Below are 115343 nucleotides of genomic sequence, written 5' to 3'. Positions count from 1 at the left end.
GTGCGCCGTAGGCCATGCCCACGATCGGGGTCGAGATGGTGGTGGGATGGATGGTGCCCCACGGCATCTTGTAGACCGGATCGGTGTTGCGGTGCAGGCCGGGGGCTTTCATTTCGTTCATGGCCCGGAAGCTCAGGAACCGGTGTGCGGGCACGAAGACGTTCTCGATCACGATGGTGTTGGAGCCGGTGCCGCGCAGCCCGACCACGTTCCACACGTCATCGATGCGATAGTCGGTGCGGGGGACGAGGAACGAGCCGAAGTCGACGGGCTTGCCGTTCCTGATCACCGGGCCGCCCACCACCACCCAGTCGGCGTGGTCACAGCCGGAGGACCAGGCCCAGGTGCCGTTCACCAGATAACCGCCACCGGTCACCGTGCCCGCACCCATCGGCGCGTAGGACGAGGCGATTCGGACGTCGGGGTCGGTACCCCAGACATCTTCCTGCGCATGCTGATCGAACAACGCCAGATGCCAGTTGTGGATACCGAGGATGCCCGCGACCCAGCCGGTGGAGCCGCAGGCGCTCGCGAGCTTGCGGACCGTGTCGTAGAAGATCACCGGATCGGCTGCGTGGCCGCCCCACTGACGCGGCTGCATCAGCCTGAAGAATCCCGCCTGCTGTAGATCCTTGATCGACTCGTCGGGGATGCGGCGAAGGTCTTCGGTGGCTCGGGCTCGGTCACGCAGCGCGGGCAGCAGCGCCGCCACGCGGTCGAGGGTTTCACGGGTCATCTCGCCGGTTGCTCCTGACTGGTCGGTGACCGCCGGCTCCGGCAATCACAAGACTAGAACGTGTTGCAGCAACTATCGCCGCTCCTGGCTGGATCAACACCGGACGAAAATAACCAAGTATGAGGACTTTGGACCATTGCGCCGGGCGGGCCTCATACCCGAATCTGACACAGTTCTGCAACGTGTTCTAGCAACTAATCGGGAGGGAATGATGGTGACGACTCCTGCGGCGCGTACCCGGCAGGTCCGCGAGATCGACGTGGGCGCCGCGCCCACCCGCTACGCCCGGGGTTGGCACTGCCTGGGCCTGGCTTCGACCTTCCGGGACGGAAAACCGCACTCCGTCCAGGCTTTCGGCACCAAGCTCGTCGTCTGGGCCGACAGCACCGGAGCATTGCGAGTGCTCGACGCCTACTGCCGCCATCTCGGCGGCGACCTGTCCATGGGCGCGGTCAAGGACGGCGCCGTCGCCTGCCCGTTCCACGACTGGCGCTGGGGCGGCGACGGCAAATGCACGGACATCCCCTACGCCCGCCGGGTGCCCCCGCTCGCACGCACGCGAGCGTGGAAAACCTTGGAGCGCAACGGGCAATTGTTCGTGTGGCACGACCACGAAGGCAACCCGCCCCCACCCGAGGTGACCATCCCCTCCATCGAGGGACCGTACTCCGACCGCGACGGCAACCCCACCGACGCGCACCACCCCGACTGGACGCCGTGGACCTGGAACTCGATCCTCATCGAAGGCTCCAACTGCCGCGAGATCATCGACAATATCGTGGACATGGCACACTTCTTCTACATCCACTACGCCTTCCCGACCTTTTTCAAGAATGTCTTCGAAGGCCATATCGCGACCCAGTACCTGAAAACCAAGGGCCGCCCCGATATCGGCGCCGCCGCGAAATACGGTGACACGCTGCTGGAGTCGGAAGCCTCCTATTTCGGCCCGTCCTACATGATCAACCCGCTGCGCCACAATTACGGCGGGTTCGAGGTCGACAGCGTGCTGATCAACTGCCACTATCCGGTGACCCAGGATTCCTTCGTGCTGCAATACGGGATCACCCTGGAGAAGCCCACGGGCCTGTCGGACGCGGCGGCGAATCGGCTGGCCGCCAAGATGGTCGAGGGCATCGGCGTCGGGTTCCTACAGGACGTGGAGATCTGGAAACACAAGTCCAAAATCGAGAACCCGCTGCTGTGCGACGAGGACGGACCCGTCTATCAACTGCGCCGCTGGTACGAGCAGTTCTATGTGAACGTCGCCGATATCGATCCGAAATCGCGGCAGCGCTTCGAATTCGAGGTCGACACATCCAAGGCCAACGAAGCGTGGGAAGCCGAAGTAGCCGAGAATCTCCGCGGCAAGCGGGCGGCCGAGGCGGCGCGGCCGGCGAGTGTGAGCTGACGCCCGTCGAAGCTGGTCCCCGCTTCCCGGGGACCAAGGTCATCTATCTCCAGCCGGAAGTCACGACCGGTCTGCCAGGCATTCTCAGCCTCGATATCGCTCAGTAGCGTGCGCCTGGTTCGAGCTGGTCGACCGGGTGCTCGCGAGGCGGAGAACCGCCCGCGAGCCCCAGGCAAGGAGGATGTTGGTGACCGCAGTATCACCGAAACCCGAACTACCGCTACAGGCCGAGCGCCCGTATCCCGCGCGGCAGGCACCCAAGGGAGCACTGGTTCACAAGCTGGTCACCACCACCGACCCGAAGGTGCTGGGCCAGATGTACCTGGTGACTTCGATGTCGTTCTTCCTGATCGCGGGCTTGATGGCGTTGCTGATGCGCGGCGAGCTGGCGCATCCGGGCATGCAGTTCCTCTCGCCCGAACAGTTCAACCAGCTGTTCACCATGCACGGCACCATCATGCTGCTGTTCTACGCCACCGCGATCATCTTCGGATTCGCGAACATCCTGTTGCCCTTGCAGATCGGCGCACCCGACGTCGCCTTTCCCCGGCTGAACGCCCTGTCGTACTGGCTGTATCTGTTCGGCGCGACCATGGCCACCGCCGGATTCATCACCCCCGGCGGCGCGGCCGATTTCGGGTGGACGGCTTACGTGCCGTTGACCGATATCGTGCACTCCCCCGGCGTCGGCGCGGATCTGTGGATTCTGGGCGTGGGCGTTTCGGGTCTGGGCACCATCCTCGGCGCGGTCAATATGCTCACCACGGTGGTGTGCCTGCGCTGCCCGGGCATGACCATGTTCCGGATGCCGATCTTCACCTGGAACGTCGTCGTCGCCAGTTTCCTTATCCTGCTGGTGTTTCCGCTGCTCACCGCGGCGGCCCTGGCCCTGTTCTACGACCGGCACCTGGGCGGGCACATCTACGATCCGGCCTCCGGCGGGGTGATGCTGTTCCAGCACCTGTTCTGGTTCTTCGGCCACCCCGAGGTCTACGTCATCGCCTTGCCGTTCTTCGGCATCGTCTCCGAGATCTTCCCCGTCTTCGCCCGCAAACCATTGTTCGGCTACACCGGCATGGTCTACGCGACCCTGGGCATCGCCGCGCTGTCCATCGCGGTGTGGGCGCACCACATGTACGCCACCGGAGCCGTACTGCTGCCGTACTTCTCGTTCATGACCTTCCTCATCGCGGTCCCGACGGGCGTGAAGTTCTTCAACTGGATCGGCACGCTGTGGAAGGGCCAGCTCACCTTCGAAACCCCGATGCTGTTCTCGCTCGGATTCCTGGTGACCTTCCTGTTCGGCGGCCTGTCCGGCGTCGTGCTCGCCGCCCCGCCATTGGATTTCCATGTGTCCGACACCTATTTCGTGGTGGCGCACTTCCACTACACCCTGTTCGGCACAGTGGTTTTCGCGACCTTCGCCGGCATCTACTTCTGGTTCCCCAAGATCACCGGACGCATGCTGGACGAACGCCTCGGCAAGTGGCACTTCTGGACCACGTTTCTGGGCTTCCACCTGACCTTCCTGGCCCAGCACTGGCTCGGCAACGCCGGCATGCCGCGCCGCTACGCCGACTACCTGCCCTCGGACGGCTTCACCCTGTTGAACCAGGTCTCGACCGTCGGTTCGTTCGTGCTGGGCGCGTCGATGATTCCCTTCCTGTGGAACGTCTTCAAGTCCTACCGCTACGGCGAAGTCGTCACCGTGGACGACCCCTGGGGCTACGGCAACTCCCTCGAGTGGGCCACCACCTGCCCACCCCCGCGCCACAACTTCTACGAGCTGCCCCGAATCCGCTCCGAGCGCCCCGCTTTCGAACTGCACTACCCGCACATGGTCGAGCGCATGCGCGCCGAAGCCCACGTCGGCTGGGGCGCGAAAGCCCACACCGTAACCGAGAAGACCCCGCTTCCGGAGCCGAAATGACTCGCCCCCAACAGCTCTCGACCTTCCGCATCCTCCAGCTCCCGCCCGGAGCCGTCGCCGCGCTGACCGGCCTGCTCCTCATCGCGGGCATGATTCTGCTGACCCACCTCGCGCGCTGAACCGCACGATGCCCGGCGACGACGATGTTTCCGACTGCATCACCCCCCAACGGTGGTCAGGCTGTGCCGTGCGCGGCGGTGCGGATGGGTTGCGAGCGGTATCGGCTGGCGGGGCCGTCGATGCCCAGGAACTTCCAGACCCGTTGGGCCACCGGGTTCATCAGCCCGAGTTCCTGGGCCAGCGCGCGTACGTCGACGAAGTAGTCGCTGAAGACCTGTTTCGCTTCCTTCGAGCCGAAGAACAGTTCCTTGCGGACCCGGTCGGGGATTTCGAACTCGGCGAAGAACGACCGGGGCGGGATGACGATGGAGCGGCCCAGGATCCACATCACCACCGGCATGGCGATCGAGAGTGCCCATCGGCTCGCCCGGGAACGTTCGGGCACATGGCGTTTGAGGAATTCGTGGGCGAAGGAAATGTGGCGCGCCTCCTCCGCGACATGGATGGCCATGACGCCCCGCATGATCGGATGCACCTCGGCGCCCGACCGCAGGACATCCTTCTGCACGTGGTCGATCGGCTCCTCCCCCGCCAGTACCGCCATGAAGAACAGGCTCGGGAACGACACCGCGACCGGCACCGCGAGGTGACGCAGTTGCCGCACCAGCGGGCTCATGCCCGGGACATCGATGCCGATCCGGTTGACCATCTCCTGGAACATCAAGGTGTGGTTGTGCTCCTCGATCATCTCGTGTGAGCAGTAGCGGAATTCGGGCGAACCGTTCGGCAAACCGAAGACGTACTGCTGCATACCGCTGATCAGAATGGATTCGAATTGCAGACCGACCTTGGCGATATTGGCCTGCCGGTACTTTCCGATCGCGATTCGCCGTTCCTCGGACTGGGCCAGATACCAAGGGTGGCGGCCGAGGGGATCCGCCGCCGCGGGCAGGATCCAACGCCGCGGATCGGCGGCGGCGTCGAAATCCGGGTTCTCCCAATCGATATCGACGAACGGATCGAAATGCTTGTGCACCGACCCTTCCGACAGCACAAGCAGTTTCCGGGCGTATTCGCCGGCGGCGGCGACCACGGGGTCGACTTCGGGAGTTGCGGCGGTGGACATCACCATCACGGCCTCTCTGATTCCAGGTATCCAGGGCGGTGCGCCACATCGTGAGACCTCGAAAGAGTTCACGACGGGCACGGCGTAAGCGTCCGTCTCGACGCGGGGGCTGGAATAGGGCCGTAAGTCACTATACGTAACTGTTGTTCACAGATAACTTCCGAAGGCGAACCGGGACGAGGACGCCCGGTCGAACCCGACGAAACGAGATATCGATGACGCGGCATGTCGACGTACTGATCATCGGCGCGGGCCTGTCCGGAATCGGGATGGCCTGCCATCTCACCCGCGAGCGGACCGGGCGCAGCTACCTCATCCTGGAGCGCCGCACCGCCATCGGCGGCACCTGGGATCTGTTCCGCTATCCCGGCATTCGCTCCGACTCCGACGTGGCCACCTACGGCTACGACTTCCGGCCGTGGACCGGCACCAAGGTGCTCGCCGACGGCTCGCACCTGCGCGAATACATCGAGGACACCGCGACCGAATACGGTGTGACACCGCATATCCGGTTCGGGCGCAAGGTCATCAGCGCGAACTGGTCTGGTGCACAAGGCGTCTGGACGGTCACCGCGATCGACGAACAGACGGGCGAGACCGAGAGCTACACCGCGGACTTCCTCGTCGGCTGCACCGGCTACTACGACTACGACCACGGCTATCGCCCGGAGTTCTCCGGCGAGAACGACTTTCGCGGAACCATCGTGCATCCCCAGCATTGGCCCGAAGACCTGGACTACCGGGGCAAGCGCGTCGTCGTGATCGGCAGCGGCGCGACCGCGATCACGTTGGTCCCCGCGATGAGCCCGGACGCCTCGCACATCACCATGTTGCAGCGATCGCCCACCTATATCGCCTCGCTGCCCGCCGACGACCCGGTCGCGGTCGTGATGAAGCGACTGAAACTACCCGCCGCAGCGGCCCATCGAGCCGCCCGGTGGCGCAATATCGCGCTGCAACGCGCCACCTACCAGCTCTCGCGCAACCATCCCGGGCTGATGCGGGTGCTACTGCTCGCCGCGGTCCGGCGGCAGCTCGGTTCGACCGCCGACAGGCGTGACTTCACCCCCGATTACCAGCCGTGGGATCAGCGGCTGTGTGTCGTGCCGGACGGCGATCTGTTCGAAGCGCTGCGCGGCGGCAAAGCCGAGATCGTCACCGACCGCATCGACCGGTTCACCGAATCGGGTATCCGGCTCGCGTCCGGCCGGGAACTGCCCGCTGATATCGTGATCACCGCGACCGGACTCACCGTGCAGATGCTCGGCGGCGCCACCCTGAGCGTCGACGACGAGCCCGTCGATACTCGCGAAAAGGTGCTCTACAAGGGCACTCTGGTCGACGGCGTACCCAATGCGATGGTAGTGCTCGGCTACACCAACGCGTCGTGGACACTCAAAGCGGACCTGGCCGCCGAGTACTTCTGCCGCCTCCTCAACCACATGAAGGCCCACGGCTACACCCGGGTGACGGCCGTCGCCACGGCCGGCGATCGCTCCGGCCACTCACTGATGGGTGACGTGCTGACCTCCGGCTACATCCGGCGCGGAGATGCGGTGATGCCCCGTCAAGGCACCCGCGCCCCATGGCAGGTCTGCGACAACTACTTCCAGGACCGCACTCTGCTGCGGGAATCCCCTTTGGAAGACGGCATTCTCAGCTTCGACAACACCACGCCCGGGGCGCATTCGTCGAAGGAGCCCACCACCGAGCGGGCCGCCCGGCTCTCTTCGAGATCCTCGGCCCACAGCTCGTGAGCCGTCCCGCCCCGTCCCGCCCCGGACCGGGGCGGTGTCCGCGACCCGGACCGGGCCGCGGACGCCGAGGACTCCCGCCCCGAAAACCGTTCCGATCAGGAGAGTTTCAGGCTGCGCCCGATGATTTCCTTCATGATCTCGGTGGTGCCGCCGTAGATGGTCTGGATGCGGGCGTCCATGTACGCCTTGGCGATCGGGTATTCGCGCATGTAGCCGTAGCCGCCGTGCAGTTGCAGGCAGCGGTTGATGAGGTCGAGCTGTTCTTCGGTGCTCCACCATTTGGCTTTGGCGGCGTCTTCGACGGAAAGCTTTTCGACATTGAGCAATTCGATGCACTTGTCGACGAAGACCCGGACGGCGGTGGTTTTGGTGGCGAGTTCGGCCAGCACGAAGCGGGTGTTCTGAAGGGCGCCGATGGGCTTGCCGAATGCCTTGCGGTCGCGGACGTACTGGCAGGTCAGGTCGAGGCAGCCCTCCATGGCGGCGGCGGCCATGACGGCGATGGAGAGGCGCTCCTGGGGGAGGTTCTGCATCAGGTGGATGAAGCCCTGGCCCTCGGTGCCGAGCAGGTTCTTGCCGGGGACGCGGACGTCGACGAAGTTCAGCTCGGCGGTGTCCTGCGCCTTGAGGCCGATCTTGTCCAGGTTGCGCCCGCGCTCGAAGCCCGCCATGCCGCGCTCCACGACGAGCAGCGAGAAGCCCATCGCACCCTTCTCGGGATCGGTCTGGGCCACCACGATGATGATGTCGGCATTGATGCCGTTGGTGATGAAAGTCTTGGAGCCGTTGAGGATCCAGTCGTCACCATCGCGCACCGCACGGGTCTTGATGCCCTGGAGGTCGGAGCCGGTGCCGGGCTCGGTCATGGCGATGGCGGTGATGATCTCGCCGGAGCAGAAGCCGGGCAGCCAGCGCGCCTTCTGCTCATCGTTCGCCAGGTCCAGCAGGTACGGCGCGATCACGTCGTTGTGCAGGCCGAAACCCAGACCCGAGTAGAAGCCCTTGGTGACCTCTTCGGTGACGATCGCGTTGTAGCGGAAGTCCTTCACCCCGCCGCCGCCGAGCTCCTCCGGCACGGCCATCCCCAGGAACCCCTGCTTGCCGGCCTCGAGCCAGACCGAGCGGTCGACGATGCCCTGCTTCTCCCACTCCTCGTGGTGGGGCGCCACGTGCTGATCGAGAAACTTTCGGAACGACTCCCGGAACAGCTCGTGTTCGGGTTCGAAAAGGGTGCGTTCCACGCCAACCTCCATGAGTGACCACATCGGCACATCGCCTGTGCTCAACACAGTACCCCGAAGTCGAATCGCTGTTAACTTCCAGCCCCGGAAAACTGGCCCGAACTGCGGCACTCTGCGGATATGCCGCCGAACGGACCAGATGAACCCGGGTGAACGTTACCGATAAGTCAGAGCCCCAGCGCGCCCAATACCCGACCGCGCAGGCTGCGGCCGCGATCCTGCTCCCGCTCGCCCAGCAGGAAGTCCAGCTCGCCCTCGAGCTCCTTCTTCACCACGATCTGCAATTCGCTCGCGGCGGCCTCGATATCGTCGGCGTCCTGCCACTCGGAGGTGTCGATCGGCTTGCCGAGGGAGTAGTAGAAGCGTTCGGGCTTGGGCAGCAGCGTCGGGCCGACACCGCGAATCAGCGGCGGGGTCAGGTTCTCGCGCAGGCCCAGACCGGTCACGGCCTTGCGCAGCGGCGTCATGACCGGATGGTCGCCGTCGAAGACGATGTCGAAGATGTCGTCCCCGCCGACCATGGCCATGGGCACGATGGTCGCCCCGGTCTCGATCGCCATGCGCGCGAACCCGGTTCGCCCCTCCCACACCAGCTGATACTTCTGCCCCTTGCCGCGCATGGCCTCCCGCCCGCCGCCGGGGAACACCGCGACCGCTTCGCCCTTGCGCAGCAGGGTCTGGCAGTTGTGCCGGTTGCCGCGCACGATTCCCAAGCGGTGCAAGGCATCTCGCAGCACGGGCACGTCGATGAGCACGTTCTCGGCCAGCCCGCGCACCAGGCGGTCACGCTTGACCAGGATTTCATGGGCCAGCACCGGGGCGTCGGTGCCACCGGCCAAGGTGTGATTGCCGACCATCAGCACCGGACCGTCGGCGGGCAGATTGTCCAGGCCGTAGAAGCGCGGGCTGAACCAGGCGCGCTGCGGCGCGACGAGGAGATCGATGACGCGGCGATCGGTATCGGTCAAGTCGACGTGCAGCGGTGCACCGTCGGTGAGTACATCGTTTTCGGAACTGTTCGTGCCATGACGAGACAAGACAACCCTCCCTGCCAGAATTGCGATAACGACATCGTAACGAGTTTCAGTTCCGGTCACCGGGCGCGGGTCTTGCCCCGGCGGCGCGGCGATGCCCGGCCGCTGGAGCAGGCAACTCACAGCAAGCGGTGCCGGCCGTGACTGGAGAATTCCGCTTCCAAGTCCGCTTTGTCTGTTTCAGTCATGAGCCGGTAGTCCGGGATTCCGCGCCCGGCCCAGATATAGACTGACTCGTCGGTTCGCCATCCTTGTTCGCGCAATTCCCGCTTCAGCACCTTGTTGGAGCCGGTGACCGGCAGGCTCGCCGAAACGCGCAGCAGGCGGGGGACGTCCTTGACACCGAGATCGGCTCGGTCGCACAGGAATTCGGTGAACTTGGCAACGTCGAAAGCGGCCGGATCAGCAATTTCGACAGCCGCCATCACCCGGTCACCCGAGCGCGGATCGGGTACCGCATAGACCGCGGCCGCCACCACTTCCGGGTACCGGCGCAGCACCCGTTCGATCACCAGCGCGGAGATGTTCTCGCCGTCCACCCGAATCCAATCGCCCTGGCGGCCCGCGAAATAGATGAACCCCTCGGTATCGATATAGCCGAGATCCCCCGTCCAGTACCAGCCGTTGCGCAGCCGTTCGGCGTCGGCGGCGTCGTTCTTGTAGTAGCCCTCGAAGATCAGCGCCCCGGCCTTGTCGACCATTTCACCGATGGCCTCGTCCGGATTCAGCACCCGTCCGTGCTCATCCAGCACCGCCCGAGCACAATCGGCGAGGGTGTCGGAATTCACCACGGCGACACCCGGATGCGCGGGACGGCCGAGCGCGGCGGGCGGCGCGTCGGGGGCCAGGGCCACCAAACCCGAGCCCTCGCTGGAGCCGTAGCCCTCGAAGAGCGGCGCGCCGAAACGCCTGCGGAATTCGGCCTGATCCTCCACCGACGCCTCGGTGCCGAAGCCGCGAGTGAGGCGGTTGTCGGAATCCAGTTCGGTCTCCGGGGTGGCGAGCAGATAACCCAGCGCCTTGCCGACATAGGTAAAGAAGGTCGCGCCGAAGTACCGGATGTCCGGAAGGAATTGCGAGGCCGAGAATTTCGGGGTGAGGCAGATCGTCGCGCCATTGGCCAGCGCCGGAGCCCACAGCGCCATGATGGCATTGCCGTGGAACAGCGGCATGCAGCAGTAGTCCACGTCCTCGCGCACATGCCCGAATTTGTCGGTCGCACCGTAGGCGATGAAGGCCAGGCGCTGCTGCGTGCACTTGACCGCCTTGGAGGTGCCGGTGGTGCCGGAGGTGAACAGCAGCAGGAGCAGCGATTCCGGTCCGGCGGTCACCGTCACCGGTTCGGAATGGTCGTCCAGCAGCGCGAGGTAAACCGGATCGTCCACCAGCAGTACACGTTCCGGGTCCAGCGTGAGGTCGAGCGCCCGCAACCGTTCCCGCCCGGGCGCGTCGGTGACGATCAGCTGGCAGTCGGTGTATTCGATATCGGCCGCCAGCTGGGCGTCACCGCGCGTGGGATTGATGCCGACCACGGTGGCCCCGGCCAGCGCCGCACCGCCCAGCCAGAACACGAAATCCGGCACGTTCTCCAGCAGCACCCCGATATGGAACGGCCCGTCCCGCCGCAACTTCCGGGCCAGCGCCGCCCGCGCCGCCGACTCGCGCACCACCTCGTCCCAGGTCCAATCCCGCTCCCGCGTGCGCAGCCCGAGCCGGTCGTCGCCGCGGCGGTCGAGCAACATGGTCGCGATATCCGTGCGCCGGTCGGTCATATCGATTCCGCCTCTCCCCGAAAGGTTCCAGTATGGTCACGCGTGCACGATGTCGATACAGGCGGCGGGCAGCTGATCACGGGACAGCTTGGTGACCTCGACCGGGCGTGGTGATCGCCAGGCGTTCCAGCTCGGACGAGGACAACGCGATCCGCCGGACCGTCAGCACGAGCGTGGCCAGGAAACGATCCAGTGCCTCGTCGATATCCCAGCCCATCAGCGTTTCCACCTGTGCGATGCGGGCGGCCACGGTGCTGTGATGCAGGTGCAGTTCGGTGGCGGTGCGGCGCAGCGAACCGTAGACGCAGAACGCTTCCAGCGTGTCGACCGCGAGCGCACCCGATTCGGTGGCAGCGAATTCGTTGAGCCGCAACACATCCGGAGTCGCTAGCAGGCGCTCTACCGGCAGATCCGCGAGCAGTTCCAGTGAGCCGAGCCGGTCGAAAGCCACCGCGCGGCGGCCGTGCCAGGTCGAGCAGGCGAACCGCAACGCACGGCAGGCTTGATCCCACGAGGTGGGTGCGGCCGGCGCGGGCACGCGCGCGCCGATGCCCATCCACGGGCCGCCGCCGCCCGAACGCGAAGCCGGAAACGCCTCGGCGATAGCGGCATTCACGGTGTCGGAGAAGGCGCGGCCGTCCAGCCAGTCCTGCGTCAGCACCGCGGTGATCTCACCGATCACCGCGACCCGGCACACCGGCACCCGCTCGGCCACCATCCGCACCGCGTCCTGCGCGCACGGCCCGGTGACCGCCAGCACCCGCACCTCTCGCGCCTGATCCAGCCCGAGCAGCCGCATGGCCCGCGCCCGATCCTCGCACCGCTCCTTCTCCGACAGCACGACCTCCAGCAGCGCCGGATCGCCCAATCCCAGGGGACCATCCGCCGCCTGCCGCGCGGCCAGTACCCGCAGACAGTGACGCAACCGATCCAGCAGCACCGCATCCAGGGGATGCTCGCCGCCACAACGTTCCAGCCAGACCCTCGGCTCCCCAACGGTTTCCGGGGCCGTCCGCGATTCAGCGCGGGTACCCGGGTCGCACGACCCGGCCTCGACATCGGCACGCGATCGAGAACCGGTGCGCGACCGCGACTCCCCACCTGAATTGTCGCGCTCGGTATCGGTCAGCCCCGGCTCGATATCGGTAACCCGCACCTTGCGCGGCCCCAACTCCGTCCGCGAAAGCGGTTCGGTACCGGACGCCGCGTGGGCCTGCGCATCCTTACCCGGGATCGGACCGCCGGTGGCGTTCGTATCCCGCTGCGCCGTGGTTCGCGACGGCGAACCGATCCGAGGCGAGCCTGGTGTCCGCCGTACCGGCCGCGGCATGGGCTCGCCACCGGCGTCGTAGCGGATGACGGTGCCGTTGGGCCAGGTCGCGGTGACGGGGCATTCGGCCAGGACCGCCGCGCCGCGAATCACCGTGCCGGGGTCGGCGGCGGATTCGTCGAGGCGGTCGAAGTAGCCGATGAGACGCAGGACCGATGCCGGGTCGGAGCCCAGGGCCGACAGACGCATCGAATCGTGGCTCGGCGCACGCTCACTCACAACAACCTCACTCCGGCGGAACTGTCCGATCAGAGTGCCAAGGAGTGCGGCCGTGCGGGGGTGTTCGGCGGAATCATCCGGCTGGGCGGGATGAAAGTTCCCGGCCGGGGATCCACTGCCTCGAAACCTTGGCGGTGGATCCCCGGCCGGAATGCGGCTCGGGCCGAATCACTGCTCGGTGGCAGCGCTTCCAGCGTGCGCGAATTCGGTGAGCTGGCCTGCCAGCGCATTCGGGACCCGGGCGCGGACGCGGGTGCCGGTCTCCTCGTGCTCCTCGCTCAGGATCTTGCCGTCCGCGTGGATGCGAGCGAGCAGGTCGCCGCGGGTGTAGGGCAGCAGGACGCTGACCTCGACATCCAGGCCGCCGAGCACCGTGTCCAAGCGAGCCTTCAGGTCGTCGAGACCCTGGCCGGTCTGCGCGGAGACGAAGACGGCGTCGGGCAGCCAGCCGCGCAGCTGGGTCAGCTCCATGGGATCGAGGGCGTCGATCTTGTTGACTACCAGCAGTTCCGGCGGGGCCGGGGTCTTGGTTTCGCGCAGCACGTCCGTGATGACCTCGCGGACCGCCTTGATCTGCTGATCCGGGAGCGGGTCGGAACCGTCCACCACATGCAGCAGCAGGTCCGCGCCGGTCACCTCTTCCAAGGTGGAGCGGAACGCCTCGACCAGCTGGGTGGGTAGGTGGCGCACGAAACCGACGGTGTCGGTGAAGACGACCTCGCGGCCGTCTTCCAGGGCGGCCTTGCGGGTGGTCGGATCCAAGGTTGCGAACAGGGCGTCCTGCACCAGGATTCCGGCGCCGGTCAGCGCGTTCATCAGGCTCGACTTGCCGGCGTTGGTGTAGCCGACGATGGCGACCTGCGGAATACCGCTGGAGGTGCGGCGGGCGCGTTTGGTGTCGCGGGCAGTCTTCATCTCGCGAATCTCGCGGCGCAGCTTGGCCATTCGCTCACGAATGCGACGGCGATCGGTTTCGATCTTCGTCTCACCGGGACCACGCAGACCCACGCCGCCATTGCTACCGGCCCGGCCACCGGCCTGCCGGGACATGGACTCACCCCAGCCGCGCAGCCGCGGCATCATGTACTCCATTTGCGCCAGCGAGACCTGCGCCTTGCCCTCACGCGAGGTGGCGTGCTGGGCGAAGATATCCAGGATCAAGGCGGTGCGGTCGATGACCTTCACCTTGACGACCTTCTCCAGCGCGGTCAGCTGCGCGGGCGAGAGTTCACCGTCGGCGATCACCGTGTCCGCGCCCGTCTCCAGGACGATGGCGCGCAGTTCCTCGGTCTTGCCGGAACCGATGTAGGTGGCCTTGTCCGGTTTGTCGCGCCGCTGCACCAGCGAATCGAGCACCTCGGAACCGGCGGTCTCGGCCAGCGCGGTCAGCTCGGCCATACTCGCCTCGGCCTGTGCGGCCGTGCCCTCGGTCCAGACACCGACCAGTACCACTCTTTCGAGTCGCAGCTGCCGGTACTCGACCTCGGTGACGTCCTCCAGCTCGGTGGAGAGACCGGCTTGGCGGCGCAGCGAAGCACGCTCCTCGAGCTGCAACTCACCGACGGTCGGCGCGGCGGACCAGCCGTCCTGCGCGTCGTCTTGCGCGCCGTTCTGTGCTGCGGCTCGCGCGGCGTCCTGCGCATCGTCGTCGTCGAACTCCCCGGCGGGAGTGAACTCGTAGGTTTCTTGTTTACTCATACGCCTCCATGGTCCCACGGACCGCCAAGCGCCCGCATTCGGTTATTTCCCGGCGAAGCGCTCGCCCGCCCGGACGATCACATCATCGAGGACTTCGCGCGAGCGCAGCAGGTCGGCGATGGTGCGATCGATGCGATCGCGTTCGAACCGCAATTCGTCGACCAGTTCGGGTGTGGCGCGCTCGTTCGCGCCGCCGTCGGTATCGCGCATGCACGGCAGGATCTGGAAGATCTTCTTGCTGTTCAGGCCCGCCGCGAAGAGCTCTTGAATGTGGATCACGCGATCCACCGCCATCTCAGGGTAGTCGCGCTGCCCGCCGGGCGTGCGCGCGGCGACCAGCAGGTGCTGCTCCTCGTAGTACCGCAGCGAGCGTTCGCTCACACCGGTGCGTTTGGCCAGCTCACCGATTCGCATGGGGGACTCCGCAACTCAGGACTTGCACCTCACATCGATGTCAGGTTTTACCTTACCGGCATGACGAATTCAGCAGCGGTCTTCAGCACCTACCGGCTCGGTGACCAGGAACTCTCGCATCGGCTCGTGATGGCTCCCATGACCCGTAACCGGGCGGCCGCGGACGGGACTCCCACCGAGTTGATGCGGGAGTACTACACGCAGCGGGCCGGGGCGGGTTTGATCATCGCCGAGGCGACCACGCCCAGCCGGGTCGGGCAGACCTACACCGATATCCCCGGGCTGTACACCGACTCGCAGGTCCAAGGGTGGCGGCGGGTCACCGGATCGGTGCGGGAAGCCGGCGGGCGGATGTTCGTGCAGCTTCAACACGGCGGGCGGGTCGGGCATCCGGCGAACAGCGGTCTGACTCCGGTCGCACCCTCACCCATTCCGCTGCCCGAAGGCATTCACACTCCGGCCGGGCATCAGGATTCCGTGGTGCCGAAAGAAATGGACGCGGCCGAAATCGAGGCCACCGTCGCCGATTTCGCTGTCGCCGCCCGCAATGCCATCGCGGCCGGATTCGAGGGTGTCGAAATCCACAGCGCCAATGGGTATCTGCTGCACCAGTTCCTGTCCGACAACACCAATCGGCGCAGTGATGAATACGGCGGCAGCATCGCCAATCGCATCCGGTTCACCCTCGCGGTGGTGGATGCGGTGGTCGCCGCGATCGGGGCGGAGCGGGTCGGCATCCGCCTGTCCCCCGGAGTCACCGCCAACGGCATCGCCGAGGGCGACACCGAAGCGCTGTACCCGGTCCTGGTCGCCGCCCTGGCCGAACGGGATCTCGCCTATCTGCACCTGGTCTTCGCCGACCCGGAAAGCGCACTGTTCCACCGGCTCCGGGCGCTGTGGACCGGCACGCTCATCGCCAATCCGAACCTCGGCTGGGGGGTGCCGCTGCCCGTGGACGGTGGCCGGGCGGCGGCCGAAGCGCTGCTGGCGGCGGGCGCCGACCTGGTGTCCCTGGGCCGTTCCTTCCTCGCCAACCCCGACCTGATCGAGCGGCTGCGCAGCGCGGCCCCGCTCAACCCGGTCCGCGACGCCCACCTCATGTACACCGGCGGCCCCGAGGGTTACACCGACTACCCGGTCCTGGACCTGGCCACCGTATGACCGTTTCGCCGAGGTGCGCCCGCCCGCGGGATCTCGCTACAGTGACGACGGCTCGGCTCACACCGACCGATCACTGAGCTGTAGGGGAACTGTTCATGCGGGCGCACATCGCCGGCCTAGTCATCACCGTGGCCGCATTCACCATCACCGGTTGCTCCACCTCCGCCACCCCGACGGGCCCCTTCAACCCGTGCACGGAGATCTCCGACCGCGCCCTGCAAGACGCGCACTTCGACCCGAAGTCGAAGCAGACCACCGCATCTCCCAACGGCCACGCCGTCCGCTGCACCCTCTCCGGTGCCGGCGGAACCTTGATGCTCGAACACCCCAACGCCTCCGCCCCCGCGGGATTCACCTACGACTACGCCCTGGCCGCAGCCAAATCCCGCGGCGCCACCCCCGCCATCACCAAAATCAACAACCGCGACGCCTACACCGGCCCCCAGGACTTCCTCGGCTGCGCCACCAACCTCCGCACCGCCACCAGCGTCCTCACCATCATGGTCAACGATCACACCACCGACGCCTGCGCCGCCGCGCAATCCGCGGCCGCCGCACTGGAACCCAGCATCGGCGACCGCTGACCCGCACCGTCAATCCAGATTGGCCCGCCGCACCCGCTGCAAGAACTCCTCCAGCGGAGCCTCATTCGCCCGCTTCGGCAAAGCACTCGTAGCAGCATCGAACTTAGCCTCGTACTCCGCGATCAACGCCTTCGCCGCAGCCTCCCCCGACTCCTCCATCATCTGCCGCCCGAACTCGAAATAAGGCTCCGGATCCGGCAACCGAATGGGCAGCACCCCCGTCGTATAAAGCTCATACCCCTGCCACAAAAGCCGCCGCACATGCCGCGCATGCTTGGCCAGCCGCACATCCCCCAACCCCTGCGTCTCCCGCCGATGCAACATCCGCCGAAACTGCGCCATCGCATACCCGAAGTAAGAATGCCGAACCCGCTCCGCCGAAAGAAACTCCGACCGCAACGAAATCAATTCCCGCCCGAACTCCGTCGCAACCGTGTACTCCTCCAACCACAAAATCTCACTGGCAGTCGGATTACAAGACAAAATCAACCCCATCACCTTCCCCACCTCATGATAGGTAGCATCCGCCCCGTCCCGCCCCTGCCGAGTCCCCCGATCCCTCGAAGGCGGATGCAACCCGAGAAACGTCCGAGTCGGCTCCACATAAACCCCGAGATAATCGAAATCACTTGCAGGCGTAGCCAACCCATAAGCATGGCTCCCCACCACACCCTCCAACAGCAGATCACTCCGGTCACTCATCGCGCACCTCTCCCATCCCCGCGGACGCCCGAAGTATCCTTCTTCACCACCGCGAATCCCACCGAATTTCCCACGGCGACACACGCACCGCAGCACAGCGGCAATCGCCGCTATCCGAGCTCATTCAGCTCGGCCAAGACCTTCGAGATCAGGCGGCGTGCGTCACGACCGTAGACGGCAGAGTTTTTCAGCACTTCGAACATCCGCGCATAGAGGAAGTGCCGGAATCGTTGGTCCGGCAGCTCGACGTGATCACATGCTATCCGGAGACGATCTTCGCTCGATAGAACTGCGATCTGGACCGAGTAGGTCAGGCGTCCTGCCACCATTTGGCGGCGATGCGGCCGGTGGCGACCAAGGTGGAGGGGCCGCGGAGGGTGGCGGTGCCTTGGGTGATGGTGACTGTGACTGTGCCGCCGGGGATGTGGACTTGGAGGTGGCCGGTGTCGGTGGTGAGGTCGAAGCCGGTGGAGGCCAGGGCGGAGGCGGCGGCGGCTACGGTTCCGGTTCCGCAGGAACGGGTTTCGCCTACGCCTCGTTCGTAGACTCGCATGTTTACGGCCCTTTGGCCGTCGGGGTCTACGTGGAGGGGGGTGAGGATTTCGAGGTTCACGCCGTGGGGGAAGAGGGTGTGGTCGAAGCCGGGGGGTTGGGTGAAATCGAGGGCTTCGAGGGATTCTCGGGTGAGGGACGGTGCTACGCAGGCCAGGTGGGGGTTGCCTACGTCGATGCCGAGGCCGGTGAATTGGCGGTTGTCGATGGAGCCGGTGGATTCGCCGAGGACGCGGACGCGGCCCATGGCTACGGTTACTTCGCCGTGGACGGGGTCGGCGTGGTGGACGGTTACGGGGCGGGCGCCGGCTCGGGAGCCTACGACGAATTCGGTGCGCTCTTCGAGGCCGGTGGCCGCGAGGTAGTGGGCGAAGACTCGGACGCCGTTGCCGCACATCTCGGCGATGGAGCCGTCGGCGTTGCGGTAGTCCATGAACCAGTCGGTGGCGCTTACGCCTTCCGGGAGGGATTGCAGGACACCGGTTTCGAGCAGGGCGGCGGCTTTGGCTACGCGCAGGACGCCGTCGGCGCCGAGGCCGCGCTGGCGGTCGCAGAGGGCGGCTACGCGGGACTCGGTGAGCTGGAGCCAGGCGTCGGCATCGGGGAGGATGACGAAATCGTTCTGGGTGCCGTGACCCTTGGTGTATTCGATATCGGCCGCACCGGTCAGGGGGGAGCCGTCGGATACCGTGCCGTTGTCCATGCGCGTCATAGTCCTCACCGCAACGCCCGGCGTTGCCGGGCTATTTCGTACAGGGCCACCGCCGCCGCCGAGGGGGCACCGAGGGTGCCGTCGGTCGGGATGCAGACCAGCTCGTCGCAGACCTGTCGCCAGGTGGGGGCGAGTGATTCGCTGTCGTCGCCGACGACCAGGACGGTGGCGCCGTCGAAGTCGAGCTCGTCGATGGCGATGCCGCCGTGATCGTCACTGCCGACGATACGGGTGGGGATACCGCGGGCCTGCTGGCGGGTTCGGAAAGCGCTGACGGCGGCGGGGCCGGGGGCGCGCAGCACCGGGACGGCGAAGAGGGCGCCGCCGGAGGCGCGCACGCTCTGCGGGTCGTAATGGTCTGCGCCGGTACCGGTCACGATGACGCCGCCCGCGCCGAAGGCGACGGCCGAGCGGATCAGGGCGCCGAGGCGCGCGGGCGAGGTCGGGCGGTCGATGACGACCACGGGGACCGGTTCCACGGGGGTGCCGGGCGCGAAATCGTCGAGTTCCATGCGGCGGGTGACGGCCACCGCCACCAATTCGGGCACCCCGCCGACGGGTTCGGCCAGCTCGGCCATCACCTCGGGGACCAGGCCGACACTGGGCACCCCGCTGGAGTCGAGCACTTCACGCGCCCACGGCGACGGCTCCGGCGCACCGAGCCGATAGACGAGAGTCTCCAGGGGCCAACGGCATTCGAGCGCGCGGGCGATGGCATGGCGGCCGTGCACCAGGAAACGGCCGTCTCGCAGACGGGTGGCGCGATTGTTGAGATATGCCTGCCATACCTGAACCGCGGCGGTGCGGGTGTTCACGCGGCGTGTCACTCAGCCGACTTCCTGTTCGTCCCTCGTCGTCGGGGAGCCGATGAGCGACAGCGTGGTCGTCACCAGTTCCGGGTCCGCGCCGTTCACCCAGCGCACCCGCCGATCCCGCCGGAACCACGAGCGTTGCCGCCGGACATAGCGGCGGGTGCCGATGAACGTGCGCTCCTGCGCTTCGTTCAGGTCGTATTCGTTGTCGAGATAGTCGAGGACTTGTGCGTAACCGATAGCGCGGCGGGCGGTTTGGCCGTCGCGCAGGCCCTGGCCGATCAGCGCCTGCACCTCGTCGACGAGACCGGATTCGAACATGAGCGAGGTGCGTAGTTCGATGCGGGCATCGAGTTCGGCGGTCTCGCGGTCGACGCCGATGATCCGGGTCCCCCAGCGCGGTTCACCGATCTGCGGGGCGGAGGCGGCGAACGGCTGCCCGGTGATCTCGACGACCTCCAGCGCGCGCACCATGCGCCGGCCGTCGGTGGGCAGGATGGTGGCGGCGGCGACCGGATCGGCCGCCTTCAGGGCCTCGTGCACGGCCACCACACCGCGTTCGTCGAGGACCGCCTCCCATTTGGCGCGAACCGACGGGTCGGTGGCCGGGAAGTCCCAATCATCAAGCAGCGCTTGCACATACATCATCGAACCACCGACGATGACCGGCGTGTGCCCGCGCGCCATAATCGCCTCCACATCCGCGCGCGCCGCGCTCTGATACGACGCGACCGTGGCGGTCTCGGTGACATCGAGAACATCGAGTTGATGGTGCGGAATCCCGCGCCGTTGCGCCGGAGGCAGCTTCGCGGTGCCGATATCCATGCCGCGATACAGCTGCATGGCATCGATGTTCACGATCTCGCCGTGCAGGCGCTCGGCCAGCTCCAGTGCGAGATCGGATTTCCCGGTGGCGGTGGGCCCGACCACGGCAATGGGCGTGATCATGTGCGCTCCCCCGGCAGCCAGACGCTCGCGTGGTAGCCGACCCCGAACGGCGCAGCGGCATAACGGGTTTCGACCCGCGGGTCAGCGACATCGGCGACGAACAGCCCGGCCAGCACCTGGTAGGCCGCCCGGCCACCGACCGCGAGCTCGGCACACAACGCACTGTCCAGTGCGGCGAGCGCGGACCGGTCCCCGGCGTCCAATGCGCGATCGATCCCGGCCTGTACATCTTGTGCGCGCTCGTCGAAATAGCGCGGCGCGGCGAGCGAGAGTGTGGCGGCGCCGTCGGCGACGACCAGCACGCCGCAAGGTTCGGGTCGCGCATCCAGTTCGGCGCGTAGTCGCCTGCCGAATTCCAGGCAGTCCGCGGGCGCGGCATCGGCACAAAGAACGCGCGCTTCGGCGACGGCTTCCGGTGCCACCGTTTCCCGCAACCAGCCACCGATCAGTACCGGCAAGGGCAAGGTCGGGTCCGCGATCACCCCGTCACTATCGCCCGCCGGTGTTGGCGCGGCATTGGCGGATTGTTTGCTGGGCTCACGATCCGATATTCCGGACAGCCCGACGCGCACATCCACGCCGTATCCCCGGAACGAACCGACCGTCTCCGGACCGAAAGCGCGGACCGCCCCCGCACCGGACGCTCCGGCCGCAGTCCCATCCGACGCGGCGGACACACCGACCAGTACGAATTCCGAGGTCACCTCCGCATCGACCCCCACCACGACCCACCGCGCCGCCCGGTCCGCCAGCGCCCCGGCGGCCCCCAGCACCGCGGCCCGCAACCCCGCCACCTCGCCCGATACCGCCGCACCCGCGGCACCACCGAGCTCGGGTACCAGCACGGGCGGCGAGGGGACCAGCGACGCAACACAGAACACGCCGTCAACCGTAGCGCTAACGCACCTCACCAGCCCCACCCCACCTGGGTCGCCGCGCCGCCGAAGCTGGCTCAAAGACAGCATTTCCCATCCCAGCCTGGTTGAATGGGATGCAGCTAGACCGATGAGCTAGGGCGTAACCAGGCAGCCGTGACGCGCGGCAGGGACGAGGAGCAATGACCGACAACAACGGAACCGAGAAGGCCACCCAGCCGGAGTCGACGACCCCAGCGGCCACCGAGCGTCCGTCACCGGCAGCCGCCGCCCAGCGCCCGTCACCGGCAGCCGCCGCCGGGCCCCGTCCGGGTGCTCCGGGGCGGAAACCGGAGGCTCCCAAACCACACGCCGTCAAACCCGCACCCGGCCCGGCCACCCCGCACCCGCATCCGGTGGTGGTCCCCACCGTGAGCGACCCCAGCCAGTGGGGCCGGGTCGACGAGGACGGCACGGCGTGGGTGAAGACCGCCGAGGGCGAACGCGAGATCGGCTCCTGGCAGGCCGGCGATGCCGCCGAAGGGCTCGCGCACTTCGGCCGCCGCTTCGACGATCTGGCCACCGAGGTGGCGCTGCTGGAGGCCAGGCTGGCCGCCGGCACCGACGCCCGCAAGACCAAGGCCGCGGCCACCGCGCTTGCCGAGACATTGCCGACCGCCGCGGTGATCGGTGATCTGGATGGTTTGACCGCGCGTTTGCGGGCGATCATCGAGCACTCCGACGAGGCGGCCGCGCACGCCAAGGAGGAGAAGGAACGCACCCGGCACGAGCAGACCGAGCGCAAGGAAGCCCTGGCCGCCGAGGCCGAGCAGATCGCCGCCGAATCCACCCAGTGGAAGGCCGCGGGCGATCGGCTGCGCGAGATCCTCGACGAGTGGAAGACCATTCGCGGCGTGGATCGCAAGGTCGACGACGCGCTGTGGCGGCGCTTCTCCAAGGCGCGCGAGGCGTTCAACCGCCGCCGGGGCGCGCACTTCGCCGAACTCGACCGGGAACGGGCATCGGCCAAGACGCGCAAGGAAGAACTGTGCGTGCGGGCCGAGGAGCTCTCCGGCTCCACCGACTGGTCCGGCACCGCGGCAGTCTTCCGTGACCTGCTGAACGATTGGAAGGCCGCAGGTCGCGCCCCGCGCGAGGCGGACGAGCAGCTGTGGCGGCGCTTCAAGGCCGCGCAGGACGTGTTCTTCGCCGCCCGCAATTCGGCCGCTTCGGAGCGGGACGCGGAGTTCGAGCACAATGCCACCGCCAAGGAAGAACTGCTGCTGGCCTACGAGAACATCGATCCGGAGGCCGGACTCGACGCGGCGCGCACGGCACTGCGCGAATTGCAGGAGAAGTGGGATGCCATCGGCAAGGTGCCGCGCGAGCGCATCCACGATCTGGAAGCGCGCCTGCGCGCCATCGAGAAGCGGGTGCGCGAGGCCGTGGACGCGCAGTGGCGGCGCAGCGATCCCGAGGCGATGGCGCGCGCGGCCCAGTTCCGTGAGCGTGTAGCGCAATTCGAGGAGCAGGCCGCGAAAGCCCAGGCGGCGGGCAAGACTCGCGATGCCGAGAAGGCACTGGAGCAGGCCAAGCAGTGGCGCGAATGGGCCGAGGCCGCCGAAGGCGCGGTCAGCCAGCGCTGAGCCGGCTCTCCGGCCCCGCCACCGCGGCGGGGCCGGGTTCGCTTGCGGCGCAAACGGACCGGCGGATGTCGTCCGTCGCGGTTAATGTCCATGCATGGGACCGAGCCGGGAAGACCTGATCGAGCACCTGATGGCGACCCGAATGGCGGGGCAGGTGGCGACGCCGCGCGAGAACAACCTCGAGCATTACCGCCGCCTGGCCCAGCGGGAACCGCACTACATGTTCGGGTTGAATCCGGGCCCGCAATGGACTCACGACGCGATTCTCGATTTGATGGCTCGCAAAGTCGGGGTGAGCCCCCAGCTCGATTTCCGTTTCGGCGTGGACACCATCGATCCGGAATGCACGGCCGCCGCACTGGATCGTTACGCGGCCCGTTTCGACAAAGCGCTCCGCGAAAAGCAGCGCGTATTCTTCGCGACCGGCCATCCGCGCACCCTGGCCCGGCTGTATTCGCAACTGGCCGCCGCATTGACCGCGGCCGGGGGCACCGTGATCGAATCGGGTGTCGGCGAAACCTATGAAGGCCACACCAAATTCGGCCGCCAGCAGCTGGAAATCGATTTCTTCCAGGGCGTGCACACCGTCGCCGACGCGGGCGGATCCATCCACACCCACTCCCCCAAAGCGATCCGCCTGGCCCTGGCCGCCTTGGAGAAGGCCGGCGAACCGATGCCGGATCTCGTTGTCGCAGACCACGGTTGGTGCGGCGGAGCCGCCTACGCCGGCATCGACGCGATCGGTTTCGCCGACTGCAACGACCCCGCGCTGTTCGTCGGCGAAGAAGAAGGCACCGTAGCGGTGGCGGTCCCCATCGACGACGGCATCGAACCCGAGGAGTACGACCTGCTCGGCCGGTACATCCTCGGACGCGCCTGACGCGGCGGAGCTACTTGTCGCCGAAGAGTCGCTTGCGGTCGGCTTCCTCGGCCTGGGCGGCATTGATGCGGCGCTGTTCCTCGGCGGCGAGGTGGACGGCGGTGCGGCTCCAGACGACACGGATCCAGTGGAAGGTCAGGACCATGACGGCGACGGTGGCGAGGATGAGGCCGACGCCGGGGCCCGCGCCTTCGTAGTTGCCGAGGCCGGGGGTCTGGCGGTGCCAGATGGAGAAGACGCCGAACACGCTGGCGATGGCGGAGCCGGCGACGGCGATCCAGGCCAGCGCCCAGCGGCGGGTGATCAGGGCAGCGAGCGAGAAGCCGATGCCGAAGACGACCACGAACCATTCGAAGACGCGTGAGGGCAGGCCGATGTGCTCGGTCTGGGCGGCGGCGTCGTAGAGCAGCACATCGAAGCCGCGCGCGGTGCCGGCATGCGGCAGGACCAGCGAAAGCAGCAGCAGGAACACCGATCCGGCGACGACCATGGCGCGCACGCCCGGATCGATCTCTCCGGCGATCTTGCGCTCCACGGCCTCGAGCTCGGTGCGGAACTGCTCGAAGTCCTGACTGTCGTGCTCGGCCGCCTTCATACTCTCCTCGTTCGCTTCGGGAGTCGCCGCTTCGCGCTCCGTACCGTCTTGTCCCGCTACATTTTCGGACTCCGCGCCACTGCCCGGAGTGGCACGGGAACCATCATTCGGGCTGGAGCCGTCCGTGGCGGACCGGTTCACCGACTCGGCGGAGCCACCCGCATCCGCACGGTCATCGGCCTCGGATCCCGGGGCAGCCTTACCCGCCGCCCCGGGCTCGCCGCTACCGATCAGCTTTCCGTCCACACCGGATTCGCCTGGCGCAGCGGCGTTATCAGCCGCGCCGGGGTCGGCGGGTTCATGAGCGGCACGCGGCTGCGGCGAATCCTCGCCGGGGCGTGCGCGATCTACGTTGTCCGGATCGCTCATGCCCCGCAGCCTACGTCGCAACCGGTTGCGACGGGGGCGGGGGTGGGCGCGCCGATGCTCGGCAGGCCGAGGCCGACGCCGATGGGGGCGGTTTTCGGGGTGATGCCCTTCTCGTGCGCGTCGCCGGCGCGGGTGCGGCGGTGGGACAGCACAGCGCCGTCGGCGATCAAATAGTGCGGGGCCGCGCCGGTGATATCGATGGTGACGACATCGCCGGGACGGATCTCGCTGCCGGGAACCGGGTCGGCGGGCGGGCGGAAATGCACCAGGCGGCCGTCGCGGGCGCGGCCGGACATGCGCGCGGTAGCGGCGTTCTTCTTGCCAGCGCCCTCGGCGACCAGCAGTTCGACGGTGGTGCCGATCAGCGCCTGGTTGCCCTCCAGGGAGACCTGCTCCTGGAGTTCGATGAGCCGGTCGTAGCGTTCCTGCACGACCGCCTTGGGCAGCTGGTCGGGCATGGTGGCCGCGGGAGTGCCTGGGCGGATGGAGTATTGGAAGGTGAAGGCGCTGGTGAAGCGCGCCTGCCGGACCACATCGAGGGTGGCTTGGAAGTCTTCTTCGGTCTCGCCGGGGAAGCCGACGATGATGTCGGTGGTGATTGCCGCGTGCGGCATGGCGGCCCGCACCTTCTCGATGATGCCGAGGAACTTCGCGGAGCGGTAGGAGCGCCGCATCGCCTTCAGCACCCGATCGGAGCCGGACTGCAACGGCATGTGCAGCTGCGGGCACACGTTCGGCGTCTCGGCCATCGCCTCGATGACATCGTCGGTGAATTCGGCCGGATGCGGGGAGGTGAATCGCACCCGCTCGAGCCCTTCGATATTGCCGCACGCCCGCAGCAGTTTCGCGAACGCGCCGCGGTCCCGCTCCGCGGTGGGGTCGGCGAAGGAGACGCCGTAGGAGTTGACGTTCTGCCCGAGCAGCGTCACCTCGCTGACGCCCTGATCGACCAGCGCCTGCACCTCGGCCAGCACGTCCCCGGGACGCCGGTCGACCTCCTTGCCGCGCAGCGACGGCACGATGCAGAACGTGCAGGTGTTGTTGCAGCCCACCGAGATCGACACCCAACCGGCGTAGGCGGATTCACGCTTGGCGGGCAGCGTGGACGGGAACGCCTCCAGCGATTCGATGATCTCGACCTGCGCCTCGGCATTGTGCCGCGCGCGTTCCAGCAGCACCGGCAGCGATCCGATGTTGTGGGTGCCGAACACCACATCCACCCACGGCGCCTTCTTCACGACGGTGTCGCGATCCTTCTGCGCCAGGCACCCGCCGACCGCGATCTGCATGCCGGGGCGGTCCGCCTTGATGGGCGCGAGATGCCCGAGCGTCCCGTACAGCTTGTTGTCGGCGTTCTCGCGCACCGCGCAGGTGTTGAAAACCACCAGATCCGCGGTCGCGCCGGGTACGGCCCGGGTGTATCCGGCATCCTCGAGCAGGCCCGACAGCCGTTCGGAGTCGTGCACGTTCATCTGACAGCCGTAGGTGCGGACCTCGTAGGTCCGGGCCGCGCCGCCGATACCGCGCTCGTCCACCGCGCTACGTGCTGAAACCTGCCCTGACGAATTCACCCAACCAGGGTAATGGCTCGCCCGGAGCGCCTGCCCACCCCATGGGTCTCCGGTGACCTGGGTCTCGGGCGTCACCACATCGTCAATCCCCGGTTACAGGCGGGTGTCGAGTGGCGGCACAGTAGCCCCGGCTGAGACCAAAGACGAGCATTTCGGGCACAGTGCGGCTAAGTTCACTGGTCATGACCGACGCTGCCGTATCCATGGACAAGTCCGCGCCGATGATCTCGATGCGGAATGTGGACAAGCACTTCGGCTCGCTGCACGTTCTGCGTGACATCAATCTCGAAGTGCCCAAGGGGCAGGTCGTGATCGTGGTGGGACCGTCCGGATCCGGCAAGTCGACCCTGTGCCGCACCATCAACCGGTTGGAGACCATCGATTCCGGAGAGATCGCCATCGACGGGGTGACCCTGCCCGCCGAAGGCAAGGCCCTGGCGAAATTGCGCGCCGATGTGGGCATGGTGTTCCAGTCCTTCAACCTGTTCGCGCACAAGACCATTGTCGAGAACGTCATGCTCGCCCCGATCAAGGTGCGCAAGACCGACAAGGCCAAGGCCCGCGAGCAGGCCATGCAATTGCTGGAGCGGGTCGGCATCGCCAATCAGGCGGACAAATATCCGGCGCAGTTGTCCGGTGGTCAGCAGCAGCGCGTGGCGATCGCCCGCGCGCTGGCCATGAATCCGAAGGTGATGCTCTTCGACGAGCCCACCTCCGCCCTCGACCCGGAGATGGTGTCGGAGGTGCTGGAGGTGATGGTGCAGCTGGCCAAGGACGGCATGACCATGGTCGTGGTCACCCACGAGATGGGCTTCGCGCGCCGCGCCGGCAATCGGGTGCTGTTCATGGCCGACGGCCAGATCGTCGAGGACACCGATCCGGACGCCTTCTTCACCGCCCCGAAATCCGATCGCGCCAAGGATTTCCTCGGCAAGATCCTGAGCCACTGACATCCGATTTTCACGAGAGAAGAGGGACTCCCGATGAGGTTCAACAAGGCGCTACGCGTCGCTGTCGGAGCGGTCGCGCTGGCCGTGGTCGCCAGCGGTTGCGGTGGCGGCAGCGACAAGACCGCCAGCCAGCACGCCGCCGACGGCAAGCTGACGGTCGGCATCAAGTTCGATCAGCCGGGTCTGGGGCTGCGCAACAAGGACGGCTCCTACAGCGGTTTCGATGTGGATGTCGCCAAGTACGTGGGCGAGAAGCTGGGCGTGAAGCCGGACGCCATCGTGTTCAAGGAGTCGCCGTCGGGGCAGCGTGAGACGCTGATCCAGAACGGGCAGGTCGATTTCATCGTCGCCACCTACTCGATCACCGACAAGCGCAAGGAGAAGGTCGATTTCGCGGGCCCGTACTACCAGACCGGGCAGTCGCTGCTGGTGCGTTCGGACAACACCGATATCACCGGCGTGGAATCGCTGAACGGCAACAAGAAGCTGTGCTCGGTGAAGGGCTCCACCCCGGCGCAGAACGTGAAGGACAAGTACGCCAAGGACGTTCAGCTCCAGGAGTACGACACCTACTCGCTGTGCGTGGAGGCGCTGAAGTCCGGTTCGGTGGACGCGGTCACCACCGACGACATCATTCTGCGTGGTTACGCGGCGCAGTCGCCGGGCGCGCTGAAGGTGGTCGGCGCTCCGTTCTCCACCGAGAAGTACGGCATCGGCCTGAAGAAGGGTGATTCCGAATCGCGCGGCAAGATCAACGACGCGATCGAGGCCATGATCACCTCCGGCGCCTGGAAGGCCGCGCTGGAGAAGAACTTCGCCGGCACGGGCTTCGAGATCCCCGCGCCGCCGCAGGTGGACCGGAACTGAGTTGACGGGGCGCGCCGGGTGTTCGAACCCGGCGCGCTTCGCATTTCGATCGGAGGGACGCGTTCGCCGTGACCGACTTGCTTTCGAACTATCACACCCAGCTGCTCGACGCGTTCTGGGTGACCATCAAACTGACGCTCTATTCGGGGCTGCTGGCGCTGATCCTGGGCACCGTGGTGGCCGCCATGCGGGTGTCGCCGGTGCCGGTGGCGCGGTGGGTCGGCACGGCGTACGTCACGATCTTCCGCAATACGCCGCTGACGCTGATCATCGTGTTCTGCTCGCTGGGCCTGTACCAGACCCTCGGGCTGCGGCTCGCGCCCGCGGGCCCGAACGACCTGGCGGAGAACAACTTCCGGTTCGCGGTCATCGGATTGAGCGTCTACACCGCGGCTTTCGTCTGTGAATCGCTGCGCTCGGGCATCAATACGGTGCCGATGGGGCAATCCGAGGCGGGCCGCTCGCTGGGCCTGACCTTCGGCCAGAATCTGCGAATGGTGGTGCTGCCGCAGGCGTTTCGCGCCGTGATCGGCCCGCTGGGCAGCGTGCTCATCGCCTTGACCAAGAACTCCACGGTCGCCTCGGTGATCGGTGTGGCCGAGGCCGCGCTGCTGATGGACACCATGACCGAGAACGAGGCCATGCCGCTGGCCATCGGCGCCATCTTCGCCGCCGGCTTCGTCATCCTGACCCTGCCCACCGGTCTGCTCTTCGGCTGGCTGGCCAAACGATACGAGGTGGCGCGATGAGCTCGGCTTCGGTTCTCTACGACGCACCCGGGCCGAAGGCGCGACTGCGGTACCTGCTGTACACGGTGCTGGTGGTGGTGGCGCTGCTGGCGCTGGGGTGGAAGCTCTACGACGGGCTGGCCGACAAGGGACAGTTCACCGCCGAGAAGTGGAAGCCGTTCCTGGAAGGGCAGATCTGGACCACCTACCTGCTGCCCGGTCTGCGCGGGACGGTGGTCGCGGCGCTGCTGTCGATCGTGTTCGCCCTGGTGATCGGCATGGTCTTCGGCATTCTGCGACTCTCCGAGCACCGGGTGGTGCGGGCGGTCGCGGGCACCGTCATCGAAGTGGCGCGGGCGATTCCCGTGCTGATCCTGATGATCTTCCTGTTCTCGATCTACGCGCAGTACAACGTCTTTCCCTCCGATCAGCTCGCGCTCGCGGCGGTGGTGACGGCGCTGACCATCTACAACGGGTCGGTGATCGCGGAGATCGTGCGCTCGGGCATCCGGTCGCTGCCGCGCGGGCAGTCCGAAGCCGCGGTGGCGCTGGGCATGCGCAAGGGCCAGCTGATGCGGCTCATCCTGCTCCCCCAGGCCATTACGGCGATGCTCCCGGCGTTGATCTCGCAGATGGTGGTGGCGCTCAAGGATTCCGCGCTGGGCTACGCCATCACCTATCCCGAAGTGGTGCGCGCCGGTAAACAGCTCGGCGCGTCCGAACAGAACACCATCCCCGCCCTGCTGGTGATCGCGGCGCTCATGATCGCGCTCAATTACACCCTCAGCGTGGTGGCCACAGTGGTGGAGCGCTGGCTGCGCACCCGCAAACGCGGCGGCCGAACAGTCGTCCCCGCAACCGATGTGACTCCCCCGCCCGGCATGGCCCTCACCACCCCGGCCCCATAACGTGCCGACCATCGAGTGGCACATCAGCGTGGAGAATTCGGACGAATTCCACGGTGGTGTGCCACTCGTCGTTTCCGGGTGGGGCGAAAAGTGGTGGGGCGGTTGGGATCGGAGGGATTGTGGGTAGGGTCGATGGGGTGAGTGGCTGGGTACGGCGGAAGTTTCAGCGGGTCGGTCGGTTCGATCGGGCGATCGAGCGGGGGGTCGGCGGGCTGCCGGAGACGGTGCTCGATCAGGGGTTGCTGCGGCTCACCACCAGCGCGAATTACAGTGCGCTGTGGCTGGCTATCGCGGCGGGACTGGCGACCAGGAAGGGCACGCTGCGGCGGGCGGGGCTGCGGGGCGCGGTCTCGGTCGGGGGCGCGAGCCTGGTGGTGAACGCGGGGCTCAAGTCGTTGGTGGCGCGGCGGCGGCCGGCGGCGGAGGTGCTGCCGGGGTATCGGCAGCTGGTGCCGGTGCCGACTTCGTCGTCGTTCCCGTCGGGGCATGCGGCGTGCGCGGCGGCGTTCGTGACCGCGGTGGCGCTCGAAAGTCCGCGCAGCGCATTGGCGATCGCGCCGCTGGCGGCCACGGTCGCCTACTCGCGGATTCACACCGGGGCGCATTGGACTTCGGATGTGCTGGTCGGGGCGGCGGTCGGGTCGGGCGTCGCGCTGGCGACCCGGCGCTGGTGGCCGGTGCGGGAATCGGATGAGGCGCTCGCGCGCCCGGCCCGCGAAGCGCCCGCCATGGTGGACGGCAAGGGCCTGCTCATGATGGTGAATCCGGTTTCGGGAGACCCGAATTACGATCCGACCTTCGATATCGCCGCCGCGCTGCCCGCCGCCACCGTGCTGCGGACCCGGCCGGATATCGATGTGACCGAGCAGTTGGAGGGGCTGCTGGCCCATCCCGCCGAGACGGTGCTGGCATTGGGCGTCGCGGGCGGGGACGGGACGGTGGCGGCGGTCGCGGCCGTGGCGCTGCGGCACAATTTGCCGCTGGTGGTGGTGCCGACGGGCACGCTCAATCACTTCGCGCGCGATCTCGGGGTGTACGACCTGCAAGAGGTGATCGACGCGGCCGGGGCCGGCGAGGCCGTCGCGGTCGATATCGCGTGCGTCGAGTTCGATGACGGAACCGGTTCGCGCACCCGGCATCTGATCAATACCTCCAGTCTGGGCACCTATCCGGACCTGGTGCAGTTGCGGGAGCAGTGGCAGGGTCGCTGGGGCAAATGGCCCGCCTTCGCCGCCGCGCTGGTGGTGACGCTGCGGCGCGCCGAACCGGTCGAGATCTCGATCGACGGGCGCTGGCAGCGGGTGTGGTTCCTGTTCGTCGGCAACGGGCCTTACCACCCGCACGGCGCGGTGCCCGCGTTCCGGGACCGCCTCGATTCGGGCCTGCTGGACGTGCGCTGGCTGCGCGCCGATGTGCGCTGGTCGCGCACGCGCGCGGTGGTGGCGCTGCTGCTGTCCGCCATCGGGCACAGCAAGGTGTACGGCGAACGCCAAATGCCGGAGCTGGCAGTGCAATTGCCCGCTCCGGAAGCCCTGGCCACCGACGGTGAGGTGGTCGGCAAGGCCACGCGGCTGCGGTATTCGATGGCGGGGCGGATCGCGGTGTACCGCCGCGACGAATCCAATCCGCGCTGGGCGGAACGCATTCGGCCGCATCACCGGCGCGCGCCGTGGCTCGGCGAGATCTTCCGCTCGCACTGAACTCGTTCGCATCGCCCTCCCGCGGTCGATTGCGCCTACCTTCTTGACAGTTACTGTCACATAGATAGACACTCTCCACAAGCGTGGCGGCAGCCCGAGACGGGCTCCGCGCGTTCGTATTACGAGAGGGAGGGTCTATGTCTCTGCGTGCGCGACAGCGGCAGCAGATCAGGGCCGAGATTCAGCGGGCGGCATTCGAGCTGTTCGCACGGGCCGGATTCGACGAGGTGACCACCGAGCAGATCGCGGCGGCGGCCGGGGTTTCGGCGAGCACCTACTTCCGGCATGTGCGCAGCAAGGAGGATCTGCTGCTGGATCCGGTGCGCGAGGGCGGGGCCGGGCTGGCGGTGCTGCTGGAGGAGCGGCCGGCCGCGGAAGCCGCGGATATCGCACTGGCAGAGGCGATTCTGGCGCGATCGGCCGCGTTGACGCCGGCGGATCTGGAGCAGTGGCGGGCGGCTTTCCGGACCGCGCCGCATCTGCTGGACCGGGTGGCGCTGGTGACCGCGGAGCATCGGGAACGGCTGGTCGAGCTGGTTTCGCAGCGGATGTCGCGGGATCCGGAGCAGGACGGCAATCCCGGGCTGCTGGTGCATCTCATGCTGGCCGCGGCCGAATTCGGCTATCTGCAATGGCTGCGTCGGCCCGATCAGCCGGGAGCGTCGCTGCGCGTCTGCGTCGAAGGCGCGGTGGACGCGGTGCGCGGGGAGCGCTGGCGGGGCTGATCGCCGCGCCCACAACAGCACACTGGAGTGAAAAATGCAGTACGGCAACGACAATGCGGAAATCTTCGATCTGATCGTGGTGGGGTCGGGGGCGGCCGGGATGGCCGCGGCGATCACCGCCGCGCGGCACGGGCTCACCACCGTCATCGTGGAGAAGTCGCGGTATTGGGGCGGGTCCTCGGCGCGATCGGGCGGCGGGGTGTGGATTCCCGGCAATTCGATATTGCGGCGGGAGGCACCGGCGGACGATATCGAGGAGGCGCGGCGGTATCTGGCGGCGATCATCGGCGATGACGTGTCGTCCGAACGGATCGACACCTACCTCGATCGCGGGCCCGAGGCGCTGGAGTTCCTGCTCGCCAACTCGCCGCTGAAACTCGAATGGGTGGACGGGTATTCGGATTATCTCCCCGAAGCACCGGGCGGGCGGGCGAGTGGGCGATCGTGTGAACCACTGCCGTTCGACGGGCGAGCGCTGGGGGCCGACCTGGAGACATTGCATCCGCCGTATGCCGCGGGACCGGCGGGCGTGGTGTTCAAACAGGGCGAATATCGCTGGATGAGCACCGGATTGCGCAATTGGCGCGGGCCACACCGGATTCTGCGGGTGGGATTGCGGACTGCGCTGGGCCGGATCCGGGGCAAGAAGCTGCTCGGGCTCGGGGCCGCGCTGATGGGGCCGCTCATGCTCGGCGTGCGGGCGGCGGGGGTGCCGGTGCGGTTGAGCACCGGCATGACCGAACTGCTCCTGGAAGGCGATCGGGTCAACGGGATCATCGTGGAGCACAACGGTATTCGATCCACGCTGCGCGCCCGGCGGGGCGTGGTGCTCGCCAGCGGCGGCTTCGATCACAACCCCGAGATGCGCGAGAAATACCATCGCGCACCGGTAACCGCGGACCTGAGCCTGGGCGCGCCCACCAATACCGGCGACGGCATCACGGCGGCCCAACGCTTGGGCGCCACAGTCTCTTTCATGACCGATGCCTGGTGGGCGCCGTCGATTCCCATGCCCAAGGGACCCTGGTTCGCGCTCTCCGAACGCTCCCTGCCGCGCAGCCTCATCGTCAACGATCGCGGCGTCCGATTCATGAACGAATCGCTCCCCTACGTCGAAGCCACCCACCGCATGTTCGGCGGCGAGCACGGCATCGGCGACGGTCCGGCCGAGAATCTCCCCGCCTGGCTCATCTTCGACCAGACCTATCGCAACCGGTACGTCTTCGCCGGAGTCGCACCGCGCCAGCGCCTTCCGCGCTCCTGGATCCGCTCCGGCGCGATCGTCACCGCCGCGACCCTCACCGACCTGGCGAATCAGATCGGCGTTCCGGCCGAGGCGCTCAACGGCACGGTCACCCGGTTCAACGAATTCGCCCGCAGCGGTAGCGATCCCGATTTCGGCCGGGGTGAAAGCGCCTACGACCACTATTACGGCGATCTCGCCAACAAGCCCAACCCCAGCCTCGGTGAACTCACCAAAGCGCCCTTCTACGCCGCCCGCATGGTTCCGGGCGACCTGGGAACCAAGGGCGGCATAGACACCGATGTCCACGCCCGTGCGCTGCGCGCGGACGGTTCGGTCATCGAAGGGCTGTACGCCGCGGGCAACACCAGTTCGCCGGTGATGGGGTACACCTATGCCGGCCCCGGCGCGACCATCGGCCCGGCGCTGGTCTTCGGCTATCTGGCCGCACTCGATGCCGCGGGTGCGGCCCGGTAGCGGGAACCGGTCACCCGCAACACCTTCGGCCCGATCGCCTGCCAAGATGGCGATCATGGATCCGAAGGGGAACGGTGGCACCCTGCTGTTGACGGGCGCCACCTCGGGGCTGGGTCTGGAAGTGGCGAAGCTGCTGGCCGGTTCCGCCGAGTGGACGGTCGTGGCCATGGTGCGGTCCCGCGATCGCGGCGAGGCGCTGCGGGGGATGCTGGGCGATCCGGTCAATTTCCGATACGTCGCCGGTGATCAAGCGGACCTCACCGAGGTGCGGAAGGCCGCCGCTCGGATCCGTGAACTGCTTGCCGCGCAGGAGATTCCACCCCTGCGCGGCATCATTCTCAATGCGGGCATCCAAACCGGTTCGACCGATGCGGCGACCGTCGACGGTTTCGAACTCACCTTCGGCACCAACCTGGCCGGACCGCATCTGCTGCTGGCATTGCTCACTCCGGAGCTCACCGGTCCGGCCCGCGTGCTGTGGACCGGTTCCGGAACGCATTACGGCAAGTTCCGCCGCTCCTACGGCATGGTGCCCGCACCGCGCTGGGAGCACCCCGGGGCCCTCGCCCGGCCGCGGCCCGGCGACGGCATTCGCGCCTACTCCACGAGCAAGCTCGGCACGCTCTATCTGGTCCACGAACTCGCTCGGCGCGCACCGGAATCCATCCAGGTGACCTGCTACGACCCCGGCATGATGCCCGGCACCGGCCTGGCACGCGACCGCGGCGCGATCGAGCGCTTCGGCTGGAAGTACCTGCTGCCCGCCATGCGGATGGTGCCCGGCGTTTCGACGCCCCGGCGTTCCGCCGTCCACCTGACCGCGCTCGCCACCGGAACCTCGTCGATACCGGTGTCCACGCTGCGCGGCGCGTACGTCGAGATCGACCGTCCCGTCCGCTCCTCCGCCGAGTCCTACGACGAGCATCGAGAACTCGAACTCTTCGACTACCTCGATTCCGCGACCGGATCGCAAGCCGATGAGACCGCACCCTGGTGGACGACCCGCCCGAACTGACACCCGGCGATCAGACACCGGCACCCGTCACCAGAGGCTCGCGATATCGTGAGCCAGCGCCAGGTCATCGGCCCACGGCCGGTCGTGATCGCGTTCGTAGGCACGGAAGAGCCGCTGCCGCAACGCATCCCGGGCCAGCCAGGCGCGCACCGTATCCGCGGCTCGATCCGCCGGAAGCGGTCCGGTCACCAGCGCCGCCAGATGCCGGTCCGCGGCGCTGCCGGCGCGCTCGTCCCACGCCGCCAGATACCGATCGAGGGGTATGCCCGCCGCGGCCACGGGCCGAAGAAAGTCCTCCACCTGCGCGAAAGCGCCCAGCCTGCACGGGAATTCGGCCAGAATGGACTGCCACACCGCATCACAATAGTGTTCGATGGCGCGCTGTTCCCGGTCCGGCCAGGACCGCCAGTCCTCTTGCGGCAGTTTGCCGAAAACGAGGTCGGTATCCAATTCCGTGGAGTTGACCAGGCATTCGAGCAGCATGGGGAGCAACGCCTTCACATCGGATCGATCCCCGATGGTGTTGCCCAGTTTCAGGGTGAGCGAGAACAGGTCGAACTCGTCGACCCGGATGGGTGGACCGCAATGCGGGCACCGCTCCAGCACCGGGCGACGCGGATATACCGCGAAAACCCGGCCCAGCTCGGTCAGCGCCTCCGCGATCGCCGGGTCCACCCCTCGATCCTGTCAGTCGAGTTCGGAAGCGTCGAAATCGTTTCCGGCGCCCGCCAGCTCGGCCTTCACCACCGCGTAGGCCGTCCCGGAGTTGTAGCCACGCCGAGCCAGCATGCCGACCAGCCGGCGAATCGCCTTCTCCCGATCCAGATCGCGCGGCAGCGTGCGCAGCTTCCGCCGCACCAGATCGGTCGCCCGGGCATGCTCGTCATCGGAGGAGATGGCGGACAACGCCTCCTCGGCATCCTCCTGCGCCACCCCTTTCCGCTTGAGCTCCTGCGCCAGCGCCCGTTTGCCCTTGCCGGAGTAGGTATGACGCGATTGCACCCACTGCTGCGCGAACGCGGCATCGTCGATCAGCCCGACCTCGGCCAGCCGATCGAGCACCTTGTTCGCGATCGCCTCCGAATACCCTTTGTCCGCCAACTTGGTCGCCAGCTCGGACCGGCTCCGTGCCCGATCGGTCAGCAGCCGCAAGCACACATCCTTCGCCTGGGCCTCGGTCCCACCCCCTGGCAGTCCGCTGTCAGCGGAGCCGGCACCCGACGAACGATGGCCCCGGCGACCACGTCCACCCGCTCCCGAACCCGGATCCGCGGATTCACCGTCAGCCGCGCGATACCCGCGACGTCCGGGCCTGCCGCGTCCCCGCCGACCGGTCCCGGGTCGGGACTCATCATCCGAGTCCGGGCCCCGCGCTTCGGAATCCGACAGCGGGTTGAAGCTACGTCGCTCCGCCGCAGGCGCGGCACCGCCCGCCTCCTCCCGGTATGTCCCGAGTGCGGGCGAGTGTCCACGGCGCGGTTCGGCGACCTCCGACAGCTCGGCGTCGGTCTCGCCGGTGGGGGACGGCGGCGCTTCCTCCCGCCGCCGACCCCATGACGACCGGCCTCGGTCGGGCGGTGCGACACCTTGAGTTCGCGCTGAACTACGTGGGGCGCGAACGGGTTTCGAAGCTGATTCGTCGAAGTCCGCAGCATCGTCCGATTCGGCGACGCCTTCGGTCTCGAGGGCGTCCTCGGATGCGTCGCCAGCGGCGGCGGACCGGCGACGCCGGAGGGTGGAGCGGCTCTCGTACGGGTCGTCCGACGAGGTGTGGTCCCCGTAGCCCCATCCGGATTCGGAGTCACCGGGCGACGGAGCTTCGTCGTGGTCGCCGAAGCGGCTGCCGTAGACGCTGCGGGACGAGCCGTAGTCCGCGGATGGACTCGACCAGCTGTCGCGCGGGGCGTTCGCGTGGGAATCGTAGGACGCCTTGGCGTACGGGTCGGCGCCGAACAGCTGGGTCGAGTCGGTTTGACGACCGGAGCTGCGCGGGGCGCGCGGTTCGGCGCGGCGGCGGCTTTTCGACTCCAGGGCGTCGAGTTGGCGGCGGAGGCGTTCGACCGCTTCGAGTTGGGGGGCGGGCCCCGGCGGATCCTGCCGGGGCCCTTCGGTTTCCCGAGCTGTCATCGGTTAGAAGTCGGCGGCCTCGGCGCCGGCGGTGACGTCGGCACCGATGCCGAGCTTTTCCTTGATCTTCTTCTCGATCTCGTCGCGCACGTCGGTGTTCTCCAGCAGGAACTTGCGGGCGTTCTCCTTGCCCTGGCCCAGCTGGTCGCCCTCGTAGGTGTACCAGGAGCCCGACTTGCGGATGAAGCCCTGGTCGACACCCATATCGATGATCGACCCCTCCTTGGAGATGCCGACGCCGTAGAGGATGTCGAACTCGGCCTGCTTGAACGGCGGCGCGACCTTGTTCTTGACGACCTTGACGCGGGTGCGGTTACCGACCGCGTCGGAGCCGTCCTTCAGGGTCTCGATGCGGCGCACGTCCAGACGCACCGAGGCGTAGAACTTCAGCGCTTTACCACCGGTCGTGGTCTCGGGCGAACCGAACATGACGCCGATCTTCTCGCGCAGCTGGTTGATGAAGATGGCGGTGGTGCCGGAGTTGTTCAGCGCCGAGGTCATCTTGCGCAGCGCCTGGCTCATCAGGCGGGCCTGGAGGCCGACGTGGCTGTCACCCATCTCGCCTTCGATTTCCGCGCGCGGCACCAGGGCGGCCACGGAGTCGATGACGACGATGTCGATGGCGCCGGAACGCACCAGCATGTCGGCGATTTCGAGGGCCTGCTCACCGGTGTCCGGCTGCGAGACCAGCAGCGCGTCGGTGTCCACGCCGAGCTTGCGGGCGTAGTCCGGGTCGAGCGCGTGCTCGGCGTCGATGAAGGCGGCGACACCGCCGGCGGCCTGCGCGTTCGCGACCGCGTGCAGGGCGACGGTGGTCTTACCGGAGGATTCCGGGCCGTAGATCTCGACAACGCGGCCGCGCGGCAGACCGCCCAGGCCGAGCGCGACGTCGAGCGCGATGGAGCCGGTCGGAATGACCGAAATGGGCTGGCGGGCCTCTTCGCCGAGACGCATCACGGCGCCCTTGCCGAAGCTCTTCTCGACCTGCGCCAATGCCAGTTCGAGCGCCTTGTCGCGATCGAAAGCCTGTGGTGCCATCGCTGGTTCCCCTTCTCGACGGGTGTGTCTCGTGCTGTGGTTGGCGCCCACGTTAGAGGGCCGCACCGACAAGTTCCGACGACGAGCATAAACGAACACGTGTTCGAGGCAAGCGACCCGCCCTACGACACGCGGGCCAACCCGTGACACGCGGCGATTCCGGGGTCAGCGCCCCACCGCGATCCGCTTCGAGGTCAGCAGGGTCTGCTGCTGTTTGAACACCCGCAGCGCGAGCGTCACCTCGATGTCCTCGATGCCTTCGAGCGCCCCCAGCGACTCGGTCACATAGCGGTACAGATGCGCGATGTCCACGCACTCCACCGACACGATCATGTTGGCCACCCCGGTGGTGGCCGCCACGAACGCCACCTCCTGATGCCGGGAGATCGCGATCCCGACCGCCTCCAGATGCGCCGGCCGCACCCGCAACCACAGCATCCCGCGCGTCTGAAATCCCATGCGCTCCAAGGCGAAATCGAGATCGAAGTACAGCACCCCGGCCGCGGTGAGCTCGTGCATCCGGCGCGCGGCCCGGTTCGCGCTCCACCCCGTGACGGCCGCGATCTGCGCGTAGGGCGCCCGGCCGTCGCGGGCCAGCAACGCCAGCATGGCCTCGTCCTCCCGGGAGAGCGTGACCGGCGCGTCCGGTCCGTCGGGCTCCCGCCGGGACGGCTGCGGCGGACCGAGTTCCCGCAACTGCTCGGCACTGAGCAACCGCCCGTAGCGCGGCCATTCCTCCGCGAAGGGGAACACCCGCATCACCTCGTAGATGTTCATGTTCTGCACCTGCCCGGCGTTGGGCACCATGCGCAGCAGCAACTCGTCGCGGCGTTCGATCGAGCGCGGCCGCCCCACGCAGGTCACCTCGAACCCGGTGGACAGCAGCGACACCCAGCTCAAATCCGGTACCCGCGCGAGGGATTCGGCCAAGGCGACCGCCCGGCTGGGCGTGGTGCGAATCCGCAGCAGCCAGCGCGCCTGCCCGAGCGGGGTCATGTTCACCTGCCCCGACACGTGGATGATGCCGCGCTGCCGCAGCGACCGGTAGCGCCGCGCGACGGTCTGCTCGGAGACGCCGAGGATGGCCCCCAACCGGGCGAACGGGATGCGAGCGTCGACGACCAGGCCGTGCACGATCTGTTTGTCGAGCAGATCCATGATGGCGGAATCATCCGCACTGTTGCCGACCATAGGAGGAATCTACCGCGAAGCGCCGTCCGGCTATGTGGATACCACCGCACGTTCGAAGCTTGGTGACGAAATCGTTCGTCTCTGTCGGAGGTTCCCGTGCGGAAATGGCTCCCCCTCTTCGCCGCGTGCCTGGGCACGCTGATGTTGCTCATCGACGTCACCATCGTGAATGTCGCGCTGCCCGATATCGCCCGCGATCTCGGCACCGGCTTGTCCGGATTGCAGTGGATCGTGGACGGATACGCCCTCGCGCTGGCGGCGCTGCTGCTGGTCCTCGGCTCGCTCGCCGACCGGGTCGGCGCGAAACCGGTCTACCTGGCCGGGCTGGCGGTCTTCACCGCCGCCTCGCTGGCCTGCGGAACAGCCGGTGACGCAAGCGTTCTCGTAATCTCCCGGATCGCGCAGGGCGTCGGCGGCGCGGCCATGTTCGCGACCACGCTCTCACTGCTGCACGCCACCTACACCGGCCGCGATCGCGGTGTGGCGTTCGGCGCGTGGGGCGCGATCGCCGGGGTCGCAGCGGGTTTGGGCACGGTGCTCGGCGGCGTGCTCACCGATCTGCTGTCCTGGCGCTGGATCTTCTTCGTCAACCTGCCGCTGGCCGCGGTGACGATCACCTTGTCCGCCTTGGTGTTCCCGGCCTCGCCGCGGCATGCGGGCAGCCGGGTGGATCTGCCCGGCATGCTGGCCTTCGCCGCCGCCGCGACCGGCGTCACCTTCGGCATCATCCGCGCGGGCGAGCACGGCTGGAGCGAGGCCGGCGCCCTGACCGCCCTGGCGGCGGGCGCATCGGCCGCCGTCCTCTTCGTGGTGATCGAATCTCGCAGCACCGCACCGATGTTCCCGCTCGCCCTGCTGCGCAATCGGGTCTTCGGCGGCACCCTGCTCAATGCCTCCGGGCAGACCTTCGCCGCCTTCGCGTCCTCGCCGCTGCTGTCGCTGTGGTTGCAGCAGCAGCTGCACCTGTCACCGCTGCGCGCGGGCCTGGCCATGCTGCCGATGGCCTTGACCGCATTCCTGGTGTCGGGCTTGGCCGGTCGCTTCCTGCACGATGTGCCCGCCGCCTTCACCGTCGGCCTGGGCCTGGTGGTGGTCGGCGCGGGTTCGGTGCTGCTGACTTTCATCGGCCCCGGATCCTCCTGGGCGGCAATCGTTCCCGGCTTCGTGGTGATCGGCGCCGGCATCGGCGTCAATGCCCCGGCCCTGGTCTCCACCGGCATGGCGGCGGTCGAACCGCGGCAGTCCGGGGTCGCGGCCGGTGCGGTCAACACGGCCCGGCAGCTGGGGATCGCTCTCGGAGTCGCGGTGCTGGGCACCGTATTCCGCGATGTGGCCGGTGAGTCCCAGCCGCTGCCGCTCCCCGATTTCGTGCGCGGCCTCGACGCCGCCGTTATGGTGGCGGGCGCGGTCGGCATCGCCTTCGGCCTGGCCTCCTTCGCCCTGCTGCGCCGCCCCCGCACGCGGGCCGACGAGACACCGCAAAGGCCGGCGATGGTCGGTTAGCGCCGCCCGGACTGCCCGCCGGAGGAGCTGTCCCCCGGCGGGCATTCGCGGTGCCGTCACCCGCACGACCCGCCGGGAAGATATAACCAGCATTTTTGTTTTCCAGGTTAGAGAGGAGGTGAGGCGCCGATGCCGAGCCCGCGACAGTTACCCTCAGGCGTGCCCGATCCACGCCCCCACCTCGGCGAACCACTCGCCCTGGATCTACTCAACACCCGCTGGATATCCGCGGAGGGACCGCAGGATCTGCTCACCGGCACCGAGGGACTGGCCACCTGGCTGGCCGACAACAACCTCGAGCTGCCCGCCGACGACCGGACCCTGCGCGCGGTGATCACCGCCCGCGAGGCGATCCTGCGCGCGATCCGCGGCGAATCCATCGACGAACTGAATGCCGTACTCGACCACGGCCGCATCCGCCGCACCCTGACCCCCGCCGGGCCCGCCGACACCCCCGACGTCCAGCGCCCCGAATGGCTACCAGGCTGGCTGGCCGCCGGCGACCTGCTGAAACTGCTGGCCGACGCCCCCGACCGCATCAAACAGTGCGCGCACCCCAACTGCGTGCTCTGGTTCCACGACACCTCGAAAAACGGCGCCCGCCGCTGGCACTCCATGGCCACCTGCGGCAACCGCGCCAAGGCGGCCCGCCACTACGCGCGCAACACCTGACCTACCAGCGCGACTGCGGCACATCGAATTCCGCGCACAGGGCCCGCCACACATCCCGCGGATCAACCCCCGCCTCGATAGCCGCCGCCCCCGTCTTCCCGATCGACGGCAACACATGATCGCTCAGCAGCGCATCCCCCCGCGCCGTACCGAACTCGCTATGCAACAACTCCTGAAAAACGGTCAATCGCACGGCCGCGAGCCTACGCCACCGGCCGTACCGACCGTCGAGTGGCACATTACCGAGGGGATATGCCCGAATCCCCCACGGTGGTGTGCCACTCGATCAGCTGGTGCGGGTGGCGGTTCGGGCTTCGTGGCAGATTTGGATGGGGTCGGAGACTACCGAGGCGGTGGCGGCGGCGGAGCGGGCGGCGGCAGTGAAGGAGTCCTCGGTGAGGATTCGGGTTACCGCCTCGCGAACCGCTTCGGGGGTCAGGGGGCGGACGTAAAGGGAACTGCCTTGGCGGGCTGCGCGATTCGCCAGCTCCCATTGGTCGCCGCCGCCGGGGATGGTGACGATGGGGACGCCGTGCAGCAGGGATTTGGCGAGCAGGCCGTGGCCGCCGCCGCCGATCACCACGTCGGTGTGGCGGAGCAGTTCGTCTTGGCGGCCCAAACCGGCTGTGGCCCAGGGCGGAAGGTCGGCGGGCGGCGTGTCGAGGGAGGAGACGGCCACTCGGACGTCCGCGCCGTCGAGGGCCGCCAGGACCAGTTCGACCATGCCGGTGACGCCGGTGTGCGCGGTCGACGGGGCGACCATGACGAGGGGGGCGTCGCCGGGCGGGAGGTCGAGAATGTGATCGGTGGGCTCCCAGAGCAGCGGGCCGACCAGGTGCGCGTTCTCGGGCCAGTCCGGGCGCGGGACTTCGAGGGCGGGCAGGGTGGCGACCAGGCGGGCGGTGGGGCCGGGGTCCTCGGCGGGGAGACCGATGCTCAGGCGGGCCTGCTCGCGCTGCAATTCGCCGCGGCGCACCGCCCGCGCGGACAGACCACGCAGTACGGAATCGCGGGCGCGGCCACGCACCCCCTCCCCCGCCGCGAGCCCACTCCCGATGGGCGGCAACGCCTTCGACTGGATATACAGCGGATGCGGGGACAGCTCCACCCACGGCACACCGAGCCGCTCCGCCGCCATCCCGCCACCGGCGGTCAGCACATCGGAGACCACCAACTCGGGGAGCATAGCGCTCAAATCGGGCAGGATCTCCGTCGAAATATGCGCCGCGCGTTGATGAATCCGCGCACCCGCATCGGCATCGTCATCCTCGGCGCGCGGAGCCAGCCCCTTCAGCCGCCGCACCCCGATCCCGGCATCGCGCGCCGCATCGAACCAGCGCGGACTGGTGAACAGCACCGGATCATCGCCCGCCTGAAGAAACCGCAGGCACAACGCGATCGCCGGAAAGGCATGTCCCGGATCAGGCCCGGCCACCACAGCTACACGCACCCCGCCACACTAATCCGCCTCTCCGCGACTTCAGCGCGCGGCTCAGGTGCCGTCGCCAGTTGGGCATGCGGGCCGGCGGTTGGGAGCGGAAACTATTTTGGGCGTACCCGGTGAGTTACCCCCATCTCACCAGATCAGTTGTCGCGTTCTCCGCCTGTCGGCGACTTCGGCGGGCGACTTGATGCCGTTGCCTTCAGGGATGCGGGGCGGGCGGGTCGGTCAGCCGTTGAAGTAGTAGAGCTCGAAGGCGATTGCGTTGGGGGCTTCGAAGCCTTGCTTCGGGCCTGCGCTCATGGAGATGACGGCGCGGGCTTGGGATTCGACGGGTTCGTCGCTGAGGGCTTCCAGGTAGCGGCGGTGGGCGGTGAGGGATTCGACGGCGGTGTCGATGGTGGCGGAGACGTCTACGGCGTGGCTGCCGTCGGGGACGCCGTAGACGGCGGCCCAGCGCGGGGAATGGGGTGGGAGGTCGGCGAGTTCGGGGTGGATCCATTCGTTGCCGGCGTCGGAGACGGCGTCCAGGGCGGCGCGGCCGACGGCGCGGTGGTCGGCGCTGTTGGCGTAGCCGCGAGCCCAGACGTCGCCGAAGTTGAAGAGCACCACCATTTCCGGGCGATGGCGGCGGATGGCGGCGGCGAGGTCGCGGCGCAGGGCCAGGCTCTCCTCGATGCGGCCGTCGGGGTAGTCGAGAAATTCGACCTGGCTGACGCCGACGATCTCGGCGCTGGCGAGTTCTTCGGCTTCGCGCAGTGGTGCGGCTTCGGCCGGGTGCATTCCGGCGATGCCGGCCTCGCCGCGGGTGGCGAGCAGGTAGCGAATGTCCTTGCCCTGCTGGGTCCAGCGGGCTACCGCGGCGGCCGCGCCGTATTCGATGTCGTCGGGGTGCGCGACGATGATCAAGCCGCGCTGCCAGTCCTCGGGGAGCTGCTCCATACCGGAATTCAACACCACCCGGTGCGGCGGTACCCCATCCTGGCGGCGGTCAGAGCATGCCGAGGACGTCTTCGAAAGCGGCTTCGGCGGCGCCGAGCAGTTTCAGGTCGGGGCCGAGGGTGGACTTCTCCAGGCGGATGCCGCCGAGGGCGCGGCTGACCATGCTGCGGCGGCGGACCTCGTCGGCGATCCGGGTGATGGCGGCATCGGGCAGGGCGGCGAAGAGGTCGCCCAGGACCAGCAGTTCGGGGCCGAGGATATTGACGACATTGACCAGGCCGAGGGTGACCCATTCGAGGTAGTCGGCGAGCTGAGGGCTGAAATCGCCTCGGAGGGTGCGCAGTTCGGCGACTATCGCACCGCGCGGCGCGTGTTCGGGCAGGCCGAGGGCGCGGCTCAGGGCGGCCTGGCCCACTTCGGTTTCCCAGCAGCCGACATTGCCGCAATGGCAGGGGCGGCCGCCGGGACGAACCGTCATGTGGCCGACTTCGCCCAGATAACCGGCGGATCCGCGCAACGGCGAGCCCTGGGCGATGAGGCCGCCGCCGACACCGATATCGGCGGTCACATAGACGGCATCGGCCGCGCCCTGGCCCGCGCCGCGCAAATGCTCTGCGAGCGCACCCAATTCGGCATCGTTGCCCACCACGACGGGGATGCCGAGCACGGCGCGCATGCGCTGACCGAGCGCCACATCACCCCAGCTGAGGTTGGCGGCGGTGTGGACCAGGCCGTCGGCACGCCGCACCACGCCGGGTACCGAGACGCCGACCGCCACCGGCCGCAAGCCCAGATCCCCCGTCAGCAGGGCCGCCGATTCCGCCACGTGGGTGATGACCTCTTCGGGTTCGCGTTGGCGGCCGTGCAGATTCCAGCTGTTGCGGCCCAGGATCTGGCCGCCGAACCCGACCAGTGCGATACCGGCGTGTTCGGCCTGCACATCCACCGCCAGCACCACCGCGGCCTGGGGCTGGGGCAGCACCAGCAGCGAGGGGCGGCCCGCGCCGCCGGACAGGCGCGGCACCTTCTCCTCCACCAGTCCGGCCTCGGCCAGCCCGTCCACCAGCATTTTGATGGTCGAGCGGTTCAAGCCCAGTTCGGTGGCGAGGGCGGCCCGGGTGGCAGGGCCGCCCGCGTGCAGCAGGCGCAGCAGGCTGGAGCGATTGAAGCGGCGAACCTCGTCCGGACGTGCGACGGTCATGAGTGCAGCGGGACGGTCATGGACTCAGGAATACCATTGCGGCGCTCACGATTGCGCAATCGCCGCGCGGCGTCTCGAGAGCGCGTCGACCGTGGCGGCCAGCAACAGCACCAAGCCGGTCACGATGGACACCACGGCCGCCGGTTGCGAGAGCAGGCCGAGACCGTTGGAGACCACCGCCAGCACCGCGCCGCCGATCACCGCGTCCGCCACCCGGCCGCGTCCACCGAACAGCGAGGTACCGCCGATCACCGCCGCACCGACCGCGAACAGCAGCGTGTTCAACCCGCCCGCCTGCGGATCGACGGAGCCGACCTTCGACGAGTAGACGATCGCACCGAGCGCCGCACAGGACGAGGAGATGACGAAAACGCTTGCACGCAAACGCGTCACGTCGATACCCGCGCGCCGAGCGGCCTCCATATTGCCGCCGACCGCGTAGATGTGGCGGCCGTAGGTGGTGCGGTTGAGCACGTACGTGCCCGCCACCAGCAATGCCAGCACGATCGGCACCACGTACGGGACGCCGGAGATCTCGATGAGCGAATTCGGTGACCGGTTCACGGTGAGCAGCGCCGTCACCACGATCGCGAAACCGCTGAGCGCCACCACTTTCGCCACTATCAGTGGAGTCGGCGAGGTGACCAGCCCGCGCTTGCGCCGCAGCAGATGCCCGCCCAGCGTGACCGCCGTGTAGCCGCCCGCCGCGACCACGCACAGCACCCAACTGCCGACCGTGGACAGATTGCCGTTCGCCACCTGATCGAGTACGTGCGAGGAGCTGATGCCCAAAACCCCGCCCTCCCCGATCAATTGGAGAATCACGCCCTGCCAGGTCAGGAACAGGGCCAGCGTCACCACGAACGACGGCATCCCGATCTTGGCGATCAAGAACCCGGTAATGCATCCGATGGCCGCGCCCACGCACACCGCCAGCAGCATCTCCACCCACGGATTCGCCTTGAACCCGATGAGCGTCACCGCCACCCCGAGCAACGACAACGCCACCCCGGGCCAGATCCGCAACAGCGCCGCCAGCACGGCCCCCAGCACCAGCAGCGCGTTGAAGATGAAGAACACCGTGGATCCCATGCCCGACAGCAGGTTTCCGTCCTTCACGTAATGCATGGCCAGCACCGCCCCCGCCACCCCGGACGCGGTCCCCGCCGACAGATCGATCTCCCCGATCAACAGCACGTAGACGATCCCGATGGCGATGATCGTCTGCCCCGCGCCCTGGGCGAGCAGATTCGCGATGTTGTTGAGCGAGAAGAACACATCCGACAGCACCGAGAACAGCACCACCAGCGCGACCAGTCCGAGCAGGGCGGGCAGCGACCCGATCTCCCCGCCGCGCAACCGCATCACGTAGTCGCGCAACGCTTCCCGGGTCGACAAGGTCGTGGTGTCGATCCCGAAATCCGCCACCGCCGATCCCGCGGGCGCACCCCGGCCCGGCGAGTCCGCGTGGGCCGACGTCCCCGGATCGCCCGGTACAGGTTCCGAACCGGCGGCAACCGCCGCGGCCGGAGCCGCACCCGCATCGGGAGCCGGAGCACTACCGGATACTTGCGAATCGTCTTTCACCTCAGCGCCTTTCCCGCTCGTGATGTCCTCGCTCACAACACCACCGCCTCGGGCCGGGCCAGACCGAGCTCACCGGAGCGGCCGGCGGTGATGAGCTCGACCACCTGCGAATGCGTCACGTCGGCGGTGCGCACCTCGGCGGCCATGCGCCCCAGGTACAGCACCGCGATCCGGTCGGCGACCTCGAACACGTCGGCCAGGTTGTGGCTGATCAACACCACCCCGAGCCCCTGTTCGGCGAGCCGCCGCACCAGGTCCAGGACCTGGCGGGTCTGCGCGACGCCCAGCGCCGCGGTGGGTTCGTCGAGCAGCACCAGATTGCTGTTCCAGAGCACGGCTTTGGCGATCGCCACGGTCTGGCGCTGCCCGCCGGAGAGCGCGGCGACGGGTGTGCGCACCGATTTCACGGTGCGCACCCCGAGCGAGGCCAGGGTGCGCCGCGCTGCCTCCTCCATGCTCGCCTCGTCCAGCAGCCACGGTTTCCCGCGTTCGCGGCCGAGGAACATATTGGCCACGATGTCGAGGTTGTCGGCCAGCGCCAGATCCTGGTAGACCACCTCGATCCCGAGCGCCGCCGCGTCCTTCGGCCCGCGCAGGTGCGCCGGTTCACCCCGGAACAGCACCTCCCCGGAGTCCGAATCATGAATTCCGGCAACACATTTCACCAAGGTGGTCTTGCCCGCGCCATTATCGCCGACCAGCGCGGTGACCTGCCCGGCGGGCACGGTGAAATCCACATCGTGCAGCACGTGCACCGGACCGAAGCTCTTGTTCAGTCCGGTGATGCGCAGCAGCGGCTCGCTCATCGCCCTACCTCTCAGGAAATGCCGAGCTCGGTGCAGGCGGTCTTGACGTCGCCCGTGCACAGATCGCCGGCCTTCACGAAACCGGCGTCGGTGACCGTCTTGACGTCGGCGCGCAGGATCGTCTGCGGCGGCAGCAGCACCGATTTCACGTCCCGCTTGCCCTTGGGATCCTGGCTCACGCCCTGCGCCAAGGCATCCGCGGCGGACTTGTCGCCCTTGGCCAGCGCGCCGGCGAGTTTCGCGGCCGCCTGCGCTTCGTCGCGGATCGGCTTGAACACCGTCATGTACTGGTCACCGCGCAGCACCGCCTTGAGGCCGTCGGCGGTGGCGTCCTGGCCGGTGACCGGCACCTTGCCGTTGAGGCCGTTCTTCTTCAGCACGGTGATCACCGCACCGGCCAGGCCGTCGTTGGCGGCCACCACACCGTCGACCTTGCCGCCGTTGCCGGTCAGGATCTGCTCGAAGGTGTTGCCGCCCTTCTGGTTGTCCCAGCCGTCGATGGGCTGGCTGCGCACCAGTTTCAGCGCGCCCGAATCGTAGAGCGGCTGCAAGATCTTCTGCTGGCCCTGATGGAACAGCGTGGCATTGTTGTCGGTCGGCGCGCCCTCGATCTCGATCACCGAGGCGGCCGGCTTGTCCTTCAGGGCGGTGGCCAGCGCCGTCCCCTGGAGTTCACCGACCTTCACATTGTCGAAAGACACGTAGTAGTCCGACGATCCGCCCAGATTGAGCCGGTCGTAATCGATGGTCGGGATGCCGGACTTCTTCGCCTTGGCCGCGACGGCGCTGCCCACCTCGCTGTTGATCGAGGCGATGACCAGCACCTTCACCCCCTTGGCGATCATGCCGTCGGCGAGGGTGCTGAACTTCTGCACATCGCCCTGCGCGTTCTGCACGTCGGCGTCGAAACCCTCGGCGCGCAGGGCTTCCTGGAGCATGGGCTTGTCGAAGGATTCCCAGCGGGCCGAGGTGGCGGTCTCGGGCAGGATGACGCCGACCGTGCCCTTCCCGCCTCCCCCACCGGAGGTCGTGCCGGGTGTGTCGTTATTGCTGGAGTTGGAGCCGCAGGCGCTGAGCGTCAGCAGGCCGGTGAGTGCCAGCGCGCAGCCGGCGAACAGCGTGCCGCGCCGGGTGCGGGCGGAATCATGCTGTGTGAAGGGGGTTTTCGTCCTCATCAGGGTGACCTTTCGAGCGGCGGCCACCGGCTTGCGGCCGCACACCGTCCAATATGTTGTGCCCGACAACATATGTGAACCGGTCACCCCGGATGGGACGATTCACCGAATTCGCTTCGCTTATGCCCGCTTCGGCAGTAGAACGACCTTTCCACCGGCGTGGCCGTCGCGGACGAATTCGTGCGCGGCGGTGACCTCGCTCAGCGGATAGGTCGCCGCGATCACCACATCGAGCTTGCCCGCGGCGGCCAGCGGCACCAGTTCGCGCCAGGCATTGCCGCGGATCTCGGTGCCCGGATCGGCGCCGGGGCCGCCGCCGAGCAGGCGAATCCCGGTGTCGGCGCGGCCGAAGGCGACGATGGAGGCGATCCGGGAGCGGTTGGCGACCAGATCCAGGGAGACATCCACGGCCTCGTCACCGCCGACCGTGTCGAGGGCGGCGTCGATTCCATTGGGCGCCAAGGCCCGAACGCGATCGGCCAGACCGGGTCCGTACTCGACCGGCTCCACTCCGTAGCCGCGCAGGCGCTCGTGCCGTCCCGCCGAAGCCGTACCGATCACCCGGGCGCCGCGCGCCACCGCGAGTTGCGCGGCCAGCGATCCGACACTGCCCGCCGCACCGTGCACCAGCACGGTGTCACCCGCGCCGACGCTCGTCGCCGCGAGCAGATGCACCGCGGTGCCGCCGGTGCTGAGCAGGCCGGACGCCACTTCCCAGCTCAACTCGGCCGGTTTGGGCACGGTGCGCGCGGCCGGGAGCGTGATCGCGGTCGCGTAGCCGCCCTCGGCGCGGCCGATCACCTCGTCGCCGACGCGCACCGGCCCCGCCGGGCCCTCGGCATCGGGACCGACGGCGGTCACCACACCCGAGAACTCCAGTCCGAGCCGGATCGGCAGGGCGTTCGGGTCGGTGCCGAACGCGCCGCTGTAGCGCTTGTAGTCGAACGGGTTCACGCCCGCCGCCCGTACCTCGACGGTGACCTGACCCGGGCCGGGTTCGGGCACCTCGACCTCGATCAGGGACAACACTTCCGGGCCACCGTAGGAGGTGGCGACAACAGCAGTAGCCATAGCGCCGACAACATACCGGGCTCCGATCCGATTCCCGGCCCGCCGCACCGGTTTCGGCCGCACCGCAAAAAGCCCGGGCACCCCCACCTTCGAGTGGGCGGCCCGAGCTCTTCCGTACGGTCGCGCGGCGTGCGCTACAGCTTGCTGATCGGCGACTTGTCCGAGCCGGACAGCGCCTTGTACAGCAGGTACAGACCGAAGACGATGGCGCTGATGACCAGGATCGGGAACAGACCCTTGATCAGTGCGCCGATGATCGCCAGCGCGATCCAGACGACCGCAACGACGCCGATGATCTTCCACAGCATGTCAATCCTCCCGAAGGTTCCCGAACCGGCGTTCGCCCGATCCGACACTTACCATCCTGACCGGTCACGCCCAGGAAATCACCAGGTCAGCACCGATATCCGGGAAAGTTCAGGGTAGACCCTGAGGGGCCGCTCCGGGCTGCCCTGCGCCCCTGAGGGAACTGCCCTCAACTCCCTGGCCCCGAACGAGACTGCGTCGAATTGCCTGGCCCGGGCGGGCAGAGCCCGACTAGACAGTGGGGTCACCTCGCCTGCCGTACCCGGCTGTGGTCCCCCAGCCCGCTGCCGTCACCTCGCCTACCGGCGTCGTTCCGGCCGTCGTCGCCTTTCAACGAAGGTCGCCGGGGTTGAGTGGCACATGAGTGTGGGGGTTGTCGGCGTGTCGCCGCAGTGATGTGACACTGATCTTGAAAATGCCTATGGGGGTTGGGGTTCAGGGGCGGAAGCGGTTGTCGGCGAGGTCGGTCAGGGCCTGTGCCCAGCCGTCGAGGCGGTCGGCGGCGTCGCGGAGGTGGATCATGGCCCAGCCGAGATCGTCTGCGATGGCGGCGCTTTCGGGGACCGCGAGGACGCGGGCGGCAGCGGCGACCATGCCTTCGAACTCGGCTACGCCGCCGTCCAGGCGGGTGGCTACGGCTTCGACGTGACCGATCAGGATCGAGTCGCGGGAGCCCAGTGCGCCTGCGGCACGCTCCATGGCGACCATGTCGGCCGCCAGCGCGTGCAGTGCGGCCGCGCCGGACGCCGCCGTTTCGAGGGTGTCGTTCAGGTCGTCCTCGGGCAGCCTGCCCGATCTGGCGATCTGATCGCCGAGGCCGTGCAAGGCGCGTTCGGCGCGCACCAAGCGCGCGATGGAGGCTCGCGCGGCCGACCGTAGCGGCGGCAATTTCCGGGGCGCGAACGACGCCTGCGGCAAGGGTTCCTTGCGTAGCTGTAGGTAGCGCTTGGCCGTCACCGCGGTCCCGGTAACCAGCGCCACCGCGCCGCCACCGACCACGATCACCGCCCACGCGGGGGCCGAGATCAGCACCAGCCCAACGGTTCCGGCGGTGGTCAGGCCGCCCGCGGTCCCGAGTCGCAGGCTTCGCCGCCGTGTCCGCCGCCGCTTGCGCAACTCCCGCTCCCGCGGATCGGCCCACTTACGCACGGCCACCAGCGCTTGCTCGCCCACCTCGCGCAAGGTGTCCGGCACCCGCCGCGCCAATTCCTCCGGCTCGACTCCGGTGGGCGCCAGCATCTCCCGCACCGCCTGTGTAGCCCGCCCCCGCTTGCCGGCCTGAGATGCCTTCGAAGCCTGCGGCTTTCGCGCCGCCTCGGTCCACCCCGGCTCGGTTGACTGACGCGGGCGCCGGGGCTGGCCCGGCACCGGCTCGGCTCGGTTCACCGGTCGCCGGGCCCGTGCGGTGAGGTGCTGCGGGTTCAGGAGCGGCTCGGCGGGGTCGGCTGGATTCCGGAGCGGCTCGGTGGGATTGGCCGGGTTGTGGAGCGGCTCGGTGGGGTTCGGCTGGCGGGTCGGGTCCGCGGGCATGCGGGCAGTATCGCGCGGGGGTACGACAGAAAAGCCGGGGGGCGGGGTTCCCGAATTGCCTGCGGGGTGCGGAAGGGGTGCGGGAGCGGTTGCGGCGGTATCGGTTCCGGGCTGCGGTGGGAACGGGTAGGGGAAGCCGGGGATCGGCTCGGGGCGTTGCGCTTCGGCGGGGGGTTTGCGGCGGAAACGCGCACGGGAGACCGCGGGGTCGTTGTCGGCCCGCGATCTCCCCATCAGTGCAACGCCTTTCGAGAAACTGCCGAGATCTACTGCTGGGCGGCCTGGCCCTTGTCGAACTGGGGCTGGGCCGGGTTGGCGGCGGTCTGGCCCTGGTTCAGCTGCTGCTGGTTACCGGCGGCGGGCAGGGTGTCGCCGCGCATGGAGGCGCGGATCTGCTCGAGGCGGCTGTGGCCGGCCATCTGGATGCTGGCCTGCTGGACTTCCATCATGCGGCCCTGCACCGAGTTCTGGGCGAGTTCGGCGGCGCCGAGCGCGTTGGCGTAACGGCGTTCGATCTTCTCGCGCACCGCGTCCAGGCTGGGGGTGGTGCCGGGGGCCGAGAGGGTGGAGTCCATCTGCTGGAGGGAGGCCGAGACCTGCTCCTGCATCTTGGCCTGCTCCAGCTGGGAGAGCAGCTTGGTGCGCTCGGCGACCTTCTGCTGCAACAGCATGGCGTTCTGCTCGACGGCCTTCTTGGCCTGCGCGGCGGCTTGCAGCGACTGGTCGTGCAGCACCTTCAGGTCCTCGACGGCCTGCTCGGCGGTGACCAGCTGCGCGGCGAAAGCCTCGGCGGCATTGGTGTACTGGATCGCCTTCTCGGTGTCGCCGGCGCCGGCGGCCTGGTCGGCCAGCATGACCGCCTGGCGCGCATTGGCATTGAGCTTCTCGACCTCGTCCAGCTGGCGGTTCAGCTTCATCTCCAGCTGCCGCTGGTTGCCGATGACCGATGCGGCCTGCTGCGACAGGGCCTGGTGCTGGCGCTGGGCCTCCTCGATGGCCTGCTGGATCTGCACCTTCGGATCCGCGTGCTCTTCGATCTTGGAATCGAAGAGGGCCATCATGTACTTCCAGGCCTTGACGAACGGATTAGCCATCGATTGATCCCGCCTCCATGTGACGTGCCACGCCCCGTCGTGGTGCGCGACATGATGCGCGACCCTCACGCATCCCTGTTGTCCTGGTCCAACTGTTGCTCAGCAGCCGTGCCGGAGACCTTGCGGCTGCACGACGTCTCCGGCACGAAGCCTACAGAGAATTTATCCCTTTCGGCTCCACCGCACAGCGCTCACTTGGCAGCCACCAGCACCAGCCGGTCCGACTTGGGCGCCGGAATGACGATGCGGGGCCCGAAAGCCGCATCGCCGGCCCGTGCCAGGTCACCGTCCCCGCCCTTCGGGGTGGCCCCCGCACCGGCGGTGGCCAGCGCCGCGACGGCGGGCGTACTCGCCTTGGCCGCAGCGGCATTCGCCTTGCGGTCGGCATCGGCCATGGCCGCGCTCACGTCGAACAGCACCTGCGCCAGCGGGACGTCCAGGGCCTGGCAGATGGCGGCCAGCAGTTCGCTGGAGGCTTCCTTGCGGCCTCGTTCCACCTCGGACAGGTATCCCAGACTCACGCGTGCCGAGGTGGAGACCTCACGCAGGGTCCGGCTCTGGGCGACCCGAGCGCGCCGCAGACTTTCACCGATCGCTTCTCGCAGCAGCGTCATCTCGTTCTCCTCACACTTCGTCTCGCCGGACCCAGCGTCTGCCACGACAACGTCCGGCGTCGGCCGCGCGTTCCCGGCCTGCTCACCCGCCCCGAATTCCCCGGACGAGCTCGGTGACCGCGGCACGGACCGCACTCACCCTGATCGTCCACCGGTCTCCCGACAGTTTCAACCGGATCACCTCGGTGCCCTCGGGTCCGGCTATACCCAGAAATACCGTGCCGACCGGGCGTTCGTCCTGAGGTTCGGGTCCGGCCACGCCGGTGAGTCCCAATCCCCAGTCCGCGCCGCAGCGATTGCGGGCACCCACCGCCAGTTGTTCGGCGGTACTCGGGGCCACCGCTCCGTCGCTGGTCAGCGTGTCCGCACTCACATCGGCGAGGGTGCTTTTCAAGTCGGTGGCGTAGACGATCAGTCCACCCCGCAACACCGCGCTCGCCCCCGGAATTCCCGCGATGGTCGCGGCCAGCAGCCCGGCGGTCAGCGATTCGGCGGTGGCGACGGTCTGGCCCGCGGCCTTCAGCGCGGCGACCAGATCCGCCACTTCGGGCACATCGTCGATGAGCGGGTCACGGTGAACAGGTAGCTGCCTGGCGTCCGGTGCGGTCGCCATGTGCGGGGCGGGGACCTGTTCAGGCGGCACGGCGCCCACCCGGCGAACCGAACCACAGCCGGGCGGCCTGGCCGACATAGTCCAGCCCGGTGCCGACGGTCAGCACCACCGCCACGTACATCAATGCCATTCCGGCCGTGGCGAATCCGCCGGAGAGCGGCAGCAACAGCGCGGCGATCGCCACCGATTGCACCAGGGTCTTGAGCTTGCCGCCGCGCCCGGCCGGGATCACGCCCCGGCGCACCACGGCCAGCCGCAGCAGCGTCACGCCCAGTTCGCGGGCGATGATGACCAGGGTGATCCACCACGGCAGATCGCCGAGCATGGACAGCCCGATCAGCGCGGCCCCGATCAGCGCCTTGTCCGCGATCGGATCCATCAGCTTGCCGAAATCGGTGACCAGACCGTATTTCCGGGCCAGCTGACCGTCGATGCGATCGGTGATGGCGGCGATGCCGAACAGCGCGGCCGCGCCCCAGCGCCACCCCGGATCGTGCCCGCCGCCGGCGAACAACGCCATCAGGAAGATGGGGACGATCAGAATGCGCAGCACGGTGAGCACATTGGCGATGTTCATCAGCGGCACCGCCGCCGGTTCGACCTGATGCAGCAGGGCCGATTCGACCCGATGGGTCTGCTCGGCGCTCGTCCCCGGCGCGAACTCCGATCCGCTCGGACCGGCATCGGCCCAGCGACCCTCCACCTCGTCACGCTGCACCGTCACCAGCGCCCCCACCGGCCGCGGCACCGGCCATGGTTCCCGGACCATTCCGGCATGCGAGGGGACTGGATGTACGACACACCACCAAGCCTATCGGTACCGGGGCCGACTACTGTGCACCCCATGACAACACGGGCACCTCACAGCGGTTCAGCGGACGGCGAGACGACGGCACAGCCGCTCGTGCGCCGCGCGCGAACCTCGGATGTGCCCCAGATCAAGCACCTCATCGACATCTACGCCGGCAAGATCCTGCTGGAGAAGAACCTGGTCACCCTCTACGAGGCGGTGCAGGAGTTCTGGGTCGCGGAGAAGGACGGCGTGCTGGTCGGTTGCGGTGCGCTGCACGTGCTGTGGGCCGACCTCGGCGAGGTGCGCACCGTCGCGGTGCATCCGGAGATCAAGGGCACCGGCGCGGGCCGCCTGATCGTGGAGCAGCTGGTCGCGGTCGCGCGCGAACTGGAGTTGAAGCGGCTGTTCGTGCTCACCTTCGAGGTCGATTTCTTCTCCCGGCACGGTTTCGTGGAGATCGAGGGCACGCCGGTGACCGCCGAGGTCTACGCCGAGATGTGCCGCTCCTACGACACCGGTATCGCGGAGTTCCTGGATCTGAGCTACGTCAAGCCCAACACCCTCGGGAATACTCGAATGCTGTTGACGCTCTGACCACTTCGCATCACCCCATCGATCAGAAAGTTCGCATCGTGCCGATCTTCGCCGTCCATTACACCTACACCCACGAGACCTTCCCGGCTCGTCAGGAGAACCGTCCGGCCCATCGCGCCTTCCTCAATAATCTCGTCGACGAGGGCACCATCCTGACCAGCGGTCCCTACACCGACGGCACCGGCGCGCTCATCCTGTTCCGCGCCGAGAACATCGAGACGGTCGAGAAGCTGCTGCCGGAGGATCCGTTCGCGCAGCTCGGGCTGATCGAGGACAAGCGCGTGGTCGAATGGCTGCCGGTGATGGGGACCTTCTCCGAGGAGTGAGCCCGGTCAGCCGACCGTGGTTCCGAGTGCGGTGAGCCGTGCGAGGCGTTCGGCGTCCGCACTGCCCGGCTCGGCGGTATCGATCATGATGCGCAGGTCGCAGCCGGCGACCATGAGCACCGCGCAGTCCAGGGTCAACTCGCCCGCGATCGGGTGATCGATGGTCTTGACGGTGATCTCGTAGCCGGCGACCGCATCGGCCTCCCACAATTCGGCGAAGCGGGTGCTCTCGGCGCGCAGATCCGCGATGAGCTGCCGTAGTCGCCGGTCGGCGGGGTAGCGCAGTTCGCTCGCGCGCAGGTCCGAGACGAGAGCGGTCTCGAGGTCGACCAGGGTTTCCGCGGTGTAGCGGCCGACGGAGCCGGGGGCGACGAAGTGCCGCCAGACGCGATTGCGCGCGTTCCCCTGCCAGCTCGGCAGATCCCCCAGCAGCGCCGCGCAGGACGAATTCGCCTGGAGCAGAGTCCAGGACGCGTCGAATACCGCGACCGGGATGCCGACCAGGTGATCGAGCATGCGCTGTACGGCGGCCGGGATCTCCGAGGGCACGGTCCCGGGCTCGGGCAATGCCAATCCCGCGAGCCGGTACAGCCGCGCGCGCTCGTCGGTGGTCAGCCGCAATGCCCGCGCCAGCGCCTCGACCACCTGCGCCGACGGATTGGCGGCCCGGCCCTGCTCGAGCCTGGTCACGTAATCCACCGAGATGCCCGCCAGCAGCGCCAATTCCTCCCGCCGCAGGCCGGGCGCCCGCCGCGGACCGCCCGCCGCTACTCCGGAATCGCCGGGCGAGGCTTGATCACGCCAGCGCCGCAGCGCGATTCCGAATTCCGAGGTCGCCATGGGTTTCATTCTGCCCGCGCGGCGTCGGCCCCCGCTTCCTGGTATCGGCGGTCCCAGGAAGATCAGTCGACTGGTTGATCCCCTCGCCCGGCGTGAATCTGAGGTCATGACGACGACACTCATCACCGGCGCGAACAAGGGCCTGGGATTCGAAACCGCGCGGCGGCTGGCCGAGGCCGGGCACACCGTCTATATCGGCAGCCGCGATGCCGAACGTGGCCGTGTCGCCGCCGAACGGCTCGGCGTGCGCTCGGTGCGGCTGGATGTCACCGACGACGCCTCGGTCCAGTCGGCGGCGAAGCTCGTTGCGGCGCAAGGCGGTCTCGACGTGCTGGTCAACAATGCCGGTATCGATGTGGAAGGCAATGGCGCGGTGGACATCTCCGATATCACCGCCGAGATGATGCGAACGGTCTTCGACACCAACGTCTTCGGCGTCGTCCGCGTCACCCATGCCTTCCTGCCCCTGCTGCGGCGGTCCCCCGCCCCGGTCATCGTGAACGTCAGCAGTTCACTGGCCTCGCTGACGCTCAGCACCACCGCGGGCACCAATGCGCACGCCTACCCCGGGCTGACCTATCCCGCCTCGAAGACCGCGGTCAACCGGACCACTGTGCAGTACGCGAAGGCGCTGCCGGATATGCGGATCAACGCGGTCGAGCCCGGCTACACCGCGACCGACCTCAACGCCCATGCCGGGCGGCAGACCGTCGAGGAGGGCGCGGAGATCATCGTGCGCCTGGCCCAAGTGCCGAAGGACGGTCCGACCGGCGGATACTTCGCGGCCGCCGGTCCGCTGCCCTGGTAGCCGATCGGAAACCGCCGCTATTCGGTCGCCGGGCTCCTACCATGGACTCCACCCACGAGGGGAGGGCGAACAGTGGCACGGCGACAGGCTCCGGAACGCGCGGACCAGGGGGTTCTGAGCGCGCGAGCCGGGCTGGCCGTCGCCGTGGCGCGGTACGCGGAGGCGTGGGAGACGGGTATCGAACCCCCGGATCCGGCGGCGTTCCTGCCGGAGACGGCGGAGTTGCGCACCGCGGTGCTGATCGAGCTGATCAAGGTGGATTTGCAGCATCGCTGGCGGCGGACGGGCGAGGTCAAACGCCTCTCCGCCTATGTCACGGAATTTCCTGAGCTGCAAGAGATTTCACTGCCGCCGGATCTGCTGTACGAGGAGTACTACTGCCTGCTGCACAGCGGGGTGACCGTCGATGCGGCGCAGTACGAGGAATCGATCCGGATCGATCTCGCCACCGGCCACTATCGCAGCACCCTGATCTCGCAACCCCGGGCCTTCGGGGAACTGGAGCAGCTGGCGGCCGGGGAGCACGTCGACGACTTCGAACTTCTGCTGATGCTGGGTTCCGGGGCCTTCGCGCGCGTGTTCCTGGCCCGGCAGCGATCGATGGAACGCCTGGTCGCGCTGAAGATCTCACACAATCACGGCGTCGAACCGCAGATCCTGGCCCAGCTCGATCACCCGCATATCGTGCGGGTGTACGACATGCGGCTGCTGGCGGACCGCGACCTCAAGCTCATGTACATGGAGTACGTGGCGGGCGGGACGCTGCTGGATGTGCTGCGGCAATGCTCGGACACTCCGCCGGAACGGCGGGACGGGCGCACGCTGCTGGCCGCGATCGACGAGGTGCTGGGCGAGAAGGGCGTGCACCCGGCCGATACGGGGGTGCGTGCCGAGCTGGCCGCCCTGTCCTGGCCCGAGACCGTGGCCTGGCTGGGGCGCGGGCTGGCCGACGCGCTGGACTATTCGGCTCGCCACGGCATCCTGCACCGGGATATCAAGCCCGCGAACGTGCTGCTGACCGCCGAGGGCGTGCCGAAACTGGCCGACTTCAATGTCGGGTTCAGCAATCACATCGCGGGGGTCAGCCCGATCGCGTATTTCGGCGGTTCACTGGCCTACATGTCGCCCGAGCAATTGGCGGCCTGCCATCCGCATCTGCCCGAGCAGGCCGAGGAATTGGATCAGCGCAGCGATATCTACGCCCTGGGCGTGCTGCTGTGGGAATTGCTCACCGGCCATAGACCTTTCGCCGACGAGATCACCGCCGGCGATACCGCCAACTCGCTCGACGGCATGCTGCGGCGACGGCATCAGGGGCTCGATGCCGAAGCCTTCGCCGAGCTGCCGCCGGACTGTCCCGCGACCCTGCGCCGCATCCTGCGCACCTGCCTGGCGCCGCATCGCGAGGATCGGTGGGCGAGCAGCGCGGAGCTGGTCCAGCAGTTCGAGCTGTGCCTGGATCCGCGGGCGCGTGATCTGGTCGATCCGCCGCCCGGCAGTGCGCGGGAACGCTTGGCGCTCTTGCCGATCGCGAGCGCGGCGATCGTGGCCGGGCAGCTGCTGGCGGTGCTGTACCTGTACGCGCACAATCAGACCTTGCTGAACGCCCATATGACCGGCGAGCAGCAGCGCGTCTACATGCCGTTCGCGTTCGCCGCCGGCAGCATCCTCCAGGCGGTGTTCACCACGCTCATCCTGTATTTCGCGCGGGATGTGATCATCGTGCCGCGCGGTATGCGCAGGGGGATCCGCTACGACCCGGCGCGGGTGAACCGTACGCGCGCACTGACATTGCGCTGCGGCGATCAGATCGCGATGCTCGTGGTGATCGGCTGGGCGCTGGCGCTGCTGCCGATGGGTGGCGCGGTCCTGGTGCTCGGCGAGCTGCCGCCGCTGCTGCTGGCCGATATTTTCGCCTCGCATCTGGTGAGCGGGCTGGTGGCGGCGATCTTCCCCTATTTCCTCGTCACGTTCCATGTCGTCCGCTGGTACTACCCCGGGCTGCTGCTGTACGGGACCAGCCGCGACTCCGACGCCGAGCAGCTGGCCGCCCTGTCGCGGCGTGCGACCCGGAAGCTGCTGGCGGCGGCGCTGATTCCGCCGTTGGCCGCGGTCGCCGGTGCGATCTTCCTGAATCAGGAGGATCTGCACCGGGTGATCGGCGCGGTGCTGGCGCTGACAGCCATCGGCGCGATCGTGTTCGCGGCGTCGTTCGGGTTGTACCGCATTCTGCAAGCCGATCTGGCGGCACTGCGCTGGACGATGATCTCGGCCGGACCGAACGGGCGGGTCCCGCGCGGTGTGCGGGCGGCGTGGCTGCCCGGCGAGTGACCGGTCAGCTGTCGATGGCGGGTTGCGCGTTCACCACCCGGGCGATGTCGCGCAGTGCGGAATCGGTGGTCATCTCCCAGTGCGTGGCGCCGACCGGATGGTTCTCGACGATTCCCGTGACCGCCGCCGTCCAGGTGCCGGCGTTCACGCCTGCCGTCGGATCGTCTCGCGTCGCGGTGAAATAGACGAGATCGCCGGCGAAGGGGCGGGCGCGGTAGGTGGTGAGGAGTGCGGCCGAGGCGATCGCGGCCGACACCACGCGTTCGATGCGCGCCGCGCCGAAGGAGGCGAACGGTTCCGGGAGCGCACTCAAACGCTGGGGCAGCTGGGTGAGGTCGGTGATGTCGTCCAGGCCGAAGGCGGTGGCCTGCTCGCCCAGCAGTCCGCCGAGCAGGTCGGCGACCGTGACCGAGGTCGCGGCACCCGGGGTGGCACCCGCGCCGGGATATTCCAGGCGGCTGTCCAGCATGGCCAGCAGCGCCACCTCTTCGCCCTCGTCCTGAAGCTGGACCGCCATGGCGTGGGCCAGCACGCCGCCGAGCGACCAGCCGAGCAGGTGGTAGGGGCCTTCGGGTTGGACCGAGCGGACGTGCCGCACGTACAGGCGCGCCCAGTCCTCGATCGAATCCGGTAGCGGCGCATCCGAACTCAACGCCGGGGATTGCAGACCGTAGAGCGGGCGGCCCGGATCGAGGTGGGCGGCCAGTCCCGCGAAGGACCAGGCCATGCCACCGATCGGATGGACGCAGAACAGTGGCGCGGTGGCGCGGTCACCGGTGCGCAGCGGCAGCAGGATGTCGAAAGCCGCTGCGGGGCCGGTGGTCACGGAGCCACGGGTGCGCAGCTCGGCCACGATGGCGGCCGGGGTGGGGGCGGTGAAGACCCACATGACCGGCACGGTCTCGGCGATCGCCTCGCTGAAGCGCGCCACCAGTTTGGTGGCCAGCAGCGAGTTGCCGCCGTGCTCGAAGAAGTTGTCGTCCAAGCCGATTCGGTCCAGGCACAGGACTTCGGCGAAGATATCGCAGACCGCGGTTTCCAGACTGGTGCGCGGGGCCCGATAGCAGTGCTCCGCCAAGGCGGGTGCGGGCAGCGCGGCGCGGTCCAGTTTGCCGACCGAGGTCAATGGGACGGCGTCGAGGAAGACGATCGCGCTGGGCACCATGTGCGAGGGCAGCGCCCGGGCCGCGTGCTCGAGCAGGCGATCGCAGTCGGTCGTCGAATCCGGCGTGGCCACCACATAGGACACCAGAACCGTTGCGCCCGCGCTGTTCTCACGGCCGACGGTGACGGCGAAATCGACCGACGAGTGGGCGGCCAGGGCGGCGTCGATCTCGCCCAGTTCGATGCGGAAGCCGCGGATCTTCACCTGGAAGTCGGTGCGGCCGCGGTAGTCGAGGGTGCCGTCGGCGTTCCAGGCGACCACGTCGCCGGTGCGGTACATGCGTTCACCGGGCCGGAAGGGGTTGGCGACGAAGCGATCCGCCGTGAGGTCGGAGCGGTCGAAATAGCCGCGCGCCAGCTGGACACCGGACAGGTACAGCTCCCCCGCGACGCCGGCCGGGACCGGCCGTAACCGGGCGTCCAGGACGTAGACCTGGCTGTTCCAGACCGGGCCGCCGATCGATACCGAGGCCGCGCCGGTGCCGGACACACGGTGGGACGTGATCGACACCGCGGCCTCGGTCGGGCCGTACAGGTTGAACAGTTCCGTATGCGGCGCGGCCGCGATGAAACGGTCAGCCAGCGCGGCGGGCAGCGCTTCGCCGATGGCGAGGACCCGGCGCAGCGAGCCCGGTAGCCGCCCGGTCAGCAAGGCGTCCAGCATCGACGGCACGGCGTGCAGTGTGGTCACCGATTCGCGGGCCATCAAGGCGTTCAGGTAGGCCGGATCGCGGTGCCCGTCGGGTGCGGCGATCACCAGACGACCGCCGCAGACCGCGGCCGACCAGAACTCCCACACCGAGAGGTCGAAGGTCGCCGCCGTCTTGAGCAGCACCGCGTCATCGCCGGAGAGATCGAATCGCGCTGTCTTCCAGAGCAATTGATTCACGATCGCGCCGTGCGAGACGGCGACGCCCTTCGGGCGGCCGGTCGAGCCGGAGGTGAAGATCACGTACGCCGCATGGTCGGCGCGGAGCGGTGCGAGGCGCTCGGCGTCGGTGATCGCGGCAGCGCTCGTCGCGGACGGATGGGGTCGATCCACGTGCATCACGGGCGCAGCGGAGGTGACGAAATCCGTTGCGGCATCGGTCAGTACACAGACCGGCGCCACCGTCTCCAGAATGTAGTCCGAACGCTGCGCGGGCTGATCGGGATCGACCGGCACGTACGCGCCCCCGGCCCGGCTCACCGCATACATGGCGACAACCAGCTCCACCGAGCGCCGAATAGCCAGCGCGACAGGCGTTTCCGGCCCGACGCCCATCGCGATCAGGGCGCGAGCAAGGCGATTGACCCGGGCATCCAGCTCGGCGTAGGTCAGGCGGTGCCCGTCAGGAGCCACCAGCGCCACCGCATCGGGTGTGGCCGCGACGGTCGCGTCCAGCAGAGACACCAGCGTGGTCGCGGCGGGCCGGGACTCGGCCGTGGTCGCAGCAGACCCGATCTCGACGGCGGTCGCGGCGGACCCGATCTCGGCGACGGTCGCGGCAGGCCCGGTCTCGACCGTGGTCGCAGCAGGCCCGGTCTCGACCGTGGTCGCAGCAGGCCCGGTCTCGACCGTGGTCGCAGCAGGCCCGGTCTCGACCGTGGTCGCAGCAGGCCCGGTCTCGACCGTGGTCGCAGCAGACCTGGGCTCCAATATGGTCGCGGCGGGAGGCGATACAGGGTGTGCGGTGTCGTTCCAAGCCAGCAGGATTCGATCGCGCTCCGTGGGCGAGAGCAGCTCGATCGCGCCGACCGGCTGCTCCGGATCGGCGATGACGGCGGCCAGCACCCGCTGGAACCGCTCGGCGAAGCCGCGCACCGTCGACTCGTCGAACAGATCGGTCGCGTAGGTCAGGAAGCCGCCGATTCCGGCCGGCGCGCCCTGCTCGTCATAGGTGTCGGCCACGATCAGGTGCAGATCGAACTGCGAGAGCTGCCGATCCAGCGCCAGCCCCGTCACGCTCAGGCCGGGCAGATCGAGGGCGACCGGGGCCAGGTTCTGGAAGGACAGTCCGACCTGGAACAGGGGATGCCGCGCCGTCGAGCGCGCCGGGTTCAGGATTTCGACCAGACGCTCGAACGGCACGTCGGCGTGCGCGAACGCCTGGAGGTCGGTATCGCGCTGGCGCAGCAGGTGTTCCGAGAATCCCGTCGCCGCGTCCACGCGGGTGCGGAACACCAGGGTGTTGACGAACATGCCGATCAGGTCGTCCAGTTCCGCCGCGCCGCGCCCCGCCATGGGCGTGCCGATGGCGATATCGCCGGTCCCCGACAGTCGCGCCAGGGTGATCGCGAACGCGGTGTGTACCGCCATGAACAGCGTCGCACCGTGTGCCCGAGCCGATTCCACCAGCGCCGCGTGGGTGGGCGCGTCGATGCCCAACTCCACCTGCCCGCCCGCATAGGACTGCACCGGCGGCCGCGGCCGGTCGCGCGGCAGTTCCAGCTGATCGGGAAGGTCGGCGAGCGCTTCCCGCCAGTAGGCGATCTGCGCGGCCGCGATCGACCCCGGATGTTCCTCGTCGCCGAGCAGTGTGTGCTGCCAGAGCGCGTAGTCGGCGTACTGCACGGGCAGCGGAGCCCACGCGGGGGCGGAGCCCGCGGCGCGGGACAGGTACGCGGACACCAGGTCCCGGGTCATCGGCCCGCCGGAGTAGCCGTCCGCGCAGATGTGGTGGACCGCCATGGCCAGGACGAAATCATTGTCGGCGATCCGCCACAGCGCGGCCCGCACCGGCACTTCGGCGGTGACGTCGAAGACGGTCGACGCGAGTTCCGTCACCGCCGATTCCACCTCGGCGACGATGCCCACCGCCAGTGCCGGCACGCCGGGGTCGGTGGGCGGCAGCACCACCTGCACCGGCCCGTCCGCGGTCTGCGGGTACACGGTGCGCAGGATCTCGTGTCGCGCGACGAGATCGGCGAACGCCTGCCGCATCGCCTCGACGTCGAATTCACCCGTCAAACGGATGGCGACCGGAATGTTGTACGCGGTCGAGGTGGTGTCGAAGCGGTTGAGGAACCACATCCGCTGCTGGGCGGGCGACAGCGGAATCCGCTCCGGCCGCGCGCCAGCGATCAGCGCCGGACGCGCCCGCTCCCCCGCGAGTTTCGCCATCTCACAGGCCAATCCCGCGACGGTGGGTGCGGCGAACAGCGTCCGTACCGGCACTTGCGCGTCGATCGCCATACCGAGGCGCGCGGTCACCCGGGTGGCGAGCAGCGAATTGCCGCCCAGTTCGAAGAAGTCATCGTCCGCGCCGACGAGTTCGAGACCGAGCACATCGGCGAAGACACCGGCGACGGTCCGCTCGGCCTCCGTGGACGGTTCCCGGAAGGCCCGCACCGCGAATTCCGGTGCGGGCAAAGCCTTCCGGTCCAGCTTGCCGACGGCGGTCAACGGCATGGCGTCCAGCACCACCACGGCGGCGGGCACCATATGCGACGGCAGCGTGCGCGCGGCCCATCGCGTCAGCTCGTCCGGATCGGGTTTCGTCCCGACGACGTAGGACACCAAAACCGTGACACCGCTGGGGTTTTCGCGCCCGATGGTCACCACGTGGTCTACCTCGGGATGCGCCACCAGGACCGCGTCGATCTCGCCGAGCTCGATCCGGAATCCGCGAATCTTGACCTGGAAGTCGGTGCGGCCCAGATATTCCAGCGAGCCGCCCGCCACCCCATCGGCCGGAACCCCGACCCACCGAACCAGGTCACCGGTGCGATACATGCGATCGCCGGGCGGCCCCCACGGATTGGCGACAAACCGTTCCGAAGTCGTGTGGAAGCGCCGGTGATAACCCCGCGCGAGCGCCGGGCCCGAAAGATACAGCTCACCCACGACACCCGCCGGAACCGGCCGCAACCGTGCGTCGAGCACATAGGCCCAAACACCCGGCACCGGCCGGCCGATCGTTACCCGTTGCCCCGCAACCAGAGTCGTGTAGGTGGCCCCGATCGTCGCCTCGGTGGGGCCGTACCCGTTGATGAACCGACGCCCCGGCTGCCACCGCGCGAGCAGCTCCGGCGTACTCGCCTCACCGCCCGCGGACACGACCGCGAGATCGTCCAGCCCGCTCGGTTCGATGGTCCCCAGCAGCGCCGGCGTGATGATGGTGTGCGTCACCCGCTCGGTACGCAACAGTTCGTGCAGTTCGACGCCGCCGACGATATCGGGATCGGCGACAACCAGCGTCGCACCGCTGTAGAACGTGGTCGCGATCTCCTCGATCGACTGATCGAAGCTCGGCGAACACACATGCAGCATCCGCGATTCCGGCTCCAGCCGCAGCAGGTCGGCCGAGTACGAAACCAGCCCGCCGAGACCGGCGTGCGTGACCGTGACGCCCTTCGGCATACCGGTCGAGCCCGACGTGTAGATGACATAGGCCGGATGCGAGATACGCAGCGGCGCAATCCGATCCGCATCGCTCACAGGATCCGGGGACAGCGCGGTGCAGGCGGCGAGCAGTTCGGGCCCGTCCAGCAACAGCCACTCCGCCCCGGCCGACAGCGTCTCCGCGTGCCCGCTGAGGGTGATCCCGACCGCCGCAGCCGAATCGGCGAGCAGATACCGCACACGCTCGATCGGATAGGCCGGGTCGATCGGCAGATACGCGCCGCCTGTTTTCGCGACCGCCCAGATGGCGGCCACCATCTCGTAGGAGCGCCGCATGGCCAGCGCGACCACCGTCTCCGGCCCGACGCCGCGTTCGATCAGTACCCGCGCGAGGCGGTTCGAGAACTCCTCCAGCTCACCGTAGGTGAAGGCCCGCCCGCCATCGCGAACAGCGACGCGATCGCGCCCGAATTCGACTCCGCGGGTGAGCAAATCCGGCAACAGCCCCACCGCCACCGGCAATCCACCCCCCATCCGGGTGAGCCGGTGATACTCGTCCGCCCCCAGCAGCGGCAGCTCGTCCACTCGCGTCTCCGGCCGCTCCGCGACCGCCGCCAGCACCCGAACGAATCGCCGCACGAACATCCGCCGCGCATCGTCGTCGAACACCCCACGCGCGAACGACACCGCGCCGCACAGCCGCTCCGAACCATCCTCCGCAACCGAAACAGCCGGTGCTGGATCTGCATCGAAGGCCGTTCGCGCGGTCGGCGACTCATCGATCAGGCCGAGCGACTTGTCAGCTCCGGTGGAGACAGCGGGTACTGGCTTCTCGACGTCGTCCGACGCACGGTCGAAGGTCAGTGCCACCTCGAACAGGGGGTGGCGATCCGGGTTCGGCAGTACGCCGAGCAACACCGCCAGATCGTGCAAGGGGATTCCGGCGTGGGCGAATCCGCGCTGTTCGGTGCGGTGCGCTTCGGGCAGCAGGTCGCGGAAGCGGGCGTGTTGCCTCACGCGTGTCCGCAGCACGACTTCGGGTCGGGTGCCGCCAGGTGCGGCCGCGCCGATCGCGATGTCATCGCTGCCGGACAGCCGCGCGAGCAGCACTGCCAGTGCGGTGCGCACCACCGACGTCCAGGTCACGCCTTCGGCATCCGCGAGGCGGTGCAGGGCATCGCGTAGCTCCTCCGGCATCCGGAAGGCGATGCTCGCGTCTCTGCCCGGGGTATCCGATCGCGCGCCGCGGGAGCTGTCGGTCGGTAGTTCCAGGCGATCGGGTAGACCCGCCAAAGCGGTTCGCCAGTACCGCGTGCGGGTGATCGAGTCGTCGGATTCGGTGTCGAGCCGCTGCGCGATATCGCCCGCTGGGCGGTCGGGTGTTCCGAGGAGTTCCGCGAGCGCGCGCTGGAGCCGTTCGGCGACGGCCCGGGCCGTCTCGTCGGCCACCAGGTCGCGACGGTACTTGACCTGGACCAGCAGGGTGGCGTTGAGGAAAACCATGACGGTGATCGGGTAGTGGGTGGAGTCGTCGCCGCGCACGCCGTCGATCCGGAGGCCGTCGATCGCGCCGCCGGCCTGGCGCAGCCCTTCGGCGTCCACCGGGTAGGACTCGAAAACCAGCATGGTGTCGAAGAGTTCGCCTTGACCGGCGACGCGCTGGATGGCTCCGAGACCGAGGTGATGGTGGTCCAGTAGCGATGCCTGCTCGGTTTGCAGGCCGGCGATCAGGTCGCGGGTGCTGGTGTGGGCGTCGAACCGGACTCGCACCGGGATGGCGTCGACGAAGAGGCCGATCATCTCGCCGATACCGTCGAGCTGGGCGGGGCGGCCGGAGATGGTCGCGCCGAAGACGACGTCGGCACGGCCGGTGCTCGCGGCGAGCGTCAGGCCCCAGGCCGCCTGGATGAGCGTGTTGGCGGTGACCTCCGCCGCCGCCGCGTAGGCGGTGAGCTCCGAGGTCTGCGCGGGCGAGAGCTCGAAGTCGCAGCGGCCGAAGCCGTTACCGGTGGGCGCCGGCCAAGCCAGCGACGGGGCGAGCATGGTCGGTGCCGCGTCGGCGAGAACGGCCGACCACGCCCGGGCGGCGGCGTCCCGGTCCTGCTGCGAAAGCCATTGCAGGTAGTCGCGATACGGCCTGACGGCGGGCAACGGCGAGGCGTCGCCCCCGGTCGCGTACAGCACCAGCAGCTCGCGCATCAGCAGGGGCATGGACCAGCCGTCGAGCAGCATGTGATGGCCGGTGAGGATGATTTCGACACGACCGGAACCGGTGCGGCACACGGTCATTCGAAGCAGCGGCGCGACTGTCAGGTCGAAGCTTCGGCGCTGTTCGGCGGCGGCGATCTCCCCCGGTTCGGCCTCGGGGACCTCGACCATGCGCATCGGCATATCGATCCGGTCCAGCACCAGTTGCACGGCGCTGCCGTCTGCGGTGGGAACGAAGGCGGTGCGGAGGTTGGCATGGCGGTCGAGCAGAGTTCGTGCGGCACGGCGCAATCGGCCGATATCGAGGTCGCCGGTGAGCTGGGCTACCAGTTGGATGATGTAGGCGTCGACGGAGCCGTCGAGCAGCTCGGTGAGCACGCGCAGGGAATCCTGGAGCGGGGACAGCGGCAGTACGTCCGTCACCGTGGGATGGGTTCGCCGCCAAGCATTCAGCTCGGATTGCGATACCCGGACCAGGGGCACGTCCGAGGGGGTCAGGCCGCCCGCCCGCGGATGCCGGGTGTGGGCGGCGAGCGCGGTCAGGGCGGCCGTGAAATCGTCGGCGAGTTCCTGTACGGACGGTTCGTCGAGGATTCCGCTCGCGTAGCTGAACGACAGTTCCAGCTGCGGCCCGGCGGGTGTATCGGCGGTGATCGCGTTGATGTCGACCACCGTGCCGACGGGCAGCGCGGGGTCGTGCTCGAAGTCCAGGTCGCCCAGATCGGCTGTGGGCAGCCAACTCTGGTCGCGCAGGTCGGCGGGTACGCCCGCGCGGCCGAGATAGTTGAAACCGATCTGCGCGATCGCGCCGGTGAGCGGGGAATCGGGGATCAGGTGGCGCAGCAGGCCGAATCCGATGCCCTTGTCCGGCACGGCGAGTAGTTGCTCCTTGACCGACTTCAGCAGGGCCGCAATGGCTTCATGGTCCGTGTCGTCGGCCGGCTGCCGCACCGCGCCGGGTCCGGCCGTCAGGTCGATCGCTACGGGGTGGATGCTGGTGAACCAGCCGAGGGTGCGCGTCAGATCGGCTCCCGGCAGCAGGGCTTCCTCGCGGCCGTGTCCTTCGAGCCGGATCCGGGTGACCGGGGCGTCGATTCCACGCCGGGACCGCCAATTACGCACGGCCAGTGCGAGAGCCGCGAGCAGTCCGTCGTTGACGCCGCCGCGATACAGTGCGGGCAGGGCCGTCAGCACGGCCTCGGTCTCGGCTACGGGGATGCGCACCGAGATCGACCGCACGGTCGAGTGGGTGTCGAGAACGGGATCGAGCTCACGCGCGCCGAGACGCGGGTCCGGCGTGGCCAGCACTCGCTGCCAGTAGCCGATCTCGCCGCTGCGTTGCCCGGCCAGCTCGGCCAGGCCGTGTGCCCAGCGCCGGAACGAGGTTCCGACCGGCGGCAAGGCGATCGGCTGTCCCGCCGCGTGCTGCGCCCAGGCCACGGCCAGGTCGGGAATCACGATTCGCCAGGACACGCCATCGATCACATAGTGGTGGGCGGCCACGACCAGCACATCGCGCGCATCGGGCCGGCGCAGCCAGGTGAAGGCGATCATCCGGCCGTTCGCGGGGTCGAGCCGGTCGAGCGCGGAGTCCATTGCGGTACTGCCGATTCGGGCCAGTTCCGCTCCGGTCACGCCCTCGGCGATCTCGACCTCGGTGACCAGCTCAGCGGTGCCGACCGCACCGCGCGGCAGGACCTCGAAACGCCACTGTCCCGCGTCCAGCCATACCCGCGAATTCAGCGCTTCGTGCCGGTCGAGGACGGCGGAGAGCGTGGTGAGCAGTCCGGCGCGATCGATGCCTTCGGGTAGTGCCAGCACCATGGTCTGGGCGAACCGGTCGGAGGATCCGGTGGCGAGGAATTCGGCGTGGACGGGCGTCAGCGGAACCTCGCCGATGCCGCCACCGGGCAACTCCGCCAAGATGATCGGGGCCACCGCGCCACCGGTCGTCGCGATCCTGGCCAGTGCGGCGACGGTCCGCTGTTCGAAGACGTCACGTGCGGTGAACACGATTCCGGCCGCTTTGGCGCGCGAGACCAGCTGGATCGACATGATGCTGTCGCCGCCGATGGCGAAGAACGAATCGTCGACCCCGACGGTCTGCACGCCGAGTACCTGCGCGAACAGCTCGGCCAGTGCCGATTCCACCGCGCCCTGCGGCGCGCGCGTCACCGTCGTCGCGAAAACCGGTTCCGGCAAGGCTTTTCGATCCAGCTTGCCGTTGGCGGTCAGCGGCAGCTCATCGAGAACGATGATGGCGGACGGCACCATGTGCGCGGGCAGGATGCCTTCGGCGTAGCGCGTGAGCGCGGCCGGGTCGACGGTACTTCCCGGCGCCTCGAGCACATACGACACCAGCACCGCTGCTCCGGACGGCAGTGTCGTACCGAGCGTGACCGCGAAATCGACGTCGCGATGCCCGCTCAATACCGCGTCGATCTCGCCGAGTTCCACGCGGAAGCCGCGCACCTTCACCTGGGCGTCGGTACGGCCCACATAGTCCAGCTCTGCTGTCGGCGCACCGGTATTCGTGCCCGTGACGGACCAGCGCACCAGATCGCCGGTGCGGTACATACGCGCGCCCGGCTCACCCCAGGGGTTGGCGACGAACCGTTCGGCGGTCAGTCCGGCCCGGTTCCGGTAGCCGCGCGCCAGCCCGCCACCCGCGAGATACAGCTCGCCCGCGACACCGGGCGGCACCGGGTGCAGGCGGGCATCCAAAACCAGCGCCGACATGCCGGTGACCGGTACGCCGATCGTAATCGGCTGCCCCGCGGTCAATTCCGCATAGGTCGAGATGATGGTGGTCTCGGTCGGCCCGTAGGCGTTGAAGTAGCTGCGCCCCGGCTGCCAGCGCGACAGCAGTTCCGGCGTGGTGACGTCGCCGCCGACGGAGACGACCTCGATAGCGTCCAGCCCGGCCGGGTCGACGGTCCCGAGCACCGCCGGGGTGATGATGGCGTGCGTGACCGCCTCGTCGCGCAGCAGGTCACCGAGTTCCGCACCGCCGACGATCGCCGGGGGCACGATGACCAGCGTCGCGCCGGTGGCGAACGCGCAAAGCCATTCCAGCACCGACGGATCGAAGCTGGGCGAGCAGATGTGCAGGAACCGATGATGCGGTTCGAGCCGATAGCGGCCGACTGCCTCGGCCAGCAGCCCACCCAGGCCGCCGTGGGTGACGGTGACGCCCTTCGGCAGCCCCGTCGAACCCGACGTGTAGATGACGTAGGCCGGATGCTGAATGCGCAGGGACGCAGGCCGTTCCGAGTCGGTGACAGGCGTGGACGGCTGAGCGTCACACAGTTCTTCCGTCCCGGCCTCGTCGAGCAACAGCCATTGCGCTCCGTCGGGTAGCCGCTCGGCGTACTCCGCGACGGTGATGCCGAGCGTCGCACCCGAGTCCGCGACCATGTGCCGCATACGCTCGGCGGGATAACCCGGATCGATCGGCACGTGCGCGCCACCGGCTTTCGCGATGGCGAGAACCGCCAGCACCAGATCGTAGGAGCGCGGCAGCCCGACGGCGACCAGGGTTTCCGGGCCGACGCCGCGCTGAATCAGCACCCGCGCCAATTGTGAACTGCGCGAGTCGAGTTCGCCGTAGCTGATCGGCCGGCCGCGATACCGCACCGCGACTCGATCAGCACCCAGCGCGACCCCGCGAGTCAGCAGGTCGGGCAGCACGCCGGTGGCCATGACGGCATCGGGATGAACCAGCGTGAGCGCGGCAAGCTCGTCGTCGGTGAGCAACCGCAGGTCACCGACGGGCTGGTCCGGACAGTGCAGCGCGTCCGCCAGCAGCCGGCGGAATCGCGCGGCGAACATCTCCACGGTGTGCCGGTCGAACATCTCCACCGAGAAGCCGAAATCCGCTGCGCCGCTGGCGGAATGGATGTGCAGCGACAGCTCGAACCGGTCGCGGTCCGCGGGAGGACGCTCCCCCACCGTCAGCATGACCCGCACCAGCGGATGCCGCCCGGGCGACCGGCTCGGCTCCAGCAGCCCCGCCAGCTCGTCGAACGGCAGATCGGCGCGTGCGAATGCCTGCCGGCCGACCTCGTCCGCCTGCGCGACCAGATCGCCGAACGAGGTTTCACCTGCGACGGCCAGACGCAACACCAACGTGTTCGCTGCCCCGGAATCGGTGCCGACCGCAATGTCGCCGGTACCCGAGAGCCGCGCCAGCAGCACCGCGAATACCGAATGCGCAACCACGAATACGCTCGAGCTTGCGCTCTGCGCGTAGGCATACGCCCGCGCATACAGCTCCGCACCGATCTCGAACGCGACGTAATCGACCGGCGCGACACCGCGGCCGGGGACGGTGCGCCGTGTGCGACCGGTAGGCAGGTTCAGTTCGGCGGGCATGTCCGCCAGCGTGTTTCGCCAATAGCGGGTCTGGGCGATCACGTCGTTGCGAGCGTCGAGGAGCGCGCCGAGGTCGGCGGGGGTGCGCTCCGGCGCGGCCGTGAGTTCACCGATCAGCAATCGCATGCGTTCGGCGAGCGCCGCCGCGGTGTCCGGGGTGACGGCATCGCGTTTGTACTGCACCGAAATCCGCAGTTGCGCAACGAGTTCGACTTCGACGGCTACCGGGTAGTGGGTGAAGTTGACGGTTTGGATCGCACCGATTTCCAGGCCGTCGATGCTGCCGTACGCCCGGCTGAGGCCGTCGTGGTCGACGGGATAGGAATCGAAGGCCAGCATGGTGTCGAACAGTTCGCCCGCACCGGCCAGGCGCTGGATGTCGGCGAGGCCGAGGTGATGACAGTCGAGCAGGGAAACCTGTTCCCGCTGAAGATGTTTCACCAACTGCCGCACCGGCTCAGCATTGTCGAACCGCACCCGGACCGGGATGGTGTTCGCGAAGAGACCGACCATGTCGTCGATTCCGTCGAGCATCGGCGGCCGCCCGGATACGACCGCACCGAAGACCACGTCGTCGCTCCCGGTGCAGGCCGCCAGGGTCAGCCCCCAGGCCGCCTGGACAACCGTATTGACGGTGACCTCGGCCGCGGTGGCGAAGGCGAGCAGCGCGGTCGTCTCGTCGGCCGAGAGCCGGGTGGTGTGCACCCCGTGCCCGGTGCCGGGCAGTGCGGGCGGCGCGAGCGCGGTGGCCAGCCGGGTCGGGCCGACCCCGGCGAGCGACTCGCGCCATTTGTCCAGCGCCGCATCGCGATCCTGCCGCGCCAGCCAGGCCAGATAGTCGCGATAGGGCCGGGTGCGCGGCAGCGACCACGAATCACCCTCCGCCGCATAGGAAAGCAGGACTTCCTTCATCAGCAACGGCATGGACCAGCCGTCGAGCAGCAGGTGATGCACGGTCAAGGCCAGATGGGTGCGCCCGGATGCGGTGCGGTACACCGTGAATCGCAGCAGCGGGCCCACCGTGAGATCGAAGCCGCGGTGCAGTTGAGCAGCGAGCAGCGGGGCGGGATCGGTATCCGGGATATCGATGACCTGCCACGGCACCCTCGCCGTGGCGGTGACGAGCTGGACCGGGGTGCCGTCGGCGGTGGCACCGAAGGCGGTGCGCAGGATCGCGTGCCGATCCAGTACGGCCTGCGCGGCCCGCCGCAACCGGTCGAGGTCGATCGCACCGGACAGCTCCATCGCCCATTGGAGCAGGTAGGGGTCGGAATCCTCGGAAACCTGTGCCAGGAACAGCAATCCGGACTGGAGCGGCGAGAGCGGCAGCACATCGGCCAGCCCCGGATACTCCGCATGCCAGCGGTCCAGCTCCCCCTGTGTGGTCCGCACCAGCGGCACATCGGCGGGCGTCAGGCCACCGGCGGCCGGATCGTGCACGTGCGCGGCGAGCAGGGACAGCGCGGCCACCCAGTGGTCCGCCAATTCCCGCGCTTCGGCCTCGGACAGGATCTCGCCCGCGTAGGCGAAAGACGCGGAAAGCCTCGGGCCCGAGTCGGTATCGGTGACGACCGCGTTGATGTCCAGCACGGCGGAGGCGGGCAACGCCGGATCCTGGGCGGCCGCCGGCTCACCCCATTCGCCGGTGGGCAGCCAGCCGCCGTCGGCCAGCGTCTCCGGCAGGTCACCCGTGGAGATCCGGCCGAGGTAGTTGAACCCGATCTGCCCCAGCGCGCCGTCGAGTGCGCCGGTACCCGCGGCGTCCAGATGCCGCAGGATGCCGAAGCCGATGCCGTTGTCGGGCACCGCGAGCAACTGCTCCTTCACCGTCTTGAGCACCGCGGCCGTCCCCGTGCCGCCGCTCCATGCGGTCCCGGCGTCGATGCCGGTCAGATCGAGCGCCACCGGATACATGGTGGTGAACCAGCCGACGGTGCGGGTGAGGTCCGCGCCGGACACCGCCTGCTCCTCGCGACCGTGTCCCTCGAGCCGGATTCGCGTCGCCGCCGCATCGATGCCGCGGTCCGCTCGCCATGCGCGCACCGCCAGCGCCAGCGCCGCGAGCAGGCCGTCGTTGACCCCGCCGCGGTAGAGCGCGGGCAATTCGCTCAGCACCGCCTGGGTGGTCTCGGGCGAGACGGCGACGCTGAATTGCCGCACGGTGGCAGCGGTATCGACGGCGGGATCGAGGGCGCGTGCGCCCAGCGGCGGATCGGCGACGGCCAGTACCCGCTGCCAGAACGGGCGTTCGGCGGAGCGGTCCGCCTCACGCAGACCGTGCGCCCAGCGCCGGAAGGAGGTGCCGACGGCGGGCAGCGCGATCGGCTGACCGTTGCCGAGCTGCGCCCACGCGGTCACCAGATCCGAGATCAGCACCCGCCACGAAACACCGTCGATCACATAGTGATTCGCCGCCACGACCAGCGCGTCCCGGCCGTCCGGGCGGGACAGCCAGCCGAAAGCGATCATGCGCGCGGCTGCCGGGTCCAGCGTCGCGACGGCGGAATCCATTGCGGCGCTCGCCAGTTCGCACAGCTCGTCCACCGATAGCCCGGCCGGCGCCGAAGTGTGCACGAGCAGCGTTTCCACATCGACCGCGCCCGGCGGCAGGGCAATCAGTTCCCACCGGTCCTGCGCGAACCGCAGCCGGGCGCGCAGCATGTCATGGTGATCCACCACCGCGGCGAGCACGGCCGCCACCTGCGCCCGGTCGATGCGCTCGGGTAGGGCCAGGACCATCTGCTGGGTGAATCGGCCGAACGAACGCCCCGCGTCCAGATGGGCCGCCAGCACCGGTGTCAGCGGAATCGCGCCGACGCCGCCGCCCGCCAGCTCGGCCAGGATCTCCTGCTCACCGCCGATTGTCGCGACCCGCGCCAGCCCGGCCACGGTGCGATGCTCGAATACGTCCTTGGGCGTGAACAGGATGCCCGCCGCCCGCGCCCGCGACACCAGCTGAATGGAGAGGATGCTGTCCCCGCCCGCGGCGAAGAACGAGTCCTCGGCCCCGACCTCGACGCCGAGGATCTGCGTGAACAGTTCCGCGAGCCGGGTTTCGACCGCACCGGCCGGGGCTCGCGAGACGGTAGCCTCGAACACCGGCTCGGGCAGTGCCTGCCGATCGAGTTTGCCGTTGGGGGTCAAGGGGATCGCATCGAGCGCGATGATCACGGACGGCACCATGTGACCGGGGAGCGAGGCCCCCGCGTGCCGCGTGAGCTCCTCGGCATCGACGGCTGTCCCGTTGCGTGGCAACACATACGAGACGAGCACGGTCGCACCCGAGGGCGCGGTCTTGCCGAGTGTGGCCGCGAATTCGATATCGGGATGCCCGCTCAGCACGGCGTCGATCTCGCCCAGCTCGATCCGGAACCCGCGGACCTTCACCTGGAAATCCGAGCGCCCCAGATACTCGAGCGCGCCGTCCGGCCGGCGCCGCACCAGATCGCCCGTGCGATACATGCGCGCCGAACCGCCGTGCGGATCCGCCACGAACCGCTCCGCGGTGAGACCCGGCCGGCCCAGATACCCTTGCGCCAGTGCCGGACCGGAGAGGTACAGCTCCCCGATGACGCCCGCCGGCACCGGCCGCAAGCGCGTATCCAGCACCATCGCGCCGATGCCGGGCAGCGCGCCGCCCATCGTGATCGGCTCTCCCGCAGTCATTTCCGCGCTGGAGGTCGCCAGGATCGTGGCCTCGGTGGGGCCGTAGCCGTTGAAGAAGGACCGCCCGGCCGACCAGCGTTCGACCAGCCCGGGACCGAACGCGTCGCCCGCGACGACCACGACCCGCAGCTCGTCGAGCCCGGCCGGGTCCACCGACTCCAGTGCGGCCGGGGTGATCAGCAGGTGCGTGACGCGTTCGCGGCGCAGCAGCTCGGCCAGTTCGGGCCCGCCGAAGACGGTCGGCGGCGAGATCACCAGCGTCGCGCCGGCGCCGAACGCCAGCAGCAGTTCCAGCACCGAGACGTCGAAGTTGGGCGAACAGACGTGCAGCACCCGCGCGCCGCCGTCCACGCCGTACCGCTCGCGCGTCGCCGCGACCAGCGCCGCCAGACCCGCGTGGGTGACCACGACGCCCTTGGGCCGGCCGGTCGAGCCCGAGGTGTAGATGACATAGGCCGCATGCTGATCGTTGAGCGCCCGCACCCGATCGAGATACGAGATGGGGTGCGCGGGCCGCGCCGCGATCCGTTCGGTGAGTTCCGCCTCGTCCAGCTCGAGCCATTCGATGCTGTCGGCGAGCCGGGCTCGCTGGGTGGAGTCGGTGAGCCCCAGCACGGCCCCGGAGTCGGCGGCGATGAACGCACCCCGCTCCGCCGGTAGGCCCGGATCGACCGGTACATACGCCGCACCGGTCTTGGCCACCGCCCATACCGCCGCCACGGACTCGATCGAGCGAGCGAAGCCGACGGCCACCACATCCCCGGGCCCCACGCCGCGGGCGATCAGTTCCCGCGCCAGCCGCGACGAGAACTCGTCCAGTTCCCGATAGGTCAGCTCGCGCCGATCCGCCGGCCGCCCCGTCGAGTTATAGCTGACGGCAATCGAACCCGCCGCCGACTCCACCGTGCCGGTCAGTAACTGAACCAGCAGCGGGTTACCCGGCTTACGACGACCACGTTCCCGAACGGTACGACGTGCCCTATCCATCCGGTTCCTGCGGTCCTCTCATCCAAAGCCCGCTGGTTGCGCCGTATTGACACGAAAACCGACGGTCGAGAAGACATCGATCATGGGGCGTTCGGCACATATGAGACCACAGATCCCCGCGCCGGGGGCAGGCAGCACCTATCCCACCCGGTTAAGCACGCTTGGCAATTGCCGGAACGTAGCCACTCGATGAGGCCGCCGACGCCGGAGTGAATTTTGTCGCTACCAGTGGTTATGGAAATGCCCACCGGCCCCAACTACTGGGCGAATGACCACTTCGCTCACCGTCGCCGGAAAAACAATTGCAACGCATCGAAACGCGCCGGAAACGCAATGACCATCAACCGTCACCTACTGCGCCGCAAGCTGTTCCGGCGTGATCAGCCTCGTGATCCGCGCACGCTCCAGAGAGGGATAGACCGAAAATGACCAGGCTCGTCGCCACCCTGCTGCTCGCCGCCGCACTCACCGGATGCAGCTCCGCCACCCAGGAAGCCAAATCCACCACGGCGGGCGGCCCCACCGCGGCCGTGGCGGCATCACCCGCGCGCACCAAAGCCTGCCAGCAGTTCTCGGCCTTCTTCACCTCGCTGCGCGAACAAGCCCAGAGTTCCGGTTCGGGCTGGACGCCGGAGAAGGGGGCCGAGGAACTGCTCGGCAGCATGCGGCAGTCCCCCACCTGGGCGTCCACCCCGGAATCCGAGCGCGAGGCCACCATCGCCGGGGTGAAGGACGCGGCGAACGGCACCAGTTGCGGCTGAACCGCTAGCGCGCGAGCAGGCCCTTGGCGATGTGGGTGACCTGGATTTCATTGCTGCCCGCGTAGATCATCAGCGACTTGGCGTCGCGCGCAAGCTGCTCCACCTTGTATTCGGCCATGTAACCGTTGCCGCCGAAGAGCTGGACCGCCTCCATGGCGACTTCGGTGGCGGCGCGCGAGGAGTACAGCTTCATGGCCGAAGCCTCGGCGAGGGAGACCTTTTCGCCCGCGGCGGTGCGTTCGATGGCATTGAAGACCATGTTCTGCACGTTGATCCGTGCGATCTCCATCTCGGCCAATTTGAGCTGGATGAGCTGGAACTGAGCGATCTCCTTACCCCACAGCTTGCGGGATTTCGCGTAATCGACGCTGAGCCGGTGGCATTCGTTGATGATGCCGAGGGCCAGCGAGGCGATGCCGATGCGCTCGGCGGCGAAAGACTCCTTGGCGCTGTCCTTTCCATCGCCCTTGGCCGGGTTCTCGGTTTCGCCGAGCAGCCGGTCGGGGGTGATGCGGACATTGTCGAAGAACAGTTCGCCGGTGGGCGAGGAGTTCATGCCCATCTTCTTGAAGGCGGGGCTCTGCGCGAAACCGGGCATGCCCTTGTCCAGTACGAAGGTCAGCACCTTGCGGTCGCGGCGATCGGTGCCGTCCTCCTCGTCGAGCTTGGCGTACACGACGGTGACATCGGCGTGCGGGCCGTTGGTGATGAAGGTCTTGCGGCCGTTGAGGATGTAGTCCTCACCGTCCCGGCGCACATAGGACTTCATCCCGCCGAAGGCGTCCGACCCGGAGTCGGGTTCGGTGATGGCCCAGGCGCCGACCTTCTCCATGGTGACCAGCTCGGGCAGCCAGCGCTTCTTCTGCGCGAGGGTGCCGCGGGTGCGGATGGTGCCGACGGTGAGGCCGAGGCTCACGCCCATCGAGGCGACCAGGCCGAGGCTGACCCCGGCCAGTTCGCTGTTGAGGATGACGCCCATGCTGCCCGACCCGCTGAACCCGCCGCCGGACTTGCCGGTGGTCCCGGCCTCCTCCTTGGCGAACGCCTTCTCCAGTCCTTCGCGAGCCATCTCGTCCAGCCCGAAGGTGGCGTACAGCTTGCGGATGATGCCGAACGGCGGCAGCGCCCCGCTCTCCAGCTGCTCGACGTGAGGCTTGATCTCCTTGTCGATGAAACCGCGTACCGCGTCACGGAACATCAGGTCTTCGTCGGACCACTGGTACATGTACTGAACTCCCGAGGGATCGCCGGAACGGTTACCCCGAATATAGAACAGGTTCTAATTGAGTCCGTGGGCGGCGGCACTTCAGCCGATGAGCAGGCGCGCGGGCGTGAGCTCCGGTTCGACCACGCGGCCCGGGACCTCCATCACCGCCTCCGCCACCGCGAGACAGACATCCAGGCGCGGCGGGTGATGCAGGCCGGAATCTCCTTGCAGGAGCAGGCGAACCGCCGCCCAGGGCAGGTTGAGGCCGGCGAAGGCGCTTTGGAACAGTCCGGCGGCGGGGCGCGGATTGGCTTCCAGCAGTACGGGTTCGCCTTGGCGGTGCCGTAGTTGCACGTTGGTCAGGTAGGCCAGTTCGAAGTGCCCGACCAGGCGGCGGGCGATGTCGACCGCGACGGGATTGTCGAGCAGCATACGGAAGCGGCCCTGCTTGGAGCGCGGAATACCGACCAGCAGTTCGCCTCCGGGGGCCGACAGGCAGTCGATGCTGATCTCGGGCCCGTCGAGAAAGGGCATGACGAGCAGTTCCGGGACCGGGCCGCCCTGCTCCACCGCGCGCCGCAATGCCCCGGCCACCGCGTCGATCGAGGCCACCGGGACCGGCGGGGCCAGCAGGGTGGACATGCTCAGGGGGCGGTCGTCGAGAATACGGAAGCCGAAGGCCGAGTACTCGCCGCTGGGTTTGATGCAGAGCTTGTCATCGGTGAGCGAGAGCTCTTCGACAGCCGCGTAGAACGCCGCCGGATCGGAGACCACGCGCCAGGGCGGCACCGGAATCCCGGCCGCACCCGCGCTTTCGTAGGTGCGGACCTTGCTGGTCAGCGCTTCGATCGCCGCGGGCGGTGAGCACATGACGGCGGTGCCGGCCGCCGCGAAATCCAGTTCCCGGCCGGCGAGCGCCCCGAGGCGGCGCGGCGGGATCATCACGTCGATGCGATGGCGGCGGCAGAAGTCCAGCGCGAACCGGGCGTACTCCGCATCGCTGACATGCCGTGGTTCCAGCTCCGCCACATCGCAGACCGAGAGCGCCACCGCGCCCGGATCCACATTGCTGGCATAGACGGTGACCTCGACCCGATCGGGATTCTCCCGCAACAACCGCATAACCTGGGCAGATGCCGCGCCGGCGCTGCTCAGCCAAATCCGAAGCGCTATGACGGCGCTCCCTTCTCTTACATGCGGCAGAGCGGTGCGAAGCCTGGCGCGATCCGGGTGGTGCGCGGATCTTAGCCCGGTTCGGTAACGGGCGCGTGGCCAGCGGAAAGACCGCCGGTTTCGTTGCCGCCCAGCGGCATTCACCCCGGCCGGAACCCGCGCCCGGGCCCTCCCGCGCGCAGCGGCTATAGTGCGGTCATGTCGATCGCCGTCCGCCTCGCCCGTGGGTGCCGCCCGCGTGGCTGCCGCGCCCCGGCGCGACGGGTGCACGGCCGCCGGGTGCGGTATGTGATCGGCTCCGAACCCGGTCAGGTCAATGGGATGCGATGGCTCGGCGCGCCACGCGCCGGACGAGGTGCCTGAGGAAGCTGCCCGCTTCCCGATCTCGTCGTTCCCCGCATGATGAATGCCGTTGCCGCGGTGCGTCCGTACGCCCGCGGCGGTGTGTGGGCCGCGCGTGCGCGCTCGTGACCGTCCCAGTCCGGTTTCCGGGGTGCAGCCCCGGCGCACAGTGAGTCGACAGATGACCAGTCAATTCTTCATTCCGGCCCTCGAGGGCCAATTACCCGATCCACGCGGCTATTTCGGCCGGTTCGGCGGCAAGTTCATTCCGGAAGCGCTGGTCGCGGCCGTGGACGAGGTCGCCGCCGCCTATGACAAGGCGAAGGCCGATCCCGCGTTCGTCGCCGAGTTCGAGGGCCTGCTCGCCGATTACGCGGGGCGGCCCAGCGCCTTGACCGAGGTGCCGCGCTTTGCCGAATATGCCGGTGGCGCACGGGTTTTCCTCAAACGCGAGGATCTCAATCACACCGGCTCGCACAAGGTCAACAATGTGCTGGGGCAGGCGCTGCTCACCAAGCGCATGGGCAAGCCGCGGGTGATCGCGGAGACCGGCGCGGGCTCGCACGGGGTGGCGACGGCGACCGCGTGCGCGCTGTTCGGTTTGGAGTGCACCATCTATATGGGTGAGGTCGACACCGAGCGGCAGGCATTGAACGTGGCGCGGATGAAAATGCTGGGGGCCGAGGTCGTTCCGGTGACCTCGGGTTCGCGCACCCTCAAGGACGCCATCAACGAGACGTTCCGGGACTGGGTCGCGAATGTGGACACCACCCATTACATCTTCGGGACGGTGGCCGGGCCGCATCCGTTTCCGAGCATGATCCGCGATTTCCAGCGGGTCATCGGCGTGGAGGCCCGCGCTCAGCTGCTGGAGCGGACCGGGCGGCTGCCCGATGCGGCCATCGCGTGCGTGGGCGGCGGATCGAATGCGATCGGCCTGTTCCATCCCTTCCTCGATGATCCGTCGGTGCGCCTCATCGGTTGTGAAGCGGCCGGTCACGGCATCGAGAGCGGGGAGCACGCGGCCTCGCTGACCGCCGGTACGCCGGGCATCCTGCACGGTTCGCGGTCCTATGTCCTCCAGGACGACGAGGGCCAGATCATCGAGGCGTGCTCCATCTCGGCGGGGCTGGACTATCCGGGTATCGGGCCCGAACACTCGTATCTGCACGACAGCGGGCGCGGCGAGTACCGGCCGATCACCGATGCGGCCGCCATGGACGCCTTCCGGCTGCTGTCACGAACCGAGGGCATCATTCCCGCCATCGAGAGCGCGCACGCCCTGGCCGGGGCCCTCGAAGTCGGCCGGGAGCTCGGACCGGAGGGACTGATCCTGGTCAACCTCTCGGGCCGCGGCGACAAGGATATGGAAACGGCCGCAACCTATTTCGCGCGCCACGAGGCCACGGAGGCGGCGAAATGAGCGGCAACCTGCGACTGCTGACCGACACCTTCGCCACGGTGCGCGCCGAGCGCCGGGCCGCGCTGATCACCTACCTCCCGGCGGGCTACCCCACCGTCGAAGACGGCATCACCACCCTCGAGACCATGCTCGGCAATGGCGCGGACATCGTGGAAGTCGGCCTGCCGCACAGCGATCCGGTCATCGACGGCCCGGTCGTGCAGACCGCGTCCGGTCAGGCCCTGCGCAACGGCGTCCGCATCGCCGACGTCCTGCGCACCGTGCGCGAAGCACACCGGGCCACCGGCAAACCGGTACTGGTGATGACCTACTGGAATCCCGTCGAGCGCTACGGCATCGAACGCTTCGCCGCCGAACTGGCCGCGGCGGGCGGCGCGGGCTGCATCCTGCCCGACCTCCCGGTCCAGGAGTCCGCGCCCTGGCGCGAGCTGGCCGCCCGGCACGACCTGGCCACGGTCTTCGTGGTCGCGCCGAGCAGCACCACCGAGCGGCTCGCCGAAATCACCTCGGCCGGAACCGGTTTCGTCTACGCCGCCTCGACCATGGGCGTCACCGGAGCCCGCACCACCCTGGACGAGGCGGCCCGCACCCTGGTGCACCGCATCCAAACACTGACCGATCTCCCGGTCTGCGTCGGCATCGGCATCTCCGACGCAGCGCAAGCCGCCCAGGTGGCGAGCTTCGCCGACGGCGTGATCGTGGGCTCGAGCCTGGTCCGGGCCATGCTCGAGGCACCCGATACGGCGGCCGGACTGTCAGCGGTCCGGGCCCGCACCGCCGAGCTGGCCGCCGCCGTCCGGCCGGCCTAGTCAGCTCCGCGCGGCGATCGCCGGAAACCACCGTCTCCCGGTCGTTTCCGGCGATCACGTGCGCCCGGCGGGCAGCCCCGCTACTGGCTGGGCTGCGGCACGTCGACGTTGCAGTCGTCGATCTTGGGATTCACCCCGGCGTAGTTGAGCGGGCCGGCGATGACGGTGACCGCGATGGTGCCCGCCCCGGCGCAATTGGTGGGCGCGCTGTCGAAGTAGTGCCGTTGTCCGGCGGCGATCGCGCCGATGATCAGCCACGCGAGCACGAGCAGCATCACCAGTCCGCCGATGCGCGTGCGGCCGCCTCGTACTCGCCGTTCGTCGTAGATGCCCATCGTCCTGCCCTTTCCTGGAGTGATCCCCCGGCCTATGGATCGCGGTACCCGGCACCGAAGCGGGCAAACCGGTCGCGGGGCGCGACTCGGGCCGGAACCGGGAGTGAGAGGATGGCCGCCGACGGAAGAGGTGGATGGTGGGAACAGCGGGGCGATCGACGGCGGGCGGGCGGAGACGGATCGGCGATCTGCTCACCGTGCCGGCGGGCACGGTGCACGTGCGCCAGGACGGACCGGTCGACGGGAAGCCGGTGCTGTTGCTGCACGGGTTCGAGGGCTCGGTGCACTGGTGGGATGCGGTGACCCCGCTGCTGGCCGACACGTACCGGGTGATTCGGGTGGATCTGCTCGGATTCGGTTGCACCGGGGGCGATTCCGGCTTCGATCCGCGCAGCCAGGGCGAGATGCTGAGCGCGGTGCTGGCCGCGCTGGAGGTGCGCGAGGTGGCGGTGGCCGGCCACTCCTGGGGTGCGGATGCCGCGCTCGCGGTGGCGGCGGCATCGGATCGGGTCAGCGAGGTGATCATCCTCGACCAAGCGCCCGATCTGAGCTACCTGCGGATGCCGCGCGCGACCCGGTTGTTCGCGTTCGGTCCGGTCGCCCGGTTCGCACAGCGGTTCGGTCCCGCGGCCGTGGTGCGCCGAGCTCTGCGCGGCGGTTTCGCACCCCGGTTCGATATGTCCGGTTCGGTGCCGGGTTTCGAGCAGATGCTGCTCGATCATCGGGTCATGTCGTGGCGGGCGTACCGAGCGGTGCTGGTCGATCGCCGCAAAATCCTCGCCGCCAACCCCCTCGACAAGCAGCTGCGCGATCTCGGGCTGCCCGCGCTGGCGATCCACGGCCGGCTGGACCAGCTCTACGACTGGGCCGAGACCCGGGACCGCTATGCCGCGGCCGGAGCGCGGGTCGAGATCATCGATACGGCCGGGCACAGTCCCAATGTCGAAACGCCGGATCGCTTCGCGGCATCGGTGCGCGATTTCCTGAGCGCGGCGCGCAGGCCGACCGCACGCGAAGCCTGATCTCGCGAGCGGCAGCCACGGGCCGGGCTTCATACCAACCGGAGATGAGGATCCGGCCGGGATGAAAACCCGTCCCGCGCTGCCTCTTTCGAGGAGTCAGTTGCCGCCCGACCCGGAGGCGGACCCGCTACCGGAACCGGAGCTGCTGCCCGACGAGAGCCCGCCGGGGAGGCGCAGGTTCGCGTCGGGGACGCCGGTGCCGTTCGGATCGAGCATGCCGCCGCGCCCGGCGTAGGCGCTCTCCCCGGGCGCGGATTGCACGGTGGTCAGGTACTTCCACAACCCGTCGGCCAGCAGTGCGCCGCCGACGACGAGCGTGCCCGCCAGTCCGCCCGCACCGGCGAACGCGGCGATCGCGGCGGGCGCGGTGGCCAGGCAGGCGGGACCGACCACCAGGCACGACCCGAGACCGATGACCGCGCCGGCCAATGCGCCGATCACCGTGCCCGCTATCGCGCCCAGGGGCACCCGGGTCATATCGGTGGCGAAATCGTTGAGCGCCAGCTGTTCTTCCATCGGCGAGGCGATCGGATGCAACCCGGTATCGGGGGTGAGCGCGAGCGCTCGCCCGGAGTCCATGATCCGATACCGGATCGGATGCCGTTGACCGTCGAGCAGGAAGCCCGCGGGCAGGTTGAGGGCGGTCCGGCCGTCGAGGGTGCGGATATCGACGGACTGCCCGTCGGCGGCGGTGGCGAAGAGCGCGTGATCGAGCAGCGCGATGACGGAGTCACCGGCCACCGCCGCGCTGACTGCGGGTTCCACCGCGGGTTCGCCGACGGCGGTTCCGGTGGTCGCGGTGATCGCGCATACCGCCAGCGATGCGACGGAAAGTGTTGAGCGAAGCTTCATTTCGTACTCTCTCGCGGATCGCCGGGTCAGTTCCCGGCCGCGGCGGGCACGCCGGGCTTGCCCTGCACGTGCTGGGCGTAGATGCTCTGCCCGGGTGCGGCATTGAGGGCCGTGACGTACTGGTAGAGGGCGTAGGCGGCGGTGGGCCCGCCGCCCAGGACCAGTCCGGCCAGCCCGCCCACACCGCCGACCAGGCTGACGATGGGCAGTACCGCGACCACACAGCCCAGGCTCAGGACCAGGCAGGACGCACCCGCCACCGCGAATCCGACGCCCACGCCGAGCACCGCGCCGATGGCGGTGCCGATCAGGCTGCCCACCGAGGTGCCGATACTGACCGCGTTGATGAGATCGTTCATGGCGAGCTGGTTCTCCAGCGGCGAGGCGACCGGGTGCAGCTCGCGCCGGTCGAGCGTGGCCAGATCCGGTGTCAGGCGCAGGGTTCGGCCGTCGGCGGAGATCTCGTCCCGGATCGGCAGCCGTTGTTCGTCGAGCAGATAGGTCAGCGGTAGCGAATCCAGCTCCGCGCCGGCGGCATCCCGGATCCGTACCGCGTCCGCGGCCTCGGTGCGGGTGAAGCTGCCGTGTTCCAGGCTCACCACCACGGTGCCCTCGGCGACGGAGGCGTGGTAGCTGACCGGTGAGACAGCTGGTTCGGGAGCGGCGTTCGCGGTGGCGGCAGCGGTGACGGTGGTGACGACGCCCGCGGCGAAGCACGCCGCGATCATGCCGGTGCGACGACTTTTCATGGGATTCCTCGGTTTTCGTTGGGAGATCACGAGTGATGCCGATCCGCTGCGGGCGGTGCCACACCATCGCCGATCGAGCGGCTCGTGATCGCGGCTAGCGTACCGACCGATTAGTCGGTCGGTCAGCGAATCGCGCAATTTTCCCCGGGACTCCCGGTGCGGAAATTCAGATCAGGGGGCGGGCGCGACCACGACCCGGAGATGGGCGCAGAAACGCCGGAAGGATCCGACCATATCGACCTCGGGGTCGAGCAGCCACTGATTCTCGAGCCCCTCCATGGCGGCGATCAGCAGATCGGTCACGGTGCGCACCTCCACATCCGGCCGGACGCTGCCCGCCGCGGCATCCCGCGTCAGCGCGGCCTCGATCAGCGAGTGCAGGAACCGTTGCCGGCCGGTCACCCACTCGTGCGCGGGATGGTCGGCGCCCACCGCCTCGGCGGCGGTGAGGTGAGCCAGCCGGACCAGGTCGCGATTGGCCGCATTGTGCCGGACGACCTGCTCGAACAACTCCAGCAGCGCCGCGAAATCCATCTCGGCCAGATTCTCCGGCGCGGATCCGGTGGACTCCATATCGCGCACGTCGCGAGTGGCGAGCACCGCTTGCAGCAGCGCGGCCTTGCTCGGAAAGTGGTGCAGCAGGCCCGATTGGGAGATGCCGGCCGCGCCGGCGATCCGCCCCAGCGAGCTGCCCCGGTAGCCGTCCCGGGCGAAGTGCTCGAACGCGATGTCGATGATCTTCGCGCGGGCCAGTTCGCCGGAGCGCTGGGAGGAGTCGGTGGTCGCCATGAGGTCGAAGCCTAGGCGATTTTCCGGCTCGGGCTGGCCGACCAACTAATCGGTCAGCTACTATCGCCCGCAGTCTCTTCCGCCACCGCGGGTGGCCGATCGAAATTCAGGAGCGTTCATGCACCGCAGAGCCGGAATAGCCGCTGTCGCATTGGGTTTGGCCATGCTCTCCGCGCCGCCCGCGACCGCCGCGCCCCCGGGCGAGACGCCAGTGGGAGCGCTACCCGGCGGCTTCCTGTGGGGTGTATCAGGCTCGGGCTTCCAATCCGAGGGCACGTCACCCGACAGCAACTGGTCGCGTTACGCGGCCTCGGGGAAGACCCGCGATCCGATCGGCACCTCGGTCGACTTCCTGCACCGCTACCGCGAGGACATCACCCGGGCCCGCGAGCTGGGCGCCGGTGTCTTCCGGATGAGCGTCGAATGGGCGCGACTGGAACCCGCTCCGGGACAACAGGATCCGGCTGCCTGGGCCTTCTACGACGAGGTGATCGATGCCGTGCGCGCGGCCGGGATGCGGCCGATGATCACCCTCGATCACTGGGTGTATCCGGGCTGGGCCTTCGAGCAGGGCGGCTGGCGGCGCGCGGAGATGAGCGCCGACTGGCTGGCGAACGCCCGCCGCGTGGTGGACCGCTACGCCCGGTTCGATCCGCTGTGGATCACCATCAACGAGCCGTCCGCCTACGCGTTCCAGGAGATGCAGGTGGGCGGGCTGGGGCCGGCGGAACTGCCCGCCGCCATGGATCGGTGGGTGAGCGTGCACCGGGAGATCTACGACTACATCCACACCGTGCGCCCCGATGCGCTGGTCTCGTCCAACGTGGCCTACTTCCCGGTCGCCGAATCCGCCGTGGACACCACCTTCCTGGATCGGATCGCCGACAAGCTCGACTTCCTCGGGCTGGACTACTACTACTCGATGTCGCCGGCCGACCTCAGCTACGCGAATGTCTTCTCCGAACCATGGCGGGCGAGCGCCGCGCCCGACGGGCTGTACTACGCGCTGCGGCATTACGCCGAGACCTATCCCCGGCTGCCGCTGTACGTCGTGGAGAACGGCATGCCGACCGAGAACGGGGCGACCCGGCCGGACGGATATCAGCGCACGGACCATCTCGCCGACAGCGTGTACTGGGTGCAGCGCGCGGTCCACGACGGCATGAACGTCATCGGATACAACTATTGGAGCCTCACCGACAATTACGAATGGGGCAGTTACACACCGCGTTTCGGGCTCTACACGGTGGATGTCAAGAACGATCCGAGCCTCGCTCGCGTCCCCACTCCGGCCGTCGACGCCTATCGGAGGGTCATCGCGCAGGGCGGGGTGCCCGGCGAGTACCGGCCGGTGCATCCGGCTACCCGGTGCTCGCTGGTCGACGCGCCCGCCAGCTGCCTGCGTCCCGCCGGCTGATCCGCTTTCCCGAGGAGGACCCGCAATGATCGTTCGATACGCGGCCGCCGCGCTCCTGGCCGCCGCCTGCACCGCTGTCGTCCCCGCCGCGGCCGGCACTCCACCCATCGTCGCGGGTTCCGCTGTGCCCGACGCGGATTCGTTCTATTCGGCCCCCGCCGACCTGGCGTCCTATGCCAACGGGCAACCGGTGGCGAGCCGCGAAGTCACCGCCGCGTTCGCTACCCCGGTGCGGGCCTGGCAGGTGTCTTATCGCACCAACGATTCGCATGACGCACCCGAGCTGGCCGTGACGACCGTGCTGGTGCCGACCGCACCGTGGACCGGGCCCGGGCAACGCCCCGTCGTCTCCGAGCAGATACCGGAGGATTCCACCGGCACCCGGTGCGCGCCCTCGTACGGAATCGCCACGGGCGGTTTGAAATCCGGTGAACCGGTGGAGCAGATGCTGGCGCGCGGCTGGATCGTGGCGGTACCGGACTTCGAAGGACCCAAATCGGCCTTCCTGACCGGGCCGCAATCGGGGCACGCCATCCTCGACGGGGTTCGGGCGGTCGCGCAATTCGCTCCGGCGGGCGTCGGCCCGAATGCGGTCTGGGCGCTGGACGGCTACTCCGGGGGCGCGGCCGCGACCGGCTGGGCCGCGCAACTGCACCCCACCTATGCTCCGGAGCTCACCTTCGCCGGGGCCGCGCTCGGCGGCGTACCGGCCGACCTGCCCGCGCTCACCAGCTATTTCGACGGCGGTCTCTTCTCCGGCTTCAACGCGGGCCTGCTGGTCTCCTTCCACCGCGAGTTCCCGGAGGCTGCCCTCGACACCCTGCTCAACGATCGCGGCCGCGCCCTGCTGACCGCGGCCGACAACTCCTGCGTGGACGACAACCTGCACCGCTTCGCCTTCCGCCGCCTCTCCGATCACAGCGTCGTCCCCGACCCCCTGCGTGATCCCCGGCTCGCGGACCTGTTGCGCGCCAACTCCCTCGGCGCGACCGCCCCGACCATGCCGATCTACAACTATCACCTGATGACCGACGAGATCGTCCCGGTCAGCCAGGGGGACGGCCTGGTGGCGCAGTGGCGGGCGGGCGGCGCAACGGTGGTCGCCGTCCGCCACCCGCTCGGTGAACACGGCCTCGACGGCGTCCGGCACATGCCCGAAGCGCAGGACTTCCTGCTGGAGCGCTTCGCCGCCACGGCACCGGCCGCTCGCTGAAAGCCGTTGAGCTATGCCACTACTCGATAACACCGCACGCCGGGTGCTGTTCGGCGTGCTCACGGGGATGCTGCTCGCCGCCGGTACCGCCGCCGCGGGCCCGGCCGAGCCCGATCGCCTCGACACCGGCGACTTCACCTCGGCGGGGCTCACCTACAGCTATGAGACCTTCGTGCCCGCAACGCTGCCGGACTCCCCGGCGCTGCTGGTCATGATCCACGGCTGCAACACCACCGCCGCACAGCAGCGGCAGGCCAATCGACTCGATCCTCTTGCCCGGCAAGCCGGTTTCATCGTGCTGTACGTCGACGGCAGCCCGCTCAACCAGCTCCAGCGCCAATGCTGGTCGGGACTGCTGGCGCCGGGCGGCGAATCACGAACCTCGGGTGATGCCGCGGCCATCGCGGGCATGACCCGGCTCGCGGCCGCGCGCTATCACGTCGATCCGCGCCGCATCTACGCCCTCGGAATGTCCTCGGGCGCTTTCGAAACGGCGCTGCTCGGCGGATACTTCCCGGACCTGTACGCCGCCATCGGCCTGCATTCGGGGGCCGCCTTCGGCCACGGTGCGCTCGGCTGCCTGGGCCCGCCGCTACCGACGGCCAGCACGGAATACCTTGCCGAGCAGGCTTTCTCGGCAGCGGCGCGGTACCGGCGGGTTGTCCCGGTGATCGCTTTCCACGGCGACGCCGACACGGTGGTGCCCGGCGAATGCGGGCAGCAGGCCGTCGAGCAGTGGCGCGTGACGAACAATATGACCCTTGCCGCACAGGGAATTCCGGACCGAATTCCCGCCGAGCCGACAGCGACCGCGCACGGCGTCACCGCGGTCCCGGACGGCTACCCGTTCACCGTCCGGACCTGGGACTCCCCCACCGCCGAATGCCCGGTATCGCAGTCGTGGACCGTGCACGGCGCGGGCCACACCTGGTTCGGCGGATCCCCCGATCCGGCCTCCGCGCCCTTCACCGATCCGCGCGGTCCGGACTCCTCGGCAGCCGCCTGGGCGTTCTTCTCCCGCATCGAGCGGACCCCGGACGGGTACGAATGCCGTCCGCCCGCCTGAATCTCCTTCTCGCTCCACCTCTTCTCGACAGGAAATCCCCATGATCGCGGGCTCCCCGCTCCGGCTCGACGCCGCACCGGTCGACTATGCCATCGTCGCCATCTACTTCGTGTTCGTCCTGGGCATCGGATGGCTGGCGCGACAACGCATTTCGTCGAGCGTCGACTTCTTCCTCTCCGGCCGTTCACTGCCCGCCTGGGTGACCGGCCTGGCCTTCATCTCCGCCAATCTCGGCGCGGTCGAGATCATGGGCATGTCCGCCAACGGCGCGCAGTACGGCATGCCGACCATGCATTACTTCTGGATCGGCGCGATTCCGGCCATGCTGTTCCTCGGCGTGGTGATGATGCCGTTCTATTACGGATCCAAGGTGCGCAGCGTGCCCGAATTCATGCGGCGGCGCTTCGGGACCGGTGCGCACCTGGTGAACGCGCTCAGCTTCGCGGTGGCGCAGGTCCTGATCGCGGGCGTCAACCTCTATCTGCTCGGCACCATCGTGAATGTGCTGCTGGGCTGGCCGCTGTGGGTGTCGGTGATCGTCGCGGCGGCGATCGTGCTGTCCTACATCACCCTCGGCGGATTGTCGGCCGCGATCTACAACGAGGTGCTGCAATTCTTCGTTATCGTCGCGGCGCTGCTGCCGCTCACCCTGGTCGGGCTGCATCGGGTCGGCGGGGTGAGCGGCCTGACCGAGAAAGTTTCGGCCCTGTCGCCCGGGTCCGAGGCGCAATTGCATTCCTGGCCTGGCAATGAGCTCAGCGGCTTCACCGATAGCGCGCTGTCCGTGGCGGGTATCGTGCTCGGGCTGGGTTTCGTACTGTCATTCGGTTACTGGACAACCAATTTCGTCGAGGTGCAGCGCGCACTGGCCACCCATTCGATTTCGGCCGCGCGCCGCACTCCGATCATCGGCGCGTTCCCGAAGATGTTCATTCCCTTCCTGGTCGTGGTGCCGGGCATGATCAGCGCCCTGCTGATCCCGCAGATCGCCGAGTTGCGAACCACCGGAAACAGCGACGCCACCTATAACCAGGCGCTGCTGTATCTCATGAAGGAAGTACTGCCCAACGGCTTGCTCGGAGTGGCCATCGCCGGACTGCTGGCCGCGTTCATGGCGGGCATGGCCGCCAATATCTCCGCGTTCAATACGGTCTTCAGCTTCGACCTGTGGCAGCAGTACATCGTCAAGGACAAGCCGGACGGCTACTACCTGACCGTCGGCCGCCTGGCGACCGTGGGCGCGACCGTCATCGCCATCGGCACGGCATTCATCGCGGGCAGCTTCTCCAACATGATGGACTATCTGCAAACGCTCTTCTCGTTCTTCAACGCACCCCTGTTCGCCACCTTCATTCTCGGCATGTTCTGGAAGTCGATGACGCCTACCGCGGGCTGGGTCGGCCTGGTCTCCGGAACTCTCAGTGCGGCGACAGTATTCGTGCTGAACGAAACCGGAGTTCTGCATTTGTCCGGCCAGGGCGTCAGTTTCGTAGCCGCCGGCGCGGCCTTCCTGGTGGACATCGTGGTCAGTGTCCTGGTCAGCCTGCGCACCACACCCAAACCCGCCGCGGAATTGGTCGGCCTGGTCTATTCCGAGACGCCGAAAGACCAGCTCACCGACCCCGATGCCGAGACCCTGCCCTGGTACCAGCGGCCTGTCCTGCTGGCGGGCATCGCCCTCGCCGCCGTCATCGCCCTGAACATCACCATCGGATGAGGACCGACACCATGCTTTTCGATATCCGAACCATCGTCGGCACCTTGCTCGGAACCTACGGGCTGATCCTGCTCATCACCGCCGCCGTCCACGACACCGCCGCCGACCGGATGCGCACCGGCGGCTGGAACATCAACCTCTGGACCGGCGCCGCCCTACTGGCAGTCGCCGCGATCTTCTGGTTGTGGGCCCTGCTGCGGCCGGTCGGCCCATCCGATCCGACTCCCGACCGCTAACCGAGCAGCTCCCGGGCGGAGGGCCCTCGCCCGTGCAGGAGCGCGAGCTCGGCCCAGAGCCACAGCGCCGCCGGGCCTGTGAAAAGCGTTGCCACATCGGGCCGATCGCGGTTCCGGAGGGCACGAAGCGAGGGCATGGCGGTTACCTTTCCTGCGACAGTACGAATTTCCGGACAGCGTCGGCGAAGCGGCCGGGCTCCTCCAGATGGCCCATATGGCCGCTGTGCTCCAGGACGAGCAGTTGCGAATCCGGGATCAGTCGGTGCAGTTCGGATGCCCAGCGCGGGCCGCAGATGATGTCGTGGCGGCCTACGATCACCAGGGCCGGGACGGTCAGGTTCGGCAGGTCCGCGCGGTCGTCGATGAGATCGGGGGTGCCGTCCGCGTCCAGGCCCGAGATGTAGTTCGCCCGGATGCTTTCCCGGAGCGGGGCCCAGCGCTGCTCGTCGGCCCAGTAGTCGGCGAGGTAGGACGGCAGGATGCCGCGAGCTACCGCGACGGTCTGCTCATCGGTCGAAATGTCTTGCATCGCAGCGAATACCGCGAGCACCTCGGCCAGTTCGGGGCGATCGGCGTTGGCGGCGGCGAACTCCTGGACGCGGCGCGCGGCCTCCGCGCCGTGTTCGGGGCCGGTGACGGGGGCGCCCTCGTAAAGAACGATGCCGGCTAGGCGTTCCGGGCGGTGGATCGCGTGGTGGGCGGTGACGAACGCACCGTGTGAATGGCCGAGCAGGTATACCTCGGGCACTCCCAGGTTCTCGATGATCCGTTGCAGCGCAAGGCTGTAACGCTCCCGGGTGTATCCGTTCGGATGCGTGGGCAGGCGGCCGGATTCGCCGGTGCCGAGCGCCTCGACGTACACCATGGTCAGGTGCTGCTCCAGGGCCGGCATGCGCAGGTATTCCCAGAAGATGCCGGGGCCGCCCGGGTGCGCGAGGCAGACCGGGCCGGTGCCGTGGACGTGATAGCGCTGGGTGATGCCGTCGGAATCGAAGACGTGGACGCCCGGTGCGAGCGGTGCGGTGTCAGTGGTCGGGGTAGCCATGGAAATACCTTCGCCGCCGGGGGCGGGGCGCCGAATCGGTCAGATGACGCTGGATTGACGTATTCGACCGATGCGCTGACGTACCCCGGCAGTCACCGGTTACGTCATTCGACGGTCGTGGCGGGGCAGGTGCGCTGCCTAACGTCGGGAGGGTCGGTGAGAGACGAGATCCTCACCGTTCCGGCCCTTGGACGAGAGCTTCGCAGGAGTACAGATGGACATCAGCAGACGGTTTTTCGGTGGTGCGCTGGCGGCGGGCGCGGCGAGCTTGGCGGCGGCTTCGCTGAGCGGGTGCTCGGCGGATTCGCCCACCTCGGCCGTGCCGGTGACGGCGGGCGGAGAGGGGTTCCGGGCGGGGGCGGGGGCGGGGGCGAATACCTCGTTGGGGACCATCAAGCAGATCGACGCCGGGGTGCTGAATGTCGGGTATGCCGAATTCGGTCCGGGCACGGGGCAGCCGGTGATCTTGCTGCACGGGTGGCCCTACGACCCGTACAGCTACGCCGATGTGGGGCCGATCCTCGCCGATGCGGGATATCGGGTGCTGGTGCCGTTCCTGCGCGGGTACGGGTCGACGACTTTCCGGTCGGCGCAGACGGTTCGAAACGGCCAGCAGTCGGCGATCGCGCGGGACATCGTGGACTTCATGGACGCGCTGCGCATCGACAAGGCGGTGCTGGGCGGATTCGATTGGGGCGCACGCACCGTCGATATCATCGCCGCGCTGTGGCCGGAGCGGGTCAAGGCGATGGTGGCGGTGAGCGGCTACATCGTCACCCAGCAGGCGGCGCAGCAGCAGCCGCTGTCACCGGAGGCCGAGCTCGGCTGGTGGTATCAGTACTATTTCGCGACCGAGCGGGGGCGCGCCGGGTACACCAGGAATCGGCACGACTTCAACAAGCTGATTTGGAAGAAGGCTTCTCCCACTTGGAATTTCGACGACGCCACCTTCGATCGCAGCGCCGCCGCGTTCGACAATCCGGACCATGTCGATATCGTCATCTCGAACTACCGGTGGCGGTTGAGCCTGGCGCCGGGTGAACCGCAGTACGACGGGTACGAGCAGCGGCTCGCGTCCGGGCCGGTGATCACCGTGCCGGCCATCACCATGGCGAGCGATTTCGACGGCGCGGCCAAGGACGGAAAGCCGTACCGGGGCAAGTACACCGGGAAGTACGAGCACCGCGTCCTGGACGGCATCGGGCACAATGTCCCGCAGGAGGCTCCGCGACCGTTCGCCCAGGCGATCATCGACGCCGATCACCTCTAACGCACGAAAGCCGTTGGGCTGGTATCGAATACCAGCCCAACGGCTTTCTTCATGCCCGAGAACGGATTACAGCGTGCCGCGCTGCTGGATCCCACCGTCCGGATCGAGTTCGAGCACGGTGTCGATACCGATCCGGCGCAGGAACACATAGTCGTGGCTGATGACCAGGATCGCACCGCGATAGTCGCCCAGGGCTTCCACGAGTTGGTCGACGCTGGCGATATCGAGATTGTTGGTGGGCTCGTCGAGGATCAGCAATTGCGCGGGCGGGTCGGCAAGCAGCAAGCGCGCCAGGGCAACCCGGAATCGCTCACCACCCGATAACGTGCTGACCGGACGTTCGACGCTGCTACCACGCAACAGCAGGCGGGCCAGCTGATTGCGGATGGCGGCGGGCGGGGTGGTGACCGCCACCGAGTGAACATTGTCGAGCGCACTGGCCTGCTCGTCCAGATTGTCCAGCCGCTGCGGAAGATACCCCACCCGATCGGTCAGCAGGCTGCCGCGTTCCGGATGCCGGCCGTCGATCAGTTGCTCGATCAGCGTCGATTTCCCCGCACCGTTCCGGCCCACCAGCGCGACCCGCTCCGGCCCCTGGATGACGATGCTCCGGTCACCGTCGCGCAGCTCCGCGATGCGCCGGCTGCGCGGCACATCCGGGTCGGGCAACTCCAGGTGAATGTGTTCCTCCCGCCGCACCCGAGCCGCCGCGGCGGCCAGCACATCCTGGGCCGCAACGACTTTCGCATCCAGGGTGGTGCGCATCGCCCCGGCGGACCCCTGCGCCCGGCTGGCGCGATTGCCCGCCAGAATCCGCGGAATCCCGCCGTCCTTCTGCGTCGAGCGTGCGGTGCGCTCCCGCCGGGCCAGCTTGGTCTCGGCCTCGATGCGCTGCCGCTTCTCGACCTTCAACGCCTGCTCGGCGGTGCGCGCCGCCTGCGCGGCCGCCGCCTGCTCCTGCTCGACATAGCGCCGCCATTCGCTGTACGGCCCGCCGAACACCTCCAGGTTCCCGGCGTGCAGTTCGGCGGTGGCGTCCATATGCTTGAGCAGTTCGAGATCGTGGCTCACCACCACCAGCGTCCCGGGCCACGAATCCACGAATCCGGCCAGCTTGGCCCGGGTTTCGCGATCGAGGTTATTGGTTGGCTCGTCGAGCAGCGTGATCGGCGTGCGCCGCACCCGCAGCCCCGTAATGGCCACCAGCACGGCCTCACCGCCCGAGATCTCCCCCACCCGGCGGTCGAGATCGGCCGCGCTGAAACCGATCTCGTGCAGCGCCTCATCGGCCCGGGCTTCGATGTCCCAGTCGTCGCCGATCGTCTCGAAATACCGCTCGTCGGTCTGCCCCGACTCGATCGCCCGCAGGGCGGCGAGTTCGCCCGAGATGCCGAGCAATTGCGCGATGGTCTCATCCCGCCCGAGCGTGAGCGTCTGCGGCAGATATCCCACCTCACCGCTGGTTTCGATCCGCCCGGAGGTCGGCGTCAGCACTCCGGCGACGAGCCGCAACAGTGTCGATTTCCCGACCCCGTTACGGCCCACCAAACCGGTTCGCCCGGTATTCAACGTCCCATCGACCCCGGCGAGCGCGATGCTCCCGTCCGGCCATTCGAAGGACAAATTCTGCAAGATGATCGCTGATTGCATGGATGTGGACATGGTTCGTCGACTCTTTCCTGCTCGCGCACGAGCGGGCACAAGTGAATTCGGAAGTCGCGGAGCCGGACGAAGGCATGGATGAGCGAGTGCGATCGATACGCCGCCTTCGACCGGGCGGCTACAGTCTGTCGACTTCCTCCATGATCACCCCTCCAGCCTACCGACCGGCCCGCGGCACCGCGTCGCCGGTCCGGTGCTGTCGGTCGCGATAGGTTTCCAGCAGCCGCAGCCACACTTCGCTGATGGTCGGGAACGCCGGGACCGCATGCCAGAGCCGTTCGATCGGCACCTCGCCGGTGATGGCGATGGTGGCCGAGTGCAGCAGTTCCGCCACGCCCGGTCCGGCGAAGGTGGCGCCGACGATCACCCGGCGCCGCGGATCGATCAGTACGCGGGCGCGGCCCCGATAGGCGGGGTCGTATTGGATCGCACCGGCGACCCGGCCGATCTCGTAATCGACCACGTCCACCTCGATTCCGGCCCGCGCGGCATCCTCGGTGGTGAGGCCCACGGCCGCGATCTCCGGATCGGCGAACACCACCTGCGGCACCGCCTCGGTATCGGCGGTCCCGGCGTGGCGGCCCCAGCGGCCGGTGTCGAGGACCATCCCGCGCGCCCGGTCGGCGATCACCGATCCGGCGATGCGGGCCTGATACTTGCCCTGATGGGTGAGCAGCGCACGGTGATTCACGTCCCCGACCGCGTACAACCAGTCGCCCGCGACGGCGGTCACAGTGAAGGTGTCGTCGGTACCGAGCCACTCCCCCGGCGTCAGGCCGATCGTCTCCAGGCCGATGTCCGCGGTGCGCGGCGCACGGCCGGTGGCGAGCAGGAGTTCATCGGCGACCAGCCGGGTGCCGTCGGCGAGGGTGAGGTGGATGCCGTCATCGGGTCCACCGGCGCGTTCGGCCGCGGTGATGGTGGTCTCGAAACGCAACTCCACCCCGGCTTCCCGGAGCCGCTGCGCGACCAGGTCGGCGGCGAAGTCCTCCACCCGGCCCAGCAATCGCGGTTCGCGGGCGATGAGCGTCACCCGCGCACCCAAAGCCTGCCAGGCGGCGGCCATTTCGGTGGCGACCACACCCGCCCCCAGCACGGCCAGCCGGCCCGGCACTTCGCGGGCGCTGGTGGCCTCGCGACTCGTCCACGGCCGCACCGCATCCAGGCCGGGCAGCGGCGGCAGTGCGGCGGTGGTACCGGTGCAGACCGCCACCGCGTGCCGGGCGGCGAGCCGGATGGTCTCGCCGCCGGGGGTATGCACCGTCACCCGCCGCGGCCCATCGAGCCGGCTGTGGCCCCGGATGAGTTCGACGTCAACGGAATCGAGCCAAGCCACCTGATCCTGGTCGTTCCACTCGGCCACCATCCGGTCGCGATGTTTCAACACCGCGCCCGCGTCGAGCGGGCCGGTGACCGCGCTCGCCACGCCCGGGAACCGAGCCGCTTCGCGATAGAGCAGCGCCGGTCGCAGCAGTGCCTTGCTGGGTTCGCAAGCCCAGTACGAGCATTCGCCGCCCACCAGCTCCGATTCGACGATCACGGTGCTGAGCCCGGCGGCCCGGGTGCGGTCGGCGACATTCTCACCGACCGGCCCGGCGCCGATCACCACGACGTCGTAGGTACGCATTTCTTTGTCGGACATGCCTTCACCTTCTCGCAGCTCAGCGGCCGGGCGCGCGCTGGGTGATTTCCTGGAGGAACCAGCCGTTGCCGTCCGGATCGGTGAACGCGGCGAACGAGCCGTAGCTGCGGCGCTGCGGATCCGCCCCGGGGACACGGCTTTTCGCACCGGCGTGATGGAAGACGCCGGTCTCGTCACGGAACGGGCCGTCGACGGTGAGGCCGCGCGCGGTGAGCTCGGCGACCGTCTGCTCGATATCGGTGACGATCAGGTGCAGGCCGTCCAGGGTGCCGGGTGCGGCGGCGGTGACGCCGGTGCCGAAGATGATCGAGCATTCCGACCCGGGCGGGGTCACCTGCACGACGCGATAACCCTCGTCCACGGGGAAATCGGCGTCCAGCCGGAAACCGAGCCGATCGACGTAGAACGCCTTGGCGCGGTCCACATCCGCGACGGGCAGCACGATGACTTCCAGTTTCAGATCCATGATGTGTTCTCCTTCAGCGACTTTCGCGAAACCGTCAGTGGGCGGCGGTGGAGCGGGCGGCCTGCTCGATCACACCGGCCACCAGATCGGGATGCGAGACCGCCACCGAATGCGAGGCATCGACCTCGGTGACCTGCGCGTGCGCCCGCTCGGCCATGAAGCGCTGGGCGGCGACCGGGATATTGAGGTCCTTGGTGGTGACCACATCCCAGCTGGGCTTGTCGGTCCACGCGGCGACGGTGGCCTTCTCCTCCAGGGCGGCTTGCAGAATCGGGCGCTGGGCGGCGGCAGCCAGGGCGGCCTGAGCCTCGGGCACGTCGGCGGCGAACTGGTCGCGGAACTTGGCCTGCTGAATATAGAGATCGGTGCCCGCGCTGCCGTCCGGGTTGGTGAACGGGACCGGGTCCAGGGCGGCGGGCAGCGTGGAGCCGGGGTATTTTCCGGTGAGTTCGAGCGCGGTCTCGCCGACCGCGGGCAGGAACGCCGCGACGTAGACCAGGGCCTTCACCTGATCGCTCCCGGCCGCGGCATTGCTGATCACCGATCCGCCGTAGGAGTGCCCGACCAGGACGACCGGGCCGTTGATGTGGCTGATCAGGCTCTTCAGCGCGGTCGCGTCGGAGGCCGGTCCGCGCAGCGGATTCGCCGCCGCCACCACGGGATACTTGTCCTTGCGCAGCTTTTCGATGACATCGTTCCAGCTCGATCCGTCGGCGAAGGCCCCGTGCACGAGCACGATGGTCGGCCGCGGCGCGTCCTCGATCGGCCCGGCGTTGGTGGTCTTGCTCGCGGTGCAGGCCACCGCGAGGCTGCCGGCGGCCACCGCGGCCGTGATCGCCGCGATCGCCCGGCCGGTGCGGCGGATGCGGGGGCGTCGAATGTCGGCCATGTCGTTGTCCTTTCGAGGAAGCGGTTGTGCGGTTCTCACCTTCGTCCGCACGGGCCCGCCGCCACATCTGTCAACTGACGCCGACCATGACGTAGTCGCCGACTACGTCATCCGATCCTCGCCCCCGAAATCAGCTCTGAGCTGCGGTGGGCCGCAGGATCACCACCGGGATCTCGCGCTCGGTCCAGGCCTGGTAGGTGTCGAAGTCGGCGTAGAGATCGACGAGCAGCGGCCAGAGCCGGGCGCGCTGCGCGGGATCGGCCGTGATCGCCCGCACGGCAATGCGATTGCGGCCGATCTGGATGTGGGCCTCCGGGTCGGCGCGCAGATTGCGGTACCACTGCGGGTCTTTGGGCAGGCCGCCCTGCGAGGCCACGATCACCGTGTCGGCGCCGTCGGCGAGGTAGAGCAAGGGCGTGGTGTAGACCGCACCCGATTTCCGGCCACGATGCTCGAGCAGCAGCGTCGGCACCGGCTTGCGGAATCCCGCGCCGATGCGCCACTTGCCGCCGATCCGGCCGCCGGTGCGCCGGTAGACCCAAACCTGGGCCTTGCCAACGTATTTGAAGATCTTGGGCAGCATCGGCGAGTCGAGCTGCTTGGGGCGGGGCGGTACGGTCGTCATGCGCCAGACCATACATCTCCATCCATATGTATGGTCAAGGGTCACGCGGTAACCTCGGCCGGAATACCACGCGCGGGAAGGAGCTGTTCGGTGCGCACGCACGGGTGGTCCGGGACCACACCCGCGGACGACGCGGAGGCCGTCGACCGCATCCTGACCGCCGCGCGGCAGGCAATCGACCTGTCCGGCAGCGATTTCAGCATCGCGCAGATCGCCCGGGACCTCGGCGTCACGCGGCAGACCGTGTACCGCTACTTCCCCAATACCGACGCACTGCTGACCGCGACCGCCATCGCGCAGACCACACACTTCCTCGATGTGCTCGCCGCACACCTGAACCCGATCCACGACCCGGCGACCGCCGTCGTGGAGGGCATCGCGTTCACCCTCGAGCGGCTCCCCGAGGAGAAGTACCTCGGCCTATTGCTCGCACCGGGCCGGGCCAGCGCGTTCAGCGCGGGCGTAACCTCCGATACCGCACTGGCTTTCGGCCGCTCGCTACTGCAACGCTTCTCGGTGGACTGGGCCGCCGCCGGGATCTTCGAAGCCGATCTGGATCAGCTCGTCGAGCACATGCTGCGCATCGTGCAGTCCTTCGTCATCGACCCCGGCCGTCCTCCGCGACGCGGGCCGGAGTTGCGCGCCTACCTCACCACCTGGGTCGCCCCCGCGCTCGCCGATCACGCCCGGCGAAAGACCAGCCAGCGCATCGACGCGTAGAGATAGAGACCCTCGCCGAGCCCGGCGGCAACCCGGGCGAGGCGATAGTCGACGCCCAGCGCCGCCAGACCGCTGGTCACGCCCAGGATGAAGACGATGTAATTCACCACCACGACCAGCACATACACCACCAGCTGCGGTCCGACCGCCGCGTGCGAGACGAAGTTCAAGGTCCGGTTCAGCAGGAAGCTGGTGGCGAACGCACCGACGTACGCCACCGTCACCGCGACCGGCACCGGCAACCCCAGCCCGCCGTGCAGCACGGTGAGCACGATCAGATCCAGACTGAACGTGCACGCGCTCAACAGCAGATAACCCACGAAAGTCGGCGCCACCACCGCGGACAGGCCGAACGGCAGCAGTGCGGTCAACCGCGCACAGAAACGGTGAAACCACCGCACCGGGCGCGAGGCGCCGGCCGGGATGGTCGCTGTCTCGATCCGCACGCCACCACGGTGTCACCGGCAGATGACCCGCAGGTGATCACCGGCCCAATAATCGTGTTTCGCAGCCGGATCCGGGGCTCAGTGCCGGTACATGCCCTCGATCTCGTCGGCGAACCGCTCCGAAACCACATGCCGCTTGACCTTCAACGTGGCGGTGAGTTCCCCGGATTCCTCGGTCAGGTCGCGGTCGAGGACGACGAACTTCTTGATCGACTCGGCATGGGAGACAGCGCTGTTGGCGTCGTCGATCGCCTGCTGCACATCGGCCAGGAGAGCGGGGTCCTCGCGCAGGTCGGCGATGGTCGCGCTCGCCGGGCTGCCGTGCTCGGCCTTCCACGACTCGAACACCTCCGGGTCGATGGTGATCAGCGCGGTGATGAACGGACGGCCGTCGCCGAGCACCACGGCCTGCGAGATCAGGGTATGCGAGCGGATCCGGTCCTCCATCGGGCCGGGTGAGACGTTCTTGCCGCCGGCGGTGACCAGCAGGTCCTTCTTACGGCCGGTGATGGACAGGAAGCCGTCGGCGTCGAGCTCGCCGATATCGCCGGTGCGCAACCAGCCGTCGGTCACGGCGGCGGCGGTGGCGTCGTCGTTGTGCCAGTAGCCGGCGAAGACCACGCCGCCGGCGAGTTCGATCTCACCATCCGCGGCGATCCGGACCGCGTTGCCGCCCAGCGGTTTTCCGACCGAACCGATCTTGATCGCGCCGGGCACGTTGACGCAGTGCGCGGCGGTGGATTCGGTCAGGCCGTAGCCCTCGTAGATCGGGACGCCGAGGCCGCGGAAGAAGTGGCCCAGCCGGGGCGCCAGCGCGCCGCCGCCGGAGATGGCGAACTCGCAGTGCCCGCCCAGCGCGGCCCGCAACGGCGTGTACACCAGGCGATCACAGAGCGCGTACCGCGCCCGCAGCAGCGGCGCCGGCTTACGCACGAATCCACCGGTGTGGTCGAGGTTTTCGCTCCACTCGATGGCGGTCCGCTCGGCGAATCGGAAGATCGCGCCCTTGACCTTGCCGCCCTCGCGGGCCTTCTTGTCGGCGCCGTCGCGCACCTTCTCGAACACCCGGGGCACGCCGAGAATGGTGTGCGGCGCGAAGCGGGCGAACTGCCCGGTAATGGTCTTGAAGTCGGCCCAATGCGCTTGCGTCATACCGCCTTCGAACGCGGCGAGGGACACCGCGCGGGCCAGCACGTGCGCGAGCGGCAGGAAGGTCAGCATCCGCTGTCCGGGCCGCGCGACCTCGCCGATGCTGGCGGTCAGGATGCCGCGCACCTCGGAGAGGAAGTTGCGGTGGGTGAGCATGCAGCCCTTGGGGCGGCCGGTGGTGCCGGAGGTATAGACCAGCGAGGCGAGGCTATCGGCGCGCAGGCCGTCGACGCGCTCGCGCAGCAGCTCGTCGGCGACGCTCGCGCCATCGGCGATCAGGATGCCTTCGGCGTCGTCATCGATGACCAGTGATCGCCGCAGCGATTCCGGTGCGCCCGCGAGCAATTCCTTCTGCCGCACCTTCTCCACGATCGCGAGCGCGGCCCCGGAATCCTCCAGGATCCAGCGCACCTGCTCGGCGGAGGACGAGTCGTAGACGGGCACGGTCACCGCGCCCGCGGCCCAGATCGCGAAGTCGAGCAGCGTCCACTCGAACCGGGTCGCCGACAGCAGCACCACCCGGTCGCCCGGCTGCACACCGTTGGCGATCAGCCCTTTCGCGACGTCGGAGACCAGCCGCGCGAACTGCTCGGCGGTGACATCGGTCCAGCGGTCGCCGACCGGCCGCGAGAACAGCACCCGCTCCGGCGTCTGCTCGGCCTGGCTGAACACCGATCGGACGATGGTCTCGTCCGCGTCGATGGTGAACGTGTCCGCCGCGGCGTACTCACGCATGGTCATCTCCAGTCGTCGAATCGGGGTGACGGAATCGCTTCAGCGCCTCGGCGAACTCGGCGATTTCCCGGGGCGTCCAGTCGGCCATGCGCTCGCCGAGCTGAATCAGATCACGTCCGGCCGCCGCGGCGAGGGCACGACGCCCCGCGGCGGTCAAAGTCAATGGATAACCCCCGTGCAAACTGCCCTCCCCGGCCGCCACCCAGCCCGCCTCCACACAGCCGCGCAGCTGCCGCGACACCGTCGAGCGATGCACCCCGAACGCCTCCGCGATCGCGTTGGCCTTGCAGCCGGGATGCCTATCGATGAACGACAGCGTCGACTGCTGGGTGAACGACGGCACGCCCTCGACCGCGGGACGCCCCGCGATGATCTCGCGCACGATCTGCGTCAGCTCGTCGTGCACGGCGGCGATCTCGGCGGACCGCCCGGGTTGGTGTTGCATAGCGCAACTATAACCACCTGTGGTGACGGTCTCCGCCGGGGTCAGGCCGGATAGCTGTGGATCTCGGTGGCCTTCACCGCGGCCCACAGGCGCATGCCCGGATGCAGGCGGAGATCGGCCACGGCCGCGGGGGTGATGTCGGCCAGGACCGGGGGTGCGCCGTCGAGGCGGACGCGGGTGGTGTTGGCGTGCTGTTCCAGGCCGGTGACGGTGACAGGCCAGGTGTTGCGGGGGCTGCCGGAGGGTTGTTCGGGGTGCAGGCTGACGGCGGTGGGCGGGAAGGCGAGGAAGACCGGGCCGGTGGAGGCGCCGGCGGCGGTGAGGGTGCCACCGGTGTCGATGGTGACGGTGGTGCCTTCGGCTGCGCCTCGGAAGAGGTTGAGGCCGACCAGGTTCGCGACGTATTCGGAGCGGGGGCGGCGGGCGATCTCGGCGGGGGCGCCCTGCTGCACGACAGTGCCCTGTTCGAGGATGACCAGGCGGTCGGCGAGGACCATGGCGTCCAGGGGATCGTGGGTGACCAGGATGGTGTGGCCGGGGTAATCGCTCAGATGGTGGGCAAGATCGGCGCGGACCTGAAGGCGGGTGCTCGCGTCGAGGGCGGCGAGGGGCTCGTCGAGCAGCAGCAGCTGGGGTTCGGTGGCCAGGGCGCGGGCCAGGGCGACGCGTTGGGCTTGGCCGCCGGAGAGGGCGCGCGGGGTGCGGTTCATGTGGTCGGCGAGGCCGACGCGCTCGAGCCAGGTCGCCGCGCGGGCCCGGGCGGGAGCGCGGCGCATGCCACGGGCGCGGAGACCGAAAGCCACGTTCTCCAGGGCCGAAAGGTGTTGGAACAGTAGGTAATCCTGGAATACGACCCCCGCCTGCCGTCGTTCGGCGGGGACGAAGACCGCCGGGGGCGCGTCCCAGACCCGGTCGGCGACGGTGATGCGGCCGCCGGTGAGCGGGAGCAATCCGGCCAGGGCGCGCAGGGCGGTGGATTTGCCCGCGCCATTGGGGCCGAGCAGGGCCACTACCTCCCCGGGCTCGGCGGTGACATCGATATCGAGGCGGAAATCGCCGCGCTCGACGCGCAATTCGGCATGCAGGGTCACAGCGCTCCTCGCGATCCGCGAATCCAGCGCTCGCGCAAGGCGACCAGGACACCGACCGAGACCACCAGCAGCACCAGGCTGAGCACGATCGCGGCATCCGGATCGGTTTCGAGAGCGAGGTAGACGGCCAGGGGCATGGTGGTGGTCTTACCGGGGAAGTTGCCGGCGAAGGTGATGGTGGCGCCGAATTCGCCGAGGGCGCGCGCCCAGCACAGCACCGCGCCGGCGATGACGCCCGGCAGCACCGAGGGCAGGGTGACGCGGCGGAAGGTGTACCAGGCGGAGGCGCCCAGGGTGGCGGCCGCCTCTTCGTATCGGGTGTCGGCGGCGCGCAGTGCGCCCTCCACCGAGATCACCAGAAAGGGCATCGCCACAAAGGCTTCCGCGATGACCACGCCGGTGGTGGTGAAGGGCAGGGAGATGCCGAACCAGTCGTAGAGGTACTGGCCGAACAGGCCGCGGCGGCCGAAGACCAGCAGCAGCGCGACGCCGCCGACGACCGGCGGCAGCACCAGCGGCACGGTGACCAGTGCCCGGATGAGCCCGCGCCCCGGCACCTGCGCGCGGGCCAGCAGCCAGGCCAGGGGAATGCCCAGCACCAGGCAGATGCCGGTGGCCAGGGTGGCGCAGAGCAGCGAAAGGCGCAGGGCCTGACCGACTTCCGGGCTGAAGAGCCGGTCGGTGAGTGTCGGCCAGGGGGCGCGCACCAGCAGGCCGATCAGGGGTGCGATCAGGAAGGCCAGGGCGCACAGGGCGGGCAGTACCAGCACGATCGGCCGCCGGCCGCGCGCTGCCCGCCGTCGCACCCGGTGGCTCATGGGGTTTCGAATCCGGCGGCGGCGAAGACCCGCTTGGCCTGATCGGACTTGATGAACTCGACGAAAGCCGTCGCGGCGGCGGCATTGGGAGCCTTGGCGAGCGGCGCGATCGGATAGGCGTTGACCGCCTTGGCCGATTCGGGGAAGTCGATGCCCTCCACCTTGTCGCCTGCGGCCTGCACGTCGGTGCGATACACCAGCGCGCCGTCCACCTCACCGAGCGTGACCTTGGTGAGCACCGCCTTCACGTCCTGCTCGCGAGTATCGGGCTGCGGGGTGATGCCCGCCGCCTCGAACATCTTCTTGGCGGCGGCGCCACACGGCACCTGCTCGGCGCACAGGGCCAGCTTGGGTTCGGTCCTGCCGAAGTCCTGGAGTGCGGCGATGTGCCCCGGATTACCCTTGGGCACAACGATTTCCAGTCGATTGCTGACAAAGGTGGCGGGCTGCCCCGTGACGTCGCCCGCATCCACCACCTGTTGCATATTGGCCGGCGCGGCGGAGGCGAAGACGTCGGCGGGCGCGCCCTGCTTGATCTGCTCGGCCAACGCGGAGCTGGCCCCGAAGCTGTACACCACCTTCACGCCCGGATGCGCGGCCTCGAACTCCTTGCCCAGCTTGGTGAAGGTCTCGGTCAGCGAGGCCGCCGCGAACACCGTGACCGTGCCGCCGACCTTCCCGTCCGGCGTGCCCTTGTCCTGGCCACCGCATCCGGCGAGCCCGGCGGTCACCGCGAGGACCGCCGCGACCGGGCCGAGCGAGCGAAACATCTTCATCGTCATCAACTTTCCGGTATCTCGACCACGACATGGGTCGACTTGACCGAGGCGACGGCGATACTGCCCACCTCCAGCCCGAGCTCATCCACCGATTCCCGGCTCAGCAGCGACACCAGCCGGAACGGGCCCGCCTGCATCTCCACCTGGGCCATGACGGTGTCCTTCAGAATCCGAGTCACGATCCCGCGCATGCGATTGCGCGCCGAGGCCGCCACGGTGACCCCCGGCTCCGGCGCCTCGCTGTTATTGGTGCGCAGCACCTCGGCCAGATCCGCGCCCCGCACGCCCATCCGGCCGTTCTCCAGCTTGATCGACGCCAGCCGCCCCTGATCGATCCAGCGGCGCACGGTGTCATCACTGACCCCGAGCAGCGCAGCCGCCTCACTGATCCGCAAGTTCGTCACGAAAGGCAGCATATTGCCGCAAACGCGGATTGCAAACCCTCACGACCGCTCCGTTCCAATCCGCAGATTCTTATCTGCGTAACGTTCTCCAGTGGCACGAGATATACGGGTCGGATCATGGACATCCGAAACACGCAGCAGCGATTGGGGTTTCACGAGTGATGAGTAAGACGAAGTCGGCGCGCGCTTTGGTTTCCGTACTCGGAGCAGCGCTCATATTCACCGGATGCACCACGACATCCAGCGACAAGGACACGAACGGGGGCACCACGACAACGGCCTCCGCGACGGGATCGGCGACAGCCACGACAGCCCCCGGCGGCAGCCCGAATACCGGCGGCAACGACGAAGTCCCGACCCCCGGCCCCGGCACCCCGACGGTCGCACCGGAGCCCACCCAGGCCCCGTCCAGCGCTCCGGAATCCAAAGCGGGAACACCGGCCACCCTCTGGAACCCCTGCGGGATCGCCGACGCGGACATGACCCGGCTCGGCTTCCGCGCCGACAGCAAGCAGGTCCTCGGCTCCGACAGCGAACCCAGCTGCCGCTGGCAATCGACCACCGGCAAGTCCGAGATCTCGATCGGCTCCACCCACCAGTCCGTAGAGGACTTCAAACAGTCCGGCCGCTACGTCGACTTCAGCCCGATCCAAGTCGCCGGCCACGACGCCTTCCGCTACCGCGCGGCCCAAGACGGCAACAAAACCGGTTGCTACATAGGCTTTTCGGTGCGCGGCGGCCAAACCTACCTCGTCACCAGAAACCTGAAATCCGACGCACCCGAACCCTGCGAAGCCACCCGAGCCACCCTCGCCGGCCTAGCCGCCTACGTGAACTGACAGCACCCGATAATTCGGTTTCCCACCCGAATTCCCCCTGCTACCGTCATCACAACGAACACCCGAGGAAGGTACGAGCAATGACCGGACAGCTACAGAACCAGCGGCAACGCCGGCTCGTCGCCGCCCGCACCCAGCCCGCCTTTTCCCTCACCTCGCTCCCCCGCCTGCGCCCCCGCGGCGGTCCCCGGGTCTAACCCATAGACCCCTCAGGGCCGCTCTCCGGCGAATCAGCCACGGAGCGGCCCTTTTTCATTCCATTCCCTCGTAGCCCAATTCGGTAGAGGCGGCGTCCTCAGAAGGCGTCCAGTGTGAGTTCGAATCTCACCGAGGGAACCGAATGCCCGTAGCTCAACCGGACAGAGCAACTCCCTTCGAAGGAGCCGGCTGGGGGTTCGAATCCTCCCGGGCATACCAACTTTCGATGAAGCGTGGTGTAACGGCAGCACGTCGGTCTCTGAAACCGTCAGTCCAGGTTCGAATCCTGGCGCTTCAGCTTCCGCTCCAGCCGCCGGTGTAAGCGCCGCCGAGCAGTCGGCGGCGAGTGCGGCGGCGCTTCTTCTGCTTGTCGGGAGGAGGGGGTTCCGAGGCTTGCGCGTCGGTCCGGTCGTCGGGGTCGCGCTTGGTCTTGCGGAAGATTCCCATGTCGAGGGCTCCTGTTCGGCAACAGCTTCACTTTCCTTCCTGGAAAGTAAGGATCCAGTTTCCTGCTAGGAAAGTCAAGGGGGTCTCCCGTCGCCGTCTGCCGACCCAAGGGCATAACAACTTTCGATCGGCTGATCACTCGCCCCACGGCGATGATGCGGCGGCGAGTTCCATGGCGGTGACTTCGTTCGCCTGGCGTTCGCGCAGCAGTGTGCCGCCGAGGGAGTAGGGGGAGCCTGCGGCGGCGGACCGGGCGGCGTGCTCGACGATCGCATCGACGAGGGAACGTTCCATGTTCAGGCGGGGGTACTGGGCGTGGATCTGCTTTTCCCATTCGGTGACGATCTCGGCATTCTGTCCGAAATCGATGCCGATTCCGCCGCGGGTGAGGTAGGAGAGCAGGCCGCGGCGCTCGGCGATACCGGCTGAGGCGTGCACGGCGATTGCCTCCCATACTCGATCGATGTCCGCTTCGGGGAAGTGGTGCTGCCGCAACACATCCGCCGCCAGGTCGGCGCCTTCGACCTCGAATCGAGCTTCGCCTTTCGCCAGGGTGCCGGTGCCCAGATCGTGCATGACGGTCGCGGCGAACAAGAGATCGCGATCGTAGGCGGCGTCCTGGAGGCATCCTTCGTGAGCGGCCAGGATCTGGGCGAAGAAGTAGCTGCGCATGCTGTGGTTGACCAGCGATGGGGTCAGCGAGGAACGGACGGTGGTGAGCACCGCGGCGGCGACAGGTCCGGAAGGCAGGTCGAGCGAAACATCCATATGAGCAGGCTACGAACCGGTTCGGCTGCACAACAGTGGCACTGGTGCCTTGTATCGCTAGGATTGTGCCATGTCGAATGGTCGTGTGCACCGGATCGCGGTGCTGGCTCTTCCGGGTGTGCTACCGCTCGATCTAGGCATCCCGGTGCAGGCATTCGGCGCGGACCGCAACTACCGCGTCACCGTCTGCGTCGATCCGTCGGCCGGACTCGTGCACAGTGGCAGCGGCGGGTTCACCGTCTCCGCTCCCGCCGGGGTGGAGGAACTGGATGCGGCCGACACCATCATCGTTCCCGGCTTCGAGCCTGCCGACGCCGCGATTCCCGAGACCGCGTTGCGGGCACTGCGCGACGCACATGCCCGCGGGGCACGGCTGGTGTCGATTTGCACGGGGGCATTCGCGCTGGCCGCGGCCGGGCTGCTGGACGGACGCTCCGCGACGACCCACTGGCAGCAGGCCGGCCTGCTCCGACACCTGTACCCCCGGATCGATGTTCAGCCCAATCACCTCTACGTCGATGACGGTGACATCCTCACCTCGGCCGGCGTCACCGCGGGTATCGACTTGTGCCTGCACATAATTCGCAGTGATCATGGCGTCGCGGCCGCCAATGCTCGCGCACGGGCACTGGTCGCCCCGCCGCACCGCCCCGGCGGGCAAGCCCAGTTCATCGAGCGATTCCGTCCCCCGACCCACGGGGAAGACCTCGCCGGGATCCGCACCTGGATGCTCGACAACCTCACTCACCGCCACAGCGTCGACGAACTCGCCCACCGTGCACACCTGTCGCGCCGGACGTTCATCCGCCGCTTCCAGCAGGAGACACTCACCTCGCCGATGGCCTGGCTGACGGCCGCGCGCATCGATTGGGCCCGTGAGCTATTGGAGACCACCACCGCCTCGGTCGAACAGATCGCCGGCCTCAGCGGTTTGGGCAGCCCGGCCGCGTTCCGTGCCGCGTTCCACCGCCATGTCGGCACCTCACCCGCGAACTATCGAACCACCTTCCAAAGCCGGCACTCCGAATAGAGCGACCGATGGCTACCCTCGAGTGAGCTTCGGGCGGGAGATCAAACCCTGGTCGAGTGCGACGACGACCGCGTGCGTGCGGTCCCTGGCATCGAGTTTGGCGAACACCCGCAGCAGGTGGGTTTTGACCGTCGCCTCGCCGATCACCAGCCGCCTGCCGATTTCGGCGTTGGACAGGCCATCGGCCACCGCCTCCAGGACGTCCTTCTCGCGGGCAGTCAATGCGATGTGCGCAGGTCTGCGCATGCGGGATACCAGCCGCTGGGCGACGCGGGGCGCGAGCACCGTCTCGCCGCGGGCGGCGGCGTGCACGGCGTCGACCAGTTGATCGCGTGAGGTGTCCTTGAGCAGGTAACCGATGGCTCCGGCTTCGATGGCTCGCTCGATGTCGGCGTCGGTGTCATAGGTGGTGAGGATCAGCACGCGGGTGGTGGTGCGCGCGGCGATCGCGGCGGTGGCAGCCACCCCGTCGAGGTTGGGCATGCGCAGATCCAGCAGTGCCACATCGGGATTCACCTGCTCGACGAGCTCGATCGCGGCGCGACCGTCATCGGCTTCGCCGACGATCTCCACGGTCGGCTCGGATTCCAGTAGCGCGACAACACCGGCGCGCAGCACCGCATGATCGTCGGCGATCACCAGACGAATCGGTACTTCGGTCATGTCACACCTGCGCATTCACGGGAATCGTCGCCAGCACTCGGGTCCCCTCGCCCGGCGTGCTGGTGATGGTGAGTTCACCGCCGAGTTCGGCCAGCCGCTTGCGCATGCCGACGAGTCCGAAGCCGCGCACCTGCGCGGGGTCGAAACCCCTTCCATCGTCGGTGATTTCGAGCTCGATACGGTCGGGCTGCCGGGCGAGCACGACCCCGACCGCGCCCGCGCTCGCATGCTTGCGCACGTTCGCCAACGACTCCTGCGTGCAGCGCAACAGAGCGATCCGCGTCGGCTGATCACAGTCCAGATCCGGGAGTTCGGAATCGACGCTTAGCCCGGTGTCTTCGCCGAACCTGCCCACCGTGCGGCGCAGCATATCCGCGAGCGCGACCGCCGCGAGGTTGCGATGCGGATCGGAGCCGACGAGTATCCGTGCCTCCGTGAGGTTTTCACGCGCGGTGCGCTCGATGGAGCGCAACTGCTCGGCAGCTCTGTCCCGATCCGCACCGAGGTTGTCGCGAGCCGCCTGCGCGAGCACGATGATGGAAGCGAAACCTTGCGCCAAGGTGTCATGGATTTCGCGGGCGATCCGCTCGCGTTCGTCCACGGCACCCTGTCGCTGATGCGCCCTGGCCAATTCGCTCTGGGCACATTCCAATTCGGCAGCCAGCCGCCGCGCGCGCTCGTCGCTGTACCGGACGATGCGATGCAGCAGCAACCCGACCAGGACGCCGCCGGCACAGCCGAGCACGGTGAAAACGACATTGCCGCTCCAGAATTCCTGTCGGACCAGCGGCCCGGTGAGGCTGGCCGCTCCCCCGGCGAGGGTGAAGCCGACCGCGCGCCGGGCGCCGGCGGCGTGAATCCAGAACTGCGGCAGGGAGACGATGAACAGTGCGGCCCCGCCGTGCAACAGAAACGACATCACACCGAGCACCGGAATCAGCAGTCCGAGGAATAGTTCGGGACGCAACAACGGATTACGCCCGCATGCCGATATCCAGGCGACGGCGAGCACGAACATCAGCGTCGCTGTCGCGTACTTCGTTGCCCCATCGCGGTCCCACACCGCGATCAGCGGCGGGATGAGGCCGAACGCCGTCCACAGGGCCATATACCACCGATGCAGGATCCGTGTTCGGAACCGGTCGTCGGACTGCGGTTGATCCATTGCGATCAGCCTACTTTCTGCGGTGCGGGGTCCTCCAGGCCGCGCGTGCGCCGGGCCGGCCGCGACGGCCACCACGTTCGATCGCCGAGCAGCAACAGTAGCGCGGGCAGCAGCAGGATCCTGATGACGAAGGCGTCCAGCAGGACTGCGATCGCGAGGGCGAATCCCATCTGCTTCATCTCCATGATGTGCAATGGAATGAAGGCCGCGAATACCGTCGCCATGACGAAGGCGGCGCTGGTGACCACGCTCGCCGACCCCCCGATGCCGTCGAGGACGGCCCGATGCGTCGGCACCCCACTCCGCCTGGCTTCTTCGATGCGGCTGATCACGAACACCTGGTAGTCCATCGAGAGCCCGAACAGGATGACCAGCAGCAGCAGCGGCACCCGGGAGCCGATCGTTCCGGTCGAATGAAAGCCGAGCAGGCGCTCGGCCCAGGTGTGCTGGAACGTCAGAGTGAGCAAACCGAGCGAGGCCCCGGCCGACAGCAGGTTGAGGACGACACCGACGAGCCCGAGGACGACCGAACGGAACGCCCATATCGTCAGCGCACAGGTAGCCAATAGGAGAGCACCGATGACCCACGGCAGTTGTCGTTTCTGATGCTCGGGATAGTCGGCATAGCGGGCAACATCACCGGTCACCGCCGATTCGACGTCCGGGAGTGCGCCGACGGTCGCCGGTAGGTAAACCTCGCGCAGCCGATCCAGTGACGCCAGAGCCGCCGGGTCGCTCACATAGTGCGGCACCGCGAGTTCCAGCAGGCTGACGCGACGATCGGGCGAAGACCGCAACTCGGCGGTACCGGCCAGTGCCGGATCCGCCTGCGCGCGACGAGTCAACGCGGACAGTGCGGCCGTCACCTCGTCGAACCTCTCGGCGGGGGCGACCACGACCACCTGATGCATCGACTTCAGTTCGGGGAACGCCTGATTCAGCCGGTCGAAGGTCCGCATGGCCGCGATGCCGCGCGGATGGGTCTCCCGGCCCATATCGGACAGCTCGAGTCCGAGCAGCGGAGCCGTCGCCCCGAGCAGGGCCAGCACGGAAACCGCGGAGGCCGCGGCGGGATTTCGAGCGACGAACCGAAGCAGCGTTCCGGTGATCCGGCCCGGACGATTCCAGCGGTTGCCGGTCTCATGACGCCCACGCCGATCGAACCGCGCGCCGAGCACTACCAGCAGTCCGGGTAGCACTGTCAACGAGCCGAGCACGGCGACGAGGGTGACGAGAATCGTGGCGGTAGCGATCGAGGAGAAGATCACATCGTCGGCGAGAAACATTGCCGCACCGGAGATCGCCACCGCGAACCCGGAGATCACGACCGCCCGGCCCGAGGTGGCCGCGGCCAGCTCGACCACGGCCCGCGCATCCAGTCCGCCGTGCGCGCGGGCGCGTTCTTCGCGTTCCCGCTTCAGATAGAACAGGGTGTAGTCAACGCCCACCGCCATCCCGATCAGCAGAACGATATTGGTGCCCACGCCGTTGTCGGGCACCAGATGCGATGCGGGCATGGACAATCCGATGGTCGCGGCGATCGCCGAAATAGCCAGTAGTACCGGCACCAAGGCCAGGGTCACCGAGCGGAACACGACCAGCAGCGTGAGCAATGTGAGTGGCAGCGCGATCATCTCGGTGCGCGAGAGGTCCCGGCCCCGCAGCGCTTCCACTCCCTGACTGATCGAGGGACCACCGGTCTCCTCCACCAGCAGCTGCGGGTACGCGGCCTGCACCTGCGCGGTCTGCGCGCGCAACGGCGCGACATGTTTCTTACCGTCGAGTTCGACGCCCTTCATGACGACATCGACACGCACCGCCGCTCCGTCGCGCGAATACCGCGGTGCACCAACCGATTCCACCTCGGGCAACGCCCGCATCCGATCGCCGATCGCACCCACCGCCGCCGTGACGGCAGCCGAATCCGGCTCACTCCCGGACCGCCCCGTGACGAGCACTCGCTCCAGGGCCCGTTGTTGCAGTCCCCCTTGCGCGGCCATCGCCTCGCCGCGCCCGGCCTCCCCCACCCGGAAATCCTCGGTGCCCGCGGCCCTCCCACCGATCGCGAGCCCGATCCCCAGACACAGCACCACGAACAGCAACCAGCACACGATCGCGCACCACGGGCGCCGAATACTCCAACGAGCCAAACCAATCGAGCGATTACGCATGCAATGAATCCTGTTCACCGCACGGACTCACCGACAGCCGCTACCGGTGGAACGCAGGGTCCACCGATCGGTGGTCCTCGAAGGGTCCCTCGGGTGTGAGAGTCACTCAGAGTTGGTTGTCTACGAACAGCTTCCACATGCGGTTGAAGATGTCGGCGTTCCAGCTCGGGTTTCCGGTGGGGGTGGGCCAGTTGTGGGCTTGGTCCGGGGAGGGTTGGTCTTGGTAGAGGCGGTAGACGACTTCGGAACCGTCTGCGCAGGCGTAGCTTTCGCCGTTCTTGACCTGGTAGCCGGTTTCGGTGGTTTTGGCGCCGCAGGCGTCGTGCATGCGCCACATGTCGCGGTTGGATTCGGCGCCGGCCTGCCAGGTCAGGACGTCGTTGGCGGAGAGCATGACGGCGAAGGAGATTTTGCGGCTGGGGGTGCAGTCGTAGCCGCCGGGGAAGTAGGAGGCGAAGGTTGCGGCGGAGGCGATGGTGCCCGCGGAGTCGCAGGCCATGCGGGAGGTTATCTGGCCGCCGTTGGAGTGGCCGACCATGTGCACGCGTTTCGGGTTCACACAGTAGGTGTTCGCTACGCCGGTGATCACGTTGCGCAGGAAGGTGACGTCCGCTGAGCCTTTGGCCCAGTCCCAGCCGCCGTAGCCGCCGGTCTCCTGCTTGGGGCCGCGCGGGTAGGCGACGATGAACTTCTTGCTTTCGGCGTAGCCGTCGAATCCGGTCTCACCGGCGAATTTGTCCGGTGAGCTCATTCCGCCGTGCACCGCCACGATCAGGGGTGCGGGGCCGGTCAAGCCCTTGGGGACGTACACCAGGTACGGCCGGCCGTCGGCGGTGGTCATGGGGATGCGCTTGCCCGCGGTGTCGGCGGTGGAGCAAGCTGCCGATGGTTCCGGCAGCTGCTCGTCCTGGATTTCCACGCCGACGCCGTCTGGCTCGGCGGTGGCCGGAGCTGCGGCTCCGGCCAGGGTGGTCGCCGTGATGGTCGCGAACAGTAGTGCGGCGCAACGCCGTATGTGCAGTGACAAACTGAATCACCTGTCCCTCAATTGCTTTCATGGGCAAGGTAACAGGATGGTCTAGCTCTTGTGACGGTTTAGGCTGCGGCACCCAATCCCAATGCCACCGCAACCGGGATGAGATACAGCAGCGGGAAGGCGACGGTCTTGTACGAGCGCGCCCGCAGGATGGTGATCACCGCGCCCGCGAAGTACAGGATCAATCCGATCGCGGCGGCGATGCCGATGATCGGGATGAACAGGCCGACGATCATTCCGATCGCGCCCGCGGCCTTCAGGACGCCCAGCATGGTCCACCAGCTCTGCGGCACACCGTATTCCACCAGTGGATCGGTTACGAACGACGCTCGCCGCAACAGCGAGAACGCCGAGAACCCGACCCAGGCGGCGGCGACGATGGTGACGACGATAAAGGCGGTATGCATTCCAAACTCCTAGTTTCTGCGAATTCTCTTGTCCGGGACGGGTTTCAGTGCGCTGCGACAGGCGTCCACTGCGCGGCGGGGGACACTCCGGGGATCGGCTTGCCGATGAGCGCGAGCGGGACGAAGAAGTTCACCTGGCCGATGGCCAGCGCGAGGGTGGCCAGGGCCTTGTCGTCGTAATGGGCGCTCGCTTGCGCGTACAGCTCGTCGGAGACCCGCTCGCCGTCGGTCGAGGGTTGCAGGACCGCTTCCACCAGAGCGAGTGCGGCGCGTTCGGCCTCACTGAAGTAGGGCGCGTCCTGCCAGGTGGCCACGGCCGCGATGCGCTCCTGCGACTCGCCGGCTTTGCTCAGGCTGCCCACGTGCAGCAGCACCAGGTAGGTGCTGCCGACGATCTGACCGGCGCGCAACTGGATCAGGCTGATCGTGGTCTGCGGGACCGAACCGTTGCCGGTGGCCTTGAACAGTGCACCGACGACCGCGCCCATCTCCGGGACGAGCTGCGCCGGGTTGGGCAGGCGTGAGCCGGTCTGCTGCGCGGTGGTGGCAGTGTTCGACATGGTGATTCCCTTCCTGTGGTGTGCGTCGGACCGGTGGAGATTCGGTTCGCGTTTCGCACCACAGAAGCGTCCTGCGGCGGGTTGATACTTCGCCGATGCGGTCGCTATGGGGATCGGCGAGCAGAACGCATCGCCGATGAGTCGTGGGCCGGCTAGGACAGTGTGGCCAGGAATTCCGGCATACCGCCGGCCACCGGAAGGCCGAGTGCCCGGTACTGCTTCAGCGCCAGTTCGGCGTGTTCGCGCGCCCGGTCCGGCTGCCCGCACAGCTGATACGCGCGGGCCAGGCCCTCGTGGGCGTCGGCTGCCTCGGGCAGATTGCCGGTCTGCTCCGCGAGGTCGAGTGCGGTGGCATGCTCTGAGATCGCCTGTGCCGCATCACCGTCGGCGCGGGCGGTATGCCCCAACCCGTTCCAGGCGGCGGCCTCGTCACCACGGGTACCGAGTGAGCGATACAGCTCGAGTGCTTCGCCATGATGCTCGCGAGCCCGATCCGTCCGTCCACACCATCGGTACAGCGTGCCGAGCTTGTTCAGCACCAGCGCCTCCCCGCGCGCGTTGCCGACCTGTCGATGCAGATCCAGTGCGCGCTCGAGATATTCGCGGGCCTGGTCATGGCGGTCGTCGCCGAGGACCAAGGCCAGATTGCCCAGGACGTGCGCCTCACCGCTGCGGTTGCCGATCTCCCGGGCGATCGACAGTGCGCCGC

At 68.2% G+C, this 115343-nt stretch carries 99 protein-coding genes and 3 tRNA genes (2 of these 102 running past the window's edge); 39 read left to right on the top strand and 63 right to left on the bottom strand.

Annotated elements, in window-relative coordinates:
- Window positions 1–736, bottom strand: the 5' portion of a protein-coding gene (gene hsaA / locus NI1_RS00775; protein ID WP_067813082.1) for a 3-hydroxy-9,10-secoandrosta-1,3,5(10)-triene-9,17-dione monooxygenase oxygenase subunit. Its footprint begins 428 nt before the window's first position; the window shows 736 of its 1164 coding nt (coding positions 1–736); its start codon is at window positions 734–736; its stop codon lies beyond the left edge, outside the window.
- A gap of 211 nt (window positions 737–947) precedes the next feature.
- Between hsaA and NI1_RS00770 the strand changes: the two genes are divergently transcribed.
- From NI1_RS00770 to NI1_RS39750, 3 genes are all read left to right on the top strand, one after another.
- Complete coding sequence (locus NI1_RS00770; protein WP_067815001.1) at window positions 948–2147, top strand: 3-ketosteroid-9-alpha-monooxygenase, oxygenase component; 1200 nt, start codon at window positions 948–950, stop codon at window positions 2145–2147.
- A 187-nt stretch (window positions 2148–2334) separates the two neighbouring features.
- Complete coding sequence (gene ctaD / locus NI1_RS00765) at window positions 2335–4077, top strand: aa3-type cytochrome oxidase subunit I (RefSeq protein WP_067814999.1); 1743 nt, start codon at window positions 2335–2337, stop codon at window positions 4075–4077.
- Window positions 4074–4196 carry a hypothetical protein gene (locus tag NI1_RS39750; RefSeq protein ID WP_281179475.1) on the top strand — a complete coding sequence of 41 codons (123 nt, stop codon included), beginning with the start codon at window positions 4074–4076 and terminating at the stop codon, window positions 4194–4196. The genes ctaD and NI1_RS39750 overlap by 4 nt, the downstream gene beginning before the upstream one ends.
- Window positions 4197–4252: 56 nt before the next feature.
- Here NI1_RS39750 and NI1_RS00760 read toward each other — a convergent pair whose 3' ends face one another.
- Window positions 4253–5263, bottom strand: a complete 1011-nt coding sequence (locus NI1_RS00760) for an AurF N-oxygenase family protein (RefSeq protein ID WP_084522630.1) — start codon at window positions 5261–5263, stop codon at window positions 4253–4255.
- A 215-nt stretch (window positions 5264–5478) separates the two neighbouring features.
- On the opposite strand from NI1_RS00760, the gene NI1_RS00755 reads away from it, so the two are divergent.
- A complete protein-coding gene (locus tag NI1_RS00755) occupies window positions 5479–7020 on the top strand; it encodes a flavin-containing monooxygenase (RefSeq protein WP_067813073.1) in 1542 nt (513 codons plus the stop codon).
- A 95-nt stretch (window positions 7021–7115) separates the two neighbouring features.
- Here NI1_RS00755 and NI1_RS00750 read toward each other — a convergent pair whose 3' ends face one another.
- The 6 genes from NI1_RS00750 to NI1_RS00725 form a co-directional block, all read right to left on the bottom strand.
- Entirely contained in the window at window positions 7116–8261 is a 1146-nt protein-coding gene (locus NI1_RS00750; RefSeq protein WP_067814991.1) for an acyl-CoA dehydrogenase family protein, read from the bottom strand.
- 167 nt (window positions 8262–8428) lie between these two features.
- The gene (locus NI1_RS00745) at window positions 8429–9298 is read right to left on the bottom strand and encodes a lysophospholipid acyltransferase family protein (protein ID WP_084522432.1); all 870 of its coding nucleotides are present in this window, start codon (window positions 9296–9298) and stop codon (window positions 8429–8431) included.
- A 116-nt stretch (window positions 9299–9414) separates the two neighbouring features.
- A complete protein-coding gene (gene casI / locus NI1_RS00740) occupies window positions 9415–11067 on the bottom strand; it encodes a steroid-22-oyl-CoA synthetase (RefSeq protein ID WP_067813071.1) in 1653 nt (550 codons plus the stop codon).
- Between the two features lie 76 nt (window positions 11068–11143).
- Entirely contained in the window at window positions 11144–12586 is a 1443-nt protein-coding gene (locus tag NI1_RS39745; RefSeq protein WP_067813068.1) for a PucR family transcriptional regulator, read from the bottom strand.
- A 198-nt stretch (window positions 12587–12784) separates the two neighbouring features.
- Window positions 12785–14314: a GTPase HflX gene (hflX, locus tag NI1_RS00730; RefSeq protein ID WP_067813066.1), complete on the bottom strand. Its 1530-nt coding sequence runs from the start codon at window positions 14312–14314 to the stop codon at window positions 12785–12787.
- Window positions 14315–14356: 42 nt separating this feature from the next.
- On the bottom strand, window positions 14357–14728 hold the full coding sequence (locus NI1_RS00725) for a MerR family transcriptional regulator (protein ID WP_067813064.1): 372 nt from the start codon (window positions 14726–14728) through the stop codon (window positions 14357–14359).
- 60 nt (window positions 14729–14788) lie between these two features.
- On the opposite strand from NI1_RS00725, the gene NI1_RS00720 reads away from it, so the two are divergent.
- Together NI1_RS00720 and NI1_RS00715 are read left to right on the top strand one after the other, a co-directional pair.
- Complete coding sequence (locus tag NI1_RS00720; RefSeq protein ID WP_067813059.1) at window positions 14789–15889, top strand: alkene reductase; 1101 nt, start codon at window positions 14789–14791, stop codon at window positions 15887–15889.
- A gap of 95 nt (window positions 15890–15984) precedes the next feature.
- Window positions 15985–16473 carry a hypothetical protein gene (locus NI1_RS00715; protein ID WP_067813057.1) on the top strand — a complete coding sequence of 163 codons (489 nt, stop codon included), beginning with the start codon at window positions 15985–15987 and terminating at the stop codon, window positions 16471–16473.
- Between the two features lie 9 nt (window positions 16474–16482).
- On the opposite strand, the gene NI1_RS00710 is transcribed toward NI1_RS00715, so the two are convergent.
- The 5 genes from NI1_RS00710 to NI1_RS00690 form a co-directional block, all read right to left on the bottom strand.
- Window positions 16483–17175, bottom strand: coding sequence for a nucleotidyltransferase domain-containing protein (locus NI1_RS00710; protein ID WP_067813056.1), 693 nt, complete (start codon window positions 17173–17175; stop codon window positions 16483–16485).
- Window positions 17176–17485: 310 nt separating this feature from the next.
- The gene (dapF, locus tag NI1_RS00705) at window positions 17486–18439 is read right to left on the bottom strand and encodes a diaminopimelate epimerase (protein ID WP_245663012.1); all 954 of its coding nucleotides are present in this window, start codon (window positions 18437–18439) and stop codon (window positions 17486–17488) included.
- A gap of 5 nt (window positions 18440–18444) precedes the next feature.
- Entirely contained in the window at window positions 18445–19266 is an 822-nt protein-coding gene (locus tag NI1_RS00700; RefSeq protein WP_067813054.1) for a TrmH family RNA methyltransferase, read from the bottom strand.
- A complete protein-coding gene (gene miaA / locus NI1_RS00695; protein WP_067813053.1) occupies window positions 19267–20199 on the bottom strand; it encodes a tRNA (adenosine(37)-N6)-dimethylallyltransferase MiaA in 933 nt (310 codons plus the stop codon).
- Window positions 20196–21080, bottom strand: coding sequence for a class III extradiol ring-cleavage dioxygenase family protein (locus NI1_RS00690; protein WP_067813049.1), 885 nt, complete (start codon window positions 21078–21080; stop codon window positions 20196–20198). The genes miaA and NI1_RS00690 overlap by 4 nt, the downstream gene beginning before the upstream one ends.
- 176 nt (window positions 21081–21256) lie before the next feature.
- On the opposite strand from NI1_RS00690, the gene NI1_RS00685 reads away from it, so the two are divergent.
- Window positions 21257–22699, top strand: a complete 1443-nt coding sequence (locus NI1_RS00685; protein ID WP_067813048.1) for a DUF349 domain-containing protein — start codon at window positions 21257–21259, stop codon at window positions 22697–22699.
- A gap of 94 nt (window positions 22700–22793) precedes the next feature.
- A complete protein-coding gene (locus tag NI1_RS00680; protein ID WP_067813046.1) occupies window positions 22794–23579 on the top strand; it encodes a phosphatase in 786 nt (261 codons plus the stop codon).
- Window positions 23580–23589: 10 nt separating this feature from the next.
- On the opposite strand, the gene NI1_RS00675 is transcribed toward NI1_RS00680, so the two are convergent.
- Entirely contained in the window at window positions 23590–24174 is a 585-nt protein-coding gene (locus tag NI1_RS00675; protein WP_067814985.1) for an Rv2732c family membrane protein, read from the bottom strand.
- Between the two features lie 365 nt (window positions 24175–24539).
- Window positions 24540–26063 (bottom strand): tRNA (N6-isopentenyl adenosine(37)-C2)-methylthiotransferase MiaB, encoded by a 1524-nt coding sequence (gene miaB, locus NI1_RS00670; protein WP_281179481.1) that lies wholly within the window; start codon window positions 26061–26063, stop codon window positions 24540–24542.
- Window positions 26064–26335: 272 nt separating this feature from the next.
- Between miaB and NI1_RS00665 the strand changes: the two genes are divergently transcribed.
- The 8 genes from NI1_RS00665 to NI1_RS00630 all read left to right on the top strand — a co-directional run bounded on the left by NI1_RS00665 (window position 26336) and on the right by NI1_RS00630 (window position 34727).
- The gene (locus NI1_RS00665) at window positions 26336–27064 is read left to right on the top strand and encodes an amino acid ABC transporter ATP-binding protein (protein WP_067814976.1); all 729 of its coding nucleotides are present in this window, start codon (window positions 26336–26338) and stop codon (window positions 27062–27064) included.
- A 33-nt stretch (window positions 27065–27097) separates the two neighbouring features.
- Window positions 27098–27931: a glutamate ABC transporter substrate-binding protein gene (locus NI1_RS00660; protein WP_067813045.1), complete on the top strand. Its 834-nt coding sequence runs from the start codon at window positions 27098–27100 to the stop codon at window positions 27929–27931.
- Between the two features lie 68 nt (window positions 27932–27999).
- Window positions 28000–28680: an amino acid ABC transporter permease gene (locus tag NI1_RS00655; protein ID WP_067813043.1), complete on the top strand. Its 681-nt coding sequence runs from the start codon at window positions 28000–28002 to the stop codon at window positions 28678–28680.
- Window positions 28677–29567: an amino acid ABC transporter permease gene (locus tag NI1_RS00650; protein ID WP_067813042.1), complete on the top strand. Its 891-nt coding sequence runs from the start codon at window positions 28677–28679 to the stop codon at window positions 29565–29567. Before NI1_RS00655 ends, NI1_RS00650 begins: the two co-directional genes overlap by 4 nt.
- Before the next feature lie 137 nt (window positions 29568–29704).
- Window positions 29705–31267, top strand: coding sequence for a bifunctional phosphatase PAP2/diacylglycerol kinase family protein (locus tag NI1_RS00645; protein ID WP_084522430.1), 1563 nt, complete (start codon window positions 29705–29707; stop codon window positions 31265–31267).
- A 137-nt stretch (window positions 31268–31404) separates the two neighbouring features.
- The gene (locus NI1_RS00640; protein WP_067813040.1) at window positions 31405–31992 is read left to right on the top strand and encodes a TetR/AcrR family transcriptional regulator; all 588 of its coding nucleotides are present in this window, start codon (window positions 31405–31407) and stop codon (window positions 31990–31992) included.
- Window positions 31993–32026: 34 nt separating this feature from the next.
- Window positions 32027–33712: a 3-oxosteroid 1-dehydrogenase gene (kstD, locus tag NI1_RS00635; protein WP_067813039.1), complete on the top strand. Its 1686-nt coding sequence runs from the start codon at window positions 32027–32029 to the stop codon at window positions 33710–33712.
- 55 nt (window positions 33713–33767) lie between these two features.
- Window positions 33768–34727: an SDR family NAD(P)-dependent oxidoreductase gene (locus NI1_RS00630; RefSeq protein WP_169815512.1), complete on the top strand. Its 960-nt coding sequence runs from the start codon at window positions 33768–33770 to the stop codon at window positions 34725–34727.
- 27 nt (window positions 34728–34754) lie between these two features.
- On the opposite strand, the gene NI1_RS00625 is transcribed toward NI1_RS00630, so the two are convergent.
- The 4 genes from NI1_RS00625 to NI1_RS00610 form a co-directional block, all read right to left on the bottom strand.
- Entirely contained in the window at window positions 34755–35402 is a 648-nt protein-coding gene (locus NI1_RS00625; protein ID WP_067813038.1) for a hypothetical protein, read from the bottom strand.
- 12 nt (window positions 35403–35414) lie between these two features.
- Complete coding sequence (gene recX, locus NI1_RS40220) at window positions 35415–36116, bottom strand: recombination regulator RecX (RefSeq protein WP_084522624.1); 702 nt, start codon at window positions 36114–36116, stop codon at window positions 35415–35417.
- 741 nt (window positions 36117–36857) lie between these two features.
- Complete coding sequence (recA, locus tag NI1_RS00615; RefSeq protein ID WP_067813037.1) at window positions 36858–37892, bottom strand: recombinase RecA; 1035 nt, start codon at window positions 37890–37892, stop codon at window positions 36858–36860.
- Window positions 37893–38057: 165 nt separating this feature from the next.
- Entirely contained in the window at window positions 38058–39083 is a 1026-nt protein-coding gene (locus tag NI1_RS00610) for an Lrp/AsnC family transcriptional regulator (protein WP_067813036.1), read from the bottom strand.
- A 96-nt stretch (window positions 39084–39179) separates the two neighbouring features.
- Between NI1_RS00610 and NI1_RS00605 the strand changes: the two genes are divergently transcribed.
- Together NI1_RS00605 and NI1_RS00600 are read left to right on the top strand one after the other, a co-directional pair.
- Window positions 39180–40586 (top strand): MFS transporter, encoded by a 1407-nt coding sequence (locus NI1_RS00605; protein WP_067813035.1) that lies wholly within the window; start codon window positions 39180–39182, stop codon window positions 40584–40586.
- Between the two features lie 159 nt (window positions 40587–40745).
- Window positions 40746–41258, top strand: coding sequence for a CGNR zinc finger domain-containing protein (locus NI1_RS00600; protein ID WP_067813033.1), 513 nt, complete (start codon window positions 40746–40748; stop codon window positions 41256–41258).
- A gap of 1 nt (window position 41259) precedes the next feature.
- Here NI1_RS00600 and NI1_RS00595 read toward each other — a convergent pair whose 3' ends face one another.
- From NI1_RS00595 to pgsA, 14 genes are all read right to left on the bottom strand, one after another.
- Window positions 41260–41451 carry a DUF3046 domain-containing protein gene (locus NI1_RS00595; protein ID WP_067814963.1) on the bottom strand — a complete coding sequence of 64 codons (192 nt, stop codon included), beginning with the start codon at window positions 41449–41451 and terminating at the stop codon, window positions 41260–41262.
- A 93-nt stretch (window positions 41452–41544) separates the two neighbouring features.
- Window positions 41545–42708, bottom strand: a complete 1164-nt coding sequence (locus NI1_RS00590; RefSeq protein WP_067813031.1) for a glycosyltransferase — start codon at window positions 42706–42708, stop codon at window positions 41545–41547.
- A 219-nt stretch (window positions 42709–42927) separates the two neighbouring features.
- Window positions 42928–43641 carry a PIG-L deacetylase family protein gene (locus NI1_RS00585; RefSeq protein ID WP_067814955.1) on the bottom strand — a complete coding sequence of 238 codons (714 nt, stop codon included), beginning with the start codon at window positions 43639–43641 and terminating at the stop codon, window positions 42928–42930.
- Between the two features lie 49 nt (window positions 43642–43690).
- Window positions 43691–44842: an ROK family transcriptional regulator gene (locus NI1_RS00580; protein ID WP_067813030.1), complete on the bottom strand. Its 1152-nt coding sequence runs from the start codon at window positions 44840–44842 to the stop codon at window positions 43691–43693.
- Between the two features lie 45 nt (window positions 44843–44887).
- The gene (locus NI1_RS00575) at window positions 44888–46270 is read right to left on the bottom strand and encodes a sugar ABC transporter permease (RefSeq protein WP_067813029.1); all 1383 of its coding nucleotides are present in this window, start codon (window positions 46268–46270) and stop codon (window positions 44888–44890) included.
- Window positions 46271–46461: 191 nt separating this feature from the next.
- Complete coding sequence (locus tag NI1_RS00570) at window positions 46462–47235, bottom strand: ATP-binding cassette domain-containing protein (RefSeq protein ID WP_067813027.1); 774 nt, start codon at window positions 47233–47235, stop codon at window positions 46462–46464.
- An 11-nt stretch (window positions 47236–47246) separates the two neighbouring features.
- Entirely contained in the window at window positions 47247–48410 is a 1164-nt protein-coding gene (locus NI1_RS00565; protein WP_084522620.1) for a sugar ABC transporter substrate-binding protein, read from the bottom strand.
- Window positions 48411–48530: 120 nt separating this feature from the next.
- Entirely contained in the window at window positions 48531–49481 is a 951-nt protein-coding gene (locus NI1_RS00560; RefSeq protein ID WP_067813020.1) for an NADP-dependent oxidoreductase, read from the bottom strand.
- A 134-nt stretch (window positions 49482–49615) separates the two neighbouring features.
- Window positions 49616–49789, bottom strand: coding sequence for a hypothetical protein (locus NI1_RS38405; protein ID WP_169815511.1), 174 nt, complete (start codon window positions 49787–49789; stop codon window positions 49616–49618).
- A gap of 433 nt (window positions 49790–50222) precedes the next feature.
- Window positions 50223–51317 carry a phage shock envelope stress response protein PspM gene (gene pspM, locus NI1_RS00555; RefSeq protein WP_245663011.1) on the bottom strand — a complete coding sequence of 365 codons (1095 nt, stop codon included), beginning with the start codon at window positions 51315–51317 and terminating at the stop codon, window positions 50223–50225.
- A gap of 266 nt (window positions 51318–51583) precedes the next feature.
- A complete protein-coding gene (gene pspA / locus NI1_RS00550) occupies window positions 51584–52411 on the bottom strand; it encodes a phage shock protein PspA (RefSeq protein WP_067706618.1) in 828 nt (275 codons plus the stop codon).
- Window positions 52412–52602: 191 nt separating this feature from the next.
- Complete coding sequence (locus NI1_RS00545) at window positions 52603–53025, bottom strand: helix-turn-helix domain-containing protein (RefSeq protein ID WP_067813016.1); 423 nt, start codon at window positions 53023–53025, stop codon at window positions 52603–52605.
- A gap of 82 nt (window positions 53026–53107) precedes the next feature.
- Entirely contained in the window at window positions 53108–53638 is a 531-nt protein-coding gene (locus tag NI1_RS00540) for a CinA family protein (protein ID WP_067814952.1), read from the bottom strand.
- A 19-nt stretch (window positions 53639–53657) separates the two neighbouring features.
- Entirely contained in the window at window positions 53658–54407 is a 750-nt protein-coding gene (gene pgsA / locus NI1_RS00535; protein WP_245663009.1) for a CDP-diacylglycerol--glycerol-3-phosphate 3-phosphatidyltransferase, read from the bottom strand.
- A 75-nt stretch (window positions 54408–54482) separates the two neighbouring features.
- Between pgsA and NI1_RS00530 the strand changes: the two genes are divergently transcribed.
- Window positions 54483–55025, top strand: a complete 543-nt coding sequence (locus tag NI1_RS00530) for an amino-acid N-acetyltransferase (RefSeq protein WP_084522428.1) — start codon at window positions 54483–54485, stop codon at window positions 55023–55025.
- Window positions 55026–55063: 38 nt separating this feature from the next.
- On the top strand, window positions 55064–55351 hold the full coding sequence (locus NI1_RS00525; RefSeq protein WP_067813012.1) for a YciI family protein: 288 nt from the start codon (window positions 55064–55066) through the stop codon (window positions 55349–55351).
- Between the two features lie 6 nt (window positions 55352–55357).
- Here the strand turns inward: NI1_RS00525 and NI1_RS00520 are convergent, their stop codons facing one another.
- Window positions 55358–56191, bottom strand: coding sequence for a helix-turn-helix domain-containing protein (locus tag NI1_RS00520; protein ID WP_067814949.1), 834 nt, complete (start codon window positions 56189–56191; stop codon window positions 55358–55360).
- 106 nt (window positions 56192–56297) lie between these two features.
- Here NI1_RS00520 and NI1_RS00515 point away from each other — a divergent pair, with 106 nt between their 5' ends.
- Together NI1_RS00515 and NI1_RS00510 are read left to right on the top strand one after the other, a co-directional pair.
- Window positions 56298–56999: an SDR family NAD(P)-dependent oxidoreductase gene (locus NI1_RS00515; protein WP_067813011.1), complete on the top strand. Its 702-nt coding sequence runs from the start codon at window positions 56298–56300 to the stop codon at window positions 56997–56999.
- A gap of 72 nt (window positions 57000–57071) precedes the next feature.
- Window positions 57072–59330 (top strand): serine/threonine-protein kinase, encoded by a 2259-nt coding sequence (locus NI1_RS00510; RefSeq protein WP_084522427.1) that lies wholly within the window; start codon window positions 57072–57074, stop codon window positions 59328–59330.
- Window positions 59331–59334: 4 nt separating this feature from the next.
- Here the strand turns inward: NI1_RS00510 and NI1_RS38735 are convergent, their stop codons facing one another.
- Window positions 59335–76053, bottom strand: a complete 16719-nt coding sequence (locus tag NI1_RS38735; RefSeq protein WP_084522426.1) for a non-ribosomal peptide synthetase — start codon at window positions 76051–76053, stop codon at window positions 59335–59337.
- 425 nt (window positions 76054–76478) lie between these two features.
- Between NI1_RS38735 and NI1_RS00500 the strand changes: the two genes are divergently transcribed.
- Window positions 76479–76814, top strand: coding sequence for a hypothetical protein (locus NI1_RS00500; RefSeq protein ID WP_067813007.1), 336 nt, complete (start codon window positions 76479–76481; stop codon window positions 76812–76814).
- Between the two features lie 4 nt (window positions 76815–76818).
- On the opposite strand, the gene NI1_RS00495 is transcribed toward NI1_RS00500, so the two are convergent.
- Window positions 76819–78039, bottom strand: a complete 1221-nt coding sequence (locus NI1_RS00495) for an acyl-CoA dehydrogenase family protein (protein ID WP_067813005.1) — start codon at window positions 78037–78039, stop codon at window positions 76819–76821.
- A gap of 81 nt (window positions 78040–78120) precedes the next feature.
- The gene (locus NI1_RS00490) at window positions 78121–79143 is read right to left on the bottom strand and encodes an ATP-grasp domain-containing protein (protein ID WP_084522425.1); all 1023 of its coding nucleotides are present in this window, start codon (window positions 79141–79143) and stop codon (window positions 78121–78123) included.
- Window positions 79144–79392: 249 nt separating this feature from the next.
- On the opposite strand from NI1_RS00490, the gene trpM reads away from it, so the two are divergent.
- The 3 genes from trpM to trpA all read left to right on the top strand — a co-directional run bounded on the left by trpM (window position 79393) and on the right by trpA (window position 81768).
- The gene (gene trpM, locus NI1_RS38370) at window positions 79393–79557 is read left to right on the top strand and encodes a tryptophan biosynthesis modulator TrpM (RefSeq protein ID WP_169815510.1); all 165 of its coding nucleotides are present in this window, start codon (window positions 79393–79395) and stop codon (window positions 79555–79557) included.
- Between the two features lie 160 nt (window positions 79558–79717).
- A complete protein-coding gene (gene trpB, locus NI1_RS00485) occupies window positions 79718–80959 on the top strand; it encodes a tryptophan synthase subunit beta (RefSeq protein WP_067813004.1) in 1242 nt (413 codons plus the stop codon).
- Window positions 80956–81768, top strand: a complete 813-nt coding sequence (trpA, locus tag NI1_RS00480; protein ID WP_067813002.1) for a tryptophan synthase subunit alpha — start codon at window positions 80956–80958, stop codon at window positions 81766–81768. Before trpB ends, trpA begins: the two co-directional genes overlap by 4 nt.
- Window positions 81769–81848: 80 nt before the next feature.
- Here trpA and NI1_RS00475 read toward each other — a convergent pair whose 3' ends face one another.
- Window positions 81849–82043, bottom strand: a complete 195-nt coding sequence (locus tag NI1_RS00475; protein ID WP_174564452.1) for a hypothetical protein — start codon at window positions 82041–82043, stop codon at window positions 81849–81851.
- Window positions 82044–82237: 194 nt separating this feature from the next.
- On the opposite strand from NI1_RS00475, the gene NI1_RS00470 reads away from it, so the two are divergent.
- Window positions 82238–83125 (top strand): alpha/beta fold hydrolase, encoded by an 888-nt coding sequence (locus NI1_RS00470; protein ID WP_067812998.1) that lies wholly within the window; start codon window positions 82238–82240, stop codon window positions 83123–83125.
- A gap of 96 nt (window positions 83126–83221) precedes the next feature.
- On the opposite strand, the gene NI1_RS00465 is transcribed toward NI1_RS00470, so the two are convergent.
- From NI1_RS00465 to NI1_RS00455, 3 genes are all read right to left on the bottom strand, one after another.
- Complete coding sequence (locus NI1_RS00465) at window positions 83222–83977, bottom strand: DUF8020 domain-containing protein (protein ID WP_067812997.1); 756 nt, start codon at window positions 83975–83977, stop codon at window positions 83222–83224.
- Between the two features lie 26 nt (window positions 83978–84003).
- Window positions 84004–84726, bottom strand: coding sequence for a DUF8020 domain-containing protein (locus NI1_RS00460; protein ID WP_157534872.1), 723 nt, complete (start codon window positions 84724–84726; stop codon window positions 84004–84006).
- Window positions 84727–84897: 171 nt separating this feature from the next.
- Complete coding sequence (locus NI1_RS00455; protein WP_067812995.1) at window positions 84898–85515, bottom strand: TetR/AcrR family transcriptional regulator; 618 nt, start codon at window positions 85513–85515, stop codon at window positions 84898–84900.
- 118 nt (window positions 85516–85633) lie between these two features.
- Between NI1_RS00455 and NI1_RS00450 the strand changes: the two genes are divergently transcribed.
- The 5 genes from NI1_RS00450 to NI1_RS00430 are packed head-to-tail and all read left to right on the top strand — an operon-like array spanning window position 85634 to window position 91164.
- Window positions 85634–86932 (top strand): family 1 glycosylhydrolase, encoded by a 1299-nt coding sequence (locus NI1_RS00450; protein WP_067812993.1) that lies wholly within the window; start codon window positions 85634–85636, stop codon window positions 86930–86932.
- Between the two features lie 25 nt (window positions 86933–86957).
- On the top strand, window positions 86958–88145 hold the full coding sequence (locus NI1_RS00445) for a lipase family protein (protein WP_067812991.1): 1188 nt from the start codon (window positions 86958–86960) through the stop codon (window positions 88143–88145).
- A 13-nt stretch (window positions 88146–88158) separates the two neighbouring features.
- Window positions 88159–89211: an extracellular catalytic domain type 1 short-chain-length polyhydroxyalkanoate depolymerase gene (locus NI1_RS00440; protein ID WP_084522423.1), complete on the top strand. Its 1053-nt coding sequence runs from the start codon at window positions 88159–88161 to the stop codon at window positions 89209–89211.
- Window positions 89212–89254: 43 nt separating this feature from the next.
- Window positions 89255–90928, top strand: coding sequence for a sodium:solute symporter family protein (locus tag NI1_RS00435; RefSeq protein WP_067814943.1), 1674 nt, complete (start codon window positions 89255–89257; stop codon window positions 90926–90928).
- Window positions 90925–91164, top strand: a complete 240-nt coding sequence (locus tag NI1_RS00430) for a hypothetical protein (RefSeq protein WP_067812984.1) — start codon at window positions 90925–90927, stop codon at window positions 91162–91164. Before NI1_RS00435 ends, NI1_RS00430 begins: the two co-directional genes overlap by 4 nt.
- A 142-nt stretch (window positions 91165–91306) precedes the next feature.
- Here the strand turns inward: NI1_RS00430 and NI1_RS00425 are convergent, their stop codons facing one another.
- Window positions 91307–92209, bottom strand: coding sequence for an alpha/beta fold hydrolase (locus tag NI1_RS00425; RefSeq protein WP_067812983.1), 903 nt, complete (start codon window positions 92207–92209; stop codon window positions 91307–91309).
- A gap of 214 nt (window positions 92210–92423) precedes the next feature.
- Here NI1_RS00425 and NI1_RS00420 point away from each other — a divergent pair, with 214 nt between their 5' ends.
- Entirely contained in the window at window positions 92424–93479 is a 1056-nt protein-coding gene (locus NI1_RS00420; protein ID WP_067812982.1) for an alpha/beta fold hydrolase, read from the top strand.
- Window positions 93480–93545: 66 nt separating this feature from the next.
- On the opposite strand, the gene NI1_RS00415 is transcribed toward NI1_RS00420, so the two are convergent.
- The 5 genes from NI1_RS00415 to NI1_RS00395 form a co-directional block, all read right to left on the bottom strand.
- Window positions 93546–95141 carry an ABC-F family ATP-binding cassette domain-containing protein gene (locus NI1_RS00415; protein WP_084522422.1) on the bottom strand — a complete coding sequence of 532 codons (1596 nt, stop codon included), beginning with the start codon at window positions 95139–95141 and terminating at the stop codon, window positions 93546–93548.
- A gap of 157 nt (window positions 95142–95298) precedes the next feature.
- On the bottom strand, window positions 95299–96783 hold the full coding sequence (locus NI1_RS00410; protein WP_067812979.1) for a dihydrolipoyl dehydrogenase family protein: 1485 nt from the start codon (window positions 96781–96783) through the stop codon (window positions 95299–95301).
- Between the two features lie 19 nt (window positions 96784–96802).
- The gene (locus NI1_RS00405; protein ID WP_067812976.1) at window positions 96803–97249 is read right to left on the bottom strand and encodes a VOC family protein; all 447 of its coding nucleotides are present in this window, start codon (window positions 97247–97249) and stop codon (window positions 96803–96805) included.
- Between the two features lie 34 nt (window positions 97250–97283).
- On the bottom strand, window positions 97284–98138 hold the full coding sequence (locus tag NI1_RS00400; protein WP_067812975.1) for an alpha/beta fold hydrolase: 855 nt from the start codon (window positions 98136–98138) through the stop codon (window positions 97284–97286).
- Between the two features lie 130 nt (window positions 98139–98268).
- Entirely contained in the window at window positions 98269–98763 is a 495-nt protein-coding gene (locus NI1_RS00395) for a nitroreductase family deazaflavin-dependent oxidoreductase (RefSeq protein ID WP_218026661.1), read from the bottom strand.
- A 90-nt stretch (window positions 98764–98853) separates the two neighbouring features.
- Here NI1_RS00395 and NI1_RS00390 point away from each other — a divergent pair, with 90 nt between their 5' ends.
- Window positions 98854–99483: a TetR/AcrR family transcriptional regulator gene (locus NI1_RS00390; protein WP_067812969.1), complete on the top strand. Its 630-nt coding sequence runs from the start codon at window positions 98854–98856 to the stop codon at window positions 99481–99483.
- Here NI1_RS00390 and NI1_RS00385 read toward each other — a convergent pair.
- The 7 genes from NI1_RS00385 to NI1_RS00355 all read right to left on the bottom strand — a co-directional run bounded on the left by NI1_RS00385 (window position 99444) and on the right by NI1_RS00355 (window position 105350).
- The gene (locus tag NI1_RS00385; protein WP_067812967.1) at window positions 99444–99929 is read right to left on the bottom strand and encodes a GtrA family protein; all 486 of its coding nucleotides are present in this window, start codon (window positions 99927–99929) and stop codon (window positions 99444–99446) included. The genes NI1_RS00390 and NI1_RS00385 overlap by 40 nt on opposite strands.
- A gap of 78 nt (window positions 99930–100007) precedes the next feature.
- The gene (locus tag NI1_RS00380) at window positions 100008–101813 is read right to left on the bottom strand and encodes an AMP-dependent synthetase/ligase (RefSeq protein WP_067814940.1); all 1806 of its coding nucleotides are present in this window, start codon (window positions 101811–101813) and stop codon (window positions 100008–100010) included.
- Window positions 101806–102258, bottom strand: coding sequence for a MarR family winged helix-turn-helix transcriptional regulator (locus NI1_RS00375; protein ID WP_067812965.1), 453 nt, complete (start codon window positions 102256–102258; stop codon window positions 101806–101808). Before NI1_RS00375 ends, NI1_RS00380 begins: the two co-directional genes overlap by 8 nt.
- 41 nt (window positions 102259–102299) lie before the next feature.
- Window positions 102300–103349: an ABC transporter ATP-binding protein gene (locus NI1_RS39740; RefSeq protein WP_067812963.1), complete on the bottom strand. Its 1050-nt coding sequence runs from the start codon at window positions 103347–103349 to the stop codon at window positions 102300–102302.
- The gene (gene modB / locus NI1_RS00365) at window positions 103346–104167 is read right to left on the bottom strand and encodes a molybdate ABC transporter permease subunit (RefSeq protein ID WP_067812962.1); all 822 of its coding nucleotides are present in this window, start codon (window positions 104165–104167) and stop codon (window positions 103346–103348) included. Before modB ends, NI1_RS39740 begins: the two co-directional genes overlap by 4 nt.
- Entirely contained in the window at window positions 104164–104943 is a 780-nt protein-coding gene (gene modA / locus NI1_RS00360) for a molybdate ABC transporter substrate-binding protein (RefSeq protein WP_157534871.1), read from the bottom strand. The genes modB and modA overlap by 4 nt, the downstream gene beginning before the upstream one ends.
- 5 nt (window positions 104944–104948) lie before the next feature.
- Window positions 104949–105350, bottom strand: a complete 402-nt coding sequence (locus NI1_RS00355) for a TOBE domain-containing protein (protein WP_067814935.1) — start codon at window positions 105348–105350, stop codon at window positions 104949–104951.
- Between the two features lie 161 nt (window positions 105351–105511).
- On the opposite strand from NI1_RS00355, the gene NI1_RS00350 reads away from it, so the two are divergent.
- The 4 genes from NI1_RS00350 to NI1_RS00335 all read left to right on the top strand — a co-directional run bounded on the left by NI1_RS00350 (window position 105512) and on the right by NI1_RS00335 (window position 106685).
- A complete protein-coding gene (locus NI1_RS00350) occupies window positions 105512–106189 on the top strand; it encodes a DUF3558 domain-containing protein (protein ID WP_067812961.1) in 678 nt (225 codons plus the stop codon).
- Window positions 106190–106450: 261 nt separating this feature from the next.
- Window positions 106451–106525, top strand: a tRNA-Leu gene (locus tag NI1_RS00345).
- A 4-nt stretch (window positions 106526–106529) separates the two neighbouring features.
- Window positions 106530–106606 (top strand) — tRNA-Arg (locus tag NI1_RS00340).
- An 8-nt stretch (window positions 106607–106614) separates the two neighbouring features.
- Window positions 106615–106685, top strand: a tRNA-Gln gene (locus NI1_RS00335).
- Here the strand turns inward: NI1_RS00335 and NI1_RS37665 are convergent.
- Window positions 106682–106834, bottom strand: a complete 153-nt coding sequence (locus NI1_RS37665; protein ID WP_157534870.1) for a hypothetical protein — start codon at window positions 106832–106834, stop codon at window positions 106682–106684. The genes NI1_RS00335 and NI1_RS37665 overlap by 4 nt on opposite strands.
- 135 nt (window positions 106835–106969) lie before the next feature.
- On the bottom strand, window positions 106970–107602 hold the full coding sequence (locus NI1_RS00330) for an HD domain-containing protein (protein WP_067812960.1): 633 nt from the start codon (window positions 107600–107602) through the stop codon (window positions 106970–106972).
- Window positions 107603–107672: 70 nt separating this feature from the next.
- Between NI1_RS00330 and NI1_RS00325 the strand changes: the two genes are divergently transcribed.
- The gene (locus tag NI1_RS00325) at window positions 107673–108632 is read left to right on the top strand and encodes a GlxA family transcriptional regulator (RefSeq protein ID WP_067812959.1); all 960 of its coding nucleotides are present in this window, start codon (window positions 107673–107675) and stop codon (window positions 108630–108632) included.
- A 12-nt stretch (window positions 108633–108644) separates the two neighbouring features.
- On the opposite strand, the gene NI1_RS00320 is transcribed toward NI1_RS00325, so the two are convergent.
- From NI1_RS00320 to NI1_RS00290, 7 genes are all read right to left on the bottom strand, one after another.
- A complete protein-coding gene (locus NI1_RS00320; protein ID WP_067812954.1) occupies window positions 108645–109295 on the bottom strand; it encodes a response regulator in 651 nt (216 codons plus the stop codon).
- Between the two features lies 1 nt (window position 109296).
- Window positions 109297–110460 (bottom strand): sensor histidine kinase, encoded by a 1164-nt coding sequence (locus NI1_RS00315; protein ID WP_067812953.1) that lies wholly within the window; start codon window positions 110458–110460, stop codon window positions 109297–109299.
- Window positions 110461–110465: 5 nt separating this feature from the next.
- On the bottom strand, window positions 110466–112571 hold the full coding sequence (locus NI1_RS00310; protein ID WP_218026660.1) for an MMPL family transporter: 2106 nt from the start codon (window positions 112569–112571) through the stop codon (window positions 110466–110468).
- A 166-nt stretch (window positions 112572–112737) separates the two neighbouring features.
- Entirely contained in the window at window positions 112738–113658 is a 921-nt protein-coding gene (locus tag NI1_RS00305; protein ID WP_067812950.1) for a CE1 family esterase, read from the bottom strand.
- 68 nt (window positions 113659–113726) lie between these two features.
- Complete coding sequence (locus tag NI1_RS00300; RefSeq protein ID WP_067812949.1) at window positions 113727–114074, bottom strand: DoxX family protein; 348 nt, start codon at window positions 114072–114074, stop codon at window positions 113727–113729.
- 44 nt (window positions 114075–114118) lie between these two features.
- Window positions 114119–114634: a carboxymuconolactone decarboxylase family protein gene (locus tag NI1_RS00295; RefSeq protein ID WP_067812948.1), complete on the bottom strand. Its 516-nt coding sequence runs from the start codon at window positions 114632–114634 to the stop codon at window positions 114119–114121.
- Window positions 114635–114786: 152 nt separating this feature from the next.
- Window positions 114787–115343: the 3' portion of an AfsR/SARP family transcriptional regulator gene (locus NI1_RS00290; protein WP_067812947.1), read on the bottom strand. It continues 2665 nt past the right edge of the window; the window shows 557 of its 3222 coding nt (coding positions 2666–3222); its start codon lies beyond the right edge, outside the window; it ends in the stop codon at window positions 114787–114789.

It is taken from the genome of Nocardia inohanensis NBRC 100128, from assembly GCF_001612945.1.
GTDB classification, from domain to species: domain Bacteria; phylum Actinomycetota; class Actinomycetes; order Mycobacteriales; family Mycobacteriaceae; genus Nocardia; species Nocardia inohanensis.
Note: the sequence above shows the minus strand (reverse complement) of the source record. Positions and strands in the feature narration are given on the sequence as shown.

Coding starts and splice junctions, on each gene's coding strand:
- NI1_RS00295 (WP_067812948.1), bottom strand. CDS start 114,634: ATGTCGAACACTGCCACCACCGCGCAGCAGACCGGCTCACGCCTGCCC.
- pspA (WP_067706618.1), bottom strand. CDS start 52,411: ATGGCTAATCCGTTCGTCAAGGCCTGGAAGTACATGATGGCCCTCTTC.
- NI1_RS00760 (WP_084522630.1), bottom strand. CDS start 5,263: ATGTCCACCGCCGCAACTCCCGAAGTCGACCCCGTGGTCGCCGCCGCC.
- NI1_RS00650 (WP_067813042.1), top strand. CDS start 28,677: ATGAGCTCGGCTTCGGTTCTCTACGACGCACCCGGGCCGAAGGCGCGA.
- NI1_RS00580 (WP_067813030.1), bottom strand. CDS start 44,842: ATGACCGTCGCACGTCCGGACGAGGTTCGCCGCTTCAATCGCTCCAGC.
- NI1_RS00640 (WP_067813040.1), top strand. CDS start 31,405: ATGTCTCTGCGTGCGCGACAGCGGCAGCAGATCAGGGCCGAGATTCAG.
- NI1_RS39745 (WP_067813068.1), bottom strand. CDS start 12,586: ATGCGTCTGTCGGCCCTGGGCTCCGACCCGGCATCGGTCCTGCGTCTC.
- NI1_RS00380 (WP_067814940.1), bottom strand. CDS start 101,813: ATGCGTGAGTACGCCGCGGCGGACACGTTCACCATCGACGCGGACGAG.
- NI1_RS00460 (WP_157534872.1), bottom strand. CDS start 84,726: ATGAAAAGTCGTCGCACCGGCATGATCGCGGCGTGCTTCGCCGCGGGC.
- NI1_RS00560 (WP_067813020.1), bottom strand. CDS start 49,481: ATGGCTACTGCTGTTGTCGCCACCTCCTACGGTGGCCCGGAAGTGTTG.
- NI1_RS00720 (WP_067813059.1), top strand. CDS start 14,789: ATGACGAATTCAGCAGCGGTCTTCAGCACCTACCGGCTCGGTGACCAG.
- NI1_RS37665 (WP_157534870.1), bottom strand. CDS start 106,834: ATGGGAATCTTCCGCAAGACCAAGCGCGACCCCGACGACCGGACCGAC.
- NI1_RS00770 (WP_067815001.1), top strand. CDS start 948: ATGGTGACGACTCCTGCGGCGCGTACCCGGCAGGTCCGCGAGATCGAC.
- NI1_RS00540 (WP_067814952.1), bottom strand. CDS start 53,638: ATGGCGACCGCACCGGACGCCAGGCAGCTACCTGTTCACCGTGACCCG.
- dapF (WP_245663012.1), bottom strand. CDS start 18,439: ATGACGCGCATGGACAACGGCACGGTATCCGACGGCTCCCCCCTGACC.
- NI1_RS00755 (WP_067813073.1), top strand. CDS start 5,479: ATGACGCGGCATGTCGACGTACTGATCATCGGCGCGGGCCTGTCCGGA.
- NI1_RS00415 (WP_084522422.1), bottom strand. CDS start 95,141: ATGTCCACATCCATGCAATCAGCGATCATCTTGCAGAATTTGTCCTTC.
- NI1_RS00425 (WP_067812983.1), bottom strand. CDS start 92,209: ATGGCTACCCCGACCACTGACACCGCACCGCTCGCACCGGGCGTCCAC.
- NI1_RS00660 (WP_067813045.1), top strand. CDS start 27,098: ATGAGGTTCAACAAGGCGCTACGCGTCGCTGTCGGAGCGGTCGCGCTG.
- pgsA (WP_245663009.1), bottom strand. CDS start 54,407: ATGGTCCGGGAACCATGGCCGGTGCCGCGGCCGGTGGGGGCGCTGGTG.
- NI1_RS00530 (WP_084522428.1), top strand. CDS start 54,483: ATGACAACACGGGCACCTCACAGCGGTTCAGCGGACGGCGAGACGACG.
- NI1_RS00495 (WP_067813005.1), bottom strand. CDS start 78,039: ATGTACCAGTGGTCCGACGAAGACCTGATGTTCCGTGACGCGGTACGC.
- NI1_RS00350 (WP_067812961.1), top strand. CDS start 105,512: ATGAGTAAGACGAAGTCGGCGCGCGCTTTGGTTTCCGTACTCGGAGCA.
- NI1_RS38405 (WP_169815511.1), bottom strand. CDS start 49,789: ATGCTGTGGAAGATCATCGGCGTCGTTGCGGTCGTCTGGATCGCGCTG.
- NI1_RS00420 (WP_067812982.1), top strand. CDS start 92,424: ATGGACATCAGCAGACGGTTTTTCGGTGGTGCGCTGGCGGCGGGCGCG.
- trpM (WP_169815510.1), top strand. CDS start 79,393: ATGTCGATCGCCGTCCGCCTCGCCCGTGGGTGCCGCCCGCGTGGCTGC.
- hflX (WP_067813066.1), bottom strand. CDS start 14,314: ATGAGTAAACAAGAAACCTACGAGTTCACTCCCGCCGGGGAGTTCGAC.
- NI1_RS00320 (WP_067812954.1), bottom strand. CDS start 109,295: ATGACCGAAGTACCGATTCGTCTGGTGATCGCCGACGATCATGCGGTG.
- NI1_RS00610 (WP_067813036.1), bottom strand. CDS start 39,083: ATGGTCGGCAACAGTGCGGATGATTCCGCCATCATGGATCTGCTCGAC.
- pspM (WP_245663011.1), bottom strand. CDS start 51,317: ATGCCCGCGGACCCGACCCGCCAGCCGAACCCCACCGAGCCGCTCCAC.
- NI1_RS00470 (WP_067812998.1), top strand. CDS start 82,238: ATGGTGGGAACAGCGGGGCGATCGACGGCGGGCGGGCGGAGACGGATC.
- NI1_RS00405 (WP_067812976.1), bottom strand. CDS start 97,249: ATGGATCTGAAACTGGAAGTCATCGTGCTGCCCGTCGCGGATGTGGAC.
- NI1_RS00330 (WP_067812960.1), bottom strand. CDS start 107,602: ATGGATGTTTCGCTCGACCTGCCTTCCGGACCTGTCGCCGCCGCGGTG.
- NI1_RS00585 (WP_067814955.1), bottom strand. CDS start 43,641: ATGGAGCAGCTCCCCGAGGACTGGCAGCGCGGCTTGATCATCGTCGCG.
- NI1_RS00565 (WP_084522620.1), bottom strand. CDS start 48,410: ATGAGGACGAAAACCCCCTTCACACAGCATGATTCCGCCCGCACCCGG.
- NI1_RS00465 (WP_067812997.1), bottom strand. CDS start 83,977: ATGAAGCTTCGCTCAACACTTTCCGTCGCATCGCTGGCGGTATGCGCG.
- NI1_RS00515 (WP_067813011.1), top strand. CDS start 56,298: ATGACGACGACACTCATCACCGGCGCGAACAAGGGCCTGGGATTCGAA.
- NI1_RS00395 (WP_218026661.1), bottom strand. CDS start 98,763: ATGACGACCGTACCGCCCCGCCCCAAGCAGCTCGACTCGCCGATGCTG.
- trpA (WP_067813002.1), top strand. CDS start 80,956: ATGAGCGGCAACCTGCGACTGCTGACCGACACCTTCGCCACGGTGCGC.
- NI1_RS00315 (WP_067812953.1), bottom strand. CDS start 110,460: ATGGATCAACCGCAGTCCGACGACCGGTTCCGAACACGGATCCTGCAT.
- NI1_RS00685 (WP_067813048.1), top strand. CDS start 21,257: ATGACCGACAACAACGGAACCGAGAAGGCCACCCAGCCGGAGTCGACG.
- NI1_RS00520 (WP_067814949.1), bottom strand. CDS start 56,191: ATGGCGACCTCGGAATTCGGAATCGCGCTGCGGCGCTGGCGTGATCAA.
- NI1_RS00675 (WP_067814985.1), bottom strand. CDS start 24,174: ATGAAGGCGGCCGAGCACGACAGTCAGGACTTCGAGCAGTTCCGCACC.
- NI1_RS00440 (WP_084522423.1), top strand. CDS start 88,159: ATGCCACTACTCGATAACACCGCACGCCGGGTGCTGTTCGGCGTGCTC.
- NI1_RS00500 (WP_067813007.1), top strand. CDS start 76,479: ATGACCAGGCTCGTCGCCACCCTGCTGCTCGCCGCCGCACTCACCGGA.
- NI1_RS00325 (WP_067812959.1), top strand. CDS start 107,673: ATGTCGAATGGTCGTGTGCACCGGATCGCGGTGCTGGCTCTTCCGGGT.
- NI1_RS00665 (WP_067814976.1), top strand. CDS start 26,336: ATGATCTCGATGCGGAATGTGGACAAGCACTTCGGCTCGCTGCACGTT.
- recA (WP_067813037.1), bottom strand. CDS start 37,892: ATGGCACCACAGGCTTTCGATCGCGACAAGGCGCTCGAACTGGCATTG.
- NI1_RS00570 (WP_067813027.1), bottom strand. CDS start 47,235: ATGAGCGAGCCGCTGCTGCGCATCACCGGACTGAACAAGAGCTTCGGT.
- NI1_RS00710 (WP_067813056.1), bottom strand. CDS start 17,175: ATGAGTGACCGGAGTGATCTGCTGTTGGAGGGTGTGGTGGGGAGCCAT.
- NI1_RS00410 (WP_067812979.1), bottom strand. CDS start 96,783: ATGTCCGACAAAGAAATGCGTACCTACGACGTCGTGGTGATCGGCGCC.
- modA (WP_157534871.1), bottom strand. CDS start 104,943: ATGAAGATGTTTCGCTCGCTCGGCCCGGTCGCGGCGGTCCTCGCGGTG.
- NI1_RS00630 (WP_169815512.1), top strand. CDS start 33,768: ATGGATCCGAAGGGGAACGGTGGCACCCTGCTGTTGACGGGCGCCACC.
- NI1_RS00375 (WP_067812965.1), bottom strand. CDS start 102,258: ATGCAACACCAACCCGGGCGGTCCGCCGAGATCGCCGCCGTGCACGAC.
- NI1_RS00680 (WP_067813046.1), top strand. CDS start 22,794: ATGGGACCGAGCCGGGAAGACCTGATCGAGCACCTGATGGCGACCCGA.
- NI1_RS38735 (WP_084522426.1), bottom strand. CDS start 76,053: ATGGATAGGGCACGTCGTACCGTTCGGGAACGTGGTCGTCGTAAGCCG.
- NI1_RS39750 (WP_281179475.1), top strand. CDS start 4,074: ATGACTCGCCCCCAACAGCTCTCGACCTTCCGCATCCTCCAGCTCCCG.
- NI1_RS00400 (WP_067812975.1), bottom strand. CDS start 98,138: ATGGCCGACATTCGACGCCCCCGCATCCGCCGCACCGGCCGGGCGATC.
- NI1_RS00725 (WP_067813064.1), bottom strand. CDS start 14,728: ATGCGAATCGGTGAGCTGGCCAAACGCACCGGTGTGAGCGAACGCTCG.
- NI1_RS00300 (WP_067812949.1), bottom strand. CDS start 114,074: ATGCATACCGCCTTTATCGTCGTCACCATCGTCGCCGCCGCCTGGGTC.
- NI1_RS00545 (WP_067813016.1), bottom strand. CDS start 53,025: ATGACGCTGCTGCGAGAAGCGATCGGTGAAAGTCTGCGGCGCGCTCGG.
- NI1_RS00475 (WP_174564452.1), bottom strand. CDS start 82,043: ATGCTGCTCGTGCTCGCGTGGCTGATCATCGGCGCGATCGCCGCCGGA.
- modB (WP_067812962.1), bottom strand. CDS start 104,167: ATGAGCCACCGGGTGCGACGGCGGGCAGCGCGCGGCCGGCGGCCGATC.
- NI1_RS00445 (WP_067812991.1), top strand. CDS start 86,958: ATGATCGTTCGATACGCGGCCGCCGCGCTCCTGGCCGCCGCCTGCACC.
- miaA (WP_067813053.1), bottom strand. CDS start 20,199: ATGATCACGCCCATTGCCGTGGTCGGGCCCACCGCCACCGGGAAATCC.
- kstD (WP_067813039.1), top strand. CDS start 32,027: ATGCAGTACGGCAACGACAATGCGGAAATCTTCGATCTGATCGTGGTG.
- NI1_RS00450 (WP_067812993.1), top strand. CDS start 85,634: ATGCACCGCAGAGCCGGAATAGCCGCTGTCGCATTGGGTTTGGCCATG.
- NI1_RS00430 (WP_067812984.1), top strand. CDS start 90,925: ATGAGGACCGACACCATGCTTTTCGATATCCGAACCATCGTCGGCACC.
- NI1_RS00490 (WP_084522425.1), bottom strand. CDS start 79,143: ATGCGGTTGTTGCGGGAGAATCCCGATCGGGTCGAGGTCACCGTCTAT.
- NI1_RS00455 (WP_067812995.1), bottom strand. CDS start 85,515: ATGGCGACCACCGACTCCTCCCAGCGCTCCGGCGAACTGGCCCGCGCG.
- NI1_RS00715 (WP_067813057.1), top strand. CDS start 15,985: ATGCGGGCGCACATCGCCGGCCTAGTCATCACCGTGGCCGCATTCACC.
- trpB (WP_067813004.1), top strand. CDS start 79,718: ATGACCAGTCAATTCTTCATTCCGGCCCTCGAGGGCCAATTACCCGAT.
- casI (WP_067813071.1), bottom strand. CDS start 11,067: ATGACCGACCGGCGCACGGATATCGCGACCATGTTGCTCGACCGCCGC.